The organism is Legionella sp. ST3F1 (genome assembly GCF_048553315.1).
Classification (GTDB): Bacteria; Pseudomonadota; Gammaproteobacteria; order Legionellales; family Legionellaceae; genus Tatlockia; species Tatlockia donaldsonii.
Genome location: NZ_JBLZIO010000015.1, coordinates 1 through 91,553, shown reverse-complemented (window position 1 = coordinate 91,553; position 91,553 = coordinate 1). Strand labels below are relative to the sequence as shown.

Genomic DNA, 91,553 nt, shown 5'->3' with positions numbered 1-91,553 from the left:
GTTTAAACTCCAAGAGCGTTTAGAAGGTTACTTGTTGTACAAAAAATCGGCAGAGATCTGATCAAGAGACAGTTGCAGGCAACCAGGCTATGCGGGTTTACTCTTTCCACTTAGGGCACCCTTCTATATTTTTATTTACAAATATGTCATTATTAGACATATGTCAATAAATGGTATATACATTAAATGAGCTGGCTCGTTAGATTGACAAGGAAAGCGGAGAAGCAAACAGCGAATCTCAGTAAATCAGCGAAATTAGCTTTGAATTTATTAGTAACTGATTTAGCTAATAATGGCCCCTTTCCTGGTAAATCTTGGCCTAATTATGGCAAACTGCAGGGACTTAAAGGTGTAAAAAGCAATCGCGATTTAAGGCATTGCCATTTAATAAAAGGTAATCCAACATACGTTTGTTGTTGGGAAGTGGTAGAAGTGGTAGAAGACGAAGTCAAAATTATTGAGGTGTATTATGCAGGCACACACGAAAAAGCACCCTACTGAAAAAAATAATATATCTCAAGATAAAATTTTGCATTTTCGTATTGGGAATTTCGCTTACGCTATTCCTAAAAATATAGCGGACCAATACCGTGTTCATTCCATTGAAAATGAAGACAAAGAAACAGTTTCAGTGGAGGATGTGTTTAAAAATATTCGCGAGCAATATACAAAAGCAGGAGCCCTTTTAAAAGGATTACGAGCTCGTGAAAATTTAAATCAGATGGAATTTGCCAAACTTATTAATGTTACCCAAGCAAATTTATCAAAAATGGAAAATGGGAAGCGACCCATTGGAAAAACTATAGCTAAACGACTGGAACAGGTTTTTAATGTGAACTATAAGTATTTTTTGGAGTAGGGCAATACCAATATGTCAGGCTTGAATTTTGTATGAACTCCTAAGTACCTTATAATACCGTTATCTTATGTACTCCTACAAATTTTAGAAATTGGTTGACTCTAGTGATGGGGCGATTACTTTTAGCTTAGCAGAAGAGTTCAACATGCAAGGTCGCTACGAATAGAATTTCCTAAGCGCTGTATAGATCATTATTAGATATCAAGCGCCTGATTAGCAGCTGCTAAAGACGAAAGAAGTCCTGATGAGTTGTCTAATTTAGACAATTGGAGAGTTAATAATGAGTAAGGCTTTTACGAAAGAAGATGACGAGTATAGTGAACCGGAGCGACCAGATACCGTGTTACCAAGTATAAAAAATTATATGACACCTGTCGGTTTTGCAATGCTGCAATCTGAATTACGCCATTTAGTCAGTAATGAAAGACCGGACATTGTGAAAGTAGTCAGTTGGGCCGCGGGCAATGGGGATCGCTCTGAAAATGGCGATTATATTTATGGAAAAAAACGATTACGTGAAATTGACAGACGCATTCGCTATTTGACGAAACGCCTGGAAAGCGCCCAGATAGTCGACCCCAAACTGCAAGTGGGGCTTACTCAAGTATTTTTTGGCGCTACGGTTCAATATAGCAATGAAAAGGGTGAATCCCATACGGTCAAAATTGTCGGTGTGGATGAAGCAGATATTAGTGCAGGAAAAATAAGCTGGATTTCACCCTTGGCGAAAACATTATTGAAAGCAAGGGTTGGAGATAGAGTGACGTTGCGGGTAAATGGCGAGGAAAGTAAGTTAACGGTGACGACGATTTCTTACGTCGCTTAGGTTATAAAGGTACCCATGGCCTCAGAGGGTTGAATCTCGCATTCAACAATCAAGACCATCAGGGACGTAAGACAGCAATCGCTTACGTCAGTACGCACAGTATTTTTTCAGTTACCGTGAAACACGGCTTTTCGGAGAAGCCATAGCGGTTTCTCCCAATAAAGGACTTTCATCGTTATCAATCGGAGTAGAGGCTTCGGTATTTTCATTCTCAGGAAGTGGCCACGATTCTCGTACAGGAAAATTAATGTTTGCAGTCAGCACATAGCCCCTTAATTTCTACTGTACAATTCATGATTTCAAAATCAATCGCTGTTGCCAATTTGGTTACAGGAGTAAAATCAACAACACCGTCTAACTCCTTAACAAAATCACATTGTGTACAAATAAGAAACTTGCTCTGTCCAATATGTTTTCCATGTGAGCATGCGACATAGGCTTTGAGGCTATCAATACAATGAATAAACCCTTCTTGATGCCAAAATTGTATAGCTCGATAGACCGTAGGCGGATTTTGTTTACCCATTTCATTAGATAATCTTTCTAAAATTTCATAAGCCCCCATAGGCTTCGATTCATAGAGAAGTATTTTCAGGACACGTTCTCTTGGCTCAGTAAATCGGTAACCGTTTTTAACACAGTACTCATATGCCTCGTTTAGAAAGCCCTCACTCATTCTCTATATTATCTCCTAATAACGACACCATGATTTTACCATAAATCACGTATTACGAATGTTCGCGTGAATTTTATCATCTGTTATATTGTAACACTTCAATAAAGTGTTATATTATACCACTTTAATTGGGTTGGAGTGGCATAAATGTTTAACGCTAATATTGATAACCGGATGACTGTAGCTGATACACCTGGCCTTATCAATGGTTATCGCAGCAATGATTTTTACCACTTTAAAAAATTAATTTTCAATCATTAGTTTAATTAAACGTCTGTAACCTCATTAATAAAAGGTGTTGTATGTCTTTTAGGTATTTTCGCTTTTATCTTTCTGAATCAGGAGCCTCTGATACAGAAGAGCTCAATCAATCCCTATTAACCTCTCAAAAAGAGCTTGGGTTTATCCGTGCGTCCTTTGATTTAACGAGCGACGAGCCGAGCATTAGCATTTTATGTGAATCAGAAGAAGAAATCACACACCACCAGGACAAGTGGTTGCTTGTTTTACAAAATAATCATATATCGCTCAAAGAGAAAATAGAACATGAAGTACTTGAGGACGAAGAACGGTTAAAAGTTCGTTGCGCGCATGAACTGGGTTGCTCACATGATGATCATGGCGAGCATGACCACCATAAACACCATGGCGAGCATGACCATCATAAACACCATGGCGAGCATGACCATCATAAACACCATGGCGAGCATGACCACCATAAACACCATGGCCACCATGGCCATCATAAACACCATGGCGAGCATGACCATCATAAACACCATGGCCACCATGGCCACCATGACCATCATGGCCACCATGACCATCATGACCACCATGATCGCCACTGGCTCAAAGCCGCTATAGGGTTGGTATACGGTATAGGTTTGCTGACACTGTTTGTTGCAGGCATCAACATTCCTATGCTCGCTTATTACTTAATCACCGGGTCCTCTACGTTGGTCACCTTATATCTGGGACATCGAGTATACCAGTCTGCCTGGCATTCGTTGCTCCAAAGAAAATGGGAGATGAGCTCGTTATATACTATAAGTACCTTAACTATTATTGCCGTCTCTACCGTCAGTTTCTTCGTGCCAGGCTTACCTATGATGCTAGAGTCAGCCCCGCTTATTTTAGGATTTTGGCACTTGGGTGAGGCGATTGAGCATAGCTTATTGGACAAACTTCATGAAAAACTGGATATACGTGATTGCGTCTCTGAAACCGCCTTATTAAAAGCGGATGGAGAGCGTAAAATCTCGGTTAAACAGCTTGTCCCCAATGATATTATTATCCTGAATAAAGGAGAAGTTATTCCCGTTGATGGCGTATTAATGCAATCAGCATTGTTGTATACCACAAGAATTGATGGCTCACCGCATCTAAAGCAATTTAAGCCAGGTGATGTGGTAAAAGCTGGTATGTGCCTGGCTAATCACATGTCTCCATTGGAAATGCGGGTTACCAAAACCTATCAAAATTCCTATCTGTCATTAATTGCAAAAAAAATAAATAAAGCAAATGATGAAAAAGCGCCTGTTGAGCTATTAGCAAATCAAATCCTTAAATACTTTGTTCCTGGTCTGCTGACTGTTGCATTCGTATCAGGAGTCGTTGTCAGTTCATTATTTTCACCTGTACTCGCTATTCAGTGCGTCATTTCTGTTCTTGTAAGTGCATGCCCTTGTGCATTGAGTATGATTACTCCTATGGCTGTCAGAATTGGTATGAAGAAAGCCTCCGAGAAAGGAGTTCATTATAAAGATGGTAAGACGTTACAGAGTGCCTCTGATATTGATACCGTCGTTTTTGATTTAAATGGCACGCTTACACAAGGCGAGGTTTCAGTTAGCAACCTGTTTATAGAAGAAAAAAACAAACCTTTACTGAAATTTATTGCTTTATTAGAAAGTCAGGCGCCTCACCCTGTAGGAAAAACGATTAAGGACTATATAGTGAAACAAGGGGTTCTTATTGATGACTCCCTGGAGGTCACATCACCGGATGCAAACCACCACTCCGGTTTTAAAGGGATTATCTCTGGTGAAACATTTATGGTTGGCAATAGGGAGATGCTTCGTGCTAACGGCGTTGATACGATTAACCCGCCTTATGACGACAATAAAAATGGGACCATTTATATGGTGCGGGGATCAGAGGTAATCGGACAAATTGCTCTAACCGATAAATTACGTGCTGATGCGATTGTCACAGTAAAGCAATTACAGTTGATGGGAAAACAGGTCCATATCTGTACCGGTGCGGATAAAGAAACCGCAAAACAATATGCTGCCTTACTGGGTATCCCTCTCAGCAATATTTGTGCAAATACTGTTGGTGCATCTACTAGCGATGATGAGGTTTCCAAGGATAGTTACATTAAAAAATTGCAACGCCAGGGGCACAAAGTCGCTATGGTAGGTGATGCGTTGAATGATCTTTTAGCCATCGGAGAAGCAGACATAGGGATTGCGGTAGAATCAAGTATAGGTGATAAAGTAACGAAACAAAAAGCGGGTATAGTTGTTCAACAGGGTTTGTTATTTCCTATTGTAACTGCGTTTGACGTTGCATCAAAAACCAAACAAAATATTTCCCAAAACTTATTCGTGAGTTTAACTTATAACTCAGTCATTACCTTGGTGGCTTCAGGATTGTTTGTGGCTTTGGATTTTGCACTAAATCCAGCGATGGGTGTTGCATTAATGGTTGTGGAGTCAGCGCTTGTTTTAGCCAATTTATATCGCCTAAAACATCAGGAAACAGTTGCTCCGGCTTCTCTCCCTGAGAATAAAGTTGAGAGTGCGCTTCAGGGGGAAACAACGTTCAGATTATTAAACAGTCTTGGCTTTCGTCCGAAATCTTCTGTTGAGCAACAAGTAGTTCTACAGAAAGAGGAAGCGAGCCATTTTTCTGTATCTACTTCGCCTGGAGGTTGGCTCGGACTTTTTAACTATTGCACTCGAAGAACCGGCAACTCAACAGAAAAAAGGGTTGTGGATCAATCACTAGTTTTTAACCAATGAGGGTTTGATTTTAATTTCATCGCATAAGGATCCTTATGCGATGAGGCTTCCATACGCCTATCCCAGGGGGATAGGTTGGTAGAATTTTCAGTCATCCTATTGAACCCAATCCAGTTCAATTAGGGGTTACAATAATCGCAGTACGCAGGATCTGCTTCTAACAACCCATCTCTTCGTACTTTAGGTTGTTGATGATCACAGGCAATACAACCCCAGACCTCTTCTTCATAAAATGACGTTGAGGAACCACAAAAAGAGCAAGGGAGGGTGCCGCGCGTACTTTTGAACCCAAAACCTGGGCACCCACACTGGACACAAAGGGTTGCAATCCTTTGTGCTAATTTATCGGCTAACTCGCCAATGACTTCCATTCGGGTAGGATTCATCATCGCGCGCATATCGGTTGCTAAAAGAAGCTCTTTCTCTGTTTTAAAGCCCAGGGATACATAATGAATCAAGCTCTCTAACTCTTTAATGCCTTTTGCAAAAACCCGTTTTCTATTAATGGATTGTACGATGAGTGCATGAGATGGGAATCGAACTCGCTCCAGAAAGGAGTCAATCTCGCTATGTTCATTAATCGTTATCATCGCATAGTTTGTTTTTGGGCTTACAAGCTGCTCTGCAACAACCCAATTATGTTCCCTATCAATAAATACCATCAACTCATGAGCGCTCGGTACAAAAGGGAAGTCCGGATGCGGGCCAAAACTGCCCTCAGAGGCTAAAGCAAGCGCATAATCGTAGCGCTCTGCCGCTTTTTGGGCTTTCAAGAGACAGGTTTCATAGGGGCTCAGGGTTCGCTCAATCTCTCCAGTAAAGGTACCGAACTGATCCGTATCAAAATCGTGCACACGAAGGGTGCACGATAGCCTGTTGATAAAAGGTTGGGCAATGGCATGTTCTTTCTCATGCTTGGATGCCAACAAAATGGTCTGATTTTTATAGTACATGATTAAGTATTCATAATGTGGAAATAATCAAGCCGGGCGACCGAAACATCCGAAACAAACATGACTCCAGACTCCTTTTGAAATACAGTCTTCATCCCCAGGGCGATCGTTGCAATTACCTCTTCAGGTGCCACAGCAATAAATAAAACTAGAGAGGACTTATCATTAAACATCATTTTTCCTTCATGAAAGCCATGATGCCCTTTTCCTGAGACATTTCTTATCAGGGTATATCCTGTCACAGAGGCTTCTTCCATCATAGAGGTGATAAGGTGTTCATGTTCTCCGGCAACAACAATCTCAATCTTTTTCATTGGATGCAAATTAATCCCGATGTTTTTTCTTTCTTGAACCTTAATAACTGTCATTTTTTTTCTCCTGATTACTTATTAACAAAAACCCACTGACCGGATTGATTCAATTGATAAGGCGATTGATTGATTGGATCTATCACCACTAAGTGAACCCATTGGTTAAAGAATAAAGTCTTTAAGATAGAGTGCTTTTCAATCACCTTAGAAACGATCTCTCTCGGTGCGTAAACAACCGTCAATAAGCGCTGTGGTTCATGATAAGCCAGCTCATCAGAACGCATGACCGATTGCAGGGGAAGGCCATGCATGAGATCGCTCCCATTTCCCTGCATCACCCCAATGGTCCCAACCACGTTATGGGTTATCTTGCTGCCACTTCCAAAAGCAACATTATCGAGAGTAGAAAACAAATATTGGGTATTGATCCATTCAGCAACCACCATGGGTGCGGTCAAAATGGTCTCAAGCAAGGCGCCATCTTTATCTTGTTCAAAGCGATAAGAATGTAAGAAACACCGGCCATCAAGAGAGAGATTTTTTGTAAGATGACGAGGAGCAACGATGAATGCCGCATTGCGTGCCAATCCCCATTCAGGTCGTGTTTCAGACCAGTCCAGGCTTCTTCTTGCAAGGTCTTTATGAGGATGACTACTATGCAATTTAACCCCTCGCTCCTGATTCGTTAGACGCCGTGCTTCTTTTAAGTCCTCTTGAAGTTTACTGACGAGATCAGGATAAATGGGTTCAGGCCCCTCTTCAGTGTATAGTTCCACGGAGTCAGTGGTTGTATTATGAAGCGCTCCATAAAATACCGTATCAAGGGGGATGTGCATTCCACGGTCTTCCAGACCCCGTCGAACTGTCGCTTTATTCAGGATTGAAGCCAATAATCGGGCATTAATACCGCCATGATTCCCCCCACAGGCACCGCAGTCTAACGCAGAAGCATAGGGATTATTTTCTGTCGTACTTCCATGCCCGCAAAGAAGAATGAGTTTGGCAAAACCTGAAGTGAGTCCCATGAGACGCAATACCGTTTCTGCATAATTAATCTGCTCTTGTACAGACAAACCATGCTCTGGATCCGTTTCACTTAACTCATAGGTCACTTTAGTTGGGAGAGCAGGCTTCAACCAGTTGTTGATGGCAGACACTGAATGTTTACTGAGTGTTGGTGATAACGATTTTAAAGTCATGTTCAAACCACACCACAGTCCTAACGATTCAACCAATGCAAAGGGTGTTGAAAAATTATGCTTCAATTGGCCATAGAGGCTTGTAAAACTGTTAATAAGTGCTTTGCCTCGCTGATAACGCTCAAAATCGTCTTTGTTCGCAGCAACGGGTACTTCTTTAATGGCATACTTCGGCTTTAATAAGACAGGACAACACTCTTTAGTTTTATTAACATCAAACTCATTGACTTGAACAGGTAGACCAAAAAATCCGGCAAAACCCAAGGTCTCGTAATGCCCTAAAGACTCGATTGCGCGGCGGAAAGGTTCAGAACGAACATCGATGCAAAACACTAACTGAGCGCTTCTGCGCGAAACAGGGACCTCGCCTTTTTTGACCTCTGGCAAAAGTTGGCTCAATAGCTTCTGCCGGTAAGAATCTTCCTTGCTTTTTAGTTGCGCCATCATTTTTTTAACCAAAGAGCCATCTTCGACGCTTTTTTTTTCTTGGATTGCATCAGGCCAGAGCACACAAGTCAGCACCAGGCGCACGGCGATGAAATCGGTGAGGGTAACGGGCTTTTCATCGGGCTGTTTTGAGTTCTGCCAATCCGTCTTCCATTTCACAAAACCTGCCCACCCGGGTAAATAACAAAGTGTCTTGGCAAGAAACGCTTCTTCTTGTCCCTGAGGAACATTCAGTCTTGAAAGGCACAGGTTAATTGCTTCTTCGGCTGACTCAGGTAATTGCCGCAAAAATTCTTTTGACTCTTTTTTATTTTGGTGCAATTGCTTATCAAAAGAAGCCAGTTTTAAGAACCCAAAATAAAAACCCTTATCACGATGCGGCATTTCAATACTTCCTTGCCCGGCATCAAAAAAACCACCACACCATTTAATCATTTGCAGATTAACCTCTTCCAAAGGAAGATTACGCTCTGCCCTTTGACGTCTAAAGCCGCCTTTAGCCAGTGCCTCTTCAAAAGATTGTGCTTCAAATCCTTGCAAAGGATTACAAGCGATAAACGTTTCAAGCGGCCAAACAGGCGCAATGCATTTTGCGGCATTGTGCACCAGGGCTTGTATTTGAAGGTCTTCCTTTTTGGTGTGATGAAAAGCCGCTTCCTCTTTTTTAGGACGAGTACTGGTCATCTCTTTTTCAGATAAAATTTTTGCAGTAGCCATAAAAACTCCTTAACAAATTAGTAGTTATAATCGTTTCGTAAAGCAGTCACTGTTCTTCTTGATGGCTGGCCAGCATTAAACAAAGTGATATAAAGCCAGCATCCAAATTTGGATTTCGCCATGGTTTGATGTACTCCAAGATTAAATATTGCCCACAAGGAACCGAATAAAATCATTACGAACCAGTGGAGCAGCGATAGTTGTGCAGCCTGGATGGTTAATAGGCTCGGTATCAAAAGCTCAACAAGGTGAATGCTTCCGCCATACAGGAGGCCAGAAAACGAAGTAAGCAGGAGCCCTGATAGCACGCTTAAAGGTGTCTGGTGGCTACGAACCCATGTAAGCATGAGTTGCGCTCCAGCGATGAAAGCAAAAAACAAGACAAAAGCACTGGCTTCGAAGAAGGAAACAGGCTTATTCGTGGCAAAGGCAAAAGCAGTCATCGCAACCAACCCACCGGCAAGAGAAGCGACCAGTAGCCCAGGAGACGCTTTCGAAGGGGTAACCTCTGATTTTTTCTGTTTAACTGCCGAGCCTGAACTTAAAAACAGGTAGGCCTTGAATAAACCATGCCAGCAAAGATGTGCTATCGCTGCGGCAAATAAACCTACACCGCATTGCATCATCATAAACCCCATCTGAGCCATCGTGGAGCAGGCAAGCATGCGTTTAATGTCAGTTTGCATTAACTTCCAAATCGTACCCAATAAGGCGGATACGGCACCCAGTATAAATAAAACCGCCAGTGGTTCTTTGTTAATGGCAAATAAGGGGGCGAATTTAACAATCAGAATGCCGCCGCCATTAACGAGTCCCGCATGCATCAGTGCAGATACTGGCGTTGGTGAGTTCAAGGAGCTTATGAGCCAGCGGTGAAATGGCCACAACGCCGATTGGGTCACTGCCGTACACATTATCAGCCCCAGGGCAAGAAAGAGAGCGGGTGTAAAAATTACATTGGATTGGCTGAGTAAGTGCTGCATAGACAAGGTGTGAGTATTTACAGCCATCAAAATGAACACTGCCAATAGGCTTAAACTTCCTGGAAGTAGCGTGTTGAGAGCCAACCAACCTGAATTTTTAGCAGCAGACCATTGGCTTTTATGCACCATAAGCAGTATTAGAAAGACATTGCTCAGCGACCAGGAGATCCAAAACAGGACGAGGTTGTCAGCAAGAACCATGAATGTTGCACTGAGGGTAATGCTGGCAAGGGTAAAAAAGTAACGGGAATAAAGCCTGTCGCCATCCATATATCTTATGGAAAAGCGATGCACCACAAAGCTCACAAACAAGATTAAGGTGCACAGCAATAAACTTAGGGTATTAAGGCCGAATAACCAATAAACAGAAGGCGCTGTTGATGAGGGAGTGCTGATCAACAGTATCAAGCCTGTTAAAAAGCCAATACCAATCAATAAACTGGCGATATGGGCCGTTACCATGGGTTGCTTTCTTCCTGCAAGGCAGTTCACTATCAGCGCGAAGAAGGGGCAGGCGAGAAGGGCAACAAAGAAAGTCATTTGAATGTTCACAGTATTCCTCATTAGAAATGTTTCTGATACGATTGGAATATATTAGATAAAGTGATATAAGTTAAATTAAAAATAGTTATGATTATTATTAGGAATTCTAATGAGCATTGATACGATTACCCTGCAGTGCTTCCTCTCGGTGGCGGAAACAAGAAGTTTTACCAAAGCAGCTGAACGAGTTGGGCGCACCCAATCTGCAATCAGCCAGCAAATTGCCAAATTGGAATCCCTTGTAGAAAAACCGCTGATTAACAGAGGCAAAGAGTTGTCATTAACCACGGATGGAGAAATTTTTTTAGGTTATGCAAAGCGTATCTATGAACTACACCGGGAATTGCTAGATCGATTCAAAGAGCCGGAACTGGAGGGTGAAATCCGGTTCGGGTTACCTGAAGATTTTGCCACAATGATATTATCCGATGTACTCGTTGAGTTCGCACGATTGCACCCCAGAGTTATCCTCAATGTGGAATGTGATCTGACGCTTAACCTGATCGAGAAATTCAATCAGGGAAAATTTGATCTAATCCTGATAAAAACGACGCAACAAGATATCTTTGATGACGGGCTCAATGTCTGGAGTGAGCCGGTTGAGTGGATTGGGAAGAAAGAACTGCTTCCTTCCCTGGATAAAGGGACCGGGATACCTCTCGTATTATCACCGAAGCCTTGCGTCTATCGGGGTAACGTCATTAATGCGCTGGCCAAGGCTAATCTTAATTGGCAACTGGTATATAGCAGCCCAAGTTATGCCAGCAAGATGGCGGCTGTACGGGCTGGATTGGGTATCACTGCTATTCAACGCACAATGATTCCTCCTTACCTCGAGCGGCTTGACTATGATTTTTTACCTGCCTTGGACGACATCCATATTTCCCTGTTAAAAAAGAAGGACAATAGCAAGGCAGTGGAGTCACTGGAATTTTTTATATTAAAAAAAATGAAGTATTAATATTTATAATCAATAAGTTCCTATAAAGTGGATTTAACGATGCAAGGAAGTAACCTGAAATGAATAAAAATCCAGCATTTTCAATTATGGATGTGTTAGACCGCTCGACAATGCTTTCGATTATTATTATTAGTTTCATGATTAGTATTTTGTCCTTGGTGGTTCCAGTTGCAGCACAAATCCTGGTTAATTTAATTGCATTCGGCAAATTATTACAGCCTGTGATTACCTTAAGTTTGACTGTTCTTATTCTGATGATAGGTCTGGGTGCACTCAGCGTGTGGCAAATTGTCATTATTGAAATCATTCAACAAAAATTAATGGTCAAAATTAGCCTGAATCTCGCCAAGCGCTTCACTAACCTTTCGCTTGAAATTTTTTCAACCCATCATGGACCGGAATTAGTTAATCGTTTTTTTGAAATCGTTACCATCAAAAAGTCTTTAGCAAGCTTATTGTTATATGGGATTAACCTCGGTTTACAAATGTTCTTTGGGTTAATTTTGCTTCTTTTTTACCACCCGCTCTTTCTTGCCTTTGATTGCTTTATCTTGCTGGGAGTCTCGCTAATTATATTTATTCCCTACAAAAAAGGTTTAGAAAGTGCCAAAGACGAATGTACAGAAAAGCATGCGATTGGCGCATGGTTAGAGGAAATTCTTATTAATCGATATTTATTTAAATTCGATTCCTATCAAAATTATGTGGTCAAGCAAGTCGATAAAAAGCTCGTCAGCTTTTTGAAGGCCAGAAATAGTCATTTCAAACAATTGGTAAAACATCAGGTGGGGTTCTATAGCCTGTCTGCACTAGCTGGCAGCCTGCTGCTTGGGTTAGGTGGTTACTTAGTGATTAACAATCAGTTGAGCCTCGGTCAATTAGTCGCGTCAGAAATTGTCTTGGGTGCTTTGCTTTATGCATTTAAACGATTTGGCGCTTTATTAGAAAATTTTTACGATCTTAAGGCTTCTGCAGAGAAACTTGAAAAGGTTTTGACGTTACCTTTAGAAAATACCGCCCCGGAATTTGATGCTCGATTGCTATACCCGCTCCAGCTGATTGAGTTCCAAATCCCTTCGGTTGAGAAAGCAACTTTATCCGGTGGTAATCCCTTGCTGGTTTTTTCTGAAAAAACAGAACAGCTTCAGAAATTTATTGAGGAACTTTTAGGATTAAGAGACTCCCTCGATGTTTCAACTACTATTAATAACATTCCATACAACCGTAAAAACCTGATCGCACTCAGGGAGCATACCTCCCTTATTGGTGAGCCGCAGTGGTTTGCAGGGAGTATTTACGACAATCTGGTACTCAATCACCGGAACGTGGATAGTCATGCTATTTTTGAGCAGCTAAAACAGTTTAATCTCATCGATAAAATTGTAGGTTTGCCGGATGGACTGCAGACTAAAATCTATGAGTGGCAAACGGTCTTTACCCCATTGGAACTGACCAAACTAATGATAGTACGGGCTATTATTACTAAATCCCGGCTTATTGTCCTTGATCGCGTGCTGGATCCATTTAATGGGCATGAACTGGATAGTATATTGTCCTTAATACTCTCCCTGGAAGAAACGCTTCTACTGATTACTACCCAACGACCTCATTTCAATGAGCTATCGAATTACCTGGTGCTGCCATCATGAAATTGTATGCCTATTCGATGATTGCTAAATTACCAAAACCACAAAAAATACTGAGGATAATAGTAGGTATTTTCATTATTTGCGTAATCATTTTACTCATGACACCTTGGCAGCAATTTGCTTTAGGTAGTGGAAAAGTCATTGCTTTTTCCCCAACTGAACGACTTCACACAGTCAATTCACCCATTACAGGCCGAATAAAAAAATGGTACGTTGATGAAGGTATGGTGGTAAAACCCGGTGATCCTATTGTCGATATCACTGATAATGATCCGGAGCTTTTATCCCGTCTGATCATGGAAAAAGAAGCAATCCTTTTACGTATCAAAGCAGCTGAGCAAGCTATTCTTGCAGGCAAAGCCAACTTAGAAAGACAAAAGAAATTATATGATTCGGGTATTAACTCAAAACGCCAATACGAATTAGCTCAAATTGAATATGCCAAATACCAGAATGATTTAGCGCAAGCTAACATTGACAAGGTGAATATCGATGTTCGTATTGCTCGCCAGCAAACCCAGCTTATCAAAGCCCATACAAGCGGAATTATTTTCAAGCGTTTGACAGGCCAGGAAAGTGTAGTCGTCAATGCTGGCGATGTGTTGGCGCAAATTATTCCAGACACGAAATCCCGCGCCGTTGAGTTATGGATTAGTGGTAATGATATCCCCTTTGTACGCTTAAAACAGAAAGCCCGCCTGCAGTTTGAGGGTTGGCCTGCCATACAATTTCGTGGCTGGCCTGAAATTGCAGTAGGAACCTTCGGTGGTATCGTTTCATTTATTGACCCTACCGATAATGGACAAGGATTATTTCGCGCCGTCATTATTCCTGATGAACCTTGGCCAAATAACCGATATCTAAGGCAAGGTGTACGTGTGCACGGATGGGTCCAGTTAGGTAAAGTCCCTTTATGGTATGAGCTTTGGCGTCAATATAATGGTTTTCCGCCAGAAAGCGATGATGAGCAATCGACACCATGACTAGCTCTAGACTTGAAAAATATCGTGTGTGCATACCCGTTATAAATTTGTTTCTCGTTTTAATTTCACCCGCCTGTTTTTCCCATACAGGCAAGGATGCTCTGGCACTCTCTACTGTTTTAAAACGAGTGAATGAATGTTACCCACAAATTCTTATTGCCCGCCTGGAAGTCACGAAAGCGCAAGGCGATTATTTAAGTGCTTTGGGGAAATTTGATCCTAACCTGAATATGAAAACCCGCTCTCAGCCTGTTGGGGGTTATATAAACAATTATACAGACAATCAAATCAATATACCCACGCTTGCAAATGGCCTTAAATTCTTTGGCGGATATCGTATCGGTAGAGGTGATTGGCCGATTTACTACAAAAATTATCTAACCAATTCAGGTGGAGAATATCGGACAGGTTTAACCTTACCCCTATTAAAAGATCGATTAATTGACAAGGAGCGTACAAAACTATTAACGCAAGCAGAAAAAATTGAAATGAACAATCAGGAGGTTGGTGCAACAAAAATTAAAATCTATCAAGAGGCCATTAGAGCTTATTGGCAGTGGGTCCAGGCGGGTAAACAACTCACCATTTTCAAGCAGCTTTTAAATCTGGCGCAAAAACGACAAAAAGCGATTATTAAACAGGCAAGCGAGGGAGATCTGGCCAGGTTAGCCATTGCCGAAAACAGGCAGTTTATCATTCAGCGTCAACAACTTGTTAATCAGGGGCAAATGATATTTGAGCAAGCAGCTGTTAATCTTTCAATTTATTACAGGGATGAAAATAATCAGCCTAAATATCCTCTGGAACGACAATTGCCAGTTGACCTAACTTCTGGGACGGGCAGCCGCGAGGACTATACGAATCTTGAGGACCAAATACGCAAACACCCTATTTTTTGTAAACTCGAAAAGTATTATCGAATAATTAAGCTAAAACAGAATCTGGCAAAAAATGATTTATTACCTAATTTGGAAGCCACAGCTTATACCTTCAAGCAAAATGGCAGTGGCGGCGATCCCTTACTAATTCCACAAGCAGCCATGGTTGGCTTAAGATTTACATTTCCGCTGCTTCAACGCGAAGCCAAAGGCAAGCTAATTACTGCTACCACGGAACTGCAACAAATCGCTACAGAGAAAAAATTCATCTTTGACAAATTGAAAAATCAGTTAACCAACCTGCTAATTTCTAAAAAAATGTATCAAAAGCAAGTGAATTTGCTAACCGAGGAGTTGGCACTGGCGAAGCAGGTTGAAGCAGGCGAAAGCGAAAAATTCTATGAAGGGGACAGTACACTATTTTTAGTGAATCAACGGGAGCAAGCCTCAACCCAGGTGCAACTCAATTTGATTAATTCACAAGTCAATTTACAGCAGACCCGTGATTTAATTCGTTTCTTTGCCTCTACCAAGTTATAAAGGAAAAATTAGAAATCTTATAGCCTGCCCGCTCGTTTAAGATCCTGCAGTTACCCCCTTGAAATTTATTCCATCGTCCTTATTTAATGATTATGCTAAATAACATGGGGGATTTTTATGAATATTATTAAACGTGATTATTTTCCTGCTTATAAGGAGCTCGGATCGCTTATCGAGAACATGTTGGGTAGACAACTTGAGGATGCTTCTTTTGTTGATACGTCCACTTGGGCTCCCGCTGTGGATATTAAAGAAGAAAAAGATCGATTTCTTGTTCTGGCGGATATTCCAGGGGTAAGCAAGGAGAACATCAACATCTCTCTCGAAAACAACGTGTTAACTCTTCGAGGTGAGCGGTATTTTGAAAATACTGAACAAAATAAGGACTACACTCGAAAAGAACGCGTTCAAGGGCAGTTTTATCGTCGCTTTAGTTTACCTAAAATTGCGGATGATGCCAAAATAAGTGCCAAATATAAGCATGGTGTCCTTGAGATATCTATTCCTAAAAAAGAACAATCGGTTGAGAAAAAAATCGATATTAAGGTGGAAGAATAGGGGTAAAAGCCCCCCTGCATGGGGGGGCTCGTCAACCTGTTAATCAACTTAATGGTTGGCTTGAGGGTTAGGTTTCAACGGATTAGCTTCTAAATTTTAATCGTGTACGAAGATGAAAGATAATAAAAAAATCGTTAATAAGTATGAGTATCCTGATTTTCTTGCTTCGGCTCTCGCCATTCATGGTTCAGTGACGCCTAAGGTGCTAAAGCAAGTCTTTGTTGTGACTCTTTACGCCTGTTTCATATCCCTGTTGAGTTTATGTATCCCGTGGCTTGCTATTCCAATAAGTCCCTTTGAGTATGCAGGGCTTGTGATGGGTTTAATTTTAGTGTTTCGCATTAATGCCGGTTATGATCGATGGTGGGAGGCAAGGAAACTGTGGGGAACTGTCGTTAATAACAGTCGAAATTTAGCCATAATAATTAATAATTATGTGTCATCAACGGAAAAGCATTCTATCCAGCAACTGATGGGGTATATCGCCGCCATACCTTACTTAATGAAAAACAACTTGCGAATGGATGAGTCGGTTAAGGAAGTACAGCATTTAGTCAGTCCAACAACCTTGGAAGAGCTATCCAAAATCGTTCATAAACCCAATTTTATATCCAGCAAAGTGGCAGGGTTGCTTTCACTATTGTTAAAAGAAAATAAAATGAATGAATTTTCTTTTCTTAAAGCAGAAGAATGTCGTGAAACGTTAATAGATTGTCAAGGAGCCTGTGAACGTATATTAAAAACCCCAATGCCTTTTGTCATGGCAATTAAATCACGGCGTTTTATTCTATTATTTTTGTTAATTCTACCTATCGCCCTTGTTGATTATTCGATCGTTATAAACCCATTAGTGACCGCACTTGTCGCTTATGCCTTGTTCTCCCTGGATCAAATTGGGATAGAGCTGCAAAATCCATTCTCCCCGGAAAGACTTAGCCATTTGCCCTTAGGAGATATTTGCCGAGGCATAGAAATGAATGTGATGGAAATTTATAAAAATAATGGGGAGCAAGGCCTGCCTTCAAGCGCACAAAAAATTAATAAGCCTGAAAACCCTTACCAAAGCAAAAAAGCGAGAGACTTTCAAACCAATGATTAAAGGCCTAATAAAACGCTGCAAGCACGGCTCCAATGTTAACGTCATGACGCATCGATAACGAATATCAGCCTGGCCTATTAAAAGGTGTTTTGGCAACTGGTCGAAGTCTAAGGCCATCTTCCCAATTTATCATTTTCTGGCTGATAAACGCCGGCTCCGTATAACGAGTATCTCAAAGAACATCAACTAGTTACCCAACCTCGTCAAGAAAGAAGCGATTAATTTAAATTGCAAAGGAAAATTCATGTATTAAAATATTAGTATATTAAAATATTCTAATATTGGAATGCATCATGCCCGCTAGAAAATTAATTTCCGAGAAAATGGCAGAGTTTTTAGGTGCGATAGCCCACCAACACCGCATTCGAATCATTGAAGAATTGCATACAGGCGAACAAAACGTAAACAGTCTACAAGTGATTTTGGGAACGAGTCATTCGGTAGTATCACAACATCTGGCTATTTTAAGAGCGAACAAGGTAGTCAAACAACGTAAAGAAGGGAACCAGGTTTATTATCAATTGGCACAACCAGAATTAGCCGATTGGCTGCTTCAAGGACTAGCTTACCTTGAAGGTGGATTGCAATCTGATGAAGTTATCCGCTCAGCGGTTAATGAAGTAAAGACGATATGGACCCATGCGCCAGACGTTAAGGACGCTGGTTCAAATGCATAAGACATTATGCTCTGGACGTTTAACACGGAAGCCTCCAATAACCAGGGGCGATAGGCGCATCCATGGAGTTATTTAATATGTTCAAAGAATTCAAAAGTGACTTTATGGCAGGCATCATTGTCTTTTTTGTAGCCCTCCCATTATGCCTTGGTATTGCCCTCGCATCCGGTGCACCTTTATTTTCAGGCATTATAGCCGGGATCGTCGGCGGCATAGTAGTCGGTATCGCCAGCGGCTCCCAATTGGGCGTTAGCGGACCTGCTGCGGGGTTGGCTGTTATTGTACTTACGGCCATCAATACCTTAGGGTCTTGGCCTGCCTTTTTACTGGCCGTTATTTTAGCCGGCATTATGCAAATGATCATGGGCTATGCAAAAGCCGGATTTATTGCTTATTTTTTCCCCTCTTCAGTCATAAAGGGGATGTTAACGGGTATAGGGCTTTTGATTATTTTAAAACAAATCCCCTATGCCCTGGGTTATGATAATGAGGCAATTGGCGACCTTTCAGATTTTCAAGTAGATGGGGAAACCACCTTTGCGTCTATTAGTAGTGCATTCCATGCGTTTACACCCGGTGCAATTTTAATTTCAATCTTATCATTAGCTGTGCTGATTCTTTGGGAAACCGTTTTAACAAAAAAACATAAGGTTTTTGAATTAATACAAGGCCCTATAGTCGTTGTTTTAATGGGGATTGCGATGAACCTGCTGTTCCAATCAAAAACCTTGAATTTTAGTTTGGGTCCAGACCATTTGGTGAATCTCCCTGTTGCGGATAATGTAATGGAATTTTTCAAACAATTTACTTTACCGGATTTTTCTGCAATAACGCATCTCCAGGTGTGGAAAACAGCTATTGTTTTAGCCATTGTTGCAAGCCTGGAAACATTGCTTTGCGTGGAAGCGACTGACAAGTTAGATCCCTTAAAAAGAGTGACGCCAGCAAACAGGGAACTAAAAGCGCAGGGACTGGGTAATCTAGTGTCCGGACTGTGTGGTGGATTACCGATTACCCAAGTAATTGTGCGTAGCACCGCAAACATTAGCTTTGGAGGAAAAACCAAGCTTTCTACAATAGTTCATGGTTTTTTCCTGTTAATCAGCGCTGCCACTATTCCTAAATTCCTAAATTTGATTCCCCTTGCAAGCCTGGCGGCTATATTAATTTTAATCGGTTATAAGCTGGCTAAACCTGTATTGTTTAAACAGTTGTATCGATTGGGCGCAGAGCAATTTGTCCCTTTTATTGCAACGGTTGTGGGCATTGTGGCAACTGATTTGCTCAAAGGAATTTGTATCGGCCTGGCTTTTGGTATTTTTTATACCTTACGCCACAGCTATTACAATGCCTATTCTATGAAAGAGACGATCACCAGGGAAAATGAGCATGCGGTTCATCACCTCGTACTGGCAGAAGAGGTTTCTTTCTTTAATAAGGCCAGCATCATTCAAGCCCTCGATGCCATCCCGCCTTATTCAAAAGTAATTATTGATTGCTCAAATTCAAAGTCTATTGCCTACGATGTTATTGAGTATCTCCGTGATTATAAGATAAACGCAAAACTGAAAAAAATTCGTGTTGAAACGATAGATTTTATTGAGCCCGTCTAATACTTAGACCCGATGTAGGAGCATAAAGATGAAAACATTGACCAAAGAAATGCAAGCCGCTATTACACCTGCGATTGCATTGCATTTATTGGAAGAAGGTAATAAACGATTTGTAAATAACTTAAAAGTTAACCGTAACCTTTTGCAGCAGGCTAATGAAACCTCTGATGGACAACATCCCTTTGCAATCATCTTAAGTTGTATTGACTCCCGTACCTCAGTGGAGTTGATATTTGACCAGGGCTTGGGCGATGTATTTAGTGTACGAGTAGCAGGAAATATTATCAATGAAGATATTTTAGGCAGTATGGAGTTTGCCTGCAAAGTAGCCGGGGCGAAGATCATAGTAGTTTTGGGACATTCAAAATGTGGTGCAATAAAAGGCGCCTGTGATGATGTGGAAATGGGTAATTTGACCGCCTTGTTAAGTAAAATACAACCCGCTGTGAGCGCTGAAAAAGATACTGTTGGAAACCGAAACTCAAGTAACGAACAGTTTGTGGAAAAGGTTACTGCGATTAATATCCATAGAACCGTACAGGCAGTTATGGAGTCCAGCCCCATTTTAAAAGAACTCATTGACGCAGGCGAATGCGGAATTGTTGGAGGCCATCATGATATTTCAACAGGCGAAGTGAGTTTTTATCAAGATACCAAGTTCGGTTTTTTTGAGACTGAGCCTGTTTTTAAATCGGTCATAACAAACTCTTGAGGGTAAATCTGTGCGCATCAATGGGATAAAGCCCGCCCCAAGTGCACTAATGGGGTCAGGGATGACCTATACTTTTGATTTCTTACGTCGTCTAGCTTATAAAAGGACCAAGGGAATCAGTTCATCATGTCAGCCAAACGGACGATTTACCTTGTCGACAGCAGGGGAAAACGGTGCGCCAGGGATTTCTGACGCACATGAAAGGATTAGGCATGTACGCTAAGGCTAACGTAAGGGCCATGGAAATTGAAAGTGGTGGTTTCCACGCCTGCAACTTTTTGGGCCCCTGCAACAGCATAATTACCGCGGATCATATCCATGGCATTATTGTATTGATTCACCTGATAACCTACTTCAACTGCGGCATAGCCACTATTCCTAAAACTATAGTTATAGTCGATACCCAATTTGGCTGTGAAGCTATTCACTATCCGATCACGCTTGGGAGAAGAATAAGTGACGTAGATGGGAAAATTTAAAAAGGAATGAGAGTTAATGTTTCCAACAATGGGAGCATATTCAAAATTGCCCACCAGCCCAAAATTGCTTTGAAACAAGGAGTAACGACCATCCATCCCCAGCAAGGGACCTGCACCTCTAAATTCGCTCATCACATTTCCCGGAGCTAAAAAGGTAAACTCATGATCCAGTTTTGCATAACGCACACCGACTTTGGGATGAAGCATAAACTGTCCCTGATAATCGATATAGGTTCTGCCGACGGTCAGGTCAACCTGATCGAGTCGGTAACGTAGTTGCGCGTCACTGACAAAGTTTTGCCCCGGAGCAAAGGGAAAGGTTACATCTGGAAAAAATATGGCACCAAAGGTTATCGGACCATCGCCATTGGTATTTACAGCATGATTCCTATTATTTAAATATAAATAGGAAAGTTCAATGTTATTGGCTGAATCAGGAATGTCATAACCTACCAGAAAACTGGCGGACCATTTTCCATCAGGATCTGCAGGCTTGCTAACGGCGCTAATACCACCGGCGGCGGAGCCATATTGCCAGCTGTCGGTAGCCATGCCAATACCTGTTTCACTTGGACGGAAATAATAACCCGTTACATTGGCGTATAAACCGCCTGGAGTTATCATGGCGCATAGTGCGGATGAACCTTCACACAAACTGGGTTCCTTGGAAAGAGCAAGCGCATCACTGCTCGCTACCAGACTCAATACCAGTGCAGAACTCAAAGCATATTTCACTTCACATCTCCCTATGAAAAAATATAATACACAAATAGTTGCATACGCACGCTATCACAGTTCCCTAAATTTTTCTATTTTTTATTGGAGGAACATCAGTAACCCTTGATTTCGACACGCGATGCATCAAGGCCTGCGAATAATTAAATTCAGGACAATAAATTCGTCACGCCAGTGTTTTATTTTGATTTTCCTGACGGCTAATGTCATTGATTTCACGGTTTAAGGTATAGCTTAATAAGGTTCGTATTAAAACAATACTGGCTACGATACCAACCGAATAATAATCCGGGGTAGTCGTTGTTCCGATTAAGTCGGCAGCGACAATAAACTCCAAACCTAATGTTAATACTCGACCTAATCGCAATCGAATTTGATTGATATCCATTTTGCTGGTGGTATCAGAGTTATAAAATGGGTGGGAAATATAGCGAAATAATGCGGTTAAAACACCAATGAGAATAACAAGCACCCCACAAAATGAAATGCCATGTTGTATATATAGTAATAGGGAATGCAAGCTTACTGGTTCCATTAGTTAGTATTCCTTCAGGGTTGCGGCGTGTATTCCAGATAATAGTTTCATTATTGAGATAAATGGTAGGAATATCAAGAAAGCGTCAGGGGATCGTTCAGGGGCAGGACTAGACCTTTACGATCGTTGCAACGCAGCCGGGAAGATAATTAAAGCAACTACAGGGTTTCCCTTCGATGAGTTATAGTGAGATTCTGTTAACATAGATTTCAGGAGATCCTATGTTGATATCAGCCCTTATTATCTTTGTTTTTGTTGTCTCTTTAGGTTTAGGTATCTTACCTCCGATCTTACAAGACAGAAGCCCCAATAAAACGGTTCGGGCGTGGCACGGTTTTTTGGCGGCAAGTGGGTTACTCCTTGTATACATTGACGTCGTTGCCTTGATGACCAGTTTTTCCCCCTTGCTCATTGTCAGTTTAGTACTCTTAACGCTTGGGGCATTAGGTGGTTTAATCTTGGTCCTCCTTGCTGAAAAGAAGATCTATGCACCCAAGGTACTAGTCGCTCTTCATCCCCTGGTTGCCGTAGCAGGACTATTTGCTCTAGTAATCTATATTTTACCGTAACCCTGTCATCCAATGGGATCAGGGCTTGAAACTTGTACTTACAATCAAAAGCCGATTTCTGCTCTTAGGGAATACCTTGTTTTCACTGCCACATCAGGCGACTCGCGATAGGAAAAAAAACCAATTAACAGTGGCCTGTTAATTGGTTAGGGAGAATGTTAAATCAAAGATACATGGATGATCGGATCCCTTCGAACCGAGCCTCATCACGCGCTTGCATTTCTTCAGCGTCTTGCAATTCTTTCTGTTCTTTTTCTTGTTCCGCCTGAAGCTTTGCAAGTTCAATCACATTTCGAGTTTTTAATTCTTTCAAAATGGCAAATAATAAAATATCAGTAGTCGTTTCTAAGCGGAGTTCTTCAACGGGTTCTACTTGTTGTGCTTCTTGTACTGGTTGTATTTCCTGTATTTGCTGGGCTTCGTGGTGGTGTCCAGCTTCCAAGGCTGGGGGGGTGGGTCTTTGATTAAAAAAAAGCTGGGTTCCCTGATTAGTGTAAGGTTGTTCAGGTCGAGTAATTCCATTAACAGGACGAGAGGTTACTTTCTTGTTACCCATGGTGAGCTCCTTTCCTTATTGAGTCCTTTTCAGATTAATCTGAAATTTGAGTCAAATGCAAATGTTTTTTTCAATGCTCACAAATTTTGGGTTCTAATCATCAATATTAGACATGCAAGACCCATTTATTAACAATATGGGTAATTTTACCCATTCAAAAGTTTACTTATTTGCTTTATAATTGAACAAATAAATTAAACTATTAGTAGGGTAGTAAAGAACATGGCAGATTATGGGGCGCGTCTTAACGACTTAATGAAGCTTGGAAGGCTTTGCTATTCCAGTACAAAATTAGCGATAGCAGGAAGGGTACATCATTCACGAAGGAATTCTTCCCCTGCTATTTTTGCAGCCAGTAATACAGAGAGTGATAGACAGGAGCTGGCGGGCATTGTAACTCAAGCCGCGAAAGCGAATATGTCCTGTCGATTTCGGGTTGTTTTTTGCGAGGAGGATGGCCAAAATCCTACGTCGCATGGGTTTTGTCTGGATATTAAAATTGCTAATGGCAGCGTTAGTATCTTCAGTGCAGACTCCCTATCTGTTGATAGCCACAACGAAGAGGCCTTATCTGTCCTGGAAGAGGCCTTAAATTTCCAGGGCATTAAAAATAGTATTTATTATATGCCTGTCCAACGCCAAAGAGATGGTTATAGTTGCGGTGTCTTTGCGCTTGAGGATGCCTTTATGCTGTCCCATATAGAAGATTATTATTATCGTGATTTAAAACCAGGGACTGATTTTCATGACTTCCTTCGCAAGGCCGAGCCCGAGGAAGGGGGGTGGGAAACAAAGCACAACTGGAAAAAAGTTACTCCGGCACCCCTAATGCGAAGCTCTCAACAGGAGAAATTACCTGACAGTATTGATAATCGTGCATTGGCTTCGATAAAGAAAAATAAGAACGTATCCGATTATTTTGATATGCAATGGATTACCAAAAAAATAAGTAAATATGTTCAACATAAACTGGAAAAATATTTTTTCTATGCGAGTACCTTTCTCAGCGATTACATGCTCACCGAAGAAGAAAAGATTGCTCAAATTGAAGCGTGTAGCCTGGGAGGGCTAAAACACTATTTAAATCAGGAAAATCGGAAAAAGGATATTGCTGCTAAATTAGCGCCTATAGAAACAGCGCTAAATGGGTTGACCCAAAAAATACTGACAACTGAGTTTCAACATGAGGATGCTCAAGAGAAGGCTGGCGAGTTATATATGGAGCTAGTTAATTATCGAACTAAGTACAAAGAGTATCTTCTGGACGATAGCATTGAAGAGGTAGCCGCTGATGACTGGTTTAAAGCATCTTGCAAAGGGGCAATAGAAGGCGCAAAACTCGTATTGAGTAAAGAGCTGGGTTGGAAGGTTTATCTGCAGAATTTACTGAAAGATCTCACCAATACGGCTATTAAAAAAATCAGCTGCGGAAGATACCAGGATGCTTTCTTTAGCCTTAAATCGCTGGACGGCATAAAAGAAGCAGAGGACTCACTGGTTGAAAGCGCATCGGAGCAGCCTCAAATTAAAGGATACCTTTTTACTTAAAAAGGGTTGGTCAGGGCTTGAATCTTGTATTCGACAACCAAAACTCAAGCCCTGAGCCCCTACCTTTCTACCCCGCATTTCACCCCTGAAAGAAGCACAAGATAAAGAGGATTGGCTTCTGCCAAAAGGGTTATCTGTCGAACTTTACATCCCGTCAGGAAAGGCCGTGTAGCGTCGGGTAATCAAGGGTTATCGATGCCAATCAGCAGGTCATGAAGCCAATTCATTTCATTCCCTGGCAGATGCTATTCCTAAGGGATTTTAACGTTCTTGTTCTGTGTGCGATGCATGACTTGAAATTGTCTAATTAGCCTCGACATAGGAAATACTCTTTTGAAGGCAAACAAAGCGAAAGAGAACTTAAAATAGCGTTATGGCTATTCGTGCATAACGGTCTATTCTAAGACGTGAAGGTTTGATATTCCATTTAGAAAGGAGATTTATATGAAAAATAAACTGCTTCCTATTTTAATTTCTGTTCCTCTTATCACGATGGTATCTGAAGGAGCCATGGCTCTTGATGCAAAGCAAAATAATCCTGTGCAAAAGAGTAATCCGCAAATAAGCCAGGATCCCTTTGATAATGATGCTTTCTTTCAATCCCCTCATGCTATTTGGCAGCAAATGGATCAAATGCAAAGGGCAATGGATCAATTTATGAAGAGTCAATTTTCACAGATGCAACATCACTTGATGAGTCAGCCTGGCAGTACAAATACTGTTGAAATTAAAGAAGGCAAAAATGACATTACCTATAAAATTAAATTACCCGAAGGGGCTGATAGCAAAGTCAATGTTTCTGTGAAAGAGAGTCAATTAATCGTTAGCGCAAAGGTCACGCAAAAAATTACGCAAGAACAAAACAATAGCAAGAGTGTGAGCTACTCTCAGAGCAATTACAGTCAAGTATTTCAACTACCAAAGGGGTATGATCCGAACTCTATGACCACAAAAACAAAGGATTCAAATTTGATTGTTACTTTTAAAAAATCAATATCGAAACCTTTAATCCTGTAACCAACAACTCGTTTGACTGTTCGAGTAACGCTGACTTTTGGTGACGTTACTCGATATCGTTTGTTACAATCTATTCATTAAAAAATGAGAATGAACAATGTATAAAGTAACCCAGATTTCCAAAGGATTCTGGAGCGATGCGGAGTCTGACTCCGCACAACAAATAAGGAATTTGCCAAAAATATTGTCTTATTGCCAGACGTTTGAAAAAGAGGTTATAACTGTTGCGAATTGTTCAAACAGCTTGGAGACCACCCTACACGCTATTTTAACCGGGTACTTGGAAAAAAAACTGGAAAACCTGTTCATTCAATCGGTTCATTTAAATTCATTAGACTGTGTGAAATGAGAGTGGAGTCGAAAAGCGGTATAAAGGCTGCTCCTCTTGAGTTGAATTTATATCATGTCTTTACAGATAACGTAGAAGGTACGGCTCATTTGGTATTAATTGATCCAAATGGGCAGGATGTAGCCTACGCCCGCTTTGCTTACCATACAAAATCGCCCCATTTAGAGCCCGCTTACGTGAATTTGCCTTTTATTGCCATCGATGCTATCGAATCCAAAAAACGGGGCGCTTATGCCCTGGGGACTGTCCTTGTCCAAGCCGTATTTGAATACAGCTTAAGCACTGACTGCGAAGGGCGGGTTAGCCTTTATTCAACGAATAAATCCGGTGAATTTTATTTCAAATTGGGTTTTACTCCATTGAAAGAGCCTATTTTTGATAAATTGTATTTTGAGGGTGAAAAAAATATCGATGGTGAAATTATGTTCTTGACCGATGCAGCAAACGAGGCTTGGAGGGAAAGGGCTCAGATACATCCATTAATTCAACCCGCCTTCCCAACTTCCATGATAAAACCTTTTTAATCAAATAATTACAACTTACGGGCATGTCTTGAATCGTGTATAACCATGCCTGTAAACCCTGCCTTTCATCGTTCTTTTGTTAAATCAATGAGAAGACGCCTTTCGTTTGCTTTGGTTCGCTAGATAACTATTGAATAAGCGAAAGCAAGACTAAGGGTATAGGCTAAGAAAAACAGAATGCGTTGCGTGGTTTTGCAAGAGACTGTGAAGAAAACAACCAGCCAATGAATTAAAAATAATCCCAAAAGAAGATATTCATTGATTTTTTGTGCAGTAGGAAAGGAATCATGTCTAAGGAATCCATCAGGGAATGCATTGAAGCGCGTAATGACAGTTGCCATAAGAATGATTAAATAAAATAGATACAAAACAATAAGATAACTAATAATAAAAAGAGGAACCCCAACCGTTTGAACCTCCATTGTTTTATCCAAATGTTTAATAAAAATCAAAGCAATTACAGCAACGAGAAGGCCTATCGCATTAAATCGAACAAAGGAGGAACTGGCCAGGGGGAAAAAATTGACTTGTGTTAATACAGACCACTGGTACTCTGCAATTACCGCAACAAGTACAATAGGAAAAAAGAGCACGGCCTTCAATAACAGAGGGGCTTTATCGTTGGACTTAACCGAATGGTATAGAACATTCGTGAATTTAATGTTGAGAAAAATAGTCCAAAGAAACGAGGTAACAAAAATCAAAAAGAAGGCATTAACCAGAAACAAAAGGGTAATTGGACTCAACAAAGTGGATACAATATTGTCGTGCATTGCGTTCCAAAAAAAATTATCAGGCTTTCATAATTATAGAAGGGTTATACCGGTGTTTTTTTAAAAAAAGTATCTATGCTACTGTTCTATGGAGTGCAATAATTAACCTTGTCATCACTAAGGAATAGTATGAATCGCTTGGCATTAATCGTATTTATTTGCTTCAATCTGACGACTGTAGCCTTTGCAGACGATAGCCCTTACAGGGGGCCCAATAATCCAGTTATTCCTGCCGATAATGATAAAATCAGATTGAGCCTTGCTGAATGCATCGAAGATACCAATGAGATGACGAGCGATAATCAAACCCATGATTTGGCGAAAGAAGTCTGTGAATTACGCACACAACATCAGGCTGCGCGTCAACAAGTATTGAAAGGATTAACGGAATTAGTTGCTCAATATAAAGGAATGACGAACCATGATCACGCTCAGAGATTGGCTCAGACAATTTCATTGATCCAGAACGATATAAAAACATGCCTTGATGCGTTAGCTTCCCAGGAATATTGCCACAATATCGCTTGTGTTACTTTACCTGAACTGGATGCCATCTTTTGTGATAATCAGGCTACTGCGATCATCAACCGAATTTTAGGGAGCTAATTGTATCCAGCAATCAAAATTCAAGCGTAGATACAAGCCTTGATGAGGCGTAGCGTAATCAAGGTATTCACTGCCCAACACCAATCTCTATGGTTGAGAGAGCAGACTAAATGCAGCTAATCAGCCCCTACGTATCCAAATAAATAACTACGATAAAGGAGAGAGATAAACCTTGATTACGCCAGGCTTCATCAAGGCTACAAAACCTGCAAAGCCGCCTATTCGACGGCTGGTCCTGCCTGCTTGGCATTTAGCAGCTGAGAGACATCGCCGAAGAATTCCCGGCACCCTCCTCTTTATTCAATTGATTAATCTCATCTAAAAAGGGTAATTGAAGGATAGGGGCAACTTTGGGACTGGTAAAAAATGCAATTTGGTACTTCGATTTTAATGCTTCCCGTACTTGCGCGGCTTCAGGTGCAATAACTAATTCCTTGCCATTTGCAAATTTCACTAAAGACGGTTTCCTTGGGTCTTTTGTTAATGCGACTACCAAGTCCCATAAGTTTGCTATTGGTTCACCATTGACTTCAGTCACTCGATCGCTTTCACACATTCCCCCACGGTTAAGGGCGAAATTTTCATAACCGTCTGTGTCTTCTGACACAAGAATCTCTTGTAGGACAACAAGTTCGTAACCATCCTTTTTAGGTGAAAGCCTGGAAAACTCACCAAACATAGGCGGAACATTGGATTTATCTACAATGACTTTTTGCCCGGTTGAATACGATGTTGTAAAGGTGTCCATCAATGGTTGGGTGCAACGCACAAAAACATAGCCACCGTTTTTTCCTGAAGGCTGAATGTGGTATTTGAGTGGTTTGTCGGTCTTGGGTCCGACAATGCTGCGGCCTAACTGTTCCGTTAACCTAATCGTAATTTTTAGTGTTTCAGATTCTCCCTCATCATTTTTTCTTTGAATCACAAACTCTATCTCATCGAGGTATTTCTTGCGCTGTAAAAGATAGAGATAAGAGATGGGATTCTCGAGCTCCTTGACCTGAACATTGCCATCAGCATGAATTTGATGGCCATCTATTTCAAGAATCACATCCCCTTCTCGCAAGTGATTATAAGCGCATGACTTGGGTGGTACTTGCGATACACGAATGCCCAATGGCTCACTCTCAAGAGAATCTTGCATCTCTAATTCCGATCTTAGGGATGGATTCTTTAATGTTTGCCACTCAAAGCTGACTTGAGGGACGGTCACATAATCAATAAATTGCCTTGCCCTAAGTGCACCGAAGCGTTTGTAGTTTTCTATCGTTTGTACAATGGTGCAGGCAGGAATAAAATAACCCACATTGCTGAGTGAAGAGGCTCCCTGGCTGACGATGCCGATACACTCTTCCTGTTTTTCCCGCACTATCGTAATCGGCCCGCCACTATTACCCGGGTTAATGGGTGCACTGGTTTGTACTGTAATCCCTGGTAAGCGAGAATGGGCAATGGTGGATACTTCTGTTCTTGAGATATGGCCTTTGGTAAAGGAAAGACTTTTTCCTCCTGTGGGATAACCATAGGCATTTACTTCCGTTGAAGAAGGTTGAAATTCCGTATTTATTTCTAATGGTTTAACTTTAGTTCCCAAAAAGGCTTCAGCCTCAGTCGACGTAGTCTCAACGATAGCGACATCCATAATAGGGTCAACCCACACCGGCGTTACAGGTAATTCGGTAGATCCTTGATTAAATTTTACTTTTAAATAAGTTGAATTGGCTACCGCATGCGCGTTGGTCACTAAATACATGATGCCTTCGTGTTGTACAACCGTAATGGTAGCGCTTGATTTTGCCGGTTGACCAACAGACCAGGCAGAAACGTAATTAACCGTTTGCTTGTCGACTTCGAGTTTGAGTGTGGAATTTACTAACATTTATAAACCTTAAGTGAATAGTGATAATCAGGATCTTTAACGGCTGCGTATCTTAGCTCTTATAGTGAATATAACAATGGGGGATCGCATAATTTCCTACGAATCCCAACTCTCCATGAGGGTTACTTTATCCGTCCTGGTAACTTTAACGTGCCGATTAATAGACAACTATTTTTTTAACATGATATTATTTTGCTCAAATTGAGGAGCTTTAGCATGCGCTTGTACTATAGAGCAGATACCCGTAGCCCCAAAACTATTTTTCAAGACGGGTTTCAATCAAAAAACAATTTTTTAAATCTCTATGGAGACAGTTGGTGGCAGCACGGCGTCCGGAATGCGAATGATCGGTATTCAACTTCGCCAAGTACAGCCGCCACTGACGCAGACATGAATAATGTGGTTTGTTTAGCCAAAAAACTTGAGTCAACTCCTCTTTTTCCGGTGTGTGACCAATATCATGTGGATTATGACTCCGAAATTTATATTTATGTCATGGCCTTACCGGATGCCGAATTACCTGAGGATTTTAATACTCCGCAACCGATTGATGTTTTTGACATGGAAGCGTTGCAGGTTCAGCAACTCGAAAAGATTATGAGTGATTTCTCGGTTAATCCTGCAATGGCAGGCTATGTCTTAAGCGGTCACGAAGCCTTTGCGAAAAATGTGCCGGCACAAAATATTATTTGTGCAGTTAAATGTAAACGCTCGGATTTTGCGCTTACTGCAGGTTTACCGGTGTTTACAAAGGCGGCAGACGATGCTGCAAGGTATGCTGTCTGCCAGGAGCGATATTTTGAAATAGGTCATGAAGTTTTTGTAAACAGTCACTACTCTCAAGACGAGCAACATAAACATGCTGCCCTTGATGAGTTGCGTCGGGTAAAAGCAAAAGGGTTACAGCCAACGACAAGGGTTCCAGATGCGTTAGATCAGTGTGGAATTGGATATGATAAAAGGCAAATTCACACATCAACTTATTTTTGGCAAGAACTGACATCGCTTAACGTTGGTATAGCATTTTTCAGCATTCTTGAAAGTATTTACTATGCGGCAATACAGCTTACCAAAGCCATGATGCGTCAATCAGAGCAAAAACCCCTGGAAATCGTCGAGGATTTACCCGATTCAATGCAAGCCACCTCTAGAAAAAAAACCTTGAGCTTTTATGGACGCTATTTTACCACCGTTGGGGTGGTTACAGGGCAGGTTGAGCCGATGACCGCCTTTGCGATTACCCATTTTTAACCCATGCAATCAGGGGACAGGCGAATCCCCTGATTGCGCTGTGTTCCACCAAGGCTGCCAACTAATCTTCAATTAAAGACTGCATGGGTTTTGCACAATCATTTTACCAGCTGGGAACCACCACCTGGCTCGTTATTGGGATCAGAGGGTAAAAAATGACTAACAGGCCTGTCGCCCATGAGATAGTTAAAACCCTGAATAATTGAAAAGATTGTTATGGTGCTTAACATCCTTACCGGGAGTTCATTTCTTGTTATCAGCCAAAAATTTTGGGCTATTTCGCCCAGACCAATCGTTTTCGCATAGTTCATCTTTTCCTTAAAGAAGGAAAAACTGGAGACGCGGATTAATTTTGTCTCAGAATCCATTCTGGTTCCCAATATAATCCTGTCGTAGGAGGCATTTAAAGGGTGAGTCAGTAAGGAAGAAACGGCTCCCGCCAACCCCCCGCCGACAAAATTGGCGACAGCAGAATTTTCAATAGGTAATTGATTGGTTATTGAGTCCGAAAGCGTTAGCAAGGCAGTAAAACTCATAAAGTTAGATAGCGACTTAACCGGATATCCCATCAGAAAGAGTTGTCTAATATTATAGCCGGTCAATTTGACCGGTTTGACAATACCCCCACTGAGGATTTTTGCTCGGTTATTAAAAACAGAGCCAAGTGCTGTATCAGCTTGGGAAAAAGTCAGCGAAGTAAAAAGGGAATAATAAGGCCGTTGTACGGGCTTTAATTCCTCCGTCTGTTCAGTCGTGACGCCATCCGGACCAGTTTCCTTATTGATGTGCTTGCTGGTTACACTAACAGCCCCACGTTTTTGATTAGCTATCGCTTGAGATTGAAAGATTTGCCAAGAGGATTTTGCGAAAGCCAAGGGGGTTGGTTTTATTGTTGTACTTAATTGTTTATTACTTAATAGCAAGGTAATCGGTGCTGTTATAAGGGACGTCGTGAGACTTGTTACGCTTGTTTTAAAGATTAAATCCACTCCTTTCAAGAAATAACTATCTTTACTCCAGTAAAAGCCGGCTGGTGTTTTGGTTGGGCTATTGTTCTTTTGAGGCATTATAAATTTATCTGTAAAAAGCGGCGCATGATAGCGAGATATAAATAATAAAGAAATATGTTGTGCTGACAGGGAGTTAAATTAATTGCGGTATCAAGGAGGGCGTATTCATTGACGGGATTTGTCACTGGCGGGAGCGAAAAGTTGAGGGACAGCGCTTGAGTTTGCATTTTATTGTCAAAATCGAGCTCTGCCCCCCATCGTTCCGGCAGTTTATTTCTTAATCACGATGCGTAGGCGTAAGAATGACATCTTTCTCACTCTCAAGGCTTGTGGAGCCGCTTTCAGCCTGCACGGCGAATATACCGCTCCCTAAACTGAGTGCCTGGGTACTTGTCGACAAGCGTTGCATCTCAACACAGTGTTCGATCGTTTCAAGGATAGTGGATTCTGAAATACCCACAATGCTGTCGACAGGTTCTAAAAGGATACTGTGTTCATCAACGGGTCTGGCATCAAAGGGCTCAAACCCTTTAAGCAGAGTTGCTATAATTTCATCACGCAGGAGGCTTATATCAAAACCGCTATAAGCATCCAGGTATGCCCCTACTGTAACAGGCGTCGGCAACGGTGAAAAACGGTGACTATCATCGAGTAATCTAAACAATTCCGGCTGAGTTTTATCCGTTATTCCGCAGAATCTTGCCTGCGTTTTTATGTCTTCCAGAGACGGGGTAGTTAATAGCCTGCCAGTTTGTTCTTCGTACTGACAAATTTTAAAATCTTCTGGATACTCGAAAGCCTGGACCAGGTATTTTTGGATTAGTGAGATTTCCAATAACGATTGGTAATAATGCTTTAAACCTTCTGGACTTGCTTTTTCAAGATCGATTCTACGAACAAATAAACCTACACAAGATTTTTTCCAGGCATCGAGCATGATTTCATTCATTTGGCCATCGCGCCCACCCTTCACTTCAACGGCTAATTCATCCAGTGTTTTTGCTCCTACGGTATTTGATGTCAGCATATCTACACCTTTCCGTTCGGTACGTTTAGCCAGTTTTGAAATTCTATTTGAATTCGAATCGGTAGAGCTCACATCGTAAATGTTGCATTCTTCGGCATTAAACAGGAAGCCATAGCAACGGCCATCAAATCCATAGGTAGGGACATGCTTCCCTTTAACCAGAAGGGTTGTTGAAGACAAACAAGAGCCCCCGGGACTGGCTAGTAATTTTGCTTCATTGCGCCAATCATTCAATTCTACGCGATCGGATTCAACCGTAATACGATTAATGGTTTTTGCAATTAAGCGAGATTCGGTAAATAAAGTACCAATTGTTTTAGGCATAATTTTTTCCTCTTTAACAACTCAAAAAATGTCAGTAAAACAAACAAAAAAATTAATATTCTTATCATTTTTTGTGATATTATAAGGGTTAAAAATTAATGAAATATTACGAATTTATTAATGAAACATTATGTATTTATTAAGGAATTATTAACTAAATAAACAGAAGGGGTTATTACCATGTTTGATAGTTTACCCACGGAATTAATAGTTAAAATATGTACTTGTTTAGGCGTTAAAGACGATTATGAGTTTTCTTTTACTTCCAAATTAGCAAAAGAGCTGCATCAGCAGCGTATGCAAAGTCGTTTGGCAACTATCTTGGCCAAGCCTACTACGAATCAGTTTATTCAATTTTTAAATTGTATTCAGGATAATGCAGAAGATGGGCTGGCTATTTTATTAGATGAAACTTGCAAGAAAACGCTCTTGGAAAAAAGGCCAAAAACATTGCCTCACTGGATGCTTGGTTTAGCGGAGTGCCAGCGCGATTTGGTGGCTATTTTGTTGAAACATGACGATTATAAAAATTCCTTAAGTCCCACTGAATTTAGATATTTGGTGCGTAACTATTCGGATTTAGCCACTTTAGTTAAAAACAATAATATCGCTGAACCACCTGAAGCCCTACCCCCCCCAGAAAAGGCGCCTAATTCAGATGATGTTGATAGTATGATAATGTGCCTTTGAGGCACATTATCCAGGCTGTGAAACCTATGAAACACAAGCCCTAACCCCTGTTACTTCCAGGCCGCCGCATATCCATCCCTTATTTTTAAGAGCTCATCATACTCCACTGTTTATAAGAAGGTAGCCCAGCGAATCGTCCTGGACCAAATAATTAGTACAACTCTCTATGTTATACTTGAAAAAATACGGTCCTCTCAATCTGGCACTTAATCGTGTATTCACAAGGAAAGGGAATGTAAATGAACATATTAATGGTACTAACGTCACATAATCAGCTCGGAAATACAGGACGCGAAACAGGTTTCTGGTTGGAGGAGTTTGCAGCCCCCTATTTTGTGTTCAAGGATGCTGGCGCTCAATTAACATTAGCATCTCCCAAAGGTGGTCAACCGCCAATCGATCCGAAGAGTGATTTACCTGAAAATCAGACCTCTGCGATGACGCGATATAAGCAAGATGAGCTGGCGAAAAAAGCATTATCACAAACAGTCAGGCTTGCAGACATAAAGGCAGAGGATTTTGACACCGTGTTCTATCCTGGTGGCCATGGCCCCTTGTGGGACCTTGCTGAGAGTGCAGACTCAATCCACTTGCTTGAGTCTTTCTATAATGCGGAAAAACCAATTGCTCTGGTATGCCATGCACCCGGTGTGCTTCGACATGTCACTTACAAAGGTGCTCCTCTGGTAAAAGGCAAACGTGTAACAGGATTTACCAACAGCGAAGAGGAAGCAGTCCATCTTACGAATGTAGTGCCATTTCTTGTCGAAGAGGAGTTGAAACGGTTAGGCGGGCATTTTGAAAAAGCAGCAAACTGGCAGAGTTTTGTGGTGGTAGATGGCCGCCTTGTCACTGGTCAAAATCCGGCCTCATCCACTGCTGGGGCGCAAGAATTACTAAAATTACTCCAAAAATAACAAGGCAAAACTGAGTAGAATTTCGGGGTGCAGGGTTGGAATTTTGTATTCAATGATCGAAATTCAACCCCAATTTCGCACCGTAGCGCCTGCTGAAACCCGCACAGCACAAGCCCTGCCCCTGTTTTTCCCACCTATTTTCTATATTTTAGTATTTCCATGCGGAGAGATGCTGCAAATCCCGATAGAATAATGTATAATACGCAACCAATTTTTAATCAATTTCAAGTTAATAAGAGCGCTATGAACGATTTAGACCTTTACAGAAATATTGGTATCTTCGCCCACGTAGATGCCGGAAAAACTACCACTACCGAACGTATTCTTAAGCTTACCGGTAGAATCCACAAAATGGGTGAAGTTCACGAAGGTGAATCAACTACCGATTTCATGGCACAGGAGGCGGAGCGCGGGATTACCATCCAATCCGCAGCAGTAAGTTGCTTCTGGAAAGGCCATCGTTTCAATATCATCGACACCCCAGGACACGTCGACTTCACTGTAGAAGTCTATCGCTCCCTCAAGGTACTCGATGGTGGTATCGGCGTATTCTGTGGTTCTGGCGGCGTTGAGCCTCAGTCAGAAACCAACTGGCGCTATGCGAACAATTCAAAAGTATCTCGTTTGATTTTCGTCAACAAGCTTGACCGTATCGGCGCGAACTTCTTGAAAGTAACTGAGCAAATCAAAAAAGTATTGGGTGCACATCCTTTAATTATGACGTTGCCCATTGGCTTTGAAGACAGTTTCGTAGGGGTTGTCGATTTATTAACCCGTAAAGCGTACGTTTGGGATGAAACTGGCCAGCCAGAAAATTACAAAGTTACTGACGTGCCAGCCGATATGCTTGACGACGTTGAAATGTATCGCGCGCAATTAATCGAGACGGCACTTGAAATGGATGATGAGTTGCTGATGGCTTATCTGGAAGGAGAAGAGCCTTCAATAGAAGACATCAAGCGTTGTATTCGTAAAGGTACCCTTGAATTAGCCTTCTTCCCAACTTATTGCGGTTCTGCCTTTAAAAACAAAGGGATGCAGTTATTACTGGATGCAGTGGTTGACTATTTGCCTGCTCCCCATGAAGTAAATCCACAACCTTTGACCAATGCTGAAGGTGAGCCAAACGGACAATTCGCTATCGTTTCTCCTGATGAACCATTCCGTGCATTGGCCTTTAAAATCATGGATGACCGTTTTGGTGCTCTAACGTTCATACGTATCTACTCAGGAAAACTGAATAAGGGCGATACCATCCTTAACTCATTTACCGGTAAAACAGAACGTGTCGGCCGTATGGTTGAGATGCAGGCGAATGAGCGTAATGAATTGCAAAGTGCTGAAGCAGGCGACATTATCGCTATCGTAGGTATGAAAAACGTTCGCACCGGCCATACACTTTGTGATCCTAACCACGAGTGTACGCTGGAAGCAATGGTTTTCCCTGAGCCAGTTATCTCTATTGCTGTTGCGCCAAAGGATAAAGGTGCAACCGAGAAAATGGCTATTGCGATTGGCAAAATGGTTGCAGAAGATCCAACGTTTAGAGTAGAAACGGATGAAGATTCAGGTGAAACCATCCTTCGTGGTATGGGTGAATTACATCTTGATATTAAAGTTGATATTCTTAAACGGACGTACGATGTTGAGTTAATAGTAGGCCAGCCTCAGGTTGCTTACCGCGAAACCATAACCAAGTCGATTCAAGACAGCTATACCCACAAGAAACAATCTGGTGGTGCTGGTCAATACGGTAAGATTGACTACACGATTGAACCAGGTGAGCCAAACTCTGGATTCACTTTCATGACATCCGTTGTGGGTGGGAACGTTCCTAAAGAGTTCTTCCCGGCAATTGAGAAAGGGTTCCGCTCAATGATGAACACAGGTACGTTAGCAGGGTTCCCTGTATTGGATGTGGTTGTGAACCTCACTGATGGTGGTTTCCATGCGGTTGACTCCTCGGCAATTGCGTTTGAAATTGCGGCCAAAGGCGCTTTTCGTCAATCTATACCAAAAGCAGGCCCACAATTGCTGGAACCCATCATGAAAGTGGACGTTTACAGCACAGAAGAAGATGTAGGTAACGTGATTGGCGATTTGAACCGTCGTCGCGGTATGATCTCTGGCCAAGAACCCAGCGCAGCTGGCGTACGCGTTAAGGCCGATGTTCCACTTTCAGAAATGTTTGGTTACATCAGTACATTACGCACGCTTACCTCTGGTCGCGGCCAATTCTCAATGGAATTCTCTCACTATGCTCCTTGTCCAAACAATGTAGCTGAAGCAGTGATTGCCAAAGAGAAGGAAAAGAAAGCCGCTAAGTAAGCGGTTAGCAACGCTAAAAAAAGCTCCGTCAGTTTGTTCTGATGGAGCTTTTAAATGTTCGAATCAATGAAGGATGGAATGAGACTTTAAAGACAATTCTGTTACTAAAGGACTTGCTTCATTCTTTCTCGTTTTTCTCCAACTTATGACCATCCAGATATCGCTCACTACGCTCTTTCTCTTGTTTCTCTAACTGCTTTTCGTTTTTTGTCCTTCCGAATTTAATGCGATTTTCAGAGGCTTTTTTTTCTTTTTCCAAACGAATTTTAGCCTTCCTTTTTTTATTAAGATTAATGATCTCTACCATAATATTCTCTTTAATAGACGTTATTTAGGAAATATAGCGCATTGAACCATGAAACAAAATCGGGTTGGGCTGCTTCAATGTGTACTCCTGATCGAAATTAAAAGCCTTGTGCTTGACCTATCGGTTTGGGTTTAGAGAATAAAAACATTGGCTGCCTGATGCATCATGAAGCGCAACTCACTGTTACCTAACTCGATATAAGATCCTTTTTTAAGTAGGGATGTAAATTAGGAATTCGAGGGATCGATTTTCTTGTGTTGTTCGTCCGTTTCATCAATTAACGTTTGAAATTTTTTTCGCCAAAAATTATTTCGATTCTCGGAGCCCATTTCCTTTTCAGTGGTTTTTTTTCTCTCTTCCCAACCTTTTTGCCATTGCTCATCTTTCCAGAATGGTTCGACTGTTTCGAATTGATAACCGTTATCTGAGCTAACCAGACGAACAAATTTAAATGTTTGCCCAGCAACTTTAGTCATTTCTTCACCAAACTCATGAGCAAGTTTATAGCATCGTCGAAGTTCAGTAAGCGTTACTCCCTTGTCAGAAGGATCATCGGCTCTCTCGAATATTCTGGACTTATCGTATCGGTTATTATCCAAACCAACAACGAATATTAAAGGAACCAAAGGCTCCCCTTTTTGCTGTCGCTTATAATTCTCCAGTAATAAATCGTTAATTATGAACTTAAAATGGTTGTACAGATTGCTGTAAGAATGGCCACTGTTAGCCATTACATCATTTTTGTTTTCATAATCATCCGAGTTGTATGCTTTGATGCTTCCATCACGATTTATTGCTTCATAAAGCTGTTGGTAATTGTAAAAGTTGAAGCCATAAATAACGGCTTCCTTACTATTACCACAAAGCGCCTTGACCGCCTCGATGTCTATTTTCATTTCTGTGTGATCTGTATTTGAACTAATACAAGTATAGACTAGCAGGCCATAACCTGGTTGTGTAACTCATTGAAGTCCCTGAGGTGGTCTGGGCGGGTGCTCTCCCAACCTCATAGCCTGTAAATAACAGATAGACTAGAGGACGTGTTCCTTGAGCAGGCAAACGGAGTATGCTGTTGTTTTGATAAAGAGTTTCTCTTGGCTTTTGGAACAAGCCCCTTGCTTATTGATCAGGTGACTTTCGTTTTAAAACAAGGCGTCGTGTGAGGAAGAAACCAATAAGGATACCTGCGAAATTGATCCAGTAAAACGGCCATGAAAAAATTCCAAGCCCCACCATGTTAGGACCAGGACAAATTCCCGTCATTCCCCAGCCCACGCCAAAAGCTGCTGCGCCAAGAATCAGTTGCCAGTCAATTTTTTCCCTGGTCGGCAATTCATAGCACTTGTTTAGCAAAGGCTTGGCTAGCCATTTACGCAGCTGGAATAAAAGAAAGGTAACCAATAAAGCGGTAAGGAACGTGATATATAAATTGATTTTGAATGTTTCAGCGCCAATTCTTAAGCCGGAAATAATAATGTCGGGACTATACATGCCGGTTAAAATTAAACCCAAACCAAATATCAGGCCGGCGACTAATGAAATAATGGATTTCATCGTTTAATCTCCTTAGTGGGTTAACCAGGCCGTGATGATTGCAACAGGAAAGAAAATACTTACAGCAACGATAGAGCGTTTGCGTAAGAGTGATATGCCGCATAGCCCATGTCCGCTTGTACAGCCATTGCCAAGATAAGTACCCCCGCCAACCAATATACCGCCAAGAATTAATATCCAGGGCGTCGTTTTAAAAATAGTTGTGGGGTTGGGAACAACCTGAATAAAGTTAAAGAGGACGCCACTTAAAAATAATCCCAGAATAAATAAGCTATTGTCGATATTAGGGCGATAAGTTGCAAAATCCAGGGAGCGAAAGAGTATGCCGCTACAACCAAGAATTTTGCCTTGGATCAATAGCATCATTCCCGCAGCAAGTCCAAGAAGAACTCCTCCTAAAACAACGTGCATTTCAACTATCATTATGACTATTCCTTTCTAGCGGGATGACTTCTTATGATCGCACCGCGCAGGGCTGCATTGGTCAATCGACAGACTCACTCTGCCACGATTAATCAATGGTAATTGCAATAAAATAGTATACAATTATTGCGAAATTATAGTAGCCCTGCAAAGGGCAATGATTTCACACCATTTCTGTTCGAAACTAGGTAAAATCGAGAAATTATTTCACCTTGGAATTTTATTCTGGAAAGAAAATAATGTTTGAAATATCGTTAAAAAATCCATTACGTACAATTCTAGTATTTGGCTTGTGGATTTGTATGCCAAAGGTATTCGGACAAGTATTCACTCTCGGGGAGATCTCTGAAAGTCTTACGCAGAATTTTGAAGGCTTGGAACGAGTGATTGGCTCGGGAGCTTACATTGCAGGATTGGCCTTTTCAGTCTGTGCGATTATGAAATTTAAACAACATAAAGATAATCCAACGCGGATTCCCATTAGCACACCCATTTCATTAGTTTTTATCGGTTCAGCACTGTTATTTCTACCCAGCCTATTGGAACTCATCGAAGCAACCATGTTTGAAGCAGCTCAATACTGACCTGGGTTACCGTTAGTTTATTGAAGAAGCTGGGCGGTATGTCAGGGGTAGGGTTTCCATGGAAAACCTGCCCCTGATGTTGCATGATAGTCAACAATTACACCGGCGGTCGGAGTAGGGAATAGTGTGAGCCAGGTTAATCTTTAAAATCGGTATTATTATAATTATTTTCTTCTATTCTTCTTTGAGCTTCTCTCCAGTCATCCCATTCACCGGACCCGCCTGAAACTTTTTTAAGTTCCTTTTTAAGGATCTTTTTGTCAGCTTTAGGGGCGGTTTTAGAGCTTTTGCGCAATTTTTTCATCAGTCAAACCTCACTTCATTACATCTTATTTAAGCTTAGTCTGAAGTTCTTTTTTTTACCAATTTTGTTTCATTTTGCAACAAGCAAAGTCAATATGGCTATGCCCGGAATCCTGATTGTTGAATACAAAATGCAAGTTCGAGCCTTCAAATTAACTCCGGTAATATCGTATCAAGCCAGGAGTCGCCTCTAAAATTATTAATATAACCGACATGGCCGCCATGGCGAGTGATATAGAGTTTTAAGAGTGGATTGATATTGTTAAGCTCATTAAAACCACGAATTGGAATGACTGGATCGTCCTCTGCGGTTAATATCGTCATTGGAACAGTCACCGCTTTAAGCTTTTCGGGTGAAAAATGATACTCAGCGAAGTAAGCATCAATGTCTTTAAATTCAGAATAGTTTACTAATAATTTTTCTGTCATTTGCCAGGAATTTTTTTGTAATAAAATGCTACTAAAATCATATAGGTCGGGGAAGCAGCGTTGTTTTTCTAGCAAGGCTTTTTTCCATCGGGCAATAAAGTAACGTCGATATAGGTTGGAATTATCAATGGCTCTCGTCACTTGTTCTGGATTAACGGAGGGACAAATAGCGATGATCCGTTTTAAATTGGCTATTTTCTGTGATTCAAAACTGTCTCTCCAACCAATCCTTAAAGCAAAACTTCCACCCATAGAAAAGCCAATTAAGGTAGTGGGTAATCCCGAATAATTGGCTGTAATTTGTTTTACTGCCTGAAACACTTCTTCTAGCCGAGCACCATGAAATAGACCTTTATTGAGTGCAGGAGTAGCGCCGTGATCACGCAGGTTGAGACGAAATAGTTCATAGCCTTGTTGATAGAGCTGTTCGCCTCTGCCTAACATATAGGTGGACTGAGCACAGCCGAGCCAACCATGAAGAAGAATAATCAGGCCTTTTGCCGGCTGGTTAGGCTGTGGTGAAAAGAGCCCTGTCAAATGGACCGGTTCATCCGTTTTAACGGTTAACGCTACAGCCCTTTCATTCCGAACCATCGATCCGGTAACCGGGTTTTTTTTGGAGCTCAATATCGTTTGAAGGTGTTTATTTTTGATATAAAACTGAGGCTCGAAGTTTAAAAGTGACATGATCGTTCGCAATTCTTTACATCGTCAGGCATTAATTATAACAAATCTTGATGGATCCGAGCATTCCCCTTCTCATTTAGTCCGCGTTGCTCTATTGATCAACTATAAAGGGGGCGCCTCTTTTGACTCAGCAGTCAGCAGAATTAAGAGGAAAAATTCCATCGCACCCCTAGTTTAATCTGTTCCAGGGTTGGATTAAATGCGTTACGAAGGGTGGTATAGGGATTATGATTGGTATCTCTTACAAAGGACTGGTTTGAGAAATCCTGCAGCGAATTCCAGTCCCATTCAAGGCGGGCGATGAGCCTGCTAATAAGAGGTATTTCCACTCCAAGCCCCAGTTGAAGACCCTGGCAGTTTTTATCAGATGAAAAGTTGCCTGCAAAAGCGCCCATATTACCTGTCTGTTGTATACCACCACTTAGTTGAATATTGCTGACTATCCAGCCGATTCGACCATAGAAGAGAGCCTGCTTATAGAGGTAGATACCTGGCCGAGCGGCAAAACCATACTGCCAACGCTGGCGGAATTTTCCATGGAGTTGGCGTGTATAAAGAGTATTCGAATCAATAAACGCGATATTCCCGGAATTGGAACTAACATTATAAAAGCCTTCTCCGCCCAAAAAAAAGCGGCTGGCCAAACTACTTCCATAGCCTATATAGAGTTCGCCACCAAATCCTGAGCCACTCCAATCGAAGCGATCTTGATCAATAAACAATAATCCGGGGCTGGTTTCAACGCGCTTGAAGTCATAACTGGAGGTGTCTTTTATCGCTGAAATACCCAGGTAAAAACCTTGGCTATCCTGGGCATGGGTTGCGGCAGAAAAGCTGATGGAAAACCCCAGAAAGCAGCCTAAGAATAGGTTTAATTTAATAAAATGAGACATTCTTTCCCTAACCATCCATTCATCCTTTGCGATCAAAACCATGTAAGCCATAAGCGGTATGGCAGTGACACGCGCCCAGTGTATCGTGATAGTTTATGGGCTTGCAAGACTATCATCATGCGAGTGTGAAGCGGCCGCTAACACCACCTCGCATTTGAATGATGACCTTAATAAGAGAATTGTTCATCGGGTCTTAAGGTAAGTATCTCGTGTCCATGATCGGTTACGAGAATAGTATGTTCCCACTGTGCAGATAATTTGTGATCTTTGGTGACAACAGTCCAACCATCGCCTAAAGTTTTGATTTCTTTACGACCCAAATTGAGCATGGGTTCTATAGTAAATGTCATGCCAGCCTGTAATTGTAATCCGGTATTTGGTTTGCCAACATGCATCACATGGGGGTCTTCCCACATTGATCGGCCAATTCCATGCCCTCCAAACTCCCGTACTACCGAATAGCCCTGCTGTTCTGCATGGGTTTGGATTATGCTGCCTATATCGCCAAGATACGTTCCAGGACGGACTATCGAAATCGCTTTATAGAGGCATTCCTGGGTAACTTCTACTAATTTTTTAGCAAACGGCTTTACATTGCCCACAAGAAACATTTTGCTTGTATCCCCAATGTAACCGTTTTTTTGTACAGTCACATCGATATTAATGATATCGCCATTTTTAAGTTTTTTATCGGAAGGTATACCATGGCAGACCACATGATTTATGGACGTACAAATGCATGCTGGAAACCCATAATGGTTTAGCGTTGAAGGAGTGGCTCTTAAATCCTCAAGAATATATTGGCGACAAATTCGCTCAAGCTCATTGGTGCTTGTACCTTCAGTCACATAAGGTCCTATCATATGAAGTACAGAGGCAGCCAAATTACCGACAACTCGCATTTTTTCTATTTCTTCAGAAGTCTTCACTAACATCGCGTATTTCACCAGATGAGGCTTGATTAATTAAAATTTTGAGAATTTCAGAATAAGTAATTGATGGGTTTTCTTCTGCCATTTTTCCTATCCTAATCCAGTATTCAGCCTGAGAATTGATGGAACGACTCATTGCTCTTGCCATCACTTTCGTTGCTTCGTGCAACTCATCAGAAATTTTTACTATGCCCATATTTTCTCCAAAAAACCAATAATATAATATTTTACTATATAATGCTACATTTTGAAATAAAGTAGATGGCTGCGAGGAATAATGGAATGAAACAGCAAAGGGAGTTTTTATGCGATAAAAATGAGAACGGAAAGCTTTTTTTCCTTTTTTATCAAACAATAAGCGTGTGAATATGTACTATAATTAATCATAAATTAATGGTATAAACATTAACATAATGAAAATTCAATCATTTCAATACATTCAAAACCAAGGATGGAGTATTGAGAAATTCCCTGAGCTGGATTCTACAAATACCCTGATTTTAGTGTTTGCCAGCCCAGCATTTAGAACGAACACAAAACCCATTCAGGAACTGGCACAAGCCTATAAAAAATCAAAAATCATTGGCTGTTCAACAGCAGGGGAAATTTTTGGACCTGATATTTTTGATAATAGTATTGCCGTCGCTGTCGCTCAATTTGAGTCTACAACGCTTCAGTTGGCAAAAGCGGAGGTTAAAAACGCTGAAGAATCTTTGGGGGCAGGTGCCCAATTGGCTAAATCCCTACACCAAAATCAGAATCCCAAAGGTATATTTGTTTTATCGGATGGGTTAAATGTTAACGGATCTGAATTAATCAAAGGATTAAATAAAAATTCTGCAAAGGAAGTGACTATTACTGGTGGCCTGGCAGGAGATGGCGCAGACTTTAAAAATACCTGGATTATTTACGATGGAAAAATTATAGATCATTGCATCGTAGCAGTCGGGTTGTATGGCGACCAAATTCATGTGGGGCATGGCTCGCGAGGAGGCTGGGATATTTTTGGCCCAGAGAGAATGATTACCCGCTCGAAAGGAAATATTCTCTATGAACTGGACAATCAGCCTGCTTTAAAACTCTATAAAACCTATCTTGGTGACAGAGCGTCTGAATTACCAGCTGCTGGTTTGCTTTATCCACTCGCTATCCGTAACCCTTCTGATCCGGATTCCCAACATATTGTGCGCACGATCTTGGGGATTGACGAAACATCTCAATCGCTAACTTTTGCGGGTGATTTGCCTCAGGGGTACTATGCCCAACTAATGCGTGCCAATTTTGACAGGCTTATTGAAAGTGCTAACGAAGCCGGCGAAGCTGCAAATAAGATTCTTTTTAAAAATAATGGGTTAAATCAAAAACCTGTTTTAGCAATTGATATTAGTTGTGTAGGGAGACGGTTGCTGTTAGGTGGGCGAGCAGAAGAAGAAACAGAAACCACTTTCCAATCAATACTCGATGGATCAATTCAAATTGGCTTTTATTCTTATGGCGAGCTTTCCCCACTGACAGTGGGAAACTGTGAATTACATAACCAAACCATGACCATTACAACGTTACTTGAAAGCTCATAAAAACAAGGGATCCTTCTAATAATATGGAAATACACCGGCTGTTACAGCGTCAGCTGAACAAATTCAATATTAAACCTGATGAATTACCACAGGACGTCGAAAAATGGATGGAATTTATCTTACAGATTAATAAAACTTACTTCGAAAACGACCAGGATCGATATTTACTGGAACGCTCTATTGATATTTCTTCTAAAGAAATGCGGGACATTAATGCCAAATTGGAATATGCCCAGGACATCGCCAAAATGGGTTACTGGCATTATGACAAGGATACCGATATAACCACTTGGTCAAAAGGACTTTTTAAAATTCTGGAGATACCTCCAGGTAATACCGCGCTTAGCTATACTGAATTTTTAGAGCTGGTGCATCCAAATGACAAGGCGCGGTTAAAGAATATGATCGAAAAGGCCCTGAAACAAAAAGTTGATTATGATTATGAGTTGAGGGTGAAAAGCAAAGACAATCACTACAAATGGTACAGAACCATAGGCAAAGCAACTCCTGAAAAAAATGGAATATCCGGGGTGTTAATGGATATAACCAAAAGAAAAATAATCGAAGAGCAAGTTCATGAGCTCAATAATAAACTGTTAGCAACGGCTCGTCTTGCTGGAATGTCCGACGTAGCCACATCAATTCTTCATAATGTGGGCAATCTATTAAACAGCGTCAATGTGTCTACTGTCATTCTAAAGAAAAACGTCGCCAAGGATTATTACAAAAAAATCTCGGCTGTCAAAACGATGCTGGATGAAAATATTAGTCGCTTAAGTGACTATTTATTGAATGACCCTAAAGGCAAATTGATTATTCCTTATTTAGATGCCTTGTCAAAAGCGCTCTATGAAGACTATGAAGAGAATATAAAAGAAGCCAACACCCTTGAAAACAATATTAGTCATATCAATGAAATTATCGCCATGCAGCAATCACTCAGTGGGCTATCCAATTTAACAGAAAAAATTTCAATACCGGATTTGATTCGTAACGCTGTAAAATCAGTCATACTGGAAAAGCATCAAATTGATGTTCAAATTGAGATTGCCCCGGAAATTAGTGATTTTGTAACAGATAAATCCAAGCTATTTCAAATCCTAACTAATTTACTTACTAATGCAAAAGATTCTGTTTTATTACAGGAGGTTAATGATGCCAGGGAAATTGTTGTCTCAGTCACCAGAACCCAGGATAACCATCTTAAGATTAAAGTATCAGATAATGGGATTGGCATTGATAAAAGCAATTTAGATAGAATTTTCTCTTTTGGATTTACAACCAAGAAAACGGGTCACGGTTTCGGGCTTCATTGTTCTGCAATTTATGCGCGAGATCTGGGGGGGACACTCAATGCTGAAAGTAACGGTGCCGGAAAAGGAGCACAATTTATCCTGGAACTGCCCGCTAACGAGGAAAATGTGGCGCGAGGTCGACTATGAATACGTCCTCCTTTCGCATTCTGGTGATCGATGACAATCCGGCAATTCATCGTGATTTTATGAAAATATTAAATGTTAGCAAAAGCTCCACATTATTAAATAAATTTGATGAGGAATTATTTGATAATGAGACCCAACATCCGGGATTATCCTTACCCGAGTTTGAAATCGATGTGGCAAGTCAAGGTATTGAAGGGATAGAGAAAGTAAAGCGTTCACTCGAAGAGGGCAGGCCATATCCCCTTGCTTTTATTGATATAAGAATGCCTCCTGGCATTGACGGTATTGAAACCATTAAACGTATTTGGGCTATTGATCCTCAAATGCAAATTGTTATTTGTAGCGCCTACTCCGATTACTCCTGGGAAGAAACAGTCAATGCCTTAGGCTTAAGTGATAATTTATTGGTACTGAAAAAACCATTTGATGTGATTGCGGTAAGACAATTAGCCAGTGCTTTAACTCAAAAATGGGTATTGGCGAAGGAAACGCAAAAACACACTGAGTTTTTAAATCAATTAGTGGATGAGCGAACAGAGTCTTTACAACAATCATTCTCCTTATTACGAGCAACCATTGAATCCTCTTCGGATGGTATTTTGGTTGTCGATTTACAGGGAAAAATCGTTGATTACAACATGCAATTCGTCAAATTATGGCACATAGCTGAATCCAGCATGAAGAAGGCAAATGAGTCTAAATTAATTAAAGACATGTCAACACAGCTTTTAAATTCAGACCAGCACGCGCTTCAAGTTAAACAATTTTCTATCCATATCGATGATTCCAGTATTCAGACTTATTATTTTAAAAACGGCAATGTTGTTGAGTGTTGTTCCAAACCTCATCGCCTTGGTTCTCAAACAGTAGGACGGGTATGGAGCTTTAGGGATATCACTGAACAAGCAAAATTAAAGGAAAAACTGGAGTATCAAGCGACTCATGATGCATTAACCAGACTACCCAATCGATTATTACTAATTGACCGTATTGAACATATCATAAGTAGTCATGCGCGTTATAAAAAGAAATTCGCTGTATTATTTTTTGATTTGGATCGGTTTAAAATGATCAATGACAGCTTAAGTCATGACGCCGGTGATCAGTTACTTTGTGCGGTTGCTGAACGATTACGATCCTTGGCTCGTAAAGAAGATACGCTATCCAGGTTAGGCGGTGATGAATTTGTAATGATTTTCCCATCCCTTGGTTCTGAAGAGCAAATGGTTACTGTGGCTCAAAAGATTCTTAAATCCTTTTTAAAGCCCTTCCATGTCACTGGTAAAAACATCAATGTTTATGCCAGTATCGGTATCAGTGTCTATCCAACGGATGGTAAAACGGTCAACACCTTATTAAGTAATGCGGATATGGCGATGTACCATGCAAAATTCCTTGGCGGCAACCAATTCTCATTTTATACAGATAAGCTTAATAAACAAACAAGCCTGCAATTTCAACAAGAGTTGGATTTGCAGAAAGCAATTATCAATCATGAGTTTTTTCTTCTTTACCAACCTCAATTTGAGATCAATACCCGGCAGATTCGTTCTATGGAAGCATTAATTCGGTGGAGTCATCCTAAAAAGGGAATTATCTTACCGTTGGATTTTATCCCCACTGCTGAGAGTTCAGGGCTTATTGTGCCGATTGGGGAGTGGGTATTGCGAGAAACTTGCCGACAAATCAGAGAGTGGCGCAAAAAAGGGCTGCCCGAAATTCCCGTTGCATGTAACGTGGCAAGCAAACAGCTAAGGCAACCCAATTTCGTCGCAACTGTACAACGTATTTTACAAGAATACTCCATAGAGCCGCAGTATTTAGAAATAGAAATCACTGAAAACGTTATTATTGATAGAGAAATACAAAAAATCATTAAAAAACTCAAATCGATGGGAGTACACATTATCTTGGATGATTTCGGGACAGGAAATTCCAGTTTGAATCTCTTAAAACAAGTGGCTGTTGATAGCCTAAAAATAGATCAGTCTTTCATTCAGAATATTTCAAAATCCCCAGGAGACGAAGCTATCATTGATGCCATTATAGCCATTGCTCAAAGTATGAATTTTAATATCATTGCGGAAGGGGTAGAAACACAAAACCAAGTCCAGTTTCTCAAGAAAAGGCAATGCCATGACATTCAGGGTTTTCTAATGAGCAAACCACTCTCCTCTGAAGAAGCCGGAAGGCTTCTTAGACATAAAAACGCCTAGCGCGTAAGTGCGGGACGATTCCTCCCTGTGAGCTATCCCACTCAAATTGATAGCATTTTGCTAGCGCGACCCTATCTATATCAATGGCAATAATCTAAAATTTACCCGCGCAGTAACGGTCAATAGTCAGAAAGTATTCTGTAGAGTCAGTTAGGGAGAAACGAGTGAAAAAAATTGCTTTGTTCATTTTAGCGTTCAGTAGTAGTCTGAATTTTGCGGGAACGATGGGGCCTGTTTGTAACCCGGATAATGTAACCGTTCCTTGCCCATCCACTGCTTGGGATTTGGGAGTTCAGGCCCTTTACCTCAAACCCACTTATAGTGGAAATCAATATCATTACAATTTTCTAGGGTATTCTACTTCTGGAGATACTATTAATTTCAATAAAAGAAACAACGATTGGAACTGGGCGTTTAGATTAGAGGGGTCCTACCATTTTGGAACTGGCGCCGATATCAATGTTAATTGGGTTCATTTTGATCATGAATTCACAACACCAGCCATTAGCTATGTGAGTTTGATTTCTGGCAATACGTTAAATTTTGCCTATGATAAAATCGCTCTTCACTGGAACGCTGTCAATGCTGAATTTGGACAACATGCCAATTTTGGTCTATTTAAAGACATTCGCTTTCATGCCGGCGTGCAGTATGCCTATTTAAAACGTGGCAATTTTGCTCCCTTATCAATTTTTAATCCTAATACGGGGGTAACTACACCTACGTATAATCGGTTTGATCAAAAATTCAGTGGAGCTGGTCCTCGTTTAGGCATGGATTTAACCTATAATTTTACAAACGCTTTCGCAGTGTATGGAAAATTTGCTGGTGCGCTGATCATCGGTGACAGTGAAACCAATGACACATCCGGCGTTCCGCCCGTGTCCTATGCTTCTACTTTAGAAGTGATACCGGAACTTGAGGCGAAGTTAGGTTTAACCTATACCCACAATTTATCTCGAGGTACTCTGATTGCCGATGCAGGCTACATGGTGGTTAATTATTTTAGTGTTTTTGACTTGCCTCAACTGACTGCCTCTGCAACCAATTTGGCATTTCAAGGTCCTTATGCCGGTCTTAAATGGATTGGAAATCTGGCCTAATTAATCCTTTTGCCACTAAACAAAAAAGCAACGAGCCTGCCTGACCAGACCAGCTCGTTGCCCCTCGGCCTGGATATCACCTTGATCATCCTTTCGCGCGACTAAAGCGGTTCCGTTTCAACAACCCTTTTTTAACTGCATAGCTGACTGTTTTATTATGTTTTTTTTCACGCTTATTCCAAAAAAGGATTCTGGCTGGAAAATATTTCGTTTTCCGTTTTAAGTACATTATGTTCAAATATTGCTCTGTTGATGCGCATTTTTGATTCCTTGCACGATCAAAAATGAATTTGAACCTAAAGACGAGAAATTGAGATGAAAGAGAAGATTAAGGAAATAAAGGAGTCGTTTAATAGAATCCAGGCTATACGCTCAGAAATAGTTGATGTCATGATTAGCGATGAAAATTTTGTTCGATTTGCGAGTAATTATAAAGAGATAGAATGCTTGGTTTCACTGTTTCCCGAGCATAAAGAAGCGTTGTATAAACGTGTCGTCCAAACGAATCATTTTGCACGTTTAACCACGGATATCGACAGTGTAGTCGAGTTTGTTAAGATTTTCCCTGAGCATAAGGAAGATTTCTTTAAGTTGATTTTTAATCCTGATCATTCTACCCGCTTGATATCTCACTATATTAATCTGAGAACATTGACTATCTATTTTCCCGAATATAAAGAAGCGATGTATCAATGGATCACCCGTCTCGATAATTTTACCCGTTTGGTAGATAACTCAATTATTCTTCAGGGATTAACAACGGATTTTCCTGAGCACCAACAAGAGATCGGGGAACTGTTACTACAGCCCCGCCATTTTATGCGCATTGTATCGAGTGAAGCACTCCGAAGTGAGTTTATGCAACATCCTATGATTCAAGCTTATACACGAGGAGCAGCGATTGGTTTCTTTAGCCGTCGTAATGAAGGGGAACTGTTACCCCCTGAGCTGGCAGACTATGTAGGATCATTTTTGGATAGGAAATCGGGAGGCCGACTTGCTCAAACGAGACGAAGTGCGGCAAGGGAGGCTAGTCTGGCAGAGGCGGCAGCGGCACCAAAACTAGATGAAGAGAATACTGCTACTCCTGGTCCTCACTAGATCGACCAATCGGTCTGGTATTGCTTGGATAGGACCTAACCAATTAACTACGCACAGACGATAGTTAACCGGTTGTGCTACGGTTTGAGTTTATACTGGGCAACTTATTGGAGGCTGGACTAAGGCTTCCAATTCTTTTTTCAATGTTCCCACACGACTATTATAATTCCAGAAGGTAAGTTGACCACATTGAGTGTAATTGTGAACTACACCCGCCGCATATCCAACAAATAGCAGGCATACTGCAGTCAGCGCTTCCTGAACAAGAAGACGCAGGAGACTGCTTCTTTGATAAAGATTTTCTCTTGGTTTTGCAAGCGTTCCGGAGCAATCCTGTTGAAAACGATTAAGCTTATAGTCCATATTGGTTAAATAATTATTGATAGTTCCCCTTAATGTTTTGACCAAATCGTCACCCTCTTGCCGTGCCTCTCCCTTAAGAGTGTTTACTTCGCCTTCTATTCGACCAAATAGTTGCACGACTGTTGCAATTTGCTGGACACGCTGTAATAAATTATCTTCTACTTGATTGGCTCGATCTAACTTGGACTGTAAGTCTCTGTTTTTGTCTCTTAACTCTTCTATGAGTTTTAAATCTTCGGCCTTATCTTTTGAAACTAAAGCTTTTAGAGCTTCCCACTCAGTTCTTAAGTAAAGTTGAGGAATGTTGGCGAGCAAGTTAGTCGCCTCTAGCAGGCACAACCTAAACTGCGCTATTCTCTCTGCCGTAATGGCGGGTAATACATGCCAACTTTTGCTCATATCCTCAGGCGACGGTTCGGTCATTGATCTTAATGAATTCCCACAATGTTGCAATTTCTCGATAAAATCCGATAACTCCTGTTCATTTTCTTTTTTGAAGAGCTCGGCATAAGTAATAAAAAAATTTTCAACCAGACTCAATTTCTGCAAAGTAAGAAGTTGTTCTTCCTGTAATTCTTCAAATTCTTTGTCCAGAAAAAATTGCTGGCAATTTTTCTCTACGCCTTGATTTTCCTCAAGCTGTTTTGCTAACAACTCCTTAAAATCTGAAATTGCCTTTTTGTAGGGGGCAGGAAGTGGAAGGTCGAGTAATTTTTGGATGCAGCTTTCTAATCCTTGATAATTGGCAATACCTTCTTGAAATTCCCTGATTAATTTTAACAATGTATTTTGAAGGTCTTTTACTAAATTTTTCTGCGCTGAATCCAGAAAAACATCAGAAAAGGTTTGGAAATAGCGGCGAAAATCAACAGCAAGATAATTGCTGTATTTTCTGGGCGTTTTCGTTGCTGAAACAGGTGATCCTATCAAAATATGGAATAAACGATCCTGATTGGCCTGGTTCATTTCCTCCAACATTTTTTTAATCTCTAACCAATTCTCATTGGTTAATTTCACCTGCATGGCGCCATATTTGTCCGGCGGGAAGCAGTGGTCTTCTACCAGGCACTTCACTTGCAGAACCGGATCACTAAAATACAAAGAACCGGCCGCAGTATAGGTATCAGAGGCACCGGTTAGGGAATGTCCCTGCCCATACTGATCCGTTCCCCATTGCTCCTGTTCAGCGTCCTGCTTTTTTTGATGAAATAACTCCCAAAGAGACGCAACAGGGGCTGTTTGTTCAAGTCCCAGCATTAATAACTGTTGGGCGTCATTTCGATGGATATAAAAATGGCCGCTGTAACCATTACTCCTAATGGTCTTGCCCACTTCGTTGGTTTGGCCATTCCCTCCCATGGCGATATTGATTCCAAAATCACAATAGCTTTTCAATACGGAGGGAAGTTGCCCTTTCATACCGAGAAGGAATCCTTTACCTTCTATGATCAAGCCATCGCCATTCCTTGATGCATCATGAGTCGCAGAGCGTGCAACGCAATCGGGATTTAGAGTGTCGGGGATCAAGCGTAACAGTTCGTCGCGCTGCCCTGGACTTAATTCATGGTAATCAATGACAATCCGACTACCATGTGAAAGATAATCTGCAATAGAAAAAGAGGTATGGGGTCTCTGTAACACCGTGGTGGAAAAATCTCTTACCAGAAATTCACCTTTGGCAACACAGCTCATTAAAAGGCGCGCTGCAGCGGTAGCGGCATCTTTATTAAAAAAGAACGTATTAGCCCACTTCCGTGCGACCCGTCCTTTATCTTTGTGCCGGCTTGATGAAAGAATTTCTTTTTTTATTTTTTCTGTCTTGGGCATAGAAGTGACTTTAAATAATTTTTTAATACTTTAACTGATAAAACGTAAAAACATTAAGCAAACTTAATAATTTATCGCAGCCTGGTACTATTTTCTTTGCTTCTCAATCAAATGGGTTGCCCGTTCCAGATTTTGAGCCTGGCTATTAAAATTTTTAAATGCTTCTGACTCAATTAACGCAATTTCATAATTTTTAATGCAGCAAACACTAATCATTGCTTTCTTAAATGCAAAATCAAAAACATGGCCTCCTGTCCTATGAGTTCGATCTAAAAAATGCATATGATGTCCTGGAATATTTATTGCTGCCATGTAGGAAGGAAAGAAAAACCCGCAGATCAACCCCTTTACCTGCCTATAAGAAAAATTGACTTGCACCCCCGGCATCGTTTCTGTAAGAGGCCTAAAAGGCTTTGGTTGACAAGACTCTGTCCGACACTCCATTTTATCCATCAAGCATTCAAAACGATAAGCATAAATGTAATTGAGTGAGGGGGCTTGTTTGTCAAATTCAGCTGAAAAATGCTCGAAACTTTTAATATCTTCCAGGGAAAATTGATGTGTTTCTTCAAAGTCCACTACCCAGGCAAAGGGGGATTTTTGCTGCGGATCGACAGGCCGAGCGATGCCATCTTCAATGATCCGATAAAATTCACCGTCCGATCCAATTAATTCCCCATGGACATCGTCAAAAGTACCTATGCCCATAGTTCCTTTTTTCATGATTTGAGCGAGGCTGTGATCCCCTTCATAGACTTTATCAAGAAAGCCACAAAGCACTCCTACCTGAAACAAGGTTTTATTCGAACAGATCATAAGAGCACCTCCCTTTGCAACAGCCCGAATTGTCGACGTTTTTTATAAGAAACCCTATAGAGTTAACCGTATCCTACATCAGGACTCGTTATAATTGGTAGTCCAACTCGGCAGACTTTTCGTCAGGGCCACTGATTAGACGTTAGGGTATATGTCCTCCTAACTGCTTGTCTTGAGAAGCCTCTAAATCGTTTTGCTTGTAATCGGTTACAATCGCATGATAACCATGCGCGACTGACTCTTTAGACGCGAGTTTGGAGTTTTCTGTTATTTTTTCTAAATCACGTTGGGTTAGAAAAATGCAATTTTTATCTTTACCCTGAGGGGTTTTCATTTGACCAGGGAAGGTGTGACTATGAATGCCTTGCTCTGCTAATTTCTTTGCAAACGCCTGCGCCTCTTCCGTACTATTGAATCTTATTTTAATGGCTTGAGGATCGTGTTTTACGGTGGGGGTCGATTTGCCAATATTATCAACGACGGTCATTTGGCTTTGTGTATTTAAATCGCCCATGACACTTTTTATGGCGTGGCTTGTCAATAAATGGGTGGCCTCAATTTTAGTTTTATCACTTGTAGAAGAGGCAAGATAATGGTCAAAAATTGTTTTTCCACCTGATACCATAGGAATTTTTTGTTGATGTAAGGCATCCTTCAGTCCACTCCAGCCGGCATTCTCAATCGAAACGGGAATTGGGGAAAAAGTCATGCCTGATGCATGTGATGGAGCTCCCTGGTTAATCGTTGGATGAGCAGAATGCATTTTTCGATTTAGTTGTGTAAATCGGGCATCATCGCTTGTTGGGGTTTGGCTAGCCTGTCCGTTTATTGTCGCGGGAACTACCAAACCGCCGCCCAACTGCGATGTGTCAACGGTCAGATGGTCTGGGCTTAGGCCACGCTGGGCGGCTGCTTGTTTACGAGTCTGTATCAGTGTTTTTTGAAAACCAGATTTGAATTGGTGCTCTGCATTGTCATAACTTGTTTTTGCAGAAGGATTACTTTTTATCGATTGTAATGAAGGTATCCTGTCGGCAACATTAACCTGGCCACTTGCAACCATGTTTGCAAAGGCGGTCTGTGTATTTCCTAAAATATTTGTCCCACTCCCATCAGGACCTGTCCCCCAGTTTTTTTCAACTCGTTTAGCAGTACTGGTATCTTCAATGATAACAGCAGCCCCTTGCCCATCGTTAAATCCCTTGCCTATCTCAATGGCTTTATGGATAGAATTCCTAAATGTTGAAGATTGTGCATATTTTGTTGCATTGATTTGCATTTGGATAGCCACTTTATCTCTATCCCATTCAGGGGAAGCCTGTCCGGCAGGAAATTGATAGCGCAATTCTTCAGCTGGAATTTTTTTATTCAAATCTAAAATATCACCGGGGCTCTGAGTATTCTCCCAGATTCGACGGTGCTCTTGCTTGGCGGCAGGTGTCAGTTTTTGGAAATGCAGGTAATGTTCAGAGGTGCGGAAATGGACGGGCCCAATATCAGGATCATGAAAATCATACCCGTTACCATCATTATCCTCGAAATTACTCAAGGCATAATTTTCATTCCCCTTTGTGTAACCTGAAACACAAGTATTGTCCCTGTTCTGGGGATGGCCATTATTTAAATGCAACTGACCGCCCATCGCACTCCACCTCTACAAAGCAATAGTTAAAGTATAGACAAAACAAAACACAAGCAATTCAAATAGTAACCAATACGTGTTCGATACCCTGTATTCAGGACACCGCTATTTCGGGCGAATACTTAATTCATTTCAAAATTATAGCGTTTTGTGCAATTATCTAATTCGCTAGTACGACCCTCATTACAATTTAATTTAAAGTCTAGACCACTCAGTGCAAAACATAGGATAGCAATGAAATTGATAAACAAATTAGTCTTTATAGCGTTAAGTACTCTCTCTGTAACAGGTATGGCATCAACAACCAGTTTATATGAAAAACTATACAGGCTGGCTGAAAAAATGTATTACATTGAATATTCATTAAGCCCTGAACAACGAAAAATGACCGATGACTTAGCCAATCAAATTGAGGCAGTGATCAGTCTACCTAATGATACAACCTGTGGTATTAAATCGGAGGTATTTCAAGAGGCCTATAAATGGTCTTATAGTTCTGATGGCTTAAATGACATCTCCTCGGAAGCAGAAAAATTTGCCAGCCTGATAACCAGTAAGACCTGTCCTGCAGCCTACTTTAAGGTCTTTAAGCTTGCCTATAAATTTGCCTATGCCTATAACGGGATGAATAAAACCAAATTTGAAGCAAAAAAAACAGCCATGATGCTTAGTGATTATGAAGCTTCAAAATTTTACGCAAAAAATTCATTACAATGTTATATCGATAATTATACGTTTGCTTACTCAAGCAGCGGCATGAATAAAACCCGCTCTGGAGCCGAGGGTTTTGCTAACACGCAGTGTTTGGATTAAGTATTCGAGGCGAATACGGTTAGTGGATAAGTTAAACAATAGACAGTTTCATTAGGAGAGGAGGTCATACAATGAGAAGAATGATTCAATTTAAAGGGGATAAACTTGATGTATTGTTGGAATCTGTTGGCGGCGCTTTACTGACGTTTGAGCCTCTTTTCTCAGTAACAGTCACTGGAGAAAAAGTTAGTTTACAGTTATCGCCTATAGCGAAAGGGTATTATGAACTTCCTAATTTATCAGTAAAAGAACAAATATCTTATCTTTTAACCTGTTTAACACGCGCTGAGATCGATGAACAAACTGATATGCACAAGGTTGTCAATGCGTTTATTGATCACTCACTAGAGAAATCAACCGATCTCATTATTTTTACCAGGACAGGGTATCGCGCAGATGCAGAACCTGTCGATGAATATCAGACCGCACTCACTACTACTTGATTCCTCATCCGCTAAGTCATAGAGGAGGAACAGTGGTGTTGCTTTTCTGACAATAGCTCAGGCTTCAAAAAAAAATTCCGCATTACCCACTGTAATGCGGAATGCCGCAGGCCTTCTTTAGAGTATTGTACAGCAGGCACTCTTGGCTTGTTGAGTTGGTTTGTCTTGCTCTTTGGCATGATGCCAAAAAGACTGAACGTTTGCAGACAATTTAGGCGAGGCAGATTTTTGCGGGATAACCTCCTTTTCTACTTCAAAATTACTCAACAGAGGCTGATTTGTCTCCTGAAGTGTATTAATCTCCCCAGGCAAATCAAACTCATTGGCCAAAGCGATCGCTTCTTCTTCCTCTTCCTCCTGTTCTTCGCGGTCAAAATCCATGGCACAACTGAGACTGCAATAAGCATCGAAAAGATCGTTTTCAGTAAAGGCTTCTGTATAACGGGATAAAGCATTCACAACGAAATTACGTGCCAGCGCATCATTCTGAAATTGCGTGTCCTCGATATCAAAAACTCCGCCAAAATCAATCGGCATTAAACCATATTGAGTATGCATAAAATTATCTGGTTTCGGATCGCCCATGACAAAACCTTTTGCATACATTTCTTTTAAACTAGTTTGTATTTGTTCCCAGTTTGGCTTTTTGCCGGTAAAAAATGGAAGAATTAATTGGTCATTATCAATAAAGGCATCGTGGACAGGAATACCCATTTTTTGAATGAAATGATTGAAATTCCGCATTTCAGATTCGGCAGTAGAGTAAAACTCATTTTCCCTGTATCGGCGAGACATGAATCTTTTTACCGCATATTGTTGGCCATCTTGTTCATTCAGATACAGGGATACTTCTCCGAAATTCCCCGCACCTAAGATTCTCTGAAATGTTAATTGGGCTAATCGTGGCATTTTCTTCTCCTAATCAAGTTAAACACCACGAATAATTGCAAAAAAATGGCTCATCCAGGTTTAATGGCGACCATTTTTAGGGTTTTTTGGGGCGTTTTACTAAATTGTTAGAGTCCCATGACTGACAAAATGATATTAACTTGAAAAAGGGGGAATCTATCCCTGGATTGCACGAGGGTGGGTAATCGGGCTGGTCAATATGCCTTATTTTTGTGCCATAAAATGGTCGTATATAGCACGACTGGCCAGCGCTATGGCTCGACTACGGGTGTAATTACTGACTGCCCGTGATTTAACATAAACGGCGATAGCGATATGTCCTTTATTGTTAGGTAAGGTAATAATTCCAACGTCACTGACAAAACGGAAAAGTTTGTTGGAGCCAGGATACCTGATATATTGCGGCTCATCGATTGCCCATGTCCCGGTTTTGTGAGCTACTTTTACATACGGAGGTAACAGGCCTCTTATTCTACTTCTACCTGTTCTGCATTTCTCCATGATATCCATAAGTACCTTAGTACTGGATTCTGAAAGGGCTTCATTTTTATATATTTTGACTAGCAATTTTGCCATTTCTGCAGGTGTTGTTGTATCCCGGGGATCCTTTTCAAAACGCTGCCAGGCCAACATTTTTTCTTTAAGAGGGGTCCTGTTAAATATTTTTTTCCAGGAATAGACACTACGGGGTTGCTTCAACGAAGGATGAACATGGTTGGTATCCATCATCATTTCAATAATGGAACGGTTTATCACAATATTCTTGAACCCCAGTGCATGCATACGCTTGGTGACATAGGCTGGTCCATTCACGGTTTGAAGCAGGGTATCGCTTGCGCTGTTATCACTATTGGCCATCATATATTTGAGTATTTGCTGGAGTGACATACGGATTTTTTTTCTTTCACAGAGATAATGTAACGTTCCAGAACCGGGGACAACATTGTTCAAGCCTAAGTTAACAACACGATTCAAGGAATCCTTCTTTTGATCAACAAGATGCAAAAAAGCGATGGCAATGGGTAATTTGATGGTACTTGCCATAAAAAAACGCTTGTTTCCATTATGGCCAATGACCTTATTTTTCTCGATATGAATGGCTGTAATACCGATTACAGCGTTCGATCTTTTCTCGATATCATAAATTTTTTTAACAAGTTGTGCTTCACTATTGGCAGCAAAACAATTCATTGAAAGTACTAAACAAAGGAATAAATTTAGTAATCTATTGATATATTTCAAGAATAATTTTCCTTTCATAAAGTGTTTCATTCCTTTTTCATTATTTAGTTATTCTTGCTGATTAGAAGTAAATTTTGGCTCATAGATAATATTACTTTGTTATCGCAATTAACTAAATATCTTTCAATATTAATCCAGCATTATCTTTATTTAAATAGCGCGTAAATTTTTGTCATTCACGCCTGGTATCGCAAATAATGTCCAAACTGTATAATTTTATTCTTTTTGGTGAATTTAAAGGGACAAGGTGTCGACTAATATTCCAGACAGGGAAGTACAAGTGACGCCAGTGGCAATAGCCAGGCATGTTCTTCTATAAAGAGCGATCAAGACAAGCGAGCTAAAAGACAAACCCAAACAGGAGGATGGACAATGTTTTGATAGCTGGTTTTGAGAGCGCTGTTAACCACAAAGGGGTTACATTCTTTTCAAGCATCTGGGGTTGCCTAAAATTCATGCCTTTTCCAAAATAGGAAATTATTAAAATTCATAGAGATAGCGTTCTATATCCTGACGTCACGTAAAGAGGAGTAGAATATAATTTTCTTTTTGGTTAAAATTTATTCTTTTCGATCAAAAAGACGAACTATGCCTTGTATTCGGATTCTAGGTATGGGGAAATATTTACCTCAGAATAAGGTTTTATCATCAGCACTGGATGTAACACTCGGTTTATCCCCTGGTAGTGTAGAAAAAAAATCTGGTCTTGTATCCCGCCATTTTGCTTCACCTCACGAAACAACCTCTTATATGGGTGCACAAGCTGCTCTTGAGGCTGTAAAAAATGCCCATCTCAAATTAACGGATATTGATGTGATTGTTAGTGCCTGCGGTGTGGGTGAACAGGCTATTCCATCTACTTCGGCCTTAATTCAAAAGCAGTTAGGGCTAGAGACCTCAGGAATTGCCTGTTTTGATATCAACAGCACTTGTCTTAGTTTTTTAACCGCTTTGGAGACGATCGGTTACTTAATTGAGGGAGGGCGTTTCAGGCGGGCACTTATTGTATCAAGCGATATTCCTTCATTTGGCCTTAATTGGCAGGATATGGAAACCTGTACCATTTTTGGCGATGGTGCCGCTGCTTGTATTATAGAAAAAAGTGAGGGTACAAGCAGAATCCTTAGTACACACATGGAGACTCATAGTATCGGTTCGACCTACTGTCGCCTGGAAGCAGGAGGTACTCGTATTCTTCCATCTCATCCTGAGCATCAACGCTACGCAGTATTTGATATGGATGGTAAAAAAGTATTTAAATTAGCAAGCCGGTTAGTTGCCCATACTAAAGAAATCGTATTTAACAAAGCAGGGTTAACCATGGATGCGATTAACTGGTTTATACCTCATCAGGCCAGCAAACTCGCCATGCATCATGTCCGTAAAAATCTTCGTATCCCTGGTGAAAAATTTGTTGATATCTATGCAACGCATGGCAATCAAATGGCTGCCTCTATCCCTACGGTTCTTTACTCCCTTATTGAAAGCAAAAAATTGCAACGAGGCCATCTAATCTATTTTATGGGAACTGGTGCAGGGATTTCCTCCGGCGGCATGATTATGGAATATTAACATGATTTCGATTGTTACTGGGGCAACCGGTTGCCTGGGGCTAAATTTAACCAGGCGCTTAATACAAGAAGGACACGATGTGATTGCTTTGGGCCGCAATGAACATCTTGGCAAAATTGTTTCTCAACTTGGTGCCCAATTTATTCCTATGGATTTGGCAGAAAAAGAGAAACTAAAAAAAATATCGGCCAACGCTGATCTTATTTTTCATTGTGCGGCCCGCTCAAGTATTTGGGGCGCCTACAGAGAGTTTTATCAAGCCAATGTGATTGGTACTCAAAATATTATTGAAGCAACGCCCAGCCATGCTCGATTAATACATGTTTCATCGCCGAGTATCTACTTTGATTTTACGGAAAAGCACGGTATTAAAGAGGATGCACCGTTACCCCGAAAACCAGCCAATCACTACATACAGACCAAGCTATTGGCTGAACGACTCATTGATGAGGCTTACCAAAAGAAAAATTTACGGGTTATCACCATTCGACCCCGTGCAATTTTTGGCCCTTACGATCTCGCTATTGTCCCGCGAATTTTACAATCAGAAAGAAAGGGTGTGCTACCGGTTATTGGCAATGGTCACAACATCATCGATATTACTTATGTGGATAATGTTGTAGAAAGTTTAGTATTGGCAGCAACTGCCAGTAACAACGTGGAAGGCAAAAAATACAACATCACGAATGACGAACCTAAAACGCTAATAGCGATTTTATCAATGGTTTTTACAGCCCTCCACAAATCACTGCAAGTTAACTACCTACCTTATCAACGTGCCAGGGTAATCGCGTATTGTTTAGAAAATTTCTATCGCTTATTCCGTTTAAAGCAAGAGCCGCCACTTACCTGTTATAGTGCCGGTGTATTAGCGTTAGGGCAAACCCTCAACATTGATGCTGCGAAACAGGACTTGCACTATAAACCACTCCTCAATATTGAACAGGGTATTGAGATGTTTGCTGAATGGTATCAAGATTTATGATTAGCTATCACTTATTTGAAGTGGGTTCTTGCCGTCATTGCGAAAGAATGACCATGACAAAGGGGCAGTTCAAACAACGGGAATACCCTTCGACCTGTGCGTTAATAAAGCACAAAACGCAGGGTTATATTTTATTTGATACAGGCTATAGTGCACGCTTTTTTCATCTTACCAAGTATTTTCCCTATTCCTTGTACCGACGTTTAACCCCCGTTACTTTGAACCAATCACTTAAACAGCAACTCCTTGCAATCAACATTCAGCCAACGGATATTAATTATATTGTGATCTCACATTTCCATGCTGATCATATTGGCGGCTTACGGGATTTTCCGAAGGCAAAATTCATTTGCCACCAGGATGCTATTCATGATGTTAAATCCAAGAAAGGGTTTAGAGCCTTGTTACAAGGTTTTTTACCCGGCTTGTTGCCCAAGAATTTTTATGAACGCCTGATTGTACTTGGCAAAGAGGAAGTCACCCTGGAAAAAGAACTTTCTCCTTTTACTAGCGGATTTGATTTATTTGGCGATAAGCAAGTTTTCGCTATTCCCTTACCAGGACATGCCAAAGGTCAAATTGGACTGTATTTTAAAGCTGAAAAAGCTACTTTTTTAATCGCCGACAGTTGCTGGCATCAAGAAGCCTACGAGGAACTGATTTATCCCAGTAACCTGACCTATTTGGTTCACGATAATAAGGAACAATACATCCAAACCATAGCCAATCTTCATTTGCTTTATAAACAAAATCTAGACCTCGATATCATCCCTACACATTGCCTCCATACACGTGAACGGATTAGAGAAAAACGATCATGATAATCCGCATCCTTTATTACTATTACAAAACTATTTTTCTGAAAACCTATTTAAACTCGCGTGAAAAATTACTTAAGTATCAAAAAAAACAATTTAATAAACTCGCTAAAAGCACATTAAAAAATTCTCCGTTTTATCGCAACTATCTGGATAAGCCTTTCCAGGAATGGCCAATTATTAATAAACATCTCATGATGGAACATTTTGATGAAATCAATACAAGGCAAATTAAAAAAGATGACGCATTCGCTATTGCGCTAAAAGCAGAAACAACGCGGGATTTTTCACCACTCTTGAATGATATCGCAGTGGGCTTATCCTCAGGAACCTCAGGCTCAAGAGGTTTATTTTTGACTAGCCCAAGAGAACGTGATGCCTGGGTGGGAACTATTCTTGCCAAAGCATTGCCTGATGGATTAAAGACTGAAGAACGAATAGCCTTCTTTTTACGGGCAAATAATCAATTGTATACACATCTTGGTAAAAGCAAAAAAATCAAATTTTATTTTTTTGATTTACTTGATGATTTGGATCAACATATCAAGAAGCTGAATGTTATTCAGCCAACCATTTTATCGGCACCTGCCAGTGTCTTATTGATGCTCGCTAAACAAAGGCATCGTCTTACTATCCAACCACCGAAAAAAATAATTTCTGTTGCTGAAGTATTGGAAAAAAGCGATGAGATCGTTATCAGCAAGGCGTTTAATCAGCCAGTTACCCAAATTTATCAATGCACAGAGGGATTTCTTGCTATTAGCGACAAAACAACCAATGCGTTAGTGATGAATGAAGAGTTTTTAATTATTGAAAAAGAATGGCTCGATGGGACTCGTTTTGTTCCTATCGTGACTGATTTACTTAGAACAACACAACCCGTGATTCGCTATCGTCTGGATGATGTGCTTGTAGCAAAAAAAACAGACGCTGTTTTTACGGAATTAACTGCTATTGAAGGTCGTCTTGATGATGTCCTCTATGGTAAGCGAGGGTCTGAAATCATCCCCATTTTTGCCGATACCATGCGTCAGAAAATGGCTGGCAGTCCGCTGGATTTTGAGGATTACCATATTGTTCAATTGACACTGGATCAATTTAGTATCCGGGTATTTCCTGAGCCAGAAAATAAAACACTACTCATCGATCATTTAAATCAGTTATTCAAACAAAAAAACTGTTTGATCCCAACCTGGCAATGGCAGGATTATGAAGAACAACCATCAGGCAGCAAACGGCGACGGATCCAATCCAGGTTTAAGGCCATAGCGGATACTTTTGAAGGCGTCGATTTAACGAGGAAAAATAAATGAACGTACTTGTCACTGGCAGTCGTGCTCCTGCGAGCATGGATATTATGCGAAGCCTGCTTAGTCAAGGTCATGACGTGTATAGCGCGGATAGCATGAACTTTCCCCTGGGACGCTTTGTTAAGGGAATGAGAAAACATTTCACCCTGCCTAAACCCAATCGCAATCCAGCCAACTTTCTCAATGCCCTCAAAACCATCCTTATTGATAATAAAATTGACTTGCTTATTCCTACCTGTGAAGAAATTTTTTTTATTAGCCAGGGACATGACGAATTATCCAGGTACACCAGATTATTATGTGAACCTTTTGAGCGTTTAAATCAACTACATAACAAATATGCGTTTAATCAACTGATCCATGAATATGGTTTGGCTGCCCCAGAAAGCTGGTTATTGACGGTTGAAGAAGACAAGAAAAAAATTCCACCGCATCAAGCGATCATTTTAAAACCAGTCTTTTCCCGTTTTGGTTCCCATGTCATTATCAAGCCGAGTCAAAAGACAATTGATGAATTGCCGCTTAAGGTGCCTTATCTCGCGCAGCGCTTTTTAAGCGGCAAAGAATATTGCGCTTATGCCATTGCTCATGAGGGAGACGTATTAATACAGTCTTGCTATCATCCTAAATACACCGCAGGTCCTGCGGCGGGCATTTATTTTGAACCGGTTGACATAGAGTCCATTACCCAGTTTATTAAGACTTTTTGTGCGAATTATAAATTTAACGGACAAATTGCTTTTGATTTTATTTTAGAGGATAACAAGGCCTTTGTTTTAGAATGTAATCCAAGAGCCACGAGCGGCTTTCATCTTATTGCTAAACAAATTAACTGGTCTGACCTTTTAGACGGACAACGACAACCCTACCAGTTACCGGTACAACCTTTTATGCTTGGACTTGGGATGAAGCTGCATGGCTCAAAATATTTACGGAAAGATCCAAAACGGTTTATCGCAGATTATCAAAAAGCACATGATATCTTAAAAGATAAAGCTTATCCCTGGCTTGGCCTAAAAAGCATGATTACCCTTAGCAATATTTTATTACGGATGATTAAAGAGAAGAAAAATTTCCACAGCGCATCCACTGATGATATTGAATTTAATGGTGAAAAATAACAGCCATGAACTTTAATGACAAAAGCCTAAAATACAGTGACCCATTTGTCCTTTCAGCCAGCAACGAATGGATCTCAAATGTTGAAACCAAAATGATGACAGTAGAAATGGGGGGCTTTGTATTTCCAGTTACCATTAATGAAAAAGAATATCGTTCATCCTACGTTTGCTCTCCTTATAACGCCCTTGTGACTTATGGTCAGGATGAACTTTTCAAAATTAAAAATTACCCGTTACGCCTGTTTTTAAGCCTCCTTATGAAAACACTGGGCAAGTTGCTCCGGCTGGGCGAGATTAATAAGAATCTCTGTATTAATAATTTTTTGTTATCGACAAATCCCTATCCTGATTGGAAGGGTGATGGTGCTGAAGAAGCAAGAAAGAAAATTCAGTCTTTATACCCGCAACATGCAATCATGTATCGCTCATTGAATAAACATACCAATGAAGCGCTAATCCAACAATTAGCCAAATTGGATTTCATGCTGGTTGCATCGCGGCAAGTCTATATTTTTGACTCCAAATTATGCGATTTTAAACAAAGAAATAATACCCAAAATGATCGTCGTGCTTTGATGAAAGGCAACTACAAGCTGGTTAGCCATGAACAAATTAGCCACAATGATTATCCTGTTATCGTTACTCTTTATAATAAGCTCTATTTGGAAAAATATTCACAGCACAACCCTCAATTTAGTGAGAAGCTGATTGAGTATTGGCATAAAAATCAATTGTTAACGATGTTTGGTTTGAGGGATCAAGCTGGTGTTTTGCAAGGGGTTATCGGCATTTTTGAAAGCGAAAAGGTCATTACTGCGCCCCTGGTCGGATACAACACCCATCTACCGAATCAAAACGCACTGTATCGAATTTTGATCTATTTGATACTCGATTATAGTGAGAAAAAGGGATGCTGTTTAAACCTAAGCTCTGGTGCCTCGGAGTTTAAATTATTACGTGGCGGTCAACCCTTCATAGAATATTCAGCGATCTACATCAAGCATTTACCACTTTATAGACGGTTCACCTGGAAAGCCATAAGGGTGCTATTAAATTGGCTCTTTGTCCCCATTGTGAAAAGGTACAAATTATGAACTTATCGCAATTAAAAACCCAATGGTTGCCAATTGGGCCTGTCAAAAAAATTTCCTCTCGTCCACAGCGCTTTTTATTGTTTGGGATGCCGTTGGTCATCTTTCGTGTGAAGGAAAAAATTGTTGCCTTGCAGGATTTTTGTCCGCACCGCGGTGCGCCTTTATCCGCCGGCAAATTAAATGGCGAGGTACTGCAATGTGCCTATCACGGTTGGCGTTTTAATACCTCTGGCGAGTGTATCGATGTTCCGGGTTTAGCTAAAATAAACTGTGCCAATAAACGCGTGCCTGCTTACCCCACAAAAACGCATCTAGGTTTGGTTTTTGTTTGCCTGGAAAAAAATGAGGATACCTTACCTCTGTACGAAATTCCTGCCCTGCAAACAAGACAATATCATTCGCATTTACTCCAATTAAAATTACAAGGAGAGGTATTAAACATTCTGGAAAATGTGTTGGATGCTACTCATACTCATTTTGTCCATGCAGGGTTACTCCGGCATGATGATCAAAGACAATCAGTAACAGCAACACTGAATGTGAATCAAGTGAGTGCTGAAATACGTTATGACAACGAACCGAAACAATCAGGTTGGGTAAGCTCCCTTTTTGAAAAAAATCGCAAATGTTCTATCGGCCGTTTCCACTTGCCCTTAATTGCCGAGCTTGAATACCACAGTCATCAGCATTTAACGGTTGCCTTTACCTTTTTCTTAAGCCCTGCTACTTCGACAGATGAACATCAGGTTTTTTTCCTTATCAGTTATCGAAAAAACTGGCTCCCTGGCTGGATAAAGAAACTATTTTTCCTGCCATTTGTGAAGTTGGCTCTCAAACAAGATAAATCGATATTAAAGAAACAGGCGATGAATCATGTCTATTTTCCCGATAATCGCTTTAAATCAACCGAATTAGACATTATACGCCCGCATATCGAACGTCTTTTGGATGGCAAAGCGATAGACTATCAAAAAACATTTAAAATCAATTTATAGTGGCAATTAATCGCTGTTTTAAAAAGGATTGGATAACAGACCTACATTACAATATTATATAATTCACAATGAGTTAGCATTCACCTCTGCAACCATTTTCCAGTGAGGAAGTACACCCAATGTTTAGCAAAGCGTTATTAAATGCAACCTACAAAAATGGCAAACCCGGTCAACTGACTGCGGAACACGAACGAGCTGAGCATCACCGTTTTAAATCAGAGTATCTGTTTAAAAATAAAAAGATACCCAAGGATTTATATGCCTCACGATTGATCCAGCAATTTTTGATTATCAAAGCCATAGAAAATAAATTGCAGAGTTCGGAAACAGATAAAACGGTCATCAGCGCATTTTTTTCGTTATCTTATCTGGATCAATTATGGCGTACTCCAGCCATGGAAGAGGATTTACGACAATTGGGGGTTAATCCTGATGAAATTTCTAAGGACGAGATAACAGAAGCAACTAAAAAATATCTTGGAGACATAGAAAAATTAACACCTAAAACCCTGCTCGCGCATTTTTTAGTGCATGTTGCCGGTTTTATGCATGGCGGGTACATTGTTCAATCGAAATATATCAAGCCCAGTAATCGTTTAACCGCTTATCAAATACCGGCGAAACAATATGATTTTTCCTCCTCGAACCCATTTTTATCGACAGGAAGGCGTACCCCATTAGGGCTTTATCAGGACATGATGGAACAGGTCGATAAGATAGAGATAAATGGTGATGAGTATGTAGAGGTTTTGGCTCAATGCCAAAGTATTTATGCAACCATGGCAAGTATCTATGATAACTTGTGTGATATGCAGGCTCAGCAACCAACCCTATCGACTCATTCCATTGCTGTTTTTGGTTCCAGTATCCTTGTTCTTGCATTGATTATAAAATTACTGGCAGATTTCCTAAATCCAATCATGACAAATCATATCTCCCATGGGCCTATGTCAGGCCCGTAAATTGGTTGGACTATCCAACTTGCCAGATTCCGCAGTTACATTGAAGTAAAGGTATTTGAACCTGCGGGATCGTTTTTATTGATTGAATGTTAATTTTAAAGAAAAAGCATTGCGAGAGGCTTTATTTTCACCATGAATGAAATTCCTGCCAGTGATAATATTGATCGTTTGATTTTGAATAAAGGCATGAGCAAAACTGCCATCAATGGTAATCATTTTAGAGAGGTCATACCCCATTGATGCGCCTGCAATAATCCCATTGCCAGTGGTTATCTGATAATGACTGTTTCCAGGATTTTGATTGTAATTTGCTGCAACTCGGATGACCCATTTGGGCGTTATACGATAGTGGCTACCAATCGTAAAAAGCCAGGTATCACGAAAATGATAAGGCACTTTGGCATTCAAAATTATTGGCTCAGAGCCTAGTCTTGCCGCTATACCATGAATATCTATCTCATTGAATAGACTCCATTGAATACGTTGAACAGTACCGATAAATCCTAGAGAAGGTGTTACAAAGTGATTGATAGAAAGCACAGATCGTGCTGGAGTCCAAAAAGTAAACGAATAAGCATTAGAAACAAGGTCAGGATTGCCTGCCAGGACACTTCTGCCGCTGAATCGATAGGTAACCGAACTGCGGTAATTAAATCCAATGAGGGTTGCCTTGTTTGGCTTTAGTAAAAAACCAATGTCTCCTCCTAAACCATAACTGCTCGCTTCATTATGATTTTGCGCATCAGGGATGTTTAAACTGGGAAATCCAGAAATTGGTTTTAAAATAAAATTCACATGGGATAGAGATACCCCTATACCGACTGAAAAAAATTCATTTAGCTTCAATCCTAATGCGGGAACCACATCGATATCCTGAATGCTATTACCGGATTGGGCATAGCGTAGAATGGAGTGTTCTTCAATATTCCTGTTAAAAGAATTAGATAAAACAGCCACTCCCAATGTCACCTTATTCTTAGTCGGCAAGCCTGCGTAAAAAGAAGGTAAATAATAATTCGTTTTTGCAGCTGAATGACCAAACTGGGTGAACCCGGTTGCTGATTGTATTGATTGGCCAGTAAAATGGGTATGAAAAGAGGCAACTGAACCCAGTGCTATCAATTGAAATTTGCTTAAAAGTGTTAAAGCGGCTGGATTGTAATAAGCCGCCGTCGCATCATTAACAACTGCTGTTCCCAGGGTCGATTCAATGAAAGACGCATGGAGCGTTAGAGGGAATAATAACCATAAGAAAACAAAATTCTGGATTTTTATAGTCCACCGATTATCCATGTAAATCCCTGTAATAAAGTCCCTGGGCAGCTGCTAACACCCATATTAAATGCTTTATAGTTAGGATGTAATAAATTTTCTACGAAAGATGGCTTATACGAAAAAGAGAGCAGTCATTCGAAGAGTAATTCAGAAAGGTGCTGTGTAACATTGACCATTCGCCAGGGTGCCAATGGTCAACCTAAGCTTTTAAGGTAACTTATAGGGCGTTTGATTCATTTCCAGTTTGCTATGCGTGATGCACCATGATTCTAGCATTTTTGTTCGCAGTGCTAATTGCTCTGCCATGAGAGAGTTAGTCCCGTCCACACCTGTTTGATTGATTGTTTTCATCGCCTGCTCAATTAAATCGTTAAAAGAGATTGTCTTATCTTTTAGTTGAATTTTTGCTATTGCATCTCCTCGGGTTAAGGCAACACCAAAATGGAGCGTATCGAAAAGGAAATGGGAAATTTTAGGATTTAAACCATGCGTCGTTGAAAGAAAATCTTTCATGAAATGATCAAAAGATACTTCATCGACTATCAACGTATTGGTATTTAAATTTACTCCAACAGTCACACTTGGAAAAAGTGCCTGAATGAGGAGCAATAAACCTTCCTTGATCTCAGAGGGAATATTAGGATTGGCACAAAAATCATTCCCACTAACAGGTTCATAGAGCGTTTCCAATAGAGACAGATAATCATCCTGCTGCCATTGTTCGGGCTTATAATGAGCCTCATCAGTCATTACAAAGTGCTCAAGATTAATATCCGAGTCATAAGAGTTACATAAATCGACTAGTGTTGCCTCAATCTTCAGAAGCAGTTTTTCTGTAAAGCATTTTTGTTTAAGGTAGGATCTTAAGGCAAGCGCTTCATCAGGCTTATCGCATTTTGTATTGAGTGGACATGATGCAATAAAGGATTGTGGCAGCGCTAATGCACTGGATAAAATACTGCCGAGGGTGTAATGGATGATTTTACCAGACTGCTGACTTTTAGCATGGCAGATAAACGTGGCGTCACAAACGCTGGATTCCTGTTCTGCCTCAATTTCAAATGCCAGAATAGCAGCCAGCAAAGCCTTATTTTTCCCCGTTAGTGCAGCAATAACCTCAGGATTGGTCAGTATTTCCTGCATTTTGGCGTTATTACCGGTATATTGCACATTGGCATATAGCCCCCTTAGCTGATCACGCAGTGCCATTACTTCTTTCTCATAGGTTGCCATCAGTTGTTTACGCGTTGCGGCAAATTCATTACCTGACAATCTTATTTTCAAATGCGAGATTAATTCTGCCAAATCAAAATGCGTACGATGATTTCCACGTAAACTTGATTGCATTACTACCTGTTTGAGACCTCTCGAATTCAGGGTATTCAGTTCAATTAAATTTTCTGTAAAGGATAAATAACTCGTTGGATAGATCGCCTCTAGTATTTGGGTGACTTCATGAAGGCGATAAGGGGGTGCTAAGGCCACTATTTCTCTTATCATAAAAGGCATATCGGAGAATTGTGGGTATTTTCTAAAAAACGCTTTAAAGTCGCTGATATCCCCTTTTTCAATCAAGGCATATAATTCATCCACGTTAAAGGTTGTTTGAGTCTCAATAAAGTGGATTGAATCAATGTATTTGAACGACAAGGGTAAGCTGCTTGGAAAATCAATTTCCATATATTGATTAAGCGTTACAAAAAGAGAATCTAACTCGCCCTTCAACAATCCTTGTGCATCCAATTGGGAGAAATGCTCTACTATTTTTGATTTAATTAAGTTTCCCTCGGGTGTTGAAGGTATCAAATTGATAACATAGAAAAGATGGCAGAGACTTTCTTTAAACCCGTTGATACCATGATAGATTTCATTCGCTCCCGGGGTGGTAACCGTGACGGAGTGAGCAGTGCCTCCTCCCTCTTTATAAGTGAAAATATAGTTACACATTCCATGGTTTTGATAATCATTGTCCATAGTCATTTCCGGCGTTAATTGAATGTGTACAGGGACTTGTTGTCTTGCTACATAATCACCTAACTTAATAACAGCGTGGCGAAGATAGGATGGGGGTATTTTTCCCAGATTAAAATTGACACGACAGTAATGTTTTTCGGTCGTAAAGGCTGTTTTAAAAGGAGCTGTGCAAACCAAATCGTGATCTTGCATCGCCCTGTCTCTCTTATCAAGCTTGGTAGGCATATTGTTCATTCCTACATTGGAGCGCGCTGTTTCTGACAATAAATACGCAGCGCCCATAATACCCTGATAGTTTTCCGGCTTTTTGACATATTGACTTGTACCCTGGACAGGTAGAAAAAGGGGAACGCCATAGGGATAATCCGGGACATGGTGAGAATCCATGTATTTGAGCGCCAAGTAGGCCAGGCCAGGATTTTTAAGAAGTTCGTCATAGCGTGCTTGGGGTTTTGCATGCATCCAATAATCATACGTTTCTTGTTTAGCAAAAAAGGTTGAATAGACGCTATTGGCTCTATTAAATATTCGTAATGCACCCTGAAGATGGGTGATATCTTCAATTTCAACCTCAGAGTAGGAAGGTTTATCCGCTTTACGTGCTTGAATACTCTCATACAAGGCAGGATTATTTAATTTCCTTGCCAAGGATACATGTATATTGGTAACGATAAGAGATTGGTGATCAGCACCGCTTAAAAAAGAGTTTATAGTTTCTACGCGGAATTGGCTGCCTGGGTAAGAGGCCGCAATTAACAGAATACTTAGCCAGTCATGGTTATTTTTAGTGGCTATTTCTTGAAGGACAACTGGATCGGCCCCAGAAGCCAGTGCACAACTTAAAAATATGACACTATTATCGTTGGTAACCAGGGACGCTATTTCGTTACCCCTAAGCACTGACATAGACTTCATTATATTGCTTCTTGCCTGATCGGAGCAGAGGAATAAATCCAGGAGCAAGTCATGTTCCAGTAAACTCTTTAGATCACGTCCAGCTACTGTGTTTACAAGCGCTTTGTAATCGTTGGGAAAATAGTTAATGATAAATTTAAGGCTTTTATTGGTTAATGCTTCAAGGGAAAAATTGGGCAATAGAATGTTCGGATTTGTTTTGATTAATGCATAAAGTTTAGAATGAGGAATCTGTTCTGCACATAAATTAAGTAAGTCATATTCATTCATCATCCCTAATTCTTTCATGCGCTGTGCGATAAGAAGAATCGCTGAATGGTTATTTCCATCGATGGCAAAATGTAATAATGGCTTGATTTTATTACTATTAGCTGGAGATTTTATATAATCACTCAGAGGGGATAACTTTTCATTGCGAATAGCATACTTAACGTACTCATCAGCTTTCCGTTCAGCTTCAAGTTGTTGTCTCTCACTATTAATGCGCATTATTCCATTGCATATGGCGAGCCCTTGTTGAAGGGCTAATTTCTCATGAGGATCGTTTTCTATCTCTATTAAGTGCTCCACTGTTGATAAAAAGCCTGCGGTCAAAATGCTATCAAAATCCGCCTGGAGACACATTGATTGAACTAAATTAATAATGAATGGCGATCCACTTTTTACAGCACTCATGCAGAGATTTTCTTGATCCGGAGCAGGGAACTCAACCAGATCCAGTATCGCGTAGTGAGCTAATCTAAATATAGAATCCTGGGCTGCTTTTGCTACAGTCTCGCTGCCAGACCTGATAATTAAAGTGACTAAACTATATCCTTTATAAGAGGCCAATAGATTGGGGTGGTTGCTTATTAATTCGGCTAACTGTTGTTCCAGTTTATTTTTTTCAGTTGAATTTTTATTAGCAGCAAGCCACAGGAGGGCTTGTACCATAAGAAATAGTGAGTCATCTTGATTTTCTGGAGGCTCAATGGGAATGAAGAATCCCATATCATTTCCTGGTATTTCGTCGTTATTCGCATGGAGTGGCTGCTTCACCGCAGGCAATTCCAGGGGATTACGTTTAATGAGCGTTATGGCATCACCAAACGTTTCTGGAGAAGTCGAAACGCCGTGCAGCCTTACTAGTTCTGAAGCAAGATGATTTAAAAGAATATCAGTGGTGGATATCATGATTTAATTCTCCCATTGCAGCCCTGACAATCAAAAAAGCCAGTTTGGCTTCAAATTAATACAACTTGTTTTTTATGTATTCCAACGATTGTAAGGGGCGCGACTTAAGAGAGAATTTTTTGTTATACGCATTTTTTGCAAACAGGCGGGCTCGCGCTGCAGAAGAAATGCCCTCATTGAAGAGCTATCAGAGGAGTACAATTTATGGGAGTATGGCTACATAAATCGGTTTGGAGCCTCTGGTCAATGATCAAGCTTAAATTTTTAATCGGAGCAACAAATGCCTTATAGTGATTTATTAAAAAATATTTGGAATTTTATTTATGATCCTGAAACGGATCTTATTGAAAAAATCGAGCAATTCTTTCATAAAGATTACGAACAATGTATTAATGGCGTTAGAATGAATCGTGCCGAATATACTCAGCATGTTCTTGCACAAAGGCAAACGATGACAATCGATACGATTGATTACAAACATATCCTTGAAAAAGGAAACGAGCTTTTTGCAATTTATTATCCAATAGGAAAGAATAAAGGGGGGCTTCCTTTAGAAGCTGAAGTGATTGCCTACTTTCATTTTGAAAATCAGCAGTTACATAGAATACATGGACAAGTTCGCTTGCTTAAAGGCGATTTAACCGATGTTGATATGGAAAGTGCCTAGTCACGTACACTAAATCGCAAAATAGAGAACGGTATTTAAGTTAGGCTATCGAGAAAAGTTGTTTATTAAAAGGATTTAAAAATGAAACAAATAAGTACTTTGATAGTGACGTTTATATTTTTCGTTTCTTCTGCTTATAGTGAGATTAAGATAGGGACTCTTGCTTATGATCCGCCTTTCGTTATATCCCCTACCGAAGGGTTTGATATTGATTTGTCGCGGTTAATTTGCAAATACTTGCAAGAACAATGTCGATTAATGCAAAGAGCAAACACCAAACAATTATACCAGGCATTAGAAGAAGGAAAAATCGACCTGGCGATTGCTGGTATTACTATTTCCCAGGCTCGTCAAAATAATTTTGTTTTCACCTTGCCGTATATGCTGAATAAAAGTCAATTTTTAACTTTGAAAAGTAATAACATCAATTCAATCAATGAATTAAAAGGTACAACAGTAGGAGTGATACGAGACCAGCTCAGTGGCGGTGTTTTATATAATTATCTACTTAATCATTATCAGAAACAATTTAAAATCAATCAATATGGGAATGTGGAAGAGCTGTTAGCCTCTTTAAACAATAAGACCCTGTCAGCAGTCTTTCTTTATCGTTCGGACGTGAATTATTGGAACCAAAATGGTGGGGATTCATTTAAGCCGCTTGGTTCTGTGATCACCCTTGGAGAGGGGCTGGCGATCATGGCCTTACCGAAAAACAACCAATTAATTAGCCGTATCAATGCCGTATTGCTTCAAATGGAAAATAATAATATCTACCTGGCGGTCTATAAAACTTATTTTTCCAATGAATAAAACCACCGTGAAATAACAGGAGTCAATCTGGTTTTTAAGGGTGACTTAGAGAATCAAGAGGGGAGTGGCAATTCAAATAAGTCGATTGGTTTGGTAAGTTGCAAATCCCACTTCCTGTGGCCAACACATCCTTGTGTTATTTCCCTGTTTAATGGACTTCATGTCCTGGTATTTGCAACTTCCAATGATGCCAGTATGACTTAATTACTCCCCCGAGTCATTAAGATATACCAAGTAAGTCTTGTAAGAAATGTCTTACAAAAAAGCAGTGAGGTTAGTTACCCTTTTCATCGTCATCCCGTTTGTCGACCCAATAATCAGGAGGGCCTCCACGGGGTGTGGGTCTCGTAGGTAAAGGATTTAGCGTTGGGTTTTTCTTATTGCCGCTCGCTCTGGAAGCTTCTTTTTTTCGATTTGCAATGATAATTTTGTTCGCTGTATCAATTAAAAGGTTCCCTTTAACTATAAAAAATAAATCACTATCATGAATCGTCTGGTCAGTTTCAATTTTGCATACGACAAATAGTTTGGCATCCTTTTTATCATTGAATTGAGCAATGATTTCTTTTTCTAAGGACTCCGTGGTCTTCGCCATCACTTGGAAAATAAAGGGGGCTGCATTATTCAAATCGCCATTGCCTTCTGCATAGTGGGCATGGGTAATAGAAATGTTTGTTTTATTTAATTCATGCAATAACTCATTGTCGTCGTAGAGTCTATAAATAATTTTCTTTTTGGCGTCCTCATCAATAGATGCTTTTTGAGCCATAAAAAGTCTTGCTTCATTTGATTTATTAAAGGCAGCAATCAGTTTTTCTTCGCCTCTTGCATAGTGTTCGGTAATTTTATAGCGCATCTGATTTCCAAATACGTAGCCATTGATAATGGGGTGATGGCTCCATCAAGAAAGTTTAGCAACCCTGGCATAGGATGGATATAGATTCTACCCGCCTGGTTGCCGACAATTAGTCAGCACAGACCGGGGAAATTTTTTCTAAAATTTCCTCAATGGGTAATCCCATAACATTATAATAAGAGCCACGGATTTCTTTAACAAAGGTATCCCGTACCTGCTGGATACCATAGCCCCCGGCTTTATCAAAAGGTTCCCCCGAATTGATATAGTTCTCTATTTGATGTTCTGTAAGAGGGTGAAAACGAATGCTGGTTGTTACGTAATTAACATACCATTGTTGTTCTGGAAGAAAAATTAAGGCATACCCCGTATAGACTTCATGGGAGTTGCCGCTAAGCATGCGCAGCATTCTATAGGCATCGTTATAGTCAGTTGGCTTTTCTAAAATATGATTTTCATAAGCCACCGTGGTATCTGCTGCCAGAATGATATCAGCAGCGCCTGTTGGAACCTGCGATAAAATAGTGTGCGCTTTTTCTCTGGCGAGCCGGGTGACATAGGTTTTGGCATCCTCGCTTTCTTGCAGGATTTCTTCAATATTGGCGGGCATAACCACGGCAGTCAATCCATGGTCTTGCAATATCTGCAAACGTCTTGGGGATGCACTGGCCAGAATGATCTTTAATCGATGATTAGGTTTCATTAAAAATAGTTCATTACTTTAATCTTATTCCAATTCTATACTTCTTTGGCAAAAAATCGAATTATAGTCGGTTAAACGTTCCTCTGAACAAGGCGCCTCTTTGAGCTAGTTCTGCCCAATGTCTTTTCGCAGGGTATAACGGTTGTTTTGACCCTGTATGCGCCCTTTGATGGATGGTCGAATAGCCTATATAATCCTTATTACAAGTGGAAATCAATGGTGGACGAGGGCTCAACCATTGTCAGGTTAAGGATACCAATGGTTAAATCAGCTTTAATAATTGCACTGATGGTTTTTAGCATCATCACTCAAGCAGCCCTGCCTGCTGATCCAATTCAACGCTGCCTAGATGTTAGAAGGCTTGTGGACTTTACCTCGAAACAGAAAATGGCTGCCAAAGAGGCCCCCGGTGTCCTGCCTTTTAAATTTCATAAAATTTCAGCCTCTGAGTTGCCGCTAGTTAACCCGGTGGGCAATATGGATGAAGTGATCCAGGCATTAAAGAATCAAATTGAGAATTGCAATAAAAATCAGGGTGACTTTCAGACAGTGACTATTGACGGCCGTCAATTTAAACGCCAGGAGTGGTGCCTGAATACCAACAAAAAAATGCTCACTCTTGCAAAGGCTGCTCATGGTGATTTTAAAAACTATTTAACCAGCATTAAAAACGAGTTTGACTGGTATAAAAGCGATGGCTGGCCTGTCAATCATGCAGGATTTAAAAAGGGTGAATTTCAATTTACTGCCTATTACGCACCAGCCCCAGTCGAGGCACGCAGTCAACGTGGTGGACCCTTTCTACATCCGATCTACAGTAACCCCGGTGTGGTAAGTGTCGCATTGGAGTCCAAAAAACTTAATTTGAAAGCCCCTCTTTGCGGGGTTGAGCCGCTTACTAAAATGGTGCGTGGATTTTGTTTGAAAAATGCCGATGGTACGTACTCTATAGCGCCAGACCGGGAGGAAATTGCTCATGAGGCGTTACATCCAAAATATATCATTGGCTATGTTGAGGATCCGAACGACCCGCCTTTTTTGATGCTTCAAGGTTCTGGTTCATTAATGCTTGACGGCAAATTATTTCATATCAATTATGATGGCGCTAACGGCAGGCCGCGCACGATGCTGGGACGCATCGTCCAATGCGCACAAGATCCAACCTGCGGTGGCAACCTTGATACGATGGAACGTTGTGCCAAAGATCCTAAATGCCATGATGAAGCAAAGTTACGCTGCAACCTATCCAAAAAAATTAAACTAAGCGGGGCATCGGAAAAGCAAATTCGTCAGTTTTTAGATCACTCGCTTAACCAATCGAAAGCGGCCGACTTACGAAATCGCGATCAAAGCTATGTATTTTTTGCTAAAGAGGATGGTGGGCCTTACGGTTCAGAAAATATTACTCTAACGCCCCATGTATCCTGCGCAACCGATCATCGGGTAATACCGATCGGAATGAATTTTATTTATAACAGCAAAAAATCGACTTCATGGTGTGTAGCCCAAGATGCAGGCGGTGCCATTGTAGGGGCTCATGTTGACGTCTACAAGGGGGAGGGAACTCAAGCTGGTATAGAAGCCAATGCGCTCAATCACGCCGGCTCGTTATATGTGGCACTACCCAAACGTCAATAAGCCCAAACAGCCTTTGCCACAGCGATAGCACAGGGATAACCAAGGTTTTTGATTTGCCGTATGAAAACCTTGGGAAAGTCGACTGGCTGGTAAAGGTTAGACCTTTAGCCAGCCCCGGAACTCCCCTGATGTTATAGTAAGAGTCCACTAGTATTGCTGTCTTCTTGCCGCTCCTTAATAATGAACAATAGTATTCAGCTTCACTCGGTTGATGAGGTAGACCTGGTTAGGGTGGAGGCGGTGGTTACAGTGAAACATACTGATTAATAACAATTGAGGGGTTCAACATGCTCGTTACGTTGATAATAGCTATTCTTACTCTTGTAGTAACCAGTTTCGTTGTTTTCGGCATCGTGTTTTGGCACAAAGGCGAGCATCAGCATTTAGCGAGAAGTTTTCTTGTTATTTCACTTTCAGCGTTTTTGATATTCTTTGTTATCCTGATCGCTTTTTTTATAACGTCATTTTCTCAGCACTATTTCAAGTAAAGGGATTGACTAGAATCTTTTTTAAGCACCTCACGGTGTTGATATTCAAAAAGTCATTGCATTCAAGAAAAATGCAATACCTCAACAGAGGGCATTCGGCCTCAGGATTCCATGGCTAAAAATTATCCAGAATTTTGACGAACGGGCACCAACCAGAATACGAGGTTGGATTTTTATCGATGAATTGATAGAAATGGCTTATCATCTCCTTAGAATCGATTTTTGGCATAGAGGGAACCATTAATTTTAGTGTCCATTCTATTCATTGCATACGATTGAATGTGTTTAGGATGGCTGCCCTGTAAAAATTAATTCCAACTACAAAGAGATAGTGAAGAATAGTAACTTGTCATTATCAAATAAATAACAGGATAGATAATGCGCTTAGGATTAGCTGTGATTTTCTTTATCAGCATTTTTTTAAATACTGCCCTGGCCAGTCCGTCCTTCACGTTGCGTCAAGCGTTGAATTTAGCCTATCGTAATAATCCTGAGCTACAAGCTGAAAAAGATAAAGCCTGTGCCCTGAAAGGGCTGTTTATTCAAAGCGGCCTTTTTCCAAATCCCCAACTCGCTTTAACGGCAGAAAATATGGGCGGCTCTGGTCAATATACAGGCTATGAATCCGCTGAAACCACCCTTGCAGTTACTCAGCCTATCCCGCTTGGTCATCGCCTTCACTATTTGAAACAAGCGAGTTTTGCTGATTATTTAACGTCTTTAGCGACCATTAAAGTACAGAAGAACGTGTTATATATTGCTGTGGCTACCGCTTATGTCGATGCGTTATATGCTGAACAGTGGCATCAGGTCACCAAAAAATTGATTCGACTGAATGAGGAAATTGTTTCAGCGATTAAGCGCCGGGTAGACGCAGGAGCAGCACCTGAACTTGATTTAAGGTTAGCTGAAGTGCGGCTAGGTAAGGCCCTTATTCAAGAAAAGGCTGCAGAGCAAATGGCTTTAACTGCACGGGCCAGGTTGGCCCGTCTGGTAGGTAATGAATTGCGGATTGATAGCTCGTTGTCTGACAAAGAGTTACAACATACAATCTGGCACTGGCCCAATTTACTTGCCAAATTAAATCAAAGTCCCCAGATTATCGCGATGGCCGTACAAATTAGAGCAAAGCGAGCTGGTATTGTTGCTGCTAAAAAATCAGTATGGCCTGATTTAAATATTCAGGTTGGGGCGCGTCATTTTTCCGATGATGGCAGTAATGCTGCAGTGGTTTCCGCTTCGTCTCAACTCCCTCTCTATAACCGTAATCAAGGAAATATCCTTTCTGCAGAAGCAGGATTAACCCAGGCCATTCATCAATACCAAGGCGTTCGTCTTGAAGTAAGAAAAAATTTATACATTGCTTTTTTACAAGCAGAACAAAGCCGTTTTGAAGCGAATTTAGTGACAAATTCTTTATTACCCTTGGCACGTAAATCGATAAAATTAGCCCAAAATGGTTATGGAATGGGTAAATTTACTTATCTGCAATTATCGCTAGCCCTCAATACACTTTATGAAGAAGAGCAGCATTACCAACAAGCGCATGCCGAGTACCATAAAGCATTAATTCAAATTTCTGGTCTATTAGGGCTACATGAGTAAGGAGAAAAATTGAACGTGAAATCCCCTAATTTAACGTGGTTACTTTGTCTGTTTTATTTTTTATTCATGGTTGGAATGGCATCATGCTCCTCAGAGAAAGAAATAAAGCAAAACACAGGAAAGGGACCGCACCATGGCCGTTTGTTGAAACAAGGGCCATTGACTTTAGAATTAGTCCTTTTTGAAAAAGGAATGCCGCCGCATTTTCGAGCTTACCTTTATAAGGATGGCAAGCCGGTCAGTATCGATGGAACGCATTTAACCATTCAGCTGCGCCGTTTTACGGGGACAGTCGATACCATCACCTTTGAACCGGTCAATGATTTTTTACAAAGCCAGCAAATTATTCAACAGCCGCATTCCTTTGAGGTAACCATTCATCTTATCAACCAGGATAAAAACTATGAATGGCATTATGCAAGTTATGAAGGCAGAATGCATCTTGGCGTTCCTATCCTTAAGGCAGCAGGGATAGAAACGGCAGTCGCTAAAGAAGAGACGATAAAAAAACAATTAAAAGTAGTAGGCAAAATTGTACCTAACCGCGATACCTCCGCGCCTGTTTATCCCCGCTATTCCGGTATTATCAAATCCATGACAAAGAAATTGGGTGATAAAGTAACTAAAGGCGATGTCTTAGCGACGATTGAAAGCAATGAAAGTTTACAAAACTATACCGTCTCAGCACCGATTAACGGTATTGTTGTACAAAAGCAGGCAACATCAGGAGAACTGGCCAAAGGCGATAGACCCATTTATGAATTGGCTGATTTAATGAATGTATGGGCTGATTTAACCCTTTATCGGAAAGAAGCCCCCTTGGTAAAAGCGGGCATGGAAGTCATTGTTACAGGTGATGAAGGCAAACCAAGAGCCGTCAGTACAATCAGTTATATTTCCCCTCTTGGGATTGAGGACAGCCAAACCGTTCTGGCTCGTAGCATCCTGTCCAATGCGTTGAATGAATGGTTGCCTGGCATGTATGTCAATGCCGCCATTGTTATTCAAGAAAAGACCGTTGCTGTCGCAGTGCCTCGTGATGCTTTACAGCATATAGGGCAAACGGAGGTTGTTTTCGTGCAGCAAGGGGATGAGTTTGAGGCAACACCGGTCGTGATAGGCGACGAGGATGATGCCTGGGTTGAAATACGTTCGGGACTGAAACCAGGGCAGCGTTATGTCAGTAAAAACAGTTTTTTTCTAAAGGCGGAACTCGGTAAATCGGGAGCAAGTCATGAGCATTAAGGAGTAATAATGCTGGAAAAAATACTAGAGGTTTCCTTAAAGCACCGCTGGTTTGCTTTGCTATTCACCCTTATTATCGCCCTTTTAGGCGTGTATAATTTTAATGAATTACCCATTGATGCCGTGCCTGATATTACCAATGTTCAAGTGCAAATTAATACACAGGCAGATGGTTATACACCCTTTGAGGTAGAACAACGCATTACGTTTCCCATTGAAACCGCTATGAGCGGGTTACCTTCGCTAGACTACACCCGTTCGCTTTCGCGCTATGGCTTATCGCAAATTACGGTTGCCTTTAAAGATGGGACGAATATTTATTTTGCTCGTCAATTAATTAATGAACGGTTACAAGAAGTCAAAAACAAACTGCCCCCGGATATAAATTCTACCTTAGGTCCCATTTCTACCGGCTTGGGCGAAATCTTTATGTACACCGTTAACAATAAAGCGAATGTCCCTGCTAATAAACAATATGACTCAACGGAGCTTCGCACCATACAAGATTGGATTATTAAGCCACAGTTGCGTAACGTGACCGGCGTGGCTGAAGTCAATTCCATTGGTGGTTTTCAAAAACAATTCCACATTACCCCCTTTCCTGCGAAGCTCGTACGCTACCGTTTAAGTTTAAATGACGTGTTGCAGGCATTGGAGCGTAATAATGCCAATATTGGTGCGGGTTATGTTGAGCGTTATGGCGAACAATATTTAATTCGCGTGCCGGGACAGGTAAAAAATATCAACGATATTAATAATATTGTGATCGCAAGTTTTGAAGGAACCCCTATTCGCATTCGTGATGTAGCCAATGTCCAATTAGGGGAAGAACTTCGGGCAGGTGCCGCTACGGTAGGTAATGAAGAGGTCGTTTTAGGCACGGTATTTATGTTGATGGGAGAGAATAGCCGCGCTGTTTCCGAACGGGTAGCAGAAAAATTGAAATTAATTAATCAAACGCTTCCAGCCGGTATTGAGGCAGTACCTGTTTATAACCGTACGAACTTGGTTAAAGCCACTATCAACACCGTCAAAAACAATTTGCTTGAAGGTGCCTTGCTTGTATGCGTTATTCTATTTCTCTTTTTAGGCAATGTACGAGCCGCACTGATTACAGCCCTGGTCATTCCTTTATCGATGTTACTAACGGTTACAGGCATGGTAACGAATAAAATTAGTGCCAATCTGATGAGTCTTGGGGCTTTGGATTTTGGGTTGATTGTGGATGGTGCGGTGATCATTGTTGAAAATTGTTTAAAACATCTTGGTCAAGCCCAGCATCAATTGCAGCGAGTTTTAACGACTGAAGAACGGTTGGCCGTCATTAAGGAAGCGACCACAGAAGTGATCCGCCCAAGTATATTTGGCGTATTTATTATTACGGTCGTGTATTTACCTATCCTTACTTTAACTGGTGTGGAAGGAAAAATGTTTTTGCCTATGGCAGAAACGGTGATTATTGCTTTAATGGCTTCCATGCTTTTTTCACTTATCTTTATACCTGCGGCGGTAGCTGTTGTCTTGCGGGGAAAAATACAAGAAAAAGAAAATAAATTAGTCCATTATCTTACGGTGGGCTATGAAAAACTTCTCCAGGTCTGTTTTAAGGCACGCCTGCAAGTATTAAGTGCGGCTTGTATTCTGGTTGTTCTAAGTTTATTGCTGGCATTTCACCTCGGCGGTGAATTTATTCCAAGTCTGGATGAAGGTGATATCGCCATGCATGCCATGCGCATTCCTGGAACCAGTTTGACGCAAGCATTGAAAATGCAAAATCTGGTGCAACAGCGAGTGAGTGAATTTCCCGAAGTAAAGCAAGTGTTCTCCAAGATGGGAACTGCGGAAATTGCAACTGATCCTGCGCCTCCCTACGTCGCTGATACGTTTATTATGCTAAAACCCCGCAAGGATTGGCCAAATCCTAAAAAAGAAAAACAAGTTTTAGTCGAGGAAATTGAACAAGCGGTGACCCAAATTCCCGGTAATAATTATGAATTTATGCAACCCATTCAAATGCGGTTTAATGAATTAATTTCGGGGGTCAGGAGTGATATTGCCGTTAAGGTATTTGGCGACGATATGCACACGCTTCTGAAAACAGGGGAATTAATCTCAAAGCAAATGGAAAAAGTGCCTGGCGCTTCTGATGTTAAAGTAGAGCAGGTCAGTGGTTTGCCTTTACTAACGGTAGTGATTGATCGCAATGCGTTGGCTCGCTATGGATTACAAATTAGTGAGGTACAAGATGCCGTTGCTATCGCGATAGGGGGGAAAAAAGGAGGGGAGCTCTTTGAAGGCGATAAACGATTTTCACTGGTTGTACGTTTACCCGAAGCATTAAGAACAAAATCGGATGTACTTCGCCAAATTTTTATCCCACTCCCTTTGTCTAAAGATGGAGAACGCCACTTTATTCCCTTGAGTGAAGTCGCTTCTTTAAAGCTTGATGAAAGCCCCAATCAAATTAGTCGCGAAAATGGGAAGCGGCGTATTGTGGTTACCGCAAACGTCCGTAATCGGGATTTAAGCTCGTTTGTTATGGATGCAAAAAATAAAATAGAACGAAATGTAGAGCTCCCCAGTGGATATTGGATAACTTGGGGTGGGCAATTTGAACAGTTAGAGTCTGCCGCCGCACGCTTGAAAATAGTCGTTCCAATTACCTTAAGCATTATTTTTTTATTATTGTTCATGAGTTTCCACAGTGCAAAAGATGCGTTATTAGTCTTTAGTGGTATTCCTCTGGCTTTAACAGGTGGCGTGTTTTTCTTGTGGATGCGAGGTATCCCACTCTCAATTTCTGCAGGCGTTGGTTTTATTGCCTTATCAGGGGTTGCTGTATTAAATGGTTTAGTCATGATCAGCTTTATCAATAAATTACGTGAGCAGCACCTTCCTTTGCGCGAAGCTATATTTCAAGGATCGGTTGCACGATTGCGCCCGGTATTAATGACTGCATTAGTGGCCTCATTAGGATTTGTGCCTATGGCACTCGCGACAGGGACAGGATCAGAAGTACAAAGGCCTTTAGCAACGGTGGTTATTGGAGGCATTATTTCCTCTACCTTTTTAACCTTATTGGTTTTGCCCGGGCTTTATTATTTGTTTCATAGGAATAAAGAGGAGGCCTAGCGAGAGAATTTACTCTTTGTGATTGTGATTATCAGGTTGCTTCGCTTGGCCCCAATGGCTTTTATGAGAAAAATACGCTTTTTCGGGCTTTCATGACATACCACTTCAATCCTTTTTTGTACGTAATGAATCATGTATTTTCCAGGCATACATATTGACGTTAAGCCGCTCATAAGGAGGAGTGGGAAACTCAAAATTTTTCTTGGTAATCAGTTCAATACAACAGGCAACAACGGCCGAGTCATAGCGTTTTCCAGCGCCTTCTTGTAACTCATTGAGCGTTGCTTCAATTGAATTTTTAGGGCGGTAGGGACGGTGAGAGCTCATGGCTTCGAACACATCCGCGACGGTTACAATTTTAGTTTCAAAACGAATTTCATCAGCCTTTAATCCATGGGGATAGCCGGAACCATCCAACCGTTCATGATGATGCAAAATAATGTCGAAAATGGTTCGGTTGAAGGCGACTCTTTTGGCAATTTGATAACCTACTTCGGGATGGATTTTTATAAACTCATATTCCAATGGGCTAAGCTTGGCGGGGGAAACCAGAATCTCCATTGGGACGCGAGTTTTACCTATATCATGGATTAATGCACCTAAATAAATTTCATGTACTTTTTTAGAGCTTAGGCCAAAATTTTTAGCTATTTCTTCGGCTAGTTTCGCTACACGAAACTGATGTCCTGCTGTATAGGGATCGTGTTGCTCGGTAATGGAGGCTAAGGACTCAATCGTTTTGTCTAAAATATCTTGCAGCTTTCGCTTTGCTTGCCGCAGAGATTGAGTCTTTTTTTTCACTAGTTCCGACAAATGCTCCCGGTGCATGCTCAATTCTTTATTGTTTTTTTCAAGGATGTATCTTTGACATAAATTCTCTAAAATAATGGAGGTGGAAATTGTAAAGCTATTAACGATGGAATCAAATAAATTGAATTGGTTGAAATCGCTAATTTTTATAATAATTAGTCCATAAAAAATATCTTTTGCAAAGAGGGAATAAATTTGTATTTCCTTATCTTCAATTGCTTCGAAAAGTTGGAGAAAATCGGTCATGCTGAATGTTCCATGTTTCAAATCGATGGTTCCAATCAGCTTTGATTGCAACTCGTTATTGCTACCGTCCATCGTTTTGATGAGACACACCTCACATTCTTTTACGCCAGGGATACTGCAGATAATTTTTTCAAGATAAGGTTTAATTTGATCCGTATTGGTAAAAATGAAGAGCGCGCTATGCGCCGCATAAAGTCTAAATAGCGTTTGCTCATTCTGTGTTAACTGATTTTCATTATTCATTTTTTATAGTATTCATACGGTTATGAAAAAATTCTTCTGGTCTAATATAGGCGGGGTTTTTGACAATTTGTCCGTGCACAAACATGAACGGGTGAACTTGCAGGACATCGTATATCAATCCCCCATCGAATTTATTGACATCATATTGGCAAACAACAGTAATCGGGTGTGTATCAAGGATGGTATTGATGAGGGCTTCATAAACGATTAACTGATCTGAACCAGGAATATTTCTGCAAGACCATGTCATTTCCCCTGAAAGACGACTCCCGGAAAACCCTGCGGCGATAGCATGATCATAGTGATTTTTAAGACGAGAAAGCATTTGCTCTGGTACAAATTGCCCATCTGGACAATAGACTGAGACAGCAGGAGAAATTTCAACCTGCCTGGTTTGGGGTAACTCTACATCCAGTTCGGCAAGCCATGCCCTTACTTCTTCGGGTGTCATCGTATCGACAAAATAGCCAATTTGTTCATTGTTGGCTATTCCTGATTCGATATATTTAGAGATGACTCGACGTTTCTCAGATTCATCTCGATAAATAAGGCAAGCGTGGGCACCATGTTTAAAATGCTCATAACTAAATCCTAAAGAGATGTCTTCACCACGGTTCCTGGGCATTCTGAAATTTCCTTATTATCTTCGCTCTCCTTTAGAGTATAGCTCTTGGCTTTTGGTTTTTTGTATCGGGCTTTCACACCGCCGACGGTCTTAAGTGAGTCAACTGTTCACAAATAGTCTACAAAAAACGACACTCAATGATTAATACCGGATAAGTTAACAGAATCTGCCAGTCAATCGAGTATGACTTCATGGTGAATGTGGGTAATTTTACCCATACCCCCTCCGTCATGAGTGCTCTATAATAAAACAATATGAATTTTAAGTGTATTTAGTGCGCATGCTGTGACTAATTGATTTCAGGAGATAACGATGCCAGGCCTATTAGACCAATATATTGAGCGCCTTCGTGGGGGTGACATTAAAACGTTTCTTACCTATCAAGACGCACTTATTAAAAAATATGGCAAACTTTCGTCCGAGCAATTGGCATTGGCAACCATGCATGAACTTCTTTTGGCAGATAATCTGCAGGGGGAGGATTTAGTGACGGCATTTAATACACAAATGCTGTTGGAGCAGTTATTAGAGCAGTGTTCACCAGACGGAAATGTGCAACATTACAAAGCAGATCGTTTTTATAATACGGCTAAAGGTCGGATGCAGGGATTTATCGTTTATCTTGAAGATATCTTAATGTATAAACATTATCAAAGAGATGACTTGGTAAAACTGCTGAAGCAGGATGATTTTTTACAGCATGAAGCCGCTATCAACAAACATCGGGAAGCAACAAGCAAAATACATAGAGACGAGGTTTATGCCTACAAAGGTTCGCTGGGAATCCCAAGATCGCGAGATATCGATACTTATAAACAATCAAATCAAGGTTACGCGTCATTTGTACAGCGCTTTCGAAATAAACTCGTAACGGCACCCATTGATGATAGCTTTAACGAGAAGGAACGAGAGGCCTTTTCAAGAATTTATTTTAACGATCCGGTAGCAATTCCTCGAAAATGGCATCATTACGTGGAAATTGCCAGAACATTTTTAGAAACCAGTCCAACTCAAAAAACATTTTCTCTCTTTCAAACGGCAAGTCTTCCAAAAGCATTTAAAGAAAAATTTTCAGTGTTACTGGGAGAGGCACAATTTAAAAATCAACAATTGGCTGTAATGATGGCTATGGTGTCGCTGATGCAAACATCACAATTGGCCCTCGCTGCAGACGCTCTGGCCAAACAACTGGGTTTTACTAACATCTCCGCGCTGCAAACAGAATTGAACCTTATGTTTAAACGACTTGAACTCGGTGCACAAGAATCGGTTAATGCTGTGGTTCAGGCAATGATGAATACCAATAAATCAGTGGATGAGCTCAAGAAGGATTTGAAAGCGGTTCAATTAGTTCGCTTTGAGGGAGTAGGACCAGAATCTACTGAACCCAAATCAACCCTTCAAGAAACGCATGCCTCCGAAGAAGATGATCAATTAATCAAGGCGTTAATGGCTGGAATGGAAGGAAGTAGGGAGATTCTATATAAGAATACCCATAATTTAATCAATGAATTGCATAAGCTCGGCTATGATAAAGGCTCCAGCGAGTATAAATTATGTCTATTGGTCATTCAGAACCTGCAGAAAAACCCTAAAGCCGCTTCTTTAGAGGCAAGTGAGCAAAAAACAATTTTCAATTTTGTCATCAATAAATTTGTCAAAAAACTTAATGCTGACCAGGCAAAATACATGCTGGGCCTCAGCGAAGTGGATATAGCCATACAAATTGGTAAAAAAATTGGTAATTATTTTGATCGTCCTTCTGCTACAAATTATGGCTTATTTACCACAGAAGTTTATCCCAAAATAACTGATTACATTGAGAAAAGCGACTACACCAAGCAGTTTTCCAATTTCGGTTCTATTCTAAGAGGGCCTTTAACGGAATACTTAAAACAGTGTTATACCTCCGAAGAATTTGAAGCGCAAAATCTCGATGGTTTTATGGTAGAGCGGGTAAACTCCTTCTTTGCTAGCAAGGCTGATGAGATATTAGAGAAGCATTTTCACCTCATGGCGAAGCAACAAATACAAGATTATTTAGCGGATATAGTCGATCTTCCGGAGCCTGCCAAAGTGAAAATTGAGCGCGAATTCCTGGCGCATATGCAACGCTCTCCTCATCATCAATATAAAGAATTAAAAGATTTCTTGCTCTCCATATCAAAACCTGAACGAGTAATTCCCTATATGGAGCGGGTCATTGATAATGCTATCCATCAATTTATGGATAGCCATAAAGATCTGCTCCCCGATCGCGGCAGCCAAATGAGTATTTAATGCTTTAAAAATTTCTGAGGAACTATCCCGTAAATTGCCTGGCAAACTACGGGGTAGGCCAGTTATCCTTGACTGGCTGAAGGCGTTCAGTCAATTCTAAAAACCATTTTTGGTATCCAGGCTAATATCACTTTAATACCTGACTCTAAATTTAGCTTAAATAAAGCATTAATTAGGATTAAGATGGATTTTTTGGCAGGCCATGATTAGGGTAAGAAAGGCTGGAGCCCTCCTGCTGACTCACAATTGGAAAAAGGAATCTATGTTAAAGGGCTTAAAAGTAATTGACCTCAGTTCCGTCCTCGCGGGTCCATCAGTAGCTACTTTTTTTGCTGAGTTGGGTGCCACAGTGATTAAAATTGAGCATCCTCTCCATAAGGACGTTACCAGAACGTGGAAACTTCCAGAGGAAGACCCTGACTCAGAGATTTCAGCCTATTTTGCAAGTGTTAATTTTAGAAAGGAATACCAATTTTTAGATCTTAAGAAAGAGGAAGACCACGGCCGTTTTCTTAACCTGATTTCAGACGCTGATATTTTAATAATGAATTTTAAAAAGGGAGATGATGTAAAGCTTCGACTACAGGAGGAGTCTCTTCTCAGTATCAACCCCCGTTTGATCATTGGAAAAATAAACGGTTACGGCGAGGAAAACGACCGCGTTGCTTACGATCTGGTGCTTCAAGGTGAAAGCGGTTTTATGTCCATGAATGGCACCCATGAGAGTGGTCCCGTTAAAATGCCAGTTGCGCTCATCGATGTACTCGCAGCCCACCATCTGAAAGAAGCCATCCTTCTTGCGCTCTATAACCGGGAAAAAAGCGGGGAAGGCAAGGTGGTCTCTGTCTCCCTTTACGATGCTGCCATTAGCAGCCTTGTTAATCAGGCATCGAATTACTTAATGACGGGACAGGTACCCCAACGTATCGGATCAATACATCCCAATATCGCACCCTATGGCGAAGTGTTCCGTACAGCCGATGGCGCCCAGGTAGTCTTTGCGATAGGTTCTGATCAGCATTTTGCAAAACTATGCACTATCCTGGGCCTAAAAGACCTGCCGGAAAAAAATGAGTTCAGGAATAATCAAAACAGAGTAAAAAACCGGGGAAAGCTGGCTTCCCTCATTACTGAACAAACAGCGAAATTACACAGCGATACGCTTCTCGAACTTCTGCACCATGAACATATTCCCGCTGGGAAAATTATGGATCTCAAGGAGGTTTTTGATAACGCTCAGGCGAAAGAGCTCATCCGGGAGGAAGTCATCGATGGCATCCCTACCGCACGCGTCGCTTCGTTCATTTTTAAGTAACCAGTTCGGGGCAAGTGCTGTTATCCAGCCTTTATTCAATAACGCCCTGCAAACATCTTTTACTTTGCAGCTTTTGATAGCGGGTCAATAGCCTCTATAATTATTCCTATTACCAATTCAAATCCATGGTTAGACGAGAGTCCAACCTTATTAGGCTAAAGGATACCCATGTTTCAATCAGCTTTAATAATTGTACTAATGACTTTTAGCATGGTCACCCAGGCAGCCTTGCCTGTTGATCCCATTCAGCGTTGTTTAGATGTTAGACGATTGGCAGACTTTACCACAAAGCAGAAGATGGCCGCCAAGGAGCCCGGTGTATTGCGCTTTAAATTCCATAAAATTTCAGCCTCTGAGTTGCCCTTAAATAACCCTGTCGGCAATATGAATGAAGTGATTACGGCATTAAATAATCAGATTGAAAACTGTGCTAAAAAGCGTGGTGAATTTCAGACAGTAATGATTGCTGGCCGTCAATTCAAACGCCAGGAATGGTGCCTTAATACCAACAAAAAAATGCTCGCTCTTGCAAAGGCTGCTCATGGTGATTTTAAAAACTATTTAACCCGCATTAAAACCGAATTTGACTGGTATAAAAGCGATGGCTGGCCTGAAAATCATGCCGGATTTAAAAAGGGAGAGTTTCAATTTACTGCCTATTACGCGCCCGCTGCTGTGAAGGCCAGTGCCAAACGCGGCGGATCATTTTTATACCCGCTCTATAGGAACCCGGGTGTCGTCAGCGCCCCTTTGGAACGCAAAAAATTTAATTTGAAAGCCCCTCTTTGTGGCGTAGACCCGCTTACCAAAATAGAGCGTGGATTTTGTATGAAAAATCCTAATGGCACCTACTCAGTAGTCCCCGATCGCAAGGAAATTGAACAGGGGGCTTTACATCCAAACTATGTAATCGCTTATGTTGAAGATCCCAATGATCCAGCTTTTTTAATGGTTGAAGGCTCCGGTTCATTAAGCATTGATGGCCAATTATTCCATATCAATTACGAGGCTGCTAACGGCAGACCACGCACCATGCTGGGCCGCATCGTCCAATGCGCACAAGATCCAACCTGCGGCGGCAACCTTGATACGATTGAACGTTGTGCTAAAGATCCCAAGTGCCACGATGAAGAAAAGTTAGGTTGTAACGTCTCTAAAAAAATTAAAGGAAGCGCTGCATCAGAACAGTTGATTCGTCAGTATCTCGATGACCCGCGTAACCGCCATAAAGCGGCCGACTTGCGAAATCGCGATCAAAGCTATGTATTTTTTGCTAAAGAAGATGGCGGGCCTTACGGTTCAGAAAAGATTACTCTAACGCCCCATGTATCCTGCGCAACCGATCACCGGGTAATACCGATCGGAATGAATTTTATTTATAACAGCAAAAAATCGACTTCATGGTGTATAGCCCAAGACGCAGGCGGGGCTATTGTAGGCGCTCATGTTGACGTCTATAAAGGCGAAGGGGATCAGGCTGGCCTGGAAGCCAATGCACTAAATCACTCCGGCTCGTTATATGTAGCACTACCAAAACGCAAGTAAAACTTCAGCAATCCGTCTCTGCCTCTGCATCATTCAATAGTCCCAGGTTGGGTCACGACCCAACCTACACTGATATCAATTTGGTTGTGTGAGCCACTCCAGGCTTAATCGAGGCTCTATCCTTTTATAAAAAATAATAAACAAGTCAGTAGGTTGGGTCGTGACCCAACAAAAACTTATCAATTTGGTTGCGTGAGCCAGTCCCGGTAATTGAG

General features: G+C 40.9%; 80 protein-coding genes. 47 read left to right on the top strand and 33 right to left on the bottom strand.

Going from position 1 to position 91,553, the window contains the following annotated elements:
• Positions 1 to 186: 186 nt before the first annotated feature.
• The 3 genes from ACN4Z1_RS11255 (at position 187) to greB (ending at position 1,685) form a co-directional block, all read left to right on the top strand.
• Positions 187 to 501 carry a hypothetical protein gene (locus ACN4Z1_RS11255; protein ID WP_228363126.1) on the top strand — a complete coding sequence of 105 codons (315 nt, stop codon included), beginning with the start codon at positions 187 to 189 and terminating at the stop codon, positions 499 to 501.
• Positions 470 to 859 (top strand): helix-turn-helix domain-containing protein, encoded by a 390-nt coding sequence (locus ACN4Z1_RS11250; protein WP_228363125.1) that lies wholly within the window; start codon positions 470 to 472, stop codon positions 857 to 859. Before ACN4Z1_RS11255 ends, ACN4Z1_RS11250 begins: the two co-directional genes overlap by 32 nt.
• Positions 860 to 1,139: 280 nt before the next feature.
• The gene (gene greB, locus ACN4Z1_RS11245; RefSeq protein ID WP_228363124.1) at positions 1,140 to 1,685 is read left to right on the top strand and encodes a transcription elongation factor GreB; all 546 of its coding nucleotides are present in this window, start codon (positions 1,140 to 1,142) and stop codon (positions 1,683 to 1,685) included.
• A gap of 111 nt (positions 1,686 to 1,796) precedes the next feature.
• Here the strand turns inward: greB and ACN4Z1_RS11240 are convergent, their stop codons facing one another.
• Positions 1,797 to 1,949 (bottom strand): hypothetical protein, encoded by a 153-nt coding sequence (locus ACN4Z1_RS11240; protein ID WP_228363123.1) that lies wholly within the window; start codon positions 1,947 to 1,949, stop codon positions 1,797 to 1,799.
• Positions 1,930 to 2,361: a Fur family transcriptional regulator gene (locus ACN4Z1_RS11235; RefSeq protein ID WP_228363122.1), complete on the bottom strand. Its 432-nt coding sequence runs from the start codon at positions 2,359 to 2,361 to the stop codon at positions 1,930 to 1,932. The genes ACN4Z1_RS11240 and ACN4Z1_RS11235 overlap by 20 nt, the downstream gene beginning before the upstream one ends.
• A gap of 302 nt (positions 2,362 to 2,663) precedes the next feature.
• On the opposite strand from ACN4Z1_RS11235, the gene ACN4Z1_RS11230 reads away from it, so the two are divergent.
• Positions 2,664 to 5,387 (top strand): heavy metal translocating P-type ATPase, encoded by a 2,724-nt coding sequence (locus ACN4Z1_RS11230; RefSeq protein ID WP_419413449.1) that lies wholly within the window; start codon positions 2,664 to 2,666, stop codon positions 5,385 to 5,387.
• Between the two features lie 119 nt (positions 5,388 to 5,506).
• On the opposite strand, the gene ACN4Z1_RS11225 is transcribed toward ACN4Z1_RS11230, so the two are convergent.
• Genes ACN4Z1_RS11225 through ACN4Z1_RS11210 form a run of 4 tightly spaced genes read right to left on the bottom strand, consistent with a single transcriptional unit; the run spans position 5,507 to position 10,549 of the window.
• Positions 5,507 to 6,340, bottom strand: coding sequence for a DUF6671 family protein (locus ACN4Z1_RS11225; protein WP_419388162.1), 834 nt, complete (start codon positions 6,338 to 6,340; stop codon positions 5,507 to 5,509).
• A gap of 2 nt (positions 6,341 to 6,342) precedes the next feature.
• On the bottom strand, positions 6,343 to 6,708 hold the full coding sequence (locus ACN4Z1_RS11220) for a P-II family nitrogen regulator (protein ID WP_115222487.1): 366 nt from the start codon (positions 6,706 to 6,708) through the stop codon (positions 6,343 to 6,345).
• Between the two features lie 14 nt (positions 6,709 to 6,722).
• Entirely contained in the window at positions 6,723 to 9,014 is a 2,292-nt protein-coding gene (locus tag ACN4Z1_RS11215) for a DUF2309 domain-containing protein (protein WP_419388161.1), read from the bottom strand.
• A gap of 17 nt (positions 9,015 to 9,031) precedes the next feature.
• On the bottom strand, positions 9,032 to 10,549 hold the full coding sequence (locus tag ACN4Z1_RS11210; protein WP_419388160.1) for a proton-conducting transporter membrane subunit: 1,518 nt from the start codon (positions 10,547 to 10,549) through the stop codon (positions 9,032 to 9,034).
• A 100-nt stretch (positions 10,550 to 10,649) separates the two neighbouring features.
• On the opposite strand from ACN4Z1_RS11210, the gene ACN4Z1_RS11205 reads away from it, so the two are divergent.
• From ACN4Z1_RS11205 to ACN4Z1_RS11165, 9 genes are all read left to right on the top strand, one after another.
• On the top strand, positions 10,650 to 11,501 hold the full coding sequence (locus ACN4Z1_RS11205) for a LysR substrate-binding domain-containing protein (RefSeq protein ID WP_228363117.1): 852 nt from the start codon (positions 10,650 to 10,652) through the stop codon (positions 11,499 to 11,501).
• A gap of 59 nt (positions 11,502 to 11,560) precedes the next feature.
• Complete coding sequence (locus tag ACN4Z1_RS11200) at positions 11,561 to 13,150, top strand: ABC transporter transmembrane domain-containing protein (RefSeq protein ID WP_419388159.1); 1,590 nt, start codon at positions 11,561 to 11,563, stop codon at positions 13,148 to 13,150.
• A complete protein-coding gene (locus ACN4Z1_RS11195) occupies positions 13,147 to 14,133 on the top strand; it encodes an HlyD family secretion protein (RefSeq protein WP_228363115.1) in 987 nt (328 codons plus the stop codon). Before ACN4Z1_RS11200 ends, ACN4Z1_RS11195 begins: the two co-directional genes overlap by 4 nt.
• Positions 14,130 to 15,551 carry a TolC family protein gene (locus tag ACN4Z1_RS11190; RefSeq protein ID WP_419413448.1) on the top strand — a complete coding sequence of 474 codons (1,422 nt, stop codon included), beginning with the start codon at positions 14,130 to 14,132 and terminating at the stop codon, positions 15,549 to 15,551. The genes ACN4Z1_RS11195 and ACN4Z1_RS11190 overlap by 4 nt, the downstream gene beginning before the upstream one ends.
• Before the next feature lie 117 nt (positions 15,552 to 15,668).
• Positions 15,669 to 16,109 carry an Hsp20/alpha crystallin family protein gene (locus ACN4Z1_RS11185; protein WP_419388157.1) on the top strand — a complete coding sequence of 147 codons (441 nt, stop codon included), beginning with the start codon at positions 15,669 to 15,671 and terminating at the stop codon, positions 16,107 to 16,109.
• A 112-nt stretch (positions 16,110 to 16,221) separates the two neighbouring features.
• Positions 16,222 to 17,208: a bestrophin family protein gene (locus ACN4Z1_RS11180; protein ID WP_228363113.1), complete on the top strand. Its 987-nt coding sequence runs from the start codon at positions 16,222 to 16,224 to the stop codon at positions 17,206 to 17,208.
• A gap of 293 nt (positions 17,209 to 17,501) precedes the next feature.
• Positions 17,502 to 17,885, top strand: a complete 384-nt coding sequence (locus tag ACN4Z1_RS11175; protein ID WP_228363112.1) for an ArsR/SmtB family transcription factor — start codon at positions 17,502 to 17,504, stop codon at positions 17,883 to 17,885.
• A 77-nt stretch (positions 17,886 to 17,962) separates the two neighbouring features.
• Positions 17,963 to 19,498, top strand: a complete 1,536-nt coding sequence (locus tag ACN4Z1_RS11170; RefSeq protein ID WP_419388156.1) for a SulP family inorganic anion transporter — start codon at positions 17,963 to 17,965, stop codon at positions 19,496 to 19,498.
• A 28-nt stretch (positions 19,499 to 19,526) separates the two neighbouring features.
• A complete protein-coding gene (locus ACN4Z1_RS11165) occupies positions 19,527 to 20,210 on the top strand; it encodes a carbonic anhydrase family protein (protein WP_228363110.1) in 684 nt (227 codons plus the stop codon).
• 206 nt (positions 20,211 to 20,416) lie between these two features.
• Here the strand turns inward: ACN4Z1_RS11165 and ACN4Z1_RS11160 are convergent, their stop codons facing one another.
• Positions 20,417 to 21,424 carry an Lpg1974 family pore-forming outer membrane protein gene (locus ACN4Z1_RS11160; protein ID WP_419388155.1) on the bottom strand — a complete coding sequence of 336 codons (1,008 nt, stop codon included), beginning with the start codon at positions 21,422 to 21,424 and terminating at the stop codon, positions 20,417 to 20,419.
• A gap of 166 nt (positions 21,425 to 21,590) precedes the next feature.
• Positions 21,591 to 21,959 carry a DUF1622 domain-containing protein gene (locus ACN4Z1_RS11155; RefSeq protein WP_419388154.1) on the bottom strand — a complete coding sequence of 123 codons (369 nt, stop codon included), beginning with the start codon at positions 21,957 to 21,959 and terminating at the stop codon, positions 21,591 to 21,593.
• Positions 21,960 to 22,180: 221 nt separating this feature from the next.
• Between ACN4Z1_RS11155 and ACN4Z1_RS11150 the strand changes: the two genes are divergently transcribed.
• Positions 22,181 to 22,528, top strand: coding sequence for a hypothetical protein (locus ACN4Z1_RS11150; protein ID WP_419388153.1), 348 nt, complete (start codon positions 22,181 to 22,183; stop codon positions 22,526 to 22,528).
• Between the two features lie 163 nt (positions 22,529 to 22,691).
• Here ACN4Z1_RS11150 and ACN4Z1_RS11145 read toward each other — a convergent pair whose 3' ends face one another.
• A complete protein-coding gene (locus tag ACN4Z1_RS11145; protein WP_419388152.1) occupies positions 22,692 to 23,084 on the bottom strand; it encodes a hypothetical protein in 393 nt (130 codons plus the stop codon).
• Positions 23,085 to 23,306: 222 nt separating this feature from the next.
• Between ACN4Z1_RS11145 and ACN4Z1_RS11140 the strand changes: the two genes are divergently transcribed.
• The 3 genes from ACN4Z1_RS11140 to ACN4Z1_RS11130 all read left to right on the top strand — a co-directional run bounded on the left by ACN4Z1_RS11140 (position 23,307) and on the right by ACN4Z1_RS11130 (position 26,522).
• The gene (locus ACN4Z1_RS11140) at positions 23,307 to 24,632 is read left to right on the top strand and encodes a hypothetical protein (protein WP_419388151.1); all 1,326 of its coding nucleotides are present in this window, start codon (positions 23,307 to 23,309) and stop codon (positions 24,630 to 24,632) included.
• A gap of 444 nt (positions 24,633 to 25,076) precedes the next feature.
• Positions 25,077 to 25,649 (top strand): Hsp20/alpha crystallin family protein, encoded by a 573-nt coding sequence (locus ACN4Z1_RS11135; RefSeq protein ID WP_419388150.1) that lies wholly within the window; start codon positions 25,077 to 25,079, stop codon positions 25,647 to 25,649.
• A 345-nt stretch (positions 25,650 to 25,994) separates the two neighbouring features.
• Positions 25,995 to 26,522 (top strand): hypothetical protein, encoded by a 528-nt coding sequence (locus ACN4Z1_RS11130; protein WP_419388149.1) that lies wholly within the window; start codon positions 25,995 to 25,997, stop codon positions 26,520 to 26,522.
• 119 nt (positions 26,523 to 26,641) lie between these two features.
• On the opposite strand, the gene ACN4Z1_RS11125 is transcribed toward ACN4Z1_RS11130, so the two are convergent.
• Complete coding sequence (locus tag ACN4Z1_RS11125) at positions 26,642 to 27,295, bottom strand: hypothetical protein (RefSeq protein WP_419388148.1); 654 nt, start codon at positions 27,293 to 27,295, stop codon at positions 26,642 to 26,644.
• 129 nt (positions 27,296 to 27,424) lie between these two features.
• Here ACN4Z1_RS11125 and ACN4Z1_RS11120 point away from each other — a divergent pair, with 129 nt between their 5' ends.
• Positions 27,425 to 27,901 carry a hypothetical protein gene (locus ACN4Z1_RS11120; protein ID WP_419388147.1) on the top strand — a complete coding sequence of 159 codons (477 nt, stop codon included), beginning with the start codon at positions 27,425 to 27,427 and terminating at the stop codon, positions 27,899 to 27,901.
• A 250-nt stretch (positions 27,902 to 28,151) separates the two neighbouring features.
• Here the strand turns inward: ACN4Z1_RS11120 and ACN4Z1_RS11115 are convergent, their stop codons facing one another.
• A complete protein-coding gene (locus tag ACN4Z1_RS11115; protein WP_228363101.1) occupies positions 28,152 to 29,780 on the bottom strand; it encodes a S1C family serine protease in 1,629 nt (542 codons plus the stop codon).
• Positions 29,781 to 29,996: 216 nt separating this feature from the next.
• Here ACN4Z1_RS11115 and ACN4Z1_RS11110 point away from each other — a divergent pair, with 216 nt between their 5' ends.
• Complete coding sequence (locus tag ACN4Z1_RS11110; RefSeq protein ID WP_228363100.1) at positions 29,997 to 31,031, top strand: hypothetical protein; 1,035 nt, start codon at positions 29,997 to 29,999, stop codon at positions 31,029 to 31,031.
• 98 nt (positions 31,032 to 31,129) lie between these two features.
• Here ACN4Z1_RS11110 and ACN4Z1_RS11105 read toward each other — a convergent pair whose 3' ends face one another.
• Together ACN4Z1_RS11105 and ACN4Z1_RS11100 are read right to left on the bottom strand one after the other, a co-directional pair.
• Positions 31,130 to 32,098 (bottom strand): hypothetical protein, encoded by a 969-nt coding sequence (locus ACN4Z1_RS11105; protein WP_228363099.1) that lies wholly within the window; start codon positions 32,096 to 32,098, stop codon positions 31,130 to 31,132.
• A gap of 220 nt (positions 32,099 to 32,318) precedes the next feature.
• Positions 32,319 to 33,392, bottom strand: coding sequence for a hypothetical protein (locus ACN4Z1_RS11100; protein WP_228363098.1), 1,074 nt, complete (start codon positions 33,390 to 33,392; stop codon positions 32,319 to 32,321).
• A 180-nt stretch (positions 33,393 to 33,572) separates the two neighbouring features.
• On the opposite strand from ACN4Z1_RS11100, the gene ACN4Z1_RS11095 reads away from it, so the two are divergent.
• The 3 genes from ACN4Z1_RS11095 to fusA all read left to right on the top strand — a co-directional run bounded on the left by ACN4Z1_RS11095 (position 33,573) and on the right by fusA (position 37,327).
• The gene (locus tag ACN4Z1_RS11095) at positions 33,573 to 34,082 is read left to right on the top strand and encodes a hypothetical protein (protein WP_228363097.1); all 510 of its coding nucleotides are present in this window, start codon (positions 33,573 to 33,575) and stop codon (positions 34,080 to 34,082) included.
• Positions 34,083 to 34,321: 239 nt separating this feature from the next.
• Entirely contained in the window at positions 34,322 to 34,999 is a 678-nt protein-coding gene (locus ACN4Z1_RS11090) for a type 1 glutamine amidotransferase domain-containing protein (RefSeq protein ID WP_228363096.1), read from the top strand.
• Positions 35,000 to 35,242: 243 nt separating this feature from the next.
• On the top strand, positions 35,243 to 37,327 hold the full coding sequence (gene fusA, locus ACN4Z1_RS11085) for an elongation factor G (RefSeq protein WP_419388146.1): 2,085 nt from the start codon (positions 35,243 to 35,245) through the stop codon (positions 37,325 to 37,327).
• Between the two features lie 118 nt (positions 37,328 to 37,445).
• On the opposite strand, the gene ACN4Z1_RS11080 is transcribed toward fusA, so the two are convergent.
• From ACN4Z1_RS11080 to ACN4Z1_RS11065, 4 genes are all read right to left on the bottom strand, one after another.
• Positions 37,446 to 37,634, bottom strand: coding sequence for a DUF4169 family protein (locus ACN4Z1_RS11080; RefSeq protein WP_419386954.1), 189 nt, complete (start codon positions 37,632 to 37,634; stop codon positions 37,446 to 37,448).
• Positions 37,635 to 37,861: 227 nt separating this feature from the next.
• Positions 37,862 to 38,530, bottom strand: coding sequence for a hypothetical protein (locus ACN4Z1_RS11075; RefSeq protein ID WP_419388145.1), 669 nt, complete (start codon positions 38,528 to 38,530; stop codon positions 37,862 to 37,864).
• 223 nt (positions 38,531 to 38,753) lie between these two features.
• A complete protein-coding gene (locus ACN4Z1_RS11070) occupies positions 38,754 to 39,188 on the bottom strand; it encodes a DUF6691 family protein (RefSeq protein ID WP_419386956.1) in 435 nt (144 codons plus the stop codon).
• Between the two features lie 12 nt (positions 39,189 to 39,200).
• Positions 39,201 to 39,611: a YeeE/YedE family protein gene (locus ACN4Z1_RS11065; protein ID WP_115222457.1), complete on the bottom strand. Its 411-nt coding sequence runs from the start codon at positions 39,609 to 39,611 to the stop codon at positions 39,201 to 39,203.
• Between the two features lie 302 nt (positions 39,612 to 39,913).
• On the opposite strand from ACN4Z1_RS11065, the gene ACN4Z1_RS11060 reads away from it, so the two are divergent.
• Positions 39,914 to 40,195, top strand: coding sequence for a hypothetical protein (locus tag ACN4Z1_RS11060; RefSeq protein ID WP_147285516.1), 282 nt, complete (start codon positions 39,914 to 39,916; stop codon positions 40,193 to 40,195).
• 136 nt (positions 40,196 to 40,331) lie between these two features.
• On the opposite strand, the gene ACN4Z1_RS11055 is transcribed toward ACN4Z1_RS11060, so the two are convergent.
• The 5 genes from ACN4Z1_RS11055 to ACN4Z1_RS11035 all read right to left on the bottom strand — a co-directional run bounded on the left by ACN4Z1_RS11055 (position 40,332) and on the right by ACN4Z1_RS11035 (position 43,635).
• The gene (locus ACN4Z1_RS11055; RefSeq protein ID WP_228363091.1) at positions 40,332 to 40,499 is read right to left on the bottom strand and encodes a hypothetical protein; all 168 of its coding nucleotides are present in this window, start codon (positions 40,497 to 40,499) and stop codon (positions 40,332 to 40,334) included.
• Between the two features lie 146 nt (positions 40,500 to 40,645).
• On the bottom strand, positions 40,646 to 41,614 hold the full coding sequence (locus tag ACN4Z1_RS11050; protein WP_419388144.1) for a YheT family hydrolase: 969 nt from the start codon (positions 41,612 to 41,614) through the stop codon (positions 40,646 to 40,648).
• Positions 41,615 to 41,757: 143 nt separating this feature from the next.
• The gene (locus tag ACN4Z1_RS11045; RefSeq protein WP_419388143.1) at positions 41,758 to 42,522 is read right to left on the bottom strand and encodes an outer membrane protein; all 765 of its coding nucleotides are present in this window, start codon (positions 42,520 to 42,522) and stop codon (positions 41,758 to 41,760) included.
• A 152-nt stretch (positions 42,523 to 42,674) separates the two neighbouring features.
• The gene (gene map, locus ACN4Z1_RS11040) at positions 42,675 to 43,442 is read right to left on the bottom strand and encodes a type I methionyl aminopeptidase (RefSeq protein WP_228363088.1); all 768 of its coding nucleotides are present in this window, start codon (positions 43,440 to 43,442) and stop codon (positions 42,675 to 42,677) included.
• The gene (locus tag ACN4Z1_RS11035) at positions 43,423 to 43,635 is read right to left on the bottom strand and encodes a ParD-like family protein (protein ID WP_058446274.1); all 213 of its coding nucleotides are present in this window, start codon (positions 43,633 to 43,635) and stop codon (positions 43,423 to 43,425) included. Before ACN4Z1_RS11035 ends, map begins: the two co-directional genes overlap by 20 nt.
• A 217-nt stretch (positions 43,636 to 43,852) precedes the next feature.
• Between ACN4Z1_RS11035 and ACN4Z1_RS11030 the strand changes: the two genes are divergently transcribed.
• From ACN4Z1_RS11030 to ACN4Z1_RS11010, 5 genes are all read left to right on the top strand, one after another.
• A complete protein-coding gene (locus ACN4Z1_RS11030) occupies positions 43,853 to 45,016 on the top strand; it encodes an FIST signal transduction protein (protein ID WP_228363086.1) in 1,164 nt (387 codons plus the stop codon).
• Positions 45,017 to 45,039: 23 nt separating this feature from the next.
• A complete protein-coding gene (locus ACN4Z1_RS11025; protein ID WP_419388142.1) occupies positions 45,040 to 46,458 on the top strand; it encodes an ATP-binding protein in 1,419 nt (472 codons plus the stop codon).
• A complete protein-coding gene (locus ACN4Z1_RS11020) occupies positions 46,455 to 48,674 on the top strand; it encodes an EAL domain-containing protein (protein ID WP_419388141.1) in 2,220 nt (739 codons plus the stop codon). Before ACN4Z1_RS11025 ends, ACN4Z1_RS11020 begins: the two co-directional genes overlap by 4 nt.
• A 224-nt stretch (positions 48,675 to 48,898) precedes the next feature.
• Positions 48,899 to 49,777 (top strand): Lpg1974 family pore-forming outer membrane protein, encoded by an 879-nt coding sequence (locus ACN4Z1_RS11015; RefSeq protein WP_419388164.1) that lies wholly within the window; start codon positions 48,899 to 48,901, stop codon positions 49,775 to 49,777.
• Positions 49,778 to 50,092: 315 nt separating this feature from the next.
• The gene (locus ACN4Z1_RS11010) at positions 50,093 to 50,878 is read left to right on the top strand and encodes a hypothetical protein (protein WP_228363082.1); all 786 of its coding nucleotides are present in this window, start codon (positions 50,093 to 50,095) and stop codon (positions 50,876 to 50,878) included.
• Between the two features lie 90 nt (positions 50,879 to 50,968).
• Here ACN4Z1_RS11010 and ACN4Z1_RS11005 read toward each other — a convergent pair whose 3' ends face one another.
• The 3 genes from ACN4Z1_RS11005 to ACN4Z1_RS10995 form a co-directional block, all read right to left on the bottom strand.
• On the bottom strand, positions 50,969 to 53,068 hold the full coding sequence (locus tag ACN4Z1_RS11005) for a hypothetical protein (RefSeq protein ID WP_228363081.1): 2,100 nt from the start codon (positions 53,066 to 53,068) through the stop codon (positions 50,969 to 50,971).
• A gap of 87 nt (positions 53,069 to 53,155) precedes the next feature.
• Positions 53,156 to 53,884, bottom strand: coding sequence for an acetolactate decarboxylase (locus ACN4Z1_RS11000; RefSeq protein WP_228363080.1), 729 nt, complete (start codon positions 53,882 to 53,884; stop codon positions 53,156 to 53,158).
• A 142-nt stretch (positions 53,885 to 54,026) separates the two neighbouring features.
• Entirely contained in the window at positions 54,027 to 55,526 is a 1,500-nt protein-coding gene (locus tag ACN4Z1_RS10995) for a hypothetical protein (RefSeq protein ID WP_228363079.1), read from the bottom strand.
• A 234-nt stretch (positions 55,527 to 55,760) separates the two neighbouring features.
• On the opposite strand from ACN4Z1_RS10995, the gene ACN4Z1_RS10990 reads away from it, so the two are divergent.
• Together ACN4Z1_RS10990 and ACN4Z1_RS10985 are read left to right on the top strand one after the other, a co-directional pair.
• Positions 55,761 to 56,339, top strand: coding sequence for a hypothetical protein (locus tag ACN4Z1_RS10990; RefSeq protein WP_115222444.1), 579 nt, complete (start codon positions 55,761 to 55,763; stop codon positions 56,337 to 56,339).
• Positions 56,340 to 56,410: 71 nt separating this feature from the next.
• Complete coding sequence (locus tag ACN4Z1_RS10985; protein WP_228363078.1) at positions 56,411 to 56,782, top strand: hypothetical protein; 372 nt, start codon at positions 56,411 to 56,413, stop codon at positions 56,780 to 56,782.
• A gap of 117 nt (positions 56,783 to 56,899) precedes the next feature.
• On the opposite strand, the gene ACN4Z1_RS10980 is transcribed toward ACN4Z1_RS10985, so the two are convergent.
• Together ACN4Z1_RS10980 and bla are read right to left on the bottom strand one after the other, a co-directional pair.
• Positions 56,900 to 57,691, bottom strand: a complete 792-nt coding sequence (locus ACN4Z1_RS10980) for a hypothetical protein (protein ID WP_228363077.1) — start codon at positions 57,689 to 57,691, stop codon at positions 56,900 to 56,902.
• A gap of 204 nt (positions 57,692 to 57,895) precedes the next feature.
• Entirely contained in the window at positions 57,896 to 58,963 is a 1,068-nt protein-coding gene (gene bla, locus ACN4Z1_RS10975) for a class A beta-lactamase (protein WP_228363076.1), read from the bottom strand.
• A 558-nt stretch (positions 58,964 to 59,521) separates the two neighbouring features.
• On the opposite strand from bla, the gene ACN4Z1_RS10970 reads away from it, so the two are divergent.
• The 8 genes from ACN4Z1_RS10970 (at position 59,522) to ACN4Z1_RS10935 (ending at position 67,790) form a co-directional block, all read left to right on the top strand.
• Entirely contained in the window at positions 59,522 to 60,505 is a 984-nt protein-coding gene (locus tag ACN4Z1_RS10970; protein ID WP_228363075.1) for a beta-ketoacyl-ACP synthase III, read from the top strand.
• 1 nt (position 60,506) lies between these two features.
• A complete protein-coding gene (locus ACN4Z1_RS10965; RefSeq protein WP_419388140.1) occupies positions 60,507 to 61,490 on the top strand; it encodes an NAD-dependent epimerase/dehydratase family protein in 984 nt (327 codons plus the stop codon).
• Entirely contained in the window at positions 61,487 to 62,311 is an 825-nt protein-coding gene (locus ACN4Z1_RS10960) for an MBL fold metallo-hydrolase (RefSeq protein ID WP_228363073.1), read from the top strand. Before ACN4Z1_RS10965 ends, ACN4Z1_RS10960 begins: the two co-directional genes overlap by 4 nt.
• The gene (locus tag ACN4Z1_RS10955) at positions 62,308 to 63,621 is read left to right on the top strand and encodes a F390 synthetase-related protein (RefSeq protein WP_228363072.1); all 1,314 of its coding nucleotides are present in this window, start codon (positions 62,308 to 62,310) and stop codon (positions 63,619 to 63,621) included. The genes ACN4Z1_RS10960 and ACN4Z1_RS10955 overlap by 4 nt, the downstream gene beginning before the upstream one ends.
• Entirely contained in the window at positions 63,618 to 64,739 is a 1,122-nt protein-coding gene (locus ACN4Z1_RS10950) for an ATP-grasp domain-containing protein (RefSeq protein WP_228363071.1), read from the top strand. The genes ACN4Z1_RS10955 and ACN4Z1_RS10950 overlap by 4 nt, the downstream gene beginning before the upstream one ends.
• A 92-nt stretch (positions 64,740 to 64,831) precedes the next feature.
• Entirely contained in the window at positions 64,832 to 65,833 is a 1,002-nt protein-coding gene (locus ACN4Z1_RS10945) for a hypothetical protein (protein WP_228363070.1), read from the top strand.
• The gene (locus ACN4Z1_RS10940; protein WP_228363069.1) at positions 65,830 to 66,828 is read left to right on the top strand and encodes an aromatic ring-hydroxylating oxygenase subunit alpha; all 999 of its coding nucleotides are present in this window, start codon (positions 65,830 to 65,832) and stop codon (positions 66,826 to 66,828) included. The genes ACN4Z1_RS10945 and ACN4Z1_RS10940 overlap by 4 nt, the downstream gene beginning before the upstream one ends.
• A gap of 119 nt (positions 66,829 to 66,947) precedes the next feature.
• A complete protein-coding gene (locus tag ACN4Z1_RS10935; protein ID WP_228363068.1) occupies positions 66,948 to 67,790 on the top strand; it encodes a biliverdin-producing heme oxygenase in 843 nt (280 codons plus the stop codon).
• Positions 67,791 to 67,865: 75 nt separating this feature from the next.
• Here ACN4Z1_RS10935 and ACN4Z1_RS10930 read toward each other — a convergent pair whose 3' ends face one another.
• Positions 67,866 to 69,083: an OmpP1/FadL family transporter gene (locus ACN4Z1_RS10930; protein ID WP_228363067.1), complete on the bottom strand. Its 1,218-nt coding sequence runs from the start codon at positions 69,081 to 69,083 to the stop codon at positions 67,866 to 67,868.
• A gap of 189 nt (positions 69,084 to 69,272) precedes the next feature.
• Positions 69,273 to 73,127 (bottom strand): hypothetical protein, encoded by a 3,855-nt coding sequence (locus ACN4Z1_RS10925; RefSeq protein WP_228363066.1) that lies wholly within the window; start codon positions 73,125 to 73,127, stop codon positions 69,273 to 69,275.
• 280 nt (positions 73,128 to 73,407) lie between these two features.
• Between ACN4Z1_RS10925 and ACN4Z1_RS10920 the strand changes: the two genes are divergently transcribed.
• Together ACN4Z1_RS10920 and ACN4Z1_RS10915 are read left to right on the top strand one after the other, a co-directional pair.
• Positions 73,408 to 73,794 (top strand): hypothetical protein, encoded by a 387-nt coding sequence (locus tag ACN4Z1_RS10920; protein WP_228363065.1) that lies wholly within the window; start codon positions 73,408 to 73,410, stop codon positions 73,792 to 73,794.
• Between the two features lie 81 nt (positions 73,795 to 73,875).
• Entirely contained in the window at positions 73,876 to 74,607 is a 732-nt protein-coding gene (locus ACN4Z1_RS10915; protein WP_228363064.1) for a transporter substrate-binding domain-containing protein, read from the top strand.
• Positions 74,608 to 74,881: 274 nt separating this feature from the next.
• On the opposite strand, the gene ACN4Z1_RS10910 is transcribed toward ACN4Z1_RS10915, so the two are convergent.
• Both ACN4Z1_RS10910 and ACN4Z1_RS10905 read right to left on the bottom strand, forming a co-directional pair.
• The gene (locus ACN4Z1_RS10910) at positions 74,882 to 75,463 is read right to left on the bottom strand and encodes a hypothetical protein (RefSeq protein WP_228363063.1); all 582 of its coding nucleotides are present in this window, start codon (positions 75,461 to 75,463) and stop codon (positions 74,882 to 74,884) included.
• A 109-nt stretch (positions 75,464 to 75,572) separates the two neighbouring features.
• On the bottom strand, positions 75,573 to 76,166 hold the full coding sequence (locus ACN4Z1_RS10905) for a Maf family protein (protein ID WP_228363062.1): 594 nt from the start codon (positions 76,164 to 76,166) through the stop codon (positions 75,573 to 75,575).
• A 258-nt stretch (positions 76,167 to 76,424) separates the two neighbouring features.
• Between ACN4Z1_RS10905 and ACN4Z1_RS10900 the strand changes: the two genes are divergently transcribed.
• The 4 genes from ACN4Z1_RS10900 to ACN4Z1_RS10885 all read left to right on the top strand — a co-directional run bounded on the left by ACN4Z1_RS10900 (position 76,425) and on the right by ACN4Z1_RS10885 (position 84,274).
• Complete coding sequence (locus ACN4Z1_RS10900; protein WP_228363061.1) at positions 76,425 to 77,804, top strand: MltA domain-containing protein; 1,380 nt, start codon at positions 76,425 to 76,427, stop codon at positions 77,802 to 77,804.
• Between the two features lie 866 nt (positions 77,805 to 78,670).
• Positions 78,671 to 79,897, top strand: coding sequence for a TolC family protein (locus ACN4Z1_RS10895; RefSeq protein ID WP_228363060.1), 1,227 nt, complete (start codon positions 78,671 to 78,673; stop codon positions 79,895 to 79,897).
• A gap of 66 nt (positions 79,898 to 79,963) precedes the next feature.
• Positions 79,964 to 81,142 (top strand): efflux RND transporter periplasmic adaptor subunit, encoded by a 1,179-nt coding sequence (locus tag ACN4Z1_RS10890; RefSeq protein WP_228364059.1) that lies wholly within the window; start codon positions 79,964 to 79,966, stop codon positions 81,140 to 81,142.
• Between the two features lie 9 nt (positions 81,143 to 81,151).
• Positions 81,152 to 84,274: a CusA/CzcA family heavy metal efflux RND transporter gene (locus ACN4Z1_RS10885; RefSeq protein WP_228363059.1), complete on the top strand. Its 3,123-nt coding sequence runs from the start codon at positions 81,152 to 81,154 to the stop codon at positions 84,272 to 84,274.
• Positions 84,275 to 84,379: 105 nt separating this feature from the next.
• Here the strand turns inward: ACN4Z1_RS10885 and ACN4Z1_RS10880 are convergent, their stop codons facing one another.
• Entirely contained in the window at positions 84,380 to 85,573 is a 1,194-nt protein-coding gene (locus ACN4Z1_RS10880; RefSeq protein ID WP_228363058.1) for an HD-GYP domain-containing protein, read from the bottom strand.
• On the bottom strand, positions 85,566 to 86,198 hold the full coding sequence (locus ACN4Z1_RS10875) for an MEDS domain-containing protein (RefSeq protein WP_228363057.1): 633 nt from the start codon (positions 86,196 to 86,198) through the stop codon (positions 85,566 to 85,568). The genes ACN4Z1_RS10880 and ACN4Z1_RS10875 overlap by 8 nt, the downstream gene beginning before the upstream one ends.
• A 312-nt stretch (positions 86,199 to 86,510) precedes the next feature.
• Here ACN4Z1_RS10875 and ACN4Z1_RS10870 point away from each other — a divergent pair, with 312 nt between their 5' ends.
• The 3 genes from ACN4Z1_RS10870 (at position 86,511) to ACN4Z1_RS10860 (ending at position 91,338) form a co-directional block, all read left to right on the top strand.
• Complete coding sequence (locus ACN4Z1_RS10870; protein ID WP_228363056.1) at positions 86,511 to 88,478, top strand: hypothetical protein; 1,968 nt, start codon at positions 86,511 to 86,513, stop codon at positions 88,476 to 88,478.
• A 262-nt stretch (positions 88,479 to 88,740) separates the two neighbouring features.
• Positions 88,741 to 89,793, top strand: a complete 1,053-nt coding sequence (locus ACN4Z1_RS10865; protein ID WP_228363055.1) for a CaiB/BaiF CoA transferase family protein — start codon at positions 88,741 to 88,743, stop codon at positions 89,791 to 89,793.
• A 168-nt stretch (positions 89,794 to 89,961) separates the two neighbouring features.
• Positions 89,962 to 91,338: an MltA domain-containing protein gene (locus tag ACN4Z1_RS10860; RefSeq protein ID WP_419388139.1), complete on the top strand. Its 1,377-nt coding sequence runs from the start codon at positions 89,962 to 89,964 to the stop codon at positions 91,336 to 91,338.
• The last annotated feature ends 215 nt before the right edge of the window (positions 91,339 to 91,553 follow it).

What these genes read in the sequence shown, in the direction of transcription:
- ACN4Z1_RS11255 (WP_228363126.1), top strand. Translation starts at nt 187, where the DNA reads ATGAGCTGGCTCGTTAGATTGACAAGGAAAGCGGAGAAGCAAACAGCG.
- ACN4Z1_RS11250 (WP_228363125.1), top strand. Translation starts at nt 470, where the DNA reads ATGCAGGCACACACGAAAAAGCACCCTACTGAAAAAAATAATATATCT.
- greB (WP_228363124.1), top strand. Translation starts at nt 1,140, where the DNA reads ATGAGTAAGGCTTTTACGAAAGAAGATGACGAGTATAGTGAACCGGAG.
- ACN4Z1_RS11235 (WP_228363122.1), bottom strand. Translation starts at nt 2,361, where the DNA reads ATGAGTGAGGGCTTTCTAAACGAGGCATATGAGTACTGTGTTAAAAAC.
- ACN4Z1_RS11230 (WP_419413449.1), top strand. Translation starts at nt 2,664, where the DNA reads ATGTCTTTTAGGTATTTTCGCTTTTATCTTTCTGAATCAGGAGCCTCT.
- ACN4Z1_RS11225 (WP_419388162.1), bottom strand. Translation starts at nt 6,340, where the DNA reads ATGTACTATAAAAATCAGACCATTTTGTTGGCATCCAAGCATGAGAAA.
- ACN4Z1_RS11220 (WP_115222487.1), bottom strand. Translation starts at nt 6,708, where the DNA reads ATGACAGTTATTAAGGTTCAAGAAAGAAAAAACATCGGGATTAATTTG.
- ACN4Z1_RS11215 (WP_419388161.1), bottom strand. Translation starts at nt 9,014, where the DNA reads ATGGCTACTGCAAAAATTTTATCTGAAAAAGAGATGACCAGTACTCGT.
- ACN4Z1_RS11205 (WP_228363117.1), top strand. Translation starts at nt 10,650, where the DNA reads ATGAGCATTGATACGATTACCCTGCAGTGCTTCCTCTCGGTGGCGGAA.
- ACN4Z1_RS11200 (WP_419388159.1), top strand. Translation starts at nt 11,561, where the DNA reads ATGAATAAAAATCCAGCATTTTCAATTATGGATGTGTTAGACCGCTCG.
- ACN4Z1_RS11195 (WP_228363115.1), top strand. Translation starts at nt 13,147, where the DNA reads ATGAAATTGTATGCCTATTCGATGATTGCTAAATTACCAAAACCACAA.
- ACN4Z1_RS11190 (WP_419413448.1), top strand. Translation starts at nt 14,130, where the DNA reads ATGACTAGCTCTAGACTTGAAAAATATCGTGTGTGCATACCCGTTATA.
- ACN4Z1_RS11185 (WP_419388157.1), top strand. Translation starts at nt 15,669, where the DNA reads ATGAATATTATTAAACGTGATTATTTTCCTGCTTATAAGGAGCTCGGA.
- ACN4Z1_RS11180 (WP_228363113.1), top strand. Translation starts at nt 16,222, where the DNA reads ATGAAAGATAATAAAAAAATCGTTAATAAGTATGAGTATCCTGATTTT.
- ACN4Z1_RS11175 (WP_228363112.1), top strand. Translation starts at nt 17,502, where the DNA reads ATGCCCGCTAGAAAATTAATTTCCGAGAAAATGGCAGAGTTTTTAGGT.
- ACN4Z1_RS11170 (WP_419388156.1), top strand. Translation starts at nt 17,963, where the DNA reads ATGTTCAAAGAATTCAAAAGTGACTTTATGGCAGGCATCATTGTCTTT.
- ACN4Z1_RS11165 (WP_228363110.1), top strand. Translation starts at nt 19,527, where the DNA reads ATGAAAACATTGACCAAAGAAATGCAAGCCGCTATTACACCTGCGATT.
- ACN4Z1_RS11155 (WP_419388154.1), bottom strand. Translation starts at nt 21,959, where the DNA reads ATGGAACCAGTAAGCTTGCATTCCCTATTACTATATATACAACATGGC.
- ACN4Z1_RS11150 (WP_419388153.1), top strand. Translation starts at nt 22,181, where the DNA reads ATGTTGATATCAGCCCTTATTATCTTTGTTTTTGTTGTCTCTTTAGGT.
- ACN4Z1_RS11145 (WP_419388152.1), bottom strand. Translation starts at nt 23,084, where the DNA reads ATGGGTAACAAGAAAGTAACCTCTCGTCCTGTTAATGGAATTACTCGA.
- ACN4Z1_RS11140 (WP_419388151.1), top strand. Translation starts at nt 23,307, where the DNA reads ATGGCAGATTATGGGGCGCGTCTTAACGACTTAATGAAGCTTGGAAGG.
- ACN4Z1_RS11135 (WP_419388150.1), top strand. Translation starts at nt 25,077, where the DNA reads ATGAAAAATAAACTGCTTCCTATTTTAATTTCTGTTCCTCTTATCACG.
- ACN4Z1_RS11130 (WP_419388149.1), top strand. Translation starts at nt 25,995, where the DNA reads ATGAGAGTGGAGTCGAAAAGCGGTATAAAGGCTGCTCCTCTTGAGTTG.
- ACN4Z1_RS11125 (WP_419388148.1), bottom strand. Translation starts at nt 27,295, where the DNA reads ATGCACGACAATATTGTATCCACTTTGTTGAGTCCAATTACCCTTTTG.
- ACN4Z1_RS11120 (WP_419388147.1), top strand. Translation starts at nt 27,425, where the DNA reads ATGAATCGCTTGGCATTAATCGTATTTATTTGCTTCAATCTGACGACT.
- ACN4Z1_RS11115 (WP_228363101.1), bottom strand. Translation starts at nt 29,780, where the DNA reads ATGTTAGTAAATTCCACACTCAAACTCGAAGTCGACAAGCAAACGGTT.
- ACN4Z1_RS11110 (WP_228363100.1), top strand. Translation starts at nt 29,997, where the DNA reads ATGCGCTTGTACTATAGAGCAGATACCCGTAGCCCCAAAACTATTTTT.
- ACN4Z1_RS11105 (WP_228363099.1), bottom strand. Translation starts at nt 32,098, where the DNA reads ATGCCTCAAAAGAACAATAGCCCAACCAAAACACCAGCCGGCTTTTAC.
- ACN4Z1_RS11100 (WP_228363098.1), bottom strand. Translation starts at nt 33,392, where the DNA reads ATGCCTAAAACAATTGGTACTTTATTTACCGAATCTCGCTTAATTGCA.
- ACN4Z1_RS11095 (WP_228363097.1), top strand. Translation starts at nt 33,573, where the DNA reads ATGTTTGATAGTTTACCCACGGAATTAATAGTTAAAATATGTACTTGT.
- ACN4Z1_RS11090 (WP_228363096.1), top strand. Translation starts at nt 34,322, where the DNA reads ATGAACATATTAATGGTACTAACGTCACATAATCAGCTCGGAAATACA.
- fusA (WP_419388146.1), top strand. Translation starts at nt 35,243, where the DNA reads ATGAACGATTTAGACCTTTACAGAAATATTGGTATCTTCGCCCACGTA.
- ACN4Z1_RS11080 (WP_419386954.1), bottom strand. Translation starts at nt 37,634, where the DNA reads ATGGTAGAGATCATTAATCTTAATAAAAAAAGGAAGGCTAAAATTCGT.
- ACN4Z1_RS11075 (WP_419388145.1), bottom strand. Translation starts at nt 38,530, where the DNA reads ATGAAAATAGACATCGAGGCGGTCAAGGCGCTTTGTGGTAATAGTAAG.
- ACN4Z1_RS11070 (WP_419386956.1), bottom strand. Translation starts at nt 39,188, where the DNA reads ATGAAATCCATTATTTCATTAGTCGCCGGCCTGATATTTGGTTTGGGT.
- ACN4Z1_RS11065 (WP_115222457.1), bottom strand. Translation starts at nt 39,611, where the DNA reads ATGATAGTTGAAATGCACGTTGTTTTAGGAGGAGTTCTTCTTGGACTT.
- ACN4Z1_RS11060 (WP_147285516.1), top strand. Translation starts at nt 39,914, where the DNA reads ATGCCAAAGGTATTCGGACAAGTATTCACTCTCGGGGAGATCTCTGAA.
- ACN4Z1_RS11055 (WP_228363091.1), bottom strand. Translation starts at nt 40,499, where the DNA reads ATGAAAAAATTGCGCAAAAGCTCTAAAACCGCCCCTAAAGCTGACAAA.
- ACN4Z1_RS11050 (WP_419388144.1), bottom strand. Translation starts at nt 41,614, where the DNA reads ATGTCACTTTTAAACTTCGAGCCTCAGTTTTATATCAAAAATAAACAC.
- ACN4Z1_RS11045 (WP_419388143.1), bottom strand. Translation starts at nt 42,522, where the DNA reads ATGGTTAGGGAAAGAATGTCTCATTTTATTAAATTAAACCTATTCTTA.
- map (WP_228363088.1), bottom strand. Translation starts at nt 43,442, where the DNA reads ATGTTAGTGAAGACTTCTGAAGAAATAGAAAAAATGCGAGTTGTCGGT.
- ACN4Z1_RS11035 (WP_058446274.1), bottom strand. Translation starts at nt 43,635, where the DNA reads ATGGGCATAGTAAAAATTTCTGATGAGTTGCACGAAGCAACGAAAGTG.
- ACN4Z1_RS11030 (WP_228363086.1), top strand. Translation starts at nt 43,853, where the DNA reads ATGAAAATTCAATCATTTCAATACATTCAAAACCAAGGATGGAGTATT.
- ACN4Z1_RS11025 (WP_419388142.1), top strand. Translation starts at nt 45,040, where the DNA reads ATGGAAATACACCGGCTGTTACAGCGTCAGCTGAACAAATTCAATATT.
- ACN4Z1_RS11020 (WP_419388141.1), top strand. Translation starts at nt 46,455, where the DNA reads ATGAATACGTCCTCCTTTCGCATTCTGGTGATCGATGACAATCCGGCA.
- ACN4Z1_RS11015 (WP_419388164.1), top strand. Translation starts at nt 48,899, where the DNA reads ATGGGGCCTGTTTGTAACCCGGATAATGTAACCGTTCCTTGCCCATCC.
- ACN4Z1_RS11010 (WP_228363082.1), top strand. Translation starts at nt 50,093, where the DNA reads ATGAAAGAGAAGATTAAGGAAATAAAGGAGTCGTTTAATAGAATCCAG.
- ACN4Z1_RS11005 (WP_228363081.1), bottom strand. Translation starts at nt 53,068, where the DNA reads ATGCCCAAGACAGAAAAAATAAAAAAAGAAATTCTTTCATCAAGCCGG.
- ACN4Z1_RS11000 (WP_228363080.1), bottom strand. Translation starts at nt 53,884, where the DNA reads ATGATCTGTTCGAATAAAACCTTGTTTCAGGTAGGAGTGCTTTGTGGC.
- ACN4Z1_RS10995 (WP_228363079.1), bottom strand. Translation starts at nt 55,526, where the DNA reads ATGGGCGGTCAGTTGCATTTAAATAATGGCCATCCCCAGAACAGGGAC.
- ACN4Z1_RS10990 (WP_115222444.1), top strand. Translation starts at nt 55,761, where the DNA reads ATGAAATTGATAAACAAATTAGTCTTTATAGCGTTAAGTACTCTCTCT.
- ACN4Z1_RS10985 (WP_228363078.1), top strand. Translation starts at nt 56,411, where the DNA reads ATGAGAAGAATGATTCAATTTAAAGGGGATAAACTTGATGTATTGTTG.
- ACN4Z1_RS10980 (WP_228363077.1), bottom strand. Translation starts at nt 57,691, where the DNA reads ATGCCACGATTAGCCCAATTAACATTTCAGAGAATCTTAGGTGCGGGG.
- bla (WP_228363076.1), bottom strand. Translation starts at nt 58,963, where the DNA reads ATGAAACACTTTATGAAAGGAAAATTATTCTTGAAATATATCAATAGA.
- ACN4Z1_RS10970 (WP_228363075.1), top strand. Translation starts at nt 59,522, where the DNA reads ATGCCTTGTATTCGGATTCTAGGTATGGGGAAATATTTACCTCAGAAT.
- ACN4Z1_RS10965 (WP_419388140.1), top strand. Translation starts at nt 60,507, where the DNA reads ATGATTTCGATTGTTACTGGGGCAACCGGTTGCCTGGGGCTAAATTTA.
- ACN4Z1_RS10960 (WP_228363073.1), top strand. Translation starts at nt 61,487, where the DNA reads ATGATTAGCTATCACTTATTTGAAGTGGGTTCTTGCCGTCATTGCGAA.
- ACN4Z1_RS10955 (WP_228363072.1), top strand. Translation starts at nt 62,308, where the DNA reads ATGATAATCCGCATCCTTTATTACTATTACAAAACTATTTTTCTGAAA.
- ACN4Z1_RS10950 (WP_228363071.1), top strand. Translation starts at nt 63,618, where the DNA reads ATGAACGTACTTGTCACTGGCAGTCGTGCTCCTGCGAGCATGGATATT.
- ACN4Z1_RS10945 (WP_228363070.1), top strand. Translation starts at nt 64,832, where the DNA reads ATGATGACAGTAGAAATGGGGGGCTTTGTATTTCCAGTTACCATTAAT.
- ACN4Z1_RS10940 (WP_228363069.1), top strand. Translation starts at nt 65,830, where the DNA reads ATGAACTTATCGCAATTAAAAACCCAATGGTTGCCAATTGGGCCTGTC.
- ACN4Z1_RS10935 (WP_228363068.1), top strand. Translation starts at nt 66,948, where the DNA reads ATGTTTAGCAAAGCGTTATTAAATGCAACCTACAAAAATGGCAAACCC.
- ACN4Z1_RS10930 (WP_228363067.1), bottom strand. Translation starts at nt 69,083, where the DNA reads ATGGATAATCGGTGGACTATAAAAATCCAGAATTTTGTTTTCTTATGG.
- ACN4Z1_RS10925 (WP_228363066.1), bottom strand. Translation starts at nt 73,127, where the DNA reads ATGATATCCACCACTGATATTCTTTTAAATCATCTTGCTTCAGAACTA.
- ACN4Z1_RS10920 (WP_228363065.1), top strand. Translation starts at nt 73,408, where the DNA reads ATGCCTTATAGTGATTTATTAAAAAATATTTGGAATTTTATTTATGAT.
- ACN4Z1_RS10915 (WP_228363064.1), top strand. Translation starts at nt 73,876, where the DNA reads ATGAAACAAATAAGTACTTTGATAGTGACGTTTATATTTTTCGTTTCT.
- ACN4Z1_RS10910 (WP_228363063.1), bottom strand. Translation starts at nt 75,463, where the DNA reads ATGCGCTATAAAATTACCGAACACTATGCAAGAGGCGAAGAAAAACTG.
- ACN4Z1_RS10905 (WP_228363062.1), bottom strand. Translation starts at nt 76,166, where the DNA reads ATGAAACCTAATCATCGATTAAAGATCATTCTGGCCAGTGCATCCCCA.
- ACN4Z1_RS10900 (WP_228363061.1), top strand. Translation starts at nt 76,425, where the DNA reads ATGGTTAAATCAGCTTTAATAATTGCACTGATGGTTTTTAGCATCATC.
- ACN4Z1_RS10895 (WP_228363060.1), top strand. Translation starts at nt 78,671, where the DNA reads ATGCGCTTAGGATTAGCTGTGATTTTCTTTATCAGCATTTTTTTAAAT.
- ACN4Z1_RS10890 (WP_228364059.1), top strand. Translation starts at nt 79,964, where the DNA reads ATGGTTGGAATGGCATCATGCTCCTCAGAGAAAGAAATAAAGCAAAAC.
- ACN4Z1_RS10885 (WP_228363059.1), top strand. Translation starts at nt 81,152, where the DNA reads ATGCTGGAAAAAATACTAGAGGTTTCCTTAAAGCACCGCTGGTTTGCT.
- ACN4Z1_RS10880 (WP_228363058.1), bottom strand. Translation starts at nt 85,573, where the DNA reads ATGAATAATGAAAATCAGTTAACACAGAATGAGCAAACGCTATTTAGA.
- ACN4Z1_RS10875 (WP_228363057.1), bottom strand. Translation starts at nt 86,198, where the DNA reads ATGCCCAGGAACCGTGGTGAAGACATCTCTTTAGGATTTAGTTATGAG.
- ACN4Z1_RS10870 (WP_228363056.1), top strand. Translation starts at nt 86,511, where the DNA reads ATGCCAGGCCTATTAGACCAATATATTGAGCGCCTTCGTGGGGGTGAC.
- ACN4Z1_RS10865 (WP_228363055.1), top strand. Translation starts at nt 88,741, where the DNA reads ATGTTAAAGGGCTTAAAAGTAATTGACCTCAGTTCCGTCCTCGCGGGT.
- ACN4Z1_RS10860 (WP_419388139.1), top strand. Translation starts at nt 89,962, where the DNA reads ATGTTTCAATCAGCTTTAATAATTGTACTAATGACTTTTAGCATGGTC.